Below are 113,803 nucleotides of genomic sequence, written 5' to 3'. Positions count from 1 at the left end.
CGCCAGCAAGCGGAGGGCGTCCTGGCCAACCTGGCGGCCACCGACGGGCTGACCGGCCTGCCCAACCGCCGCCAGCTCGACCGCACCCTGGCCATCGAATGGGCACGGGCCCAGCGCTCGGGCGAGCCGCTGTCGCTGCTGTTGCTGGATGTCGATCATTTCCGTCGCTTCAACGAACGTCACGGCCACCTGGGCGGTGACCAGGCCCTGCGTCAGGTGGCCGACAGCATTGCCGCCCATGTACGTCGTACCAGCGACCTGGCAGCGCGCTATGGCGGTGAGGAGTTTGCTGTGCTGCTGCCCGACACTGATCACGCCAGCGCACAGGCGATGGCCGAAGCCATTCGCCAGACCGTCATGCAACTGCCCACCTTCGAGCACGAGCAACAAGCCATTACCGTCAGTATCGGCGTGACCACCGGCCGGGTCGGCAAGGGCGACACCCTCGAATCGCTGATCGAAGCGGCTGACAAGGCGTTGTACAGCGCAAAAAACCGTGGCCGCAACCGGGTCGAGTTTCTTGAGTACGCACAAACGCAGACCGCCAGCCCTGCATAAGCGGCTGGCGGTTTTCATTGCAATCTTGAAGCGCGCTTGAAAGAGCGGCTCAGGCGTCTGTCAGGCGCTGCTTACAAGTTACAAGCCTCAGGACTGAGCGCGGACCTGGTCGCGCAGTGCCTTGACCTGATCATGATTGCGCTGGGTGCCGTCCAGTTGTTTCTGGATCAGGCTGACCACATTGTGCGGCAGGGCTTTTTCCTGCGCCTTGGCCAGTGCTTCATGGTAGGCCTTCAGGGCGTGGTCTTCACCGCGCTCGACTTCGTTCAGGATGGCCTCATCGCTTTTACCGGTGACCAGGGACTTCAGGTCGACCCAGGCGCGGTGCAGGGTGCCGCTGACGCTGGAAGAAGTTTCCGGATCGCCGCCCAAGGCGCGCACTTCGGCTTGCAGCTCGCGTACGGCGGTGGCGCAATCGGCGGCGTGGGCCAGGAAGAAGCGCTTCAGTTCAGGGTTTTTCAGGTCTTCGGCGCTGGTCTCAAAGCCTTTCTGACCATCCTTGCTGGTCTCGATCAGGTCGTTGAGCAGGTCGATCGATTCTTTGTTGATGTCAGTCATTTTCCATTTCCTTCCTAGGCAGTTGATACCAATGTTTGCAACTGAGGTATCAATTGCAGCGCCCGTGCCAGCTTTCAAAAAATAAAATTAATACTAAAAATCAATAAGTTATAAAGAATTTAAAAAATCCTGGCGTTGCGTTCTGCATGAAGTGTCGTTTTGCCTGCATGCAGAATGCAAGTCGGTGGAAGGGTCAGGCCAACGGACGTATCCGTCGCTTGAGCACGCCTGCCAGTCGCGCCCCGTACAGACCTGTGGCCAGGCCCGAGAGGATCAGAATCACGGCCATCACTTTTGTCGTCGACAACTGCTCGCCGAACATCAGCATCGACCCCAGCATGCCGAAGATGGGCACCAGCAGCGACAACGGCGCCACGGTAGAGACCGGGTACTGGCGCAGCAGCGAGTTCCATACCCAGTAGGCGAACAGGGTGTTGGGGTACACCTGGAACAGGATCGACAGCACCGTCGTCCGGTCGATGTGATTGACCAGCATCACGTACCCCTGGGTGCCATTGACCAGGTAGTCGAGCAGGAACAGCGGCAGGGGCGCGAAGGCGCAGGACCAGACCAGAAAGGCCAGCACCTGGGTGGTTCCGGCCTTCTTGATGATGATATTGGTGATGCTCCAGGCAAAGGCGCCCAGCAGTACCAGCAGCAGGCCAAGGAGGGTTACCGAACCGTCAGCCACGAAAATGATGCTCAGCAAACCGCCCAGGGCGATGACGATACCGGCCAGTTGATAGCGGCTGACGCGCTCCTTGAACACCCAGCCGCCCAGCAGCAAGGTAAAGAAGGCGCTGAACTGCAGCACCAGCGAAGCAATGCCCGCCGACAACCCCAGTTGAATGGCCAGGTTCACCGTCCCCCACATGCCGGTGCCGAATATCAGGCCGTAGCCGATGAGGTAGCGCCACGGCACATCGGGCCTTGGAATGAACAGGATGGCCGGCACGGCACAGAGTGTGAAGCGCAGCCCGGCCAGGATGAACGGATCGACCGTGGCCAGGCCCAGCTTGATGATGGAGAAATTCAGCCCCCACAGGGCAGTGATCAGGATGGCAAGCAGCAAGTGGTGCACTTTCATAAGGGCTTTTTCCGCACGTCAGGTCATGAAACGTTGGTCAGTGACTCATTGTTTTTATCGGCTTCGGCCAGCGTCATGCCACCAGAACACCAGGGCAGCGGCACTGATGGCCGCGCCCAGCAGGCACACCGCAAGCCAGCCCCACCACGCGTAGACCTGGGTGGCGGTGACTGCACCCAGCGCGCTGCCGGCTGAATAAAAGCACATGTACGCACCCACCAGGCGACTCTGCGCCTCAGGGCGGACGGCGAAGATCAGGCTCTGATTGGTCACGTGCACGGCCTGCACGGCGAAGTCGAGCAGGATAACCCCTGCCACCAGCGCCAGCCACGAGGTTTCGGCCCAGGCCGTGGGTAGCCACGACAGCAACAGCAGCGCCAGAGAAAGACCGGTCACCCGCTGTCCCAGCCCTTGATCAGCCCAGCGTCCGGCACGACTGGCCGCCAGCGCGCCGGCAAGGCCCGCCAGGCCGAACAGACCGACCTGGGTGTGTGAGAACGACAGTGGCGGCGCACTCAGCGGCAGGACCATCGCGGTCCATAGCACACTGAAGGCAGCAAAGATCAGCAAGGCGAACACCCCACGCGTGCGCAGCACCGGCTCGGAGATGAACAACCTGCAGGTCGATGCCACCAGCCCCCACCAGGAGTGCCTGACGGACGCGGCGGCGGTAACTGGCAGCTTTTTGTACAGCACCGCAGCCATGACCAGCATCAGCCCTGCCGACACCCCATACACCGCCCGCCAGCCAGCCAGGTCGGCAATCACCCCGCTGGTAAAGCGCGCCAGCAGGATGCCCAGCACCACGCCGCTGGTGACCGTGCCCACCGCCTGGCCACGTTGCGCAGGCTCAGCCAGGGTCGCTGCACACGCGACCACCACCTGAACCACCACGGCCAACAGGCCGACCAGCAGCATCGCCCCCAGCAGTATCGTCCAGTGCTGCGCCAACGCCACGACCGTCAGTGCCGCCGCCGACAGCAGCAACTGGCCGAGGATCAGCGTCCTGCGATCGAGCCGGTCACCCAACGGCACAATCAATAACAGGCCGGCGGCATAGCCGATCTGGGTGACAGTGACGACAACGCCGATCAGGCCGGGGCTGACGGCCAGGCTGCGAGCCATTGACGCGAGCAGCGGCTGGGCGAAATACACATTGGCCACAGCCAGTGCGCAGGTGACCGAGAACAGCCAGGTCAGTGCGCGTGAAAGTGCAGGTCCGGACTGTTCAGGTGTGACACGGGTGGGGGGCTGGAACTCATGGCGGGCCGTCATGCATTCGTCTCTGAATGAAAATGTGGTTTTATTTTAAAACCGGTTATTTGATTTCTATCGTTTCCGGTTTTAATCTGCAACCTGTTTTTTCAAGCCAAGGTGATGTGCATGGCCCGGCAAGCAACGCTGCAGACCAGCGAATGCCCTGTAGCAAGGACCCTGGAAGCGATTGGCGAGCGCTGGACACTGTTGATCATCCGCGACGCGTTCGACGACATTCGCCGCTTCGGTGATTTTCAGAAAAGCCTGGGCCTGGCCAAAAACATCCTGGCCGCACGCCTGAAAGTGCTGGTTGAATTGGGAATCTTCGAGATCTGTCCGGCCTCGGACGGCAGTGCCTACAAGGAATACGTGCTGACCGAGCGTGGCCGGGCCGTTTTCCCGATCGTGGTGGGCCTGCGCCAGTGGGGCGAACAGCACCTGTTCAAGGCCGGTGAAACCCACTCGGTGCTGCTGGACAAGGACAGTGACCAGCCGGTGGCCCGCCTTGAAGTCAGGTCTGTCGACGGCAAGCGGCTGGCGCCGCAGGATTGCCATCGACGTCGTGTCACTCGATAAGCCCTACCGTTTTTCGTTTTGCCAGGAACCTGAAGCATGAACCCGGAAACACTCAAACTGCTGGTCACCCGTGAAATGCCTTTCGGCAAATACAAGGGCCGGCTGCTGGCCGACCTGCCGGGGCATTACCTGAACTGGTTTGCCCGCGAAGGCTTTCCCAAGGGCGAGCTGGGCGCGCTGCTGGCGCTGATGCAGGAGATCGACCACAACGGCCTGAGCGAACTGCTCGACCCCCTGCGCACCCGCCCCCGTCAATTCGGCCCGTAGCGCGTAGAAGAAAACAGACGTGCGATCGGCATGAAAATCACCTCCGCAGGAGCGGCCAACGGTCGCGAAAAGGGCCGCCTGATTCACAGCGGCATTCGCGACCGTTGGTCGCTCAGACAGCGCGCCGCCTTGGCGGCGGGCTATATCCCGGGAGGAGCCAACAAGGTTCAGTCGAACAACGCCACCGCCTCTGCCGTGGCTTCCTGAATCCGGCCCCAGTCGCCATTCTTCACCCAGGCATTGTCGATCATCCAGCTGCCGCCCACGCACATGACGTTGGGCTGGGCGATGTAGTTCTTCAGGTTCTGGGCATTGACCCCGCCGGTCGGGCAGAAGCGCACTTCATTGAAAGGACCGCCCAGGGCCTTGAGCGCGGCCACGCCGCCGCTGACTTCGGCCGGGAACAGCTTGAAGCGCCGGTAACCCAGGCCATAGCCGATCATGATGTCCGAGGCACTGCTGATACCCGGCAACAGGGGCACCGTGCTTGGCACCGACGCTTGCAACAGCTCCAGCGTGCTGCCAGGGGTGACGATGAACTGCGCGCCGGCCGCCTCGGCCTCGGCCAGCGAATGACGGTCCAGAATGGTCCCGGCACCGACGATCAGTTCAGGGCGTTGCTCGCGCAGCACGCGAATGGCGTCCAGGCCGAAGGCCGAACGCAGGGTCACTTCCAGCACCGTCAGGCCACCGGCGGCCAGCGCATCGGCCAGCGGCAGGACATCCTGCGCACGGGCGATGGTGATCACCGGCAGGATTTTGGCCTTGGCGCACAGTGCATCGATCCGGGCCGTCTTGCTCGCCATGCTGTCAAGCGGCTGATTGTTTTCATAATGGGTCATGGCGATGGTTTCCTCAGGCCCTACGGGCACCAATAGATCTCTAGGGACAGGTTAAGAAAGGCACGTACCGGCATTTGCGCCAGGTCCGTGCCGTCGAGCGCCACGCGCAGGGTGTGGAGCTTGGATTTGCCGGACACCGACAGGATCGGTGCACGGGCCGAGGCCAGCAGGCGACGGGTCAGGGTCAGGCGCTGGTGCGGCACGCTTGGCGCCAGCATGGGCAGGCAGCGACGCTCGCCCTGCTCGTCCAGCGCTTCGGCCAGGTTCGGGCTGCCGGGGAACAGCGAGGCGGTATGGCCGTCATCGCCCATGCCCAGCACCAGGACATCGATCGGCGGCAGTTCGGCCAGCAGGCGGTCGGCCTGCTCGGCGGCGACCTCAAGGCTGGGTGCCACGCTATACAGGCCGATGAATCTGGCCTCGGCCGCCGCGCCTTGCAGCAGGTGACGCTGCACCAAAGCGGCGTTGCTGTCGGGGTGCTCGACCGGCACCCAGCGCTCATCGGCCAGGCTGATCACCACCCGCGCCCAGTCCAGCGGTTGCACGGCCAGGTGCTCGAAAAAGGCCACCGGACTGCGCCCGCCGGACACCACCAGGGTGGCCGTGCCGTTCTGGGCAATGGCGGTACGCAGGCGCTCGGCGACATTGAGCGCCAGGGCTTGCGCCAGTTGCTGGGGGGTGTCGAAGTCGTGGGCTGTCAGGCCCGCCGGCAGTTGCAATTCACATATCGCCATACCAGGATCTCCCGTCTCGCGTAATAAGGGCTATGGAACTCATCGGTCCCCAGGACCCGGCGGCGTAGGGCTTGGGCGCATCGCCCGCTTTCTTCCAGCCGGCGATCAGTTGATCGCACCACTGCCAGGCGTATTCGATTTCATCCTTGCGCACGAACAGGTTCTGGTTGCCGCGCATCACTTCCAGCAACAACCGCTCGTAGGCATCGGGCACCCGCGCGCTGCGGTAGGTGTCGGAAAAATTCAGGTTCAACGGGCCGCTGCGCAGCTGCATGCCCTTGTCCAGGCCCTGGTCCTTGGTCATCACCTGCAGGGAAATGCCCTCGTCGGGCTGCAGGCGGATGATCAGCCGGTTGCTGATCTGCAGGCGCTGCTCGGGGGCAAAGATGTAGTGCGGCGGCTCCTTGAAGTGGATCACGATCTGCGACAGCTTCTGCGGCATGCGCTTGCCGGTACGCAGGTAGAACGGCGTGCCCGACCAGCGCCAGTTGCGAATGTCGGCGCGCAGCGCGACGAAGGTCTCGGTGTCACTCTCGGTGTTGGAGTTTTCTTCCTCCAGGTAACCGGGCACCGATTTGCCTTCGCTGTAGCCGGCGGCGTACTGGCCACGCACCACTTGGGTCGCCAGGCGCTCGGGCGTGAACGGCGCCAGGGCCTTGAGCACCTTGACCTTTTCGTCACGAATGCTGTCGGCCGACAGGTCGCTGGGCGGGTCCATGGCGATCAGGCACAGCAACTGCAGCAGGTGATTCTGGATCATGTCGCGCAACTGGCCGGCCTGGTCGAAATAGCCCCAGCGCCCCTCGATGCCGACTTTCTCGGCCACGGTGATTTCCACGTGGGAGATGTGGTTCTGGTTCCACTGGGTTTCGAACAGGCTGTTGGCAAAGCGCAGGGCGATCAGGTTCTGCACCGTGTCCTTGCCCAGGTAGTGATCGATACGGTAGACACGGTTCTCCGGGAAGAACCGCGCCACGGCATCGTTGACCCGCTTGGACGAGGCCAGGTCATGACCGATGGGCTTCTCCAGCACGGCGCGGGTGCGGGCGCTCAGGCCCACGGCATCCAGGTTTTCGCAGATGGCCCCATAGACCGCCGCGGGCGTGGCGAAGTAAGCAATCAGGGTGTCGACATCGGCCACCTGCCCGGCCAGGTCGTGATAGCCCTCGACCTTGAGAAAGTCCAGGTGCAAGTAGCTCAGGCGCGCCAGAAAACGGGTGACATGCTCGCCTTCAAGTTCGGCGTCGGGAATGAAGCGGCGCATGGCCTCATGGATGGCGGCCAGGTGCGAGGCCGGCTCGCCAGCCTCGCGCGCCAGGGCGATGATGCGGGTGTCTTCATGCAACAGGCCGGCACGGTCGAGCTGATAAAGAGCCGGGAACAGTTTGCGCACAGCCAGGTCGCCAAGGGCACCAAACAAGGCGAATGTGCACGGTTCAACCGTAATCAGGGGCATAATGTTGGTTCTTTTATCAAGTTAGACTACAAATACCTTTTTTAAAGGCGTTTCTCAAGGCCATATGTAGTAATAACCACAACATTTTATCGAAAACCTCATACCAGTGGTGATTCACACAGCCTCTGAGTACGATAGGCCACCTTTGCTACAGGCTAAAGGGGGCATTTGGAGTCCCCTGTACAAAACGCTGCCCGCTAGCCCCCACAAGGATCAGGAATGGACCGCACACGAAATTTGCTGGAGCAGATCCAGAACCGACTCCTGGAATTGAACAAGGCCGAGCGCAAGGTCGCCGAAGTCATCCTGCTCAACCCGCAGATGGCCACCCGACTGAGCATTGCCGCCCTGGCCCAGGCGGCCAAGGTCAGCGAACCGACGGTCAATCGTTTCTGCCGTTCGTTCAGCGTCAGCGGTTATCCTGAACTCAAGCTGCAACTGGCCCAGAGCCTGGCCAGTGGTGCGGCCTATGTCAGCCGTGCGGTCGAGCCCGATGACAATCCGGAAGCCTACACCCAGAAAATTTTCGGCAGTGCCATAGCCTCGCTCGACAGCGCCTGCCAGCAACTGGATCCGGCGCAGATCAGCCGCGCCGTGGACATGCTGATCCAGGCCCGGCAGATCCACTTTTTCGGCCTGGGCGCCTCGGCGCCGGTGGCGCTGGATGCCCAGCACAAGTTCTTTCGCTTCAACCTAGCGGTCAGCGCCCATGCCGACGTGCTGATGCAGCGCATGCTGGCCTCGGTGGCGCACACGGGCGATCTGTTCGTGATCATCTCCTACACCGGCCGCACCCGTGATCTGGTCGAAGTCGCCCGCCTGGCACGCAGCAGCGGCGCCTCGGTGCTGGGCCTGACTGCCGCCGGCTCGCCGCTGGCCCAGGCGTGCAGCGTCAGCCTGCACATCCCGCTGCCCGAAGACACCGACATCTACATGCCCATGACCTCGCGCATCATCCAGCTCACCGTGCTGGACGTGCTTGCCACCGGCATGACCCTGCGCCGTGGCGTGGACTTCCAGCCGCATTTGCGCAAGATCAAGGAAAGCCTCAACGACAGCCGCTACCCGCTGGATGACCAAGGGTAGGACCGGTTTTGGCCGGGACCCCATGATCGGTATCCCTCCGGTGTAGGAGCGCGCTCTGCCCGCGACCGAGTGCGCTAGCGCTCGCAAAATTGTGGCGTTTCATAGATCCCGGATGGGTTAGCAGTCATACATTTGTGGCGTTTCCGAAATTTTGCGAGCGCTTCGCACTCGGTCGCGGGCAAGCGCGCTCCTACAGATCAGGGGGTTGCCAGATCAGGGGGTTGCGGCTCGCCAGGACGGCGCGCGTGAAGTTCAGTGCGCCAGTTGTGCCTGCAGGCTCAGGCTGGCCTGCTGGCCGGGGCGCAGGCCCTGGCCTTCGCCGGAGCCGCACACCGCTTCGACCCTGACGAAACCTGTGCTTTCAATACCACTGACGCCCAGCAGCGGGCGGCTGCCGGGGTGCCAGACAGCGGTGCCGGCGCTGCTGCCGGTGTCGATGTTCAACCGGCGCTGCCAGGCCAGGTCCTGAAGCTGCACCGCGCCTTCATGCTCGAACAATCGCTCGCAGCCGCCCAGCACACGCAGTTCGCCATGCTGTCGGCACGCCTGACGCCGCAATTGATCGTAGCCTTGCGCACCGTCCAGGCCTTGCAGGGCGACTTCAGCCACATCACTGATCTGCCAGTAGGCATGCAGCGCATGGCTGAAATGACAGGGCTCGCTGTCCTGATGGCGGGTGCTCAGGCGCAGGTTCATGCCCTGGCCCAGCTCCGCATGCAGATCCACCTGCCAGTCCCATAGCTGCAATTGCCAGTGCATCTGCACGCAGTCTTCATCGCTCTGGCTGTCGATGAGTGTCCAGTTCAGCAGGCGCGCCCAGCCATGCGCCGGCCAGCCGCCCTCCTCCGGGTGTCGTCCGTACCAGGGCCAGCACACCGGCACGCCGCCACGAATCGCCCCGACTTGCGGCCATTGCGCCGCACACCACAACCAGGGCTTTTGTCCACGCGGTTGAAAGTGCAGCAATTGCGCACCCTGGCGGCTGAACACCGCCTGGCAATGCGGGTGCTCGATCACCAGCACCTCACGCGCCTGAAAGCGTTCCCATTCAAAGGTCGCACGCGGACGCTGCGCCGTGAAAAACCGCTGCAATGGATGCTCGTGCATCGGCACTTCCTTGATCAACATGACGCATCAGGCCATCGAATGGTTCATAGCATGACCTGAACCGGAAATATTGGCAGCCAAAAAAAACGGGCAGCCTGGCTGCCCGCAAAGCACACACGACCCGATCAGAATTTGGTCTGGATCTTCAGGCCGGCCACCAGCGCATCGTCCACCTTGTCGACACCGCCCGGATGACGGATGTATTGCAGGTTGGGACGCACGGTCAGCCAGTTGGTGACATGGAAGCCGTAGTAGATTTCAGAGTTGTACTCGGTGTCCTGCACGGGCAGGAAGGCCGGGTTGTCGTAATCGTTGATGTTATTGAGCTGGTTGACCAGCCGGCGGCGGTCCTGGGCGTCGTCGTTGACATGGATACGCGCCACACCGATGCCGATGTCATCCTTGGGCCGCGAGTCGAACGGGCCTTTGTAGACCAGGCCGATCTGCTGGAAGTTATCGATGTAGTTGGTGTCCTTGTCGTGCACCGTGGCTGCGGCAAACACGGTCAGGCCACGCGAGGCATCGCCGTTGTGCGCGGTCAGTTGCTGGGTCGCCATGATCCAGCCACCGTGCTTGCTGCCATGCGACTTGAAGGCCCCGCCGCTGATCGGCTGTGGCTGGCCGTTGGCACCTTCGTAGACATCGTCGGCGTCCGGGCTGCTGTGGTAGTAACCCAGGCGGTACTCGCCGGGCAGCGAGTTGACCTTCGGACTCCAGACCACTTCGACCGGCACGATGGTGCCCTGGCTGCCACTGCCGCTGAGCTTGAAGCCGTTGCCGATTTCCAGGTTGGATGGGTTCTGCTCGAAGACCCCGATCTGGGCGAAGAACTCCGGCGTGATGTTGTACTTGGCGCTCAATGCCCACTGGCTGACCGGCCAGTTGTACCAGGTACTGACGTAGTTGGCCGGCTGCGCGCCGCACAGGGTCAGGTTCTGGAAGTCGCACGGTGCCGAAGCAAACTCTTCACCCGGCCCGAAGCGGCCGAACTTGACGTCCAGGGCGCCATCGAACAGCTTCTGCTTGATCCACATCTGGGTCAGGCGCCAGGTCTGGCCACGCCCCCAGACTTCCTGCGACGAGCTGAGGGTGCCGGCACGCGGGTCGCCGATGCGGTCATTGGAAATGTTACGGCCACTACGCTCGGTGATCGCCAGCTTGAACTCGGCGCCCTGCCAGCCAAAGGCCTTTTGCAGGTCGACCTTCAGGCCAAAGGCAAACTGATCGGCATAGCGTGCGGTGACATCATCGTTATAGCCGCCGTTGATATTGCTGGCCGTTTCGCTGACGTACTCCAGCGACAGGTCATAGCCCTTGTCGAGCAACTCCGTACGCAGCCCGCCCCAGTCGCCGGTCATCCATGGCGAGTCGGCGCTGAAGGCACCGGCCGCCTGGGCGCTGCCGGCCAGGGCCAGCGTGCCCAGCACCGACAGTTTGCAGGCCCAATAGAGTCGCGAGCGCGCGGCTGTGTTGATGTTCTTCATCCCTTCGATCCTCGATTTATTGTTATTGGCTTTTTTAGGTTTACAACGTTCGACAGACTTGCTCGACGTCACTGCCGGGCAGAGCAGGCACTGCCCGGCAGCGCAACAATCACTTGCGGTTCAACTGGGTCACGTTGCCGGCGCGCTCGGCAGCGGCCGGCGCGCCCAACGCGCCCAGGCGCTCGCCGGTGGCGGCGTCGAACAGCAACACCCGCGACGGATCGAACTGCAGGTTCAGGCTCTCGCCAGGCAAGGGAGCCTGATCCGGGGCCAGGCGGCAGCAGACCTTGGTCTGGTTGAGCGTGATGAACACCAGGGTGTCAGGCCCGGTGGGCTCGACCACTTGCACTTCGGCACGAATGCCCGGCTGCCCGTTGGTCTCGCTGCCGGCCAGGGCGATCTGCTCGGGCCGCACACCCAGAATCACTTCGCGGTCTTCAAGCCCCGGTTCATTGAACGCCAGGGGCAGCTCGCAACGCGCCTGGCCACTGTCGAGCAGCGCGATCAGGCGCCCGTCGCGACGTTGCAGGCGCAGGGGGATGAAGTTCATCGGCGGCGAGCCGATGAAGCTGGCCACGAACTGGTTGGCCGGGTCGTTGTAGATTTCACGCGGGGTGCCGAACTGCTGGACGATGCCGTCCTTCATCACCGCCACCTTGTCGCCCAGGGTCATGGCCTCGATCTGGTCGTGGGTGACATACACCGTGGTGGTCTTGAGGCGCTGATGCATCAGCTTCATTTCGGTGCGCATCTCGACCCGCAGCTTGGCATCGAGGTTGGACAACGGTTCGTCGAACAGGTAGATCTTCGGCCGCCGCGCCAGGGCCCGGCCCATGGCCACGCGCTGTTGCTGGCCACCGGACAACTGGCCGGGCTTGCGTTCAAGCAGGTGCTCGATCTGCAACAGGCGCGCCACGCGGCTGACTTCTTCGTCGATCTCGGCCTTGGGCAGCTTGCGGATCTTCAAGCCGAACTCGATGTTCTCGCGCACGCTCATGGTCGGGTACAGCGCATAGGACTGGAACACCATGGCGATGTCACGATCCTTGGGGCTGGTGTTGCTGACGTCCTGGCCGTCGATCAGGATCGCCCCGCCACTGATGCCTTCCAGCCCGGCGATGCAGTTCATCAGGGTCGACTTGCCACACCCGGACGGACCGACCAGGATCAGGAACTCGCCGTCCCTGATTTTCAGTTCGATGTTTTTCAGGGTGTCCGGCAGGCTGGCACCGTAGGTCTTGTTTACATTTCGAAGTTCGAGAGTCGCCATGGTTGATCCCTTGATTCAGCCCTTGACCGCGCCGGCTGTGAGCCCACGCAGGAAATACTTGCCGGCCAGGATGTAGACCAGCAGTGTCGGCAGCCCGGCGATCATCGCCGCTGCCATGTCTACGTTGTATTCCTTGGCCCCGGTGCTGGTGTTGACCAGATTGTTCAGGGCCACGGTGATGGGCTGCGAATCGCCACTGGAGAACACCACGCCGAACAGGAAATCGTTCCAGATCTGGGTGAACTGCCAGATCAGGCAGACCATGATGATCGGCGTCGACATCGGCAGCACGATGCGCCAGAAGATGGTGAAGAACCCCGCGCCATCGAGTCGCGCCGCGCTGACCAGCGCCTGGGGCACGGTCACGTAGAAGTTGCGAAAGAACAGCGTGGTAAAGGCCAGGCCATACACCACATGGATGAACACCAGGCCCGTGGTGGTGTTGGCCAGGCCCATCTTGCCCAACGTGAAGGACGCCGGCAGCAGCACGGTCTGGAACGGCAGGAAGCAGCCGAACAGCAGCAGGCCGAAGAACAGCTGCGAGCCGCGAAAGCGCCACATCGACAGCACATAACCATTGAGCGCGCCGATGGCGGTGGAAATGATCACCGCCGGAATGGTGATGCGCATCGAGTTCCAGAAGTAGCCATCGACGATGTCCCAGGCCTTGATCCAGCCGATCACCGTAACCACCGTCGGCCAGCTCAGCAGGTTGCCGCTGCCAATGTCTTCAGGGGTCTTGAGGCTGGTCAGCAGCATGACCACCAGCGGCACCAGGTAAACCAGGCAGGCCAGCAGCAGCACGGCATGGATCAACACGCGGCTGGCACTCAAGCCTGAATTGAATCCGACAGGGTTAGCCATTGCGTTTGGTCCTCAGTTCGGAATACAGGTACGGCACCAGGATCGCCAGGATGGCGCCCAGCATCAGCATGGCGCTGGCCGAGCCCATGCCCATCTGCCCGCGGCTGAAGGTAAAGGCGTACATGAACAGCGCCGGCAGGTCCGAGGCGTAGCCGGGGCCCCCGGCGGTCATCGCCGACACCAGGTCGAAGCTCTTGATGGCGATGTGCGCCAGGATCATCACCGCACTGAAAAACACCGGCCGCAGGCTGGGCAGCACCACCCGCCAGTAGATCAGCGGCAGGCTGGCGCCATCCATTTGCGCGGCGCGGATGATCGACTGGTCGACGCTGCGCAGGCCGGCCAGAAACAGCGCCATCACAAACCCGGATGACTGCCACACCGCCGCGATCACCAGGCAGTAGACCACCCGGTCAGGATCGACCAGCCAGTCCATGCGAAAGCCTTCCCAGCCCCAGTCGCGCAGCATCTTGTCCAGGCCCAGGCCAGGGTTGAGCAGCCACTTCCAGGCGGTGCCGGTGACGATCATCGACAGGGCCATGGGGTACAGGTAAATGGTGCGGATCGCCCCTTCTCGGCGAATGCGCTGGTCGAGCAGCACCGCCAGGATCACGCCGATGACCAGGCTGATGACGATGAACAAGCCGCCGAACACCAGCAGGTTCTTGCTTGCCACCCACCAACGGTCGTTGTCCATGAGCCGGGCGTACTGGCTCAGCCCCGCCCACTGGTAGTTGGGCAGGAAGGTGGAGCGGGTGAACGACAGCACCAGCGTCCAGAGGATGTAGCCGTAGAAGCCCACCAGTACGATGAGCATGCTCGGCGCCAGCACCAGCCTGGGCAGCCAGCGCTGCAGGGCATCGAAGGGCGAGGCCTTGGTGAAAACTGCGACAGAACTCATTGTAAGCATCCAGTCGGGTCGAATTCGGGCCGCAGGGCGCCGTGAAACCGTTATCGGGTTTCATCGGCATGCACGGCGGAAAGTGCCGCCCGTGCGGGCGGCCAGGTCAGGGTCTTACTTGGCGGACTTGATCGCCGAGTTCAGCCGTTGCGCCGCCTTGGCCGGGTCGGCCTGCGGATCGTTGATGTAGTTGGTCACCACATCGAAGATGGCGCCCTGCACGGCCAGCGAGGTGGCCATGTTGTGCGCCATGCTCGGTTGCAGGCCGCCATTGCCGGCATCTTTCAGGAAGTCCTTGGCCGAGGCCTGGGCGCAGGCGTCGAAACCGTATTTATCCATGTTGGCCTGCATGTCCTTGCGCACCGGGATGGACCCCTTGTTGATGCTGAAGACCTTCTGGAAGTCCTCACCCAGCGCGACCTTGGCCAGGTCCTGCTGGGCGGCGATGTCACCCTTGCGATCGGCATTGAGCTTGAACACGGCCAGCGAGTCGACGTTGTAGGTAAAGGCGTTGGCCGTGCCCGGGAAAGGCACGCACTGGTAATCCTTGCCGGCCACCTTTTTGGCTGCGGTCCATTCACTCTTGGCCCAGTCACCCATGATCTGCATGCCGGCCTTGCCGTTGATGACATCGGCCGCGGCGATGTTCCAGTCGCGCCCGGCGCGGTTGGCGTCCATGTAGGTGGCGACTTTCTTGAGTGCCTCGAAAGACTTGACCATTTCGGGACCGGTCAGGGTTTTTTCGTCCAGCTCGACGAACGCTTGCTGGTAGCCCTTGGGGCCCATGACCGAGAGCACCACGTTCTCGAACACGGTGCTGTCCTGCCATGGCTGGCCGCCATGGGCCAGGGCGATGAAGCCGGCGGCCTTGAGTTTGTCGGCGGCGGCATAGAACTCTTCGAGAGTGGTCGGCGCCTGGGCGACCCCGGCCTTTTTCAGGACCTCGGGGTTGACCCACAGCCAGTTGACCCGGTGGACATTGACCGGCACGGCCACATAGTCACCGTCGAACTTGACGATGTCGGAGACTTTCTTGTCGAGTAGTTCATCCCACTTTTCCTGCTTGGCGACGTCCTTCAGGACATCGGTGCCGAGCAGGCCGGTGGAGCCCCAATCCTGAATGTCCGGGCCCTTGATCTGCGCCACACCCGGCGGGTTGCCGGACACCGCACGGCTCTTGAGCACGGTCATGGCTGTCGCACCGCCCCCGCCGGCCACGGCGCCGTCCTTCCAGGCAAAGCCATCTTTCTCGACCTGCGCCTTGAGCACATCGACTGCCGCCTTTTCGCCACCGGACGTCCACCAGTGCACGACTTCGACCGAGCCTTTGGACTCATCGGCAACCGCGGCAAGAGGGAGTAACGAAGCGAGGGAGATAATCACAGCGAGCGGTGACAGAGCATTCATCGATAAAACCTTCTTGTTGTTATGGGGTGCATTGCAGGTCTGATGCCTGCGCTTGAAAGCAGCATAACCAAGCCCGATGGCTGCTCGGTAACGAAGGGATGCTGATTGGTCACAGACTGGTGACATTCAGTGGCAATGCAATGGCATCTTCACCCGACAAACCTGGCCCCCGGTAGGAGCGCGCTTGCCGGAATGCCGGACCACCGCGACCGAGTGCGTAGCGCTCGCAAAATCTCGGAAACGCCACAAATTCATGGCTGTGAACACATTCAAAATTTGCGAAACACCACAAATTTACGACTGCTAACGCAGCCGGTCGCGGGCAAGCGCGCTCCTACGCAGGGCTGATTCCCATGCTGATCATGCGTTGTGTTTTGAGCGCCTACGCGGTTGTGCGTGGCAGATGCAGGGTCACGCGCAGGCCGCCGTCGCGCAGGTTCTGCATCGTCACTTCGCCGCCGTGGCTGTGGGCGATATTGCGGGCGATGCCCAGGCCCAGGCCGTAGCCCTGGCGCTCGCTGCCGGCCAGGCGCACATTGGGTTCGAACACCTCCTCCATGCGTTGCTGCGGCACGCCCGGCCCTTCATCGTCCACATGCAGGACGAACGCCAGACGACTGTCTTCGATGCGCAGGTGCGCGCGATGGCCGTACTTGAGGGCATTGTCGATCAGGTTGCCGATGCAGCGCCGCAATGCCAGGGCCTTGCCCGGATACGGCGCCTCGGCCACGCCGTACTGGGTCACCCGCCCGTCGCCGCCAGGCAGCACGTAGGGCTCGACCAGACAGTCGAGCAGGTAATTGAGGTCTACCGGCTCGATGTTTTCGTGAATGTCGGTGTCCTTGACGCATTGCAGCGCCCCCTTGACCAGCAGTTCCAGCTCGTCCAGGTCACGCTCGAAACGCCGTTGCAGGGTCGGGTCTTCGAGCAGTTCGACGCGCAGCCGCAAGCGGGTGATGGGCGTGCGCAAGTCGTGGGAAATGGCGCTGAACAGTTGCCCGCGCTCGGTCAGGTAGCGGCTGATGCGAATGCGCATGCTGTTGAAGGCGCGGCTGACTTCCTGCACTTCGCTGCTGCCGCTTTCAAGCAGCGGCTCACTGTCGCCGTCCAGCGACAGGTTACGCGCGGCACGGGCCAGGCGCTTGAGCGGCCGGCTCTGCCAGTGCACCAGCAGACCGATGAACAGCAACAGGAACGCGCTGGTCAGGGCAATCGCCCACACCTGTTGCACCGGCAATTGCGGCTCTTCGAGCGTAGTGTAGGGTTCGGGCAGCAGCGAGGCGATGTACAGCCATTCGCCCGGCGCCAGTTCGATCTGGGTCACCAGCACCGGCGGGTCGACCGGCTCCAGGGTCAGGGCGTAGTGCGCCCAGGAACGCGGCAGCTCATCGAGCTTCAGGCCGCTGTTGAAGATGCGCAGGTCATCGGGGCGCACGAACCACACGGCGATCTGCGGCTCGTCACCCAGGTACTTGCGCAACACCTCGCCCACCGCCTCCACCACCGCCTGCTTGCGCGGCGTGAGGTCGAGCAGTTGCATCTGCAACGGATGGTCGTTGAGCGAAACCACAAAGCGGGTGCCACCCATGCTGCGCAACTGGTCCAGCACCAGGGGCCGGTAGGTGACCGGCAGCGAGCGAAAGTAACTGACACTGGCCGACATCGAATAGGCCAGGCTGCGGGCGCTGTTGACCAGCCCCTCCATCTGCGTGGCCCGCAGTTGCGCCACCCAGATGACGCTGGACAGGGCCTGGCCCAACAGGATGGCCAGCAGCGTCAGCAGTAGCATCCTGCCCAGCAATGAACGGGGTAGCGGCACACGCCGCTTGCCCTGGCGCTTAATACGCCGACTCCCCACGGGTGTTGACGCTGGCCGCCAGCAGGTAGCCACTGCCGCGCACGGTGCGGATCAGCCTTGGCGATTTGCCGGTGTCGCGCAGGCGCTGGCGCAGGCGACTGACCGCCATGTCGACGATGCGCTCCAGCGGCATCAGCTCGCGGCCACGGGTGGCATTGCCAATGGTGTCGCGGTCGAGAATCTGCTGCGGATGATCGAGAAACAGCTTGAGCAGGGCAAAGTCGGCGCCCGACAGGATCACTTCTTCGCCATCGAGGTGAAACAAGCGGTGGCTGACCATGTCCAGCCGCCATTCGTCGAACTGCCACACCTCGCCACTGCCCGAACGCTCCTGGCCGAACTGCGCACGGCGCAACAGGGCCTTGATCCTGGCCAGCAGTTCACGGGGGCTGAAGGGTTTTCCAAGGTAGTCGTCCGAGCCCAGCTCCAGGCCGATGACCCGGTCGGTTTCGTCGGAGCTGGCAGTGAGCATGATGATCGGCACATGCGGCTGGCGCGGATGCTGACGCACCCAGCGGCACAGGCTGAAGCCATCTTCGTCGGGCAGCATCACATCGAGAATCAACAGGTCGACCGGTGTTTCATTGAACGCCTGGCGAAACTGCGCACCGCTGCACGTGGCGCGCACCTGAAAACCGGCGCGGCTCAGGTAGGCGTCGAGCAACTCGCAGATGTCCTGATCGTCATCGACCAGCAGGATGGTCTTTTGGGCAGCGCTCAAGCGTGGCGTCCTTGTGCAGTGGATCTTTATTGTTATGGGACGGATGAGGCGCAACCGGCTTCAGCCCGTAAAGCGCCCTTCGCGGTTAAAATCGCTCTCATCAAACACAAAATAAATGACTGACTTTATTGGTTTTTAAATTCCCCCGTAGGAGCGCGCTCTGCCCGCGACCGAGTGCGTAGCGCTCGCAAAATCTGCGAAACGCCACAAATTTACGACTGCTAACGCAGCCGGTCGCGGTGGTCCGGCATTCCGGCAGAGCGCGCTCCTACGCGCCAAACGCCTGTTGCAGCGCCACGCCTGCGCCATTGAGGCCCGGGTATTCGGCCGTTACCAGCCACACCGGCAGGTCGTCGAAGTAATCGCTCATCACGCCCTTTTCCTTGAGGGCGCGTTTGAAACCGCTGTTCATGAAGAAGTCGACAAAGCGCGGCACCACGCCACCGGCAATGTACACCCCGCCCAACGCGCCCAGGGTCAACACATTGTTGCCGGCCACACGGCCCAGAAACACGCAGAACTGTTCCAGCACCGCGCAGGCCATCGGATCGCCGTCCTGTGCCGCCTGGGTGATCGCCGCCGGCGACTTGAGCACCGGCTCAAGACCGTCGAGTTCGCAACTGACCCGGTACAGCAACAGCAGCCCGGCACCGCTGAGCACGGTTTCGGCGCTGACATGCTCATGCTCGGCCATCAGCCGTGTCCACAGCAGCGCCTCGCGAGCGGTGCCGATCGGCAGGTTGACATGCCCGCCCTCGCCCGGCAGCGCCGTCCAGTGATTGGCACCGCTGCTGATCAGGGTGCCGACTCCAAGGCCGGTGCCGGGACCGATGACCGCACGCGGTCGCTCGGGCTGGCCCAGGCCATGGCACACCGTCAGGTATTCATCGTCCTGCAGGCGGGTCATGCCCAGCGCCATGGCGCTGAAATCGTTGATCAGCAGCAGGTGTTCAATCTTGAGGTCAGTGCAAAAACGCGAGCGGCTGAACGTCCAGTGACTGTTGGTGAACTGGAATTCATCGCCGTCGACGGGGCCGGCCACCGCGAGGCAGGCATGGCTGACATCGCCGCGTTGCAGGTCGAGGTTCTGCAAATAGACCTCAATCGCCTGCTGGGGGCCGGTGTAGTCGACGGTCGGGAAGACCTCGATCGAATGCAGCTGGTTATCTTCCCAGATCGCGAAGCGCGCGTTGGTGCCGCCAATATCACCGACCAAAGCCAATTTCACTTGAGCCCCTCCAGACTTGCAGTAAAGGCGCTGGCCCCCTGCTCGGCGGAGCTGAAAGCCTGGCGCATGAAACCGAACAATTCACGACCACAGCCTGCGCTGCTGTCGATCTGCACGGTTGCCAATTCCCTGGCGGCCAATTCTGCCGGTTCCAGCCGCACTTGTAACGTGCCTTTGACGCCATCCACGCGGATCATATCGCCATCGCGCACGCGGGCCAGAGGGCCACCATCGAACGCTTCCGGGCATACATGGATGGCGGCCGGTACCTTGCCCGAGGCCCCGGACATGCGCCCGTCGGTCACCAGCGCGACCTTGAAGCCACGGTCCTGCAACACGCCCAGGAAAGGCGTCATTTTGTGCAGCTCGGGCATGCCATTGCAACGCGGGCCCTGAAAACGCATCACGGCAACGAAATCGCATTCCAGCTCGCCGGCCTTGAACGCATCGGCCAGCGCCTGCTGGTCTTCGAACACCCGCGCCGGAGCCTCGACCACCTGGTGCTCAGGGGAGACCGCCGAAACCTTCATCACGCCACGGCCCAGGTTGCCTTCCATCACCCGCAGCCCGCCCTCGGGCGAGAACGGCCGCGCCACCGGACGCAGGATGTTTTCATCCAGGCTTTGCAACGGACCTTCGCGCCAGACCAGTTGGCCGTTGTCCAGGAACGGCTCGCGGGTGTAGAGGCTCAGGCCGCGCCCGGCCACGGTATTGACGTCGTCGTGCAACAGCCCGGCGCCGAGCAGTTCGCGGATCAGGAACGACATGCCGCCTGCGGCCTGGAAGTGGTTGATGTCGGCCTTGCCGTTGGGGTAGACATGGCTCAGGGTCGGCACCACGTCCGACAGCTCGGCCATGTCCTGCCAGGTCAGCAGGATGCCGGCGGCGCGAGCGATGGCCGGCATGTGCAGGGTGTGGTTGGTCGAGCCACCGGTGGCATGCAGGGCCACAATGGAGTTGATGATCGAACGCTCGTCGACGATTTCGCCCAGCGGCATGTACTGGCCGCTCTGGCGGGTCATGCGCGTCACCTGGCGGGCGGCTTCGTCGGTCAGCGCGTCACGCAACGGCGTGTAGGGGTTGACGAACGAAGCACCGGGCAAGTGCAGGCCCATGACTTCCATTACCAGTTGGTTGGTGTTGGCGGTGCCGTAGAAGGTGCAGGTGCCCGGGCCGTGGTAGGACTTCATTTCCGAGTCCAGCAGCTCCTCGCGGCTGGCCTTGCCCTCGGCGTAGCGCTGGCGCACATCGGCCTTTTCCTTGTTCGACAACCCCGAGACCATCGGTCCGCCAGGCACGAACACGGTGGGCAAATGACCAAAGCGCAGCGCGCCCATCATCAGCCCCGGCACGATCTTGTCGCAGATGCCGAGCATCAGCGCGCCGTCGAACATGTTGTGCGACAGCGCCACCGCCGTCGACATGGCGATCACTTCACGGCTGGCAATGGCCAGCTCCATGCCCGGTTCGCCCTGGGTGACGCCATCGCACATGGCCGGCACGCCACCGGCGAACTGCCCCACCGAGCCGATCTCACGCAGGGCCTGCTTGATGCGCTCGGGAAACTGCTCGTAGGGCTGGTGCGCCGAGAGCATGTCGTTATATGACGAAACAATTGCGACGTTGGCGGCATTCATCAGCCGCAGCGTCTGCTTGTCTTCGGGGCCGCAGGCGGCCACGCCGTGGGCGAAGTTGGCGCACTGCAGCTTGCCGCGCATCGGGCCGTCGCTGGCGGCGTCGCGGATCAGTTGCAGGTAGCGTTCACGGGTCGGGCGACTGCGTTCGATCAGCCGCTCGGTGACCTCTAGGATGCGGGGATGCATGTGGTGAACTCCAGGCTAAGGTCTATGGTCACCCGTAAAGGCACTGAACGATCAGGGTCATCAACCTGTATTGAAACCATGTGACCTTGATCAAAACGTCAGGACTTTCAGGATTGTATTTGTAGGTTTAAGAAAATATTGCCACTAAAAAGGCTTGTTTTCTATTTTTATGAGAATAATCTTGTAATTCCAACAACAAATTTTTTACCGAGGACGGCTGTATGACTCTTCGCATCGCAATCAACGGTTTCGGCCGCATCGGCCGCAATGTCCTGCGCGCACTCTATACCCAAGGGTATAGGCAAGACCTGCAGGTCGTCGCCATCAACGACCTGGGCGACAGTGAGATGAACGCGCACCTGCTGCGCTTCGACACGGTGCACGGGCCGTTCGACGGCAGCGTCGAGTGCGACAGCGAGAGCCTGACCGTCAACGGTGACCGCATTGCCGTCAGCGCCATCCGCAACCCGGCCGACCTGCCGTGGAAGGCCCAGCAGGTCGATGTGGTGTTCGAATGCACCGGGCTGTTCACCAGCCGCGAAAAGGCCGCAGCCCACCTGGTGGCCGGCGCTGGCAAGGTGATCATCTCCGCCCCGGCCAGCGGTGCCGATGCCACGGTGGTGTATGGCGTCAACCATGACATCCTGCGCGCTTCGCACCAGATCATTTCCAACGCGTCGTGCACCACCAACTGCCTGGCGCCGGTGGCCCAGGTGCTGCATCGCGAACTGGGCATCGAAAGCGGGCTGATGACCACCATCCACGCCTACACCAACGACCAGAACCTGATCGACGTCTACCACACCGACCCGTACCGCGCCCGCTCGGCCACCCAGTCGATGATCCCGAGCAAGACCGGAGCCGCCGAAGCGGTCGGCCTGGTGCTGCCGGAACTGGCCGGCAAGCTGACCGGCATGGCCGTGCGCGTGCCGGTGATCAACGTGTCGCTGGTCGACCTCACCGTGCAGCTCAAGCGTGAAGCCACGGCTGACGAGGTCAATGCCTTGATGAAGCAGGCCAGCCAGCATTCCAGGGTACTGGGCTACAACCAACTGCCGCTGGTTTCCCATGACTTCAACCACAACCCGCTGTCGTCGATCTTCGACGCCAACCACACCAAGGTCAGCGGCAAGCTGCTCAAGGTGCTGGCCTGGTACGACAACGAATGGGCGTTCTCCAACCGCATGCTGGACAACTGCCTGGCACTGCACCGCGCGGCCTGACGTCGCTCGGTAACGGCAAGCAATCCGCCTCAGGCAGCAATAAAGAGTGGTGTGAACCTCGCGGTCAGGTTCACATTACCTGGCTCTTTCTTGCAGCTTGTTGCTTGTAGCTGGCCGCTCGCCTGTTAAGCTGGCCGTGCTTTCGATCCCCTCAAGCATGGCCATGACCTACAGACCACCCGGCTCACGACTCTCTCGCCTGCTCTATGGCCTGCTCGCCTACACGAGCCTGGGCATTGGCATTGCTGCGATCTTCATTCCCGGCCTGCCGACCACCGAGTTCATTCTGCTGGCGGCCTGGGCGGCCACGCGCAGCTCGCCGCGGCTCAATGCCTGGCTGGAAAACCACCGGGTGTTCGGGCCGATGCTCTACAACTGGCGCAATGGCCGGCGGGTGGCGCGCAAGGCCAAGATCAGCGCGACGGTGAGCATGCTGGTGTGCGCCATTGTCATGCTCAGCCTGTTCCACCATATCTGGTGGCTGTACCTGGCGCTGGCCGGCATGGCCCTGGGCAATCTGTGGCTGTGGTCACGCCCCGAGCCCGAAAGCGCGCCAACCTTGACCGACGACAAGGGCTGAACCGGCGCAACGTGGCAGGGTCTATCCGCACACACCCTCATTCGCTGGAGTGCTTCCCATGTTCGAGCCCGGCCATCTGCACATCACGCATAGCGCACTGCAAAAAACCGATCACAGCTTCGATATTCACATTCGCTACCAACGCACCGAAGACCCGGCGCATGGCACCGGCATGAACTTCGACATGCAGGGCGAAATCGACGGCAAGGCTTTCAGCGACAGCTTCCAGCTGCCCCGCGACCTGGCCTTCAACTTTGCCCACGATGCCAGCCGTATCGCCATCAAGCACGGCCTGCCCAATACCGCAGGACTGCCCCTTGCCCAGCACAAGGACTACGACCGCATGTTCGAGGACATCCGCGAGCAACTGGACGCCAGGTCCGGCGAACCGATAAAGCCCGAACACCTGGTGTAGGACCGGCTTCAGCCGGGAACGCCCCCACCGCGACTGAAACGCCTGGCCGCCTTGCGAAGAACGGCCCGGCGCGCAGCTTCAGCGGCCATGAGGCATACTGGCGCCCTCTTTCCAGGCCTGTCTCTTCACCATGCGCATCCATGTCTGCTTCATCGACCGCGTCGGTATCACCCAGGAAGTGCTGGCGATACTCGGCAGCCGCAACCTGAACCTCGATGCCGTGGAGATGGTGCCGCCGAACGTGTATATCGATGCGCCGACCCTGAGTCCCAGAATGCTCGAAGAGCTCAAGGATGCGCTGTTCCGGGTGCGCGGCGTGGTGGCGATCACCGTGGTCGACATTCTCCCCGGCCAGCGCCGGCACCTGCAACTCGATGCCTTGCTGGCGGCCATGACCGACCCGGTGCTGGCGCTGGACAGTGCAGGCCTGGTGCTGCTGGCCAACCCGGCGCTGGTGGCCTTGATCGGCCGGGAGCCGGCCGGGGAACCGGTGGGCGAACTGCTGGCCGACCCGGACTTGCAGACCACCTTGCTGGACAACGGCTTTCGCCTGCCGCTGCGCGAGATCACCCTTGACGGCCAGCCGCTGTTGCTCGAAGCCACCCCGATCACCGAGGCCGGTGCGCTGCTGACCCTCTATCCGCCGAGCCGGATCGGCGAGCGCCTGTCGGCACTGCACCACGACCACGCCGAAGGCTTCGATGCCTTGCTGGGCGAATCGCCCGCCATCAATACCCTCAAGGTCCGCGCCCAGCGCATTGCCACCCTGGACGCCCCGCTGCTGATTCGTGGCGAGACCGGCACCGGCAAGGAACTGGTCGCCCGCGCCTGTCACACCAGCAGTGCCCGGCATGGCGAGCCGTTCCTGGCCCTCAACTGTGCCGCCCTGCCCGAAAGCCTGGCCGAGAGCGAACTGTTCGGCTATGCACCCGGGGCCTTTACCGGCGCCCAGCGCGGCGGCAAGCCAGGGCTGATGGAAATGGCCGACAAGGGCACGGTGTTTCTCGACGAAATCGGCGAAATGTCGCCGTACCTGCAAGCCAAGCTGCTGCGCTTTCTCAACGATGGCAGCTTTCGCCGGGTGGGGGGCGAGCGCGAAGTGAAGGTCAATGTGCGCATCATCAGCGCCACCCACCGCGACCTGGAAAAGATGGTCGCCGAAGGCAGCTTTCGCGAAGACCTGTTCTACCGCCTCAATGTGCTCAACCTGTCGGTGCCGCCCCTGCGCGAGCGCGGCCAGGACATCATGCTGCTGGCACGGTTTTTCATGCAGCAGGCCTGCACGCAGATCCAGCGCCCGCTGTGCCATCTGGCACCCGGCACCCATGCCAGCCTGTTGAGCTACCGCTGGCCGGGCAATGTACGCCAGTTGCAGAACGTGATCTTCCGCGCCGCCGCCGTCAGCGAAGGCACCCAGGTGGGGGTTGCCGACCTGGACATTGCCGGCACCGCCCTGGCGCGCCAGCCCGGTGACGGGGTCGACAGCCTGGAGCAGGCGGTCGAGGACTTCGAGCGCGACCTGCTGACGCGGCTGTATGCCAAGCACCCTTCGACCCGCCTGCTGGCCGCTCGCCTGCAGACCTCGCACACAGCCATTGCCCATCGCTTGCGCAAGTACGGCATCGGCGCAAAGCCCTGATTGCTGCGCACCCCACTTAACGTATCGATTTCGTTCCATCGTAACGATTTCACTACAAGCCACTGTACAAGGCGCCCTGCAAGGCTTTGCCACCCAGGTGACGAATGCCCCCCTGGATTACCGTAGCGAATTCGTTACACACGTCACTTTCACAAAAGCCGGAAAACCTCACAACCACCTGATAAATAAAGGGAAACAGGGACTTGGCCACAAACTTGCTAAGGACTTTGCATACGGCGCGCCCTGGCGGCCCATCCCGATCCCCTGAGGAGTCTTTATGAGCGAGTTGCGATTCACCGTGGAACACGAATGGCTGAAAGCCGAAGCCGATGGCAGCTACACCGTCGGCATCACGCCTTACGCCCAGAACTCGCTCGGTGATGTGGTGTTTGTCCAGCTTCCCGAATTACAGGCCTACACTCAACACGCCGAAGTATCGGTCGTGGAATCGGTAAAAGCCGCCAGCAGCCTGTACATGCCCCTTGAAGGCGAAGTGGTCGAGGTCAACAACGCCCTGGCCGACACGCCTGAGCTGGTCAATGAGGATGCGCTGGGCGCCGGCTGGTTTTTCCGCTTCGTACCCGCCGACGCCGGTGCCATCGCCACCTTGCTCGATCAGGACGCTTATGACCGCCTGATCCAAGCCAATGACCAAGCCTGAGGAGCGCGCCATGACCGATCGTATCGAGCTTGATACCGCCAATGAATTCATCGCCCGGCACATCGGCCCGCGTGCGGCGGACGAACACGCCATGCTGCAGACCCTGGGCTTCGATTCGCTCGACACCCTGACCGCCAGCGTCATCCCTGAAAGCATCAAGGGCACCAGCGTGCTCGGCCTGTCGGCCGGACAAAGCGAAGCCGACGCCCTGGCTTCGATCAAGGCCATCGCCAGCCAGAACCAGCTGTTCAAGAGCTACATCGGCCAGGGCTACTACAATACCCACACCCCGGCGCCGATCCTGCGCAACCTGCTGGAAAACCCGGCCTGGTACACCGCCTACACGCCGTATCAACCAGAAATCTCCCAGGGCCGCCTCGAGGCGCTGCTGAATTTCCAGACCCTGATCAGCGACCTGACCGGCCTGCCGATTGCCAACGCCTCGTTGCTCGACGAGGCCACTGCCGCCGCCGAAGCCATGACCTTCTGCAAGCGTCTGAGCAAGAACAAGGGCAGCCAGCAGTTCTTCGCCTCGGCCCATTGCCACCCGCAGACCCTGGATGTGCTGCGCACCCGCGCAGAGCCGCTGGGTATCGAGGTGGTGGTGGCCGATGAAGCCGAGCTGGGCGATGTCAGCGACTACTTCGGCGCCCTGCTGCAATACCCGGCCAGCAACGGCGACGTGTTCGACTATGCCGAACTGATCGAGCGCTTCCATGGCGCCCATGCACTGGTGGCCGTGGCCGCCGACCTGCTGGCCCTGACCCTGCTCACCCCGCCGGGCGAATTCGGTGCCGACGTGGCCATCGGCACCGCGCAGCGCTTTGGCGTGCCGTTGGGCTTTGGCGGCCCGCATGCCGCCTATTTCTCGACCCGCGATGCGTTCAAGCGCGACATGCCGGGCCGCCTGGTCGGCGTGTCGGTCGACCGCCATGGCAAGCAGGCCCTGCGCCTGGCCATGCAGACCCGCGAACAGCACATCCGCCGCGAGAAGGCCACCAGCAACATCTGCACCGCCCAGGTGCTGCTGGCCAACATCGCCAGCATGTACGCCGTATACCACGGCCCTGAAGGCCTGACCCGGATCGCCCGGCGCACCCATCGCCTGACCGCTATTTTCGCCGAAGGCCTGCGCCTGCTGGGCCTGAAGGCCGAGCAGGCATTCTTCTTCGACAGCCTGACCCTGGCCACCGGCAGCCGCACCGCCGAACTGCACGCCAGGGCCCGCGCCCACCAGATCAACCTGCGGGTCATCGACGACGAGCGCCTCGGCGTATCGTTCGACGAGACCACCTCGCCCGAGGCCATCAAGGCCCTGTGGGCGGTGCTGATCAGTGACGGCCAGGACCTGCCGGACTTCGAGGCCCTGGCCACCAGCACGCCTTCGCGCCTGCCGCACGGCCTGCTGCGCCAGTCGGCGATCCTGGAACACCCGGTGTTCAACCGCTATCACTCCGAAACCGAGCTGATGCGCTACCTGCGCAAGCTGGCCGACAAGGACCTGGCGCTGGACCGCAGCATGATCCCGCTGGGCTCGTGCACCATGAAGCTCAATGCCGCCAGCGAAATGATCCCGGTGACCTGGGCCGAGTTCGGCAACCTGCACCCGTTCGCCCCTGCCGGGCAAAGCGCAGGCTACCAGTTGCTGACCGAAGAACTGGAAGCAATGCTGTGCGCCGCCACCGGCTATGACGCCGTGTCGCTGCAGCCCAACGCCGGCTCCCAGGGCGAGTACGCGGGCCTGCTGGCCATTCGCGCCTACCACCAGAGCCGTGGCGACGCGCACCGCGACGTGTGCCTGATCCCGTCCTCGGCGCACGGCACCAACCCGGCCACCGCGCAGATGGCCGGCATGCGCGTGGTGGTCACTGCCTGCGATGCCCGTGGCAACGTCGACATCGACGACCTGCGCGCCAAGGCCCTGCAGCACAGCGAGCAACTGGCCGCGTTGATGATCACCTACCCGTCGACCCACGGCGTGTTCGAGGAAGGCATTCGCGAAATCTGCGCCATCGTCCATGACAACGGCGGCCAGGTGTATATCGACGGCGCCAACATGAACGCCATGGTCGGCCTGTGCGCACCGGGCAAGTTCGGCGGCGACGTCTCGCACCTGAACCTGCACAAGACCTTCTGCATTCCCCACGGCGGTGGCGGTCCGGGCGTCGGCCCGATCGGCGTCAAGTCGCACCTGGCGCCCTTCCTGCCCGGCCATCGCAACATGGACCGCCAGGAAGGCGCGGTGTGCGCGGCGCCATTCGGCAGCGCCAGCATCCTGCCAATCACCTGGATGTATATCCGCATGATGGGCGGCGAAGGTCTCAAGCGCGCCTCGCAGATCGCGATCCTCAATGCCAACTACATTGCCCGGCGCCTCGAAGAGCATTACCCGGTGCTCTACAGCGGCAGCAACGGCCTGGTGGCCCACGAGTGCATCCTGGACCTGCGCCCGCTCAAGGACAGCAGCGGCATCACCGTCGATGACGTGGCCAAGCGCCTGATCGATTTCGGCTTCCACGCCCCCACCATGTCCTTCCCGGTGGCCGGCACACTGATGATCGAGCCGACCGAGAGTGAAGCCAAGGAAGAGCTGGACCGCTTCTGCGAGGCCATGATTACCATCCGTGAAGAAATCCGCGCAGTGGAAAACGGCACGCTGGACAAGGACGACAACCCGCTCAAGAACGCCCCGCACACCGCTGCCGAACTGGCCGGCCACTGGGAACACCCGTACAGCCGCGAACAGGCGGTCTACCCCGTGGCCTCGCTGGTCGAGGGCAAGTACTGGCCGCCGGTGGGTCGTGTCGACAACGTGTATGGCGACCGCAACCTGGTATGCGCCTGCCCGTCCATCGAGAGCTATCAGCAGGCTTGATCGCTGCCTGATCCCCCTCTTGCCAGGTCCGCCCCGATGCCGGGGCCGGGCCTCTCGTACGTCTCGTACGCCTTATGTCCAAGGAATCGACCATGTCTGACGAATCTTTGCAGGTTACACCGCTGCACGCCCTGCACCGCGAACTGGGGGCCAGGATGGTGCCGTTCGCCGGTTACGACATGCCCGTGCAATACCCGCTCGGGGTCATGAAGGAACACCTGCACACCCGTGCCCAGGCCGGACTGTTCGATGTCTCGCACATGGGCCAGATCCTGCTCAGCGGCCCCGATGCAGCCCGCGCCCTGGAAACCCTGGTGCCGGTGGACATCATCGACCTGCCGGTGGGCATGCAGCGCTATGCGCTGTTCACCAACGCCGAGGGCGGCATCCTCGATGACCTGATGGTGGCCAGGCTCGGCGACGAGCAGTGGTTGCTGGTGGTCAACGCCGCCTGCAAGGACCAGGACCTGGCGCACCTGTGTCAGCACCTGGCCGGACAGTGCAAGATCGAATCGCTGTTCGAGGAGCGCGCCCTGCTCGCCCTGCAAGGTCCCCAGGCCGCTGCAGTGCTGACCCGGCTGGCGCCGAGCGTGGCCGGCATGACCTTCATGCAGTTCGCCCGTGTATCGATCCAGGGCAGCGACTGCTTCGTCAGCCGCTCCGGCTACACCGGTGAAGACGGCTTCGAAATTTCCGTGCCGGCCGCCGAGGCCGATGCCCTGGCGCGGCGCCTGCTGGCAGAGCCGGAAGTGGAGGCCATCGGCCTGGGTGCCCGTGACTCGTTGCGCCTGGAAGCAGGCCTGTGCCTGTATGGCCATGACATGAATGGTGACACTTCGCCTGTGGAGGCGAGCCTGCTCTGGGCCATTTCCAGGGCCCGTCGCGTCGACGGCGCGCGAGCCGGTGGCTTCCCTGGCGCCGAACGCATTTTCGCCCGGCAGCAGGAGGGCACTCAACGTAAGCGGGTCGGCCTGTTGCCACAGGAAAGAACGCCTGTGCGTGAAGGGGCAGTGATCGTCGATGAGCACGATCGCCCTGTCGGCGAAGTCACCAGCGGTGGCTTCGGCCCAAGCCTGGGCGGCCCCCTGGCGATGGGTTATGTAGAGAGCCGTTTCAGTGCGCTGGACAGCGAGGTCTTTGCGCTGGTCAGGGGCAAGAAAGTCCCCCTGCGAGTCAGCAAAATGCCTTTCGTGGCACCGCGTTACTTCCGGGGCTGACGACCGACGTCAATATTCCGCCTGATGGCAAAAAAACAGCGTGATCGGTCTTTTTTCATCAGGCGGCAATGCGCTCTCGATCGCCTGACACACTGCACTGACAAAGTGCACGGGCAGGCTGGCACCGGGATAAACCTGTGCGCCATGAACAATCATTGGGCATTGCTCAAGCCCTTTGAAATAGGGGCTCTGCAGGGCTTGTTTTTGTAACGAGAGTTGGCGTAGAGTTCTCGAACTGTGTTTGCAAAGGTCGCTGAATCGGGACCTGGGCAGTAGCTCTAAGTATCGCTACATCCCGCTCTACGTTTCTTACTTCCTGCAACCAGCCCCAGTACTTTTTCGACTTCCATTAACCCGTCGAAAGAGTCTGTCATTAAATTCAAGCGTCAAGGAAATAAGAACATGTCTCAACGTCAGAGCGGTACCGTCAAGTGGTTCAACGACGAAAAAGGTTTTGGTTTTATCACTCCTGAAAGCGGTCCGGATCTGTTCGTGCACTTCCGCGCGATTCAGGGCAACGGCTTCAAGAGCCTGAAAGAAGGCCAGAAAGTGACTTTCGTCGCTGTTCAAGGCCAGAAAGGCCTGCAGGCTGACGAAGTACAAGCCGAAGCCTGATCACTGCGTGATCGCCGAAAGCCCCTGATATTCAGTTATCAGGGGCTTTTTTGTGGGCGTCATGTCGCGCCACCGGCCTGATTCAACGAGGCTCCGCCATGCCCACACGCCTGCTCCAGCCGCAAGGTGCCTTTGCCCCCGCCCCGCTGTTGCGACGCCTGGCCGCTGCGGGCTATGACCTGCTGCTGTGCCTGGCGATCCTGATCGTCACGGCTTTTATCTATAAATTGATCTGGATGGCCTTCGTCGGTCAGGCGCGCCTGCGCCAGTTGAGCGACTCAGGCGCCATGGATGGTGACCCGGTACTGTCGACGTTGCTGTTGCTGGCGGCCTTTGCCTTTTATGGCGGGTTCTGGACCCGTAGCGGCCAGACGCTGGGCATGCAAGCCTGGGGCGTACGGGTGCAGAACACCGATGGCAGCGCCATCAGCCTGACCCAGGCGCTGCTGCGCTTCATGGTCGCCATCGCTTCGGCGCTGTGCTTTGGCGCGGGATTTTTCTGGAGCCTGTACGACCGACAGGGCCGCACCTGGCACGACCGGTATTCCAACAGCGTGCTGGTGCGCTTGCCTGCTCGCGGCTGAAGCAAAGCGCCGCCGATCACACACAACGCATGATGGAGATACCCGTAGGAGCGACCAACGGTCGCGAAAAGACCCGCAGTGCGGCATTCTCGACCGTTGGTCGCTCCAACAGATTTCTTACCCGGCCCGGCGCAGCAGCAGCACCCCGGCCACGGCACAGACACCGGCCGGCACCAGCACGGCGAACAGTGGCGAGAAGCCGAACACCAGGCTCGAAGGCCCCAGCAGGTCCTGGGCGATGCGGAAGATGAAGCCCACCAGCACGCCGGTGAATACGCGCTGGCCCAGGGTCACCGAACGCAGCGGGCCGAAGATGAACGAAATGGCCATCAGCACCAGCGCCACGGTCACCAGCGGCTGCAGCACCTTGGTCCAGAACGCCAGCCAGTAGCGGCCGTTGTTCAGGCCCTGGTCACCCAGGTAATGGGCATAGCTCCACAGGCCGGTGATCGACAACGATTCCGGCGGCATGATCACCGTGCTCAGCAACTGCGGGCTCAGGGAGACGTCCCAGCGCTCGGTCGGTGTCTTGACGATATCGGTCTGGCCATTGCGGAAATGCGTGGTCGTGATATCGCTCAGTTCCCAGTAATCCTGCTGGTAGTTGGCCTGCCGGGCAAAGCTGGAAGTCAGCATGTGGCGCTGCTCGTCGAAGCGGTAGCGGGTCACGCCGTACATCAGCCCGTTGGGCTGCACGCTGTTGATATGGATGAACTCATCACCCTGGCGGTGCCACAGGCCATGCTTGGCGCTTTGTGACTCGCCGGTGCCCTGGGCCAGCGAGCGGTCGGCCTGGCCCTTGTTCTCGGCGGCCGGCGCCACGTACTCGCCCACCAGCACACCGACCAGCATCAGCACCAGCATCGGCTTCATCACCGCCCAGACAATGCGGCCGATGGACACGCCGGCGGCGCGCATGATGGTCAGCTCGCTGCTGCTGGCCAGGCTGCCCAGGCCGATCAGGCAGCCGATCAGTGCGGCCATCGGCAGCATTTCGTAGACCCGGCGCGGCGCGGTAAGCAGCACGAAGGCGCCGGCGTCCATCAACGTGTAGCTGTCGCTGATGTCGCCCATCTCGTCGATCAGCGCAAACAGCGACGCCAGCCCGAGGATGATGCCCAGCACGGCCAGGATCGCCACGAAGACGCTCTTGCCGATGTAGCGATCAAGCATTCCCATGAGCCACCTCCCCTGCGCTGCGGCGAGCCGCCCGCTTCAGGCGTAGCGGCTCCCAGTACAGCAGCAACAGGCCGATCGCCAGGAACAGCCCATGAACCCACCACATACCCAGGGCCATGGGCAGCTTGCCCTTCTCCAGGGCGCCGCGCACGGCAATCAGAATCGTCAGGTAGGCCATGTACAGAAGAATCGCCGGCAAGAGTTTCAGATAACGGCCCTGGCGCGGGTTGACCCGCGACAGGGGCACGGCCATCAGGGTCACGATGAACACCAGGATCGGCAGCGACATGCGCCAGTGCAGTTCGGCCTGGTAACGCGGGGTGTCGTTGCCGAACAGCTCGGCGGTGGGGATCGCATCGCGCTCGGTGACTTCGGCGCTGATTTCAGGCTTGGGCAGCAGGGCACCGTAGGTGTCGTACTGGATGGCCCGGTAATTGGCCTCGCCCGGGTTGCCGTCGTAGCGATAGCCGTTTTCCAGCACCAGGAAGCGGCTGCCGTCGGGACGCACTTCCTGGCGGCCCTTCTCGGCGACCAGCACGGTGATGCCGCTCTCCTTGCTCTTGTCGCCGGACAGGCGCCGCTCGGAAATGAAGATACCGCCCAGTTGGGTACGGTCTTCGGACAATTGCTGGGTGTAGGTCACGCGGGTGCCGTCACGCAGCGCCTGGAAACGTCCGGGCACCAGGGTGTCGAACTCGGTCAGCGAATCCTGCTTGTTGATCAGCACCGAGAACTGCGCAGCCCCCTGCGGTGCCAGGCTGAAACTCAGCCAGGCCACCAGCAGGGCGATCAGCGCCGCCGGCGCCAGGGTAATGGCCAGCAGGCGCTGCTGGCTCATGCCGGTGGCCGCCAGCACGGTCATCTCGCTTTCCAGGTACAGCCGGCCGTACGCCAGCAGGATGCCGAGAAACAGCCCCAGCGGCAGGATCAGTTGCAGAAAGCCCGGCAGGCGAAAGCCCATGATCAGGAACAGTACGCCAGGGTCGAGCGCACCCGAGGCCGCCTGGGCCAGGTACTTGATGAAGCGCCCGCTCATGATGATGACCAGCAGCACGGCGCTGACCGCACTCAATGTGACCAGCACTTCCCGGGACAGATAACGAAAGACAATCAAACCAGACACTCCAGGTTTGCCAGGCGCACTTGGCCGGACAAGGGAAAAGACGAGCCACGGTACAGGCGAAAAAGATGCGGCATTATCCTGTGATTGACTGCTTCTGTCACTGCGCGGCCCGGATAGTTCTCACATCCATGTCCTACAGCGCTCGATCGGGGTTGTCAGCCGTTGCCGCACAGGGTCAAACTGCGGGTCGACTTCAATCCAGGCCTGTGCAAATAGTCGCTTGCATACGCCTGGAACCCGCCCGGCCCTGCCGCGCGCTGATCCTTCATTCATGCAATTGCAAAGCTCACAGTCATTCGGGGACCCTACATGGAATTGGTTGTTAAAAGCGTCAGCCCAGAAACCTTGAAAACCGCCACCCTGATCCTGGCCGTCGGCGAAGGCCGCACGCTGGGTGCAGCGGCCAAAAGCGTCGATACCCTGAGCGGCGGTGCCCTGACAGCGGTGCTCAAGCGCGGCGACCTGGCCGGCAAGGTCGGCCAGAGCCTGCTGCTGCACAGCCTGCCCAACCTCAAGGCCGAACGCGTGCTGCTGGTGGGCGTGGGCAAGGACGAAGAGCTGTCTGATCGCCAGTTCAAGAAAGTCATCGCGGGCATCCTGTCCAGCCTCAAGGGCCTGGGTGGCAACGATGCGGCCATCGCGCTGGACGAAGTTCGGGTCAAGCAGCGTGAAACCTACGGCAAGACCCGCCTGCTGGCCGAGACCCTGCTCGACGGCGAATACGTCTTCGACCAGTTCAAGACCACCAAGGCTCCGGTTTCGGTCCTGAAGAAAATCACCCTGCTGACCGCCAAGGCCAGCACCGCCGAAGTCGAAAGCGCCGTCACCCACGCCCGTGGCATCGCCACTGGCATGGCCCTGACCCGCGACCTGGGCAACCTGCCGCCGAACATCTGCCATCCCACCTACCTGGGCGAACAGGCCAAGGCGCTGGGCAAGGCGCACAAGAACCTCAAGGTCGAGGTGCACGACGAGAAGAAACTCAAGGAACTGGGCATGGGCTCGTTCCTGGCCGTGGCCCAGGGCAGCGCCCAGCCACCGCGCCTGATCGTCATGCAGTATCAGGGCGGCAAAAAGAGCGAGAAGCCCTACGTGCTGGTCGGCAAGGGCATCACCTTCGACACCGGCGGCATCAGCATCAAGCCGGCCGCCGGCATGGACGAAATGAAATTCGACATGTGCGGCGCGGCCAGTGTGTTCGGCACCCTGCGTGCGGTGCTGGAGTTGCAATTGCCGATCAACCTGGTGTGCATCATCGCCGCCGCCGAGAACATGCCCAGCGGCACCGCGACCCGCCCGGGCGATATCGTCACCACCATGAACGGCCTGACGGTCGAGATCCTCAACACCGACGCCGAAGGCCGCCTGGTCCTGTGCGATGCCCTGACCTATGCCGAGCGCTTCAAGCCACAGGCGGTGATCGACATCGCCACCCTGACCGGCGCCTGCGTCGTGGCCCTGGGCGCCCATACCTCGGGCCTGCTGGGCAACAACGATGCGCTGGTCAACCAGCTGCTCGACGCCGGCAAGCAAGCCGACGACCGCGCCTGGCAGCTGCCGCTGTTCGACGAATACCAGGAGCAACTGGACAGCCCGTTCGCCGACCTCGGCAACATCGGCGGCCCGAAGGCCGGCACCATCACGGCGGCGTGCTTCCTGTCGCGCTTCACCAAGGCCTATGACTGGGCGCACCTGGACATCGCCGGCACCGCCTGGCTCAGCGGCGGCAAGGACAAGGGTGCCACGGGCCGTCCGGTGCCGTTGCTGACCCAGTACCTGCTCGACCGCGCCGGAGCCTGACCGCGCACTGCGCCTTGCCTGGCCGGCAAGGCGCAGCCGGTAACCGCCTATGACCCAGATCGACTTCTATATCCTGCCCAGCCCCACCCTCGAAGCGCGGCTGGACTTTGCCTGCAAGCTCACCGAGAAAGCCTGGCGCCTCGGCCACCGGGTCTACCTGCATTGCAGCGACGCCACCCAGCGTGCCGACCTCGACGCCCGGCTGTGGCGCTTCAAGGGTGAAAGCTTCGTGCCGCACGGCGATGCCGAAACCGACGCACACGCCCCTGTGGTGTTGGGCCTGGGCGATGATCCGGGCGCGCATCAGGATTTGCTGATCAACCTCGACCTACGCATCGCCCCTTTTTTCAAGCGTTTTGCCCGCGTGGCCGAAGTGGTGACCGAAGAACCGACGATCCGCCTGTCGGCCCGCGAGAGCTTCCGGGAATACCGCAAACAAGGCTATGCTCCGCAAGATCACCGACTACAGCGTCTTTGAGCACACGATGGACACTTCAAAAAAAGCAGAATCGGCACACCTGTTGAACGACCTTGAATCGATCCGCAGGCTGCTGGAAGATGAAAACCTGCAACCGCCGCTGTTGACCGAAACGGTGCTCAGCGACACGCAGATCCCTATGCTGTCCGACAGGGTCGAACGCTCGCCACAACCGGCTCCGGCGCCTGCACCGGTTGCCCAGCTCGCACCACCGCCCGTGGCTGCTGCACCGGCACCGGCAAAACCTGCAGCGCCCAGTGTCGATGCCCTCCTGCACCTGGACACCGAACTGCGCTCGGCCGCGCAACTGATCATGCAGGACGTGATCAACGACTTTGCGCCGCATATCGAGACCGAGATCAAGCGAAGGCTTGAGGCGCGGCTAGAGCGGTTGTTGAGTCAGTATCCGAAGTGAGCAGACGCGCGGTGAAGGTGCGAATGAGGCGTGCGGATGGCGACTACCGGGGGACAAGATTCGAGCGAATCTTTTTAATCAAAGCTCGTGTTCTTTCATGTTCCTGTAAAAGCATGGCGTGTCGAGACACCAAGTAATTAAGCCTGCCAGGTATCGAATCAAGCTCTGCCAACCGCTCAGGAGTTGATGAGTACCCCCGTCTCTTTCGAGTCAGCGCTTTAACATAGTCCAAAGGTTGTGCGCCTTTTTTGTCCGCGACACTGTCCAGGAATGACTGAATATTTCCTTCACTCACTGAACGCTGCTCAATCATTTTTTCTTCTTGAATTCGTCCAGCTTGCTCAAACGTATTTTTATAAGATTTGTCACGTTTGAGCCTGGCGGGTAACACATCGGGCCTGCGTCCTTGCAAATCCTGCTTTATTTTCAAAAGCGCTTCAGGATCCGTAGCGTCGACCTTAGCTGTCTTTGAGACTCCCAGCACTCGATTATTCATCGTAGAGGACGTTAGGCTCACATTGAGCAGTTCGTCTTTAGAAAGATGTTTGAATATCAACTCATGCATTTCACCTGGCAGTTTCTCAAAGGGTGAAAGCCTCATGCCAAGAACACGTGACAGGGGGGCATGACCGCTTGGATCATTTCTGTTAACCGGATCCCCCGAGCAATACGCATACGCATTCAGCCCACCCCGCCCAAACGGGCTCAGACTGTCCGGCTGGTTAAAACGCATCAACACCGGATTGAACGCACGATAACCATTGCCCAGCCAGTAATGCCCGGTCACCGGATCAGGACGCTCTCCGTTAAAACCCAGAAACGTATTTGCCGGCGGCCGATGCCCATAAGGGCTGTAGCCGAACGACTGTGAACCGTGCCCATCCAGCGCCTGCAACACACTGCCTTGCACGTCAGTGCCAAGTAAAACCACCTGCCCCCCCCGAACCATCAACATGCTGCTCGGCCAGTAACCGGTCCTGAACACGGACTACGCGCCGGTGCAGCGCGCCTTGTATCTCGACGCTCAAGCGGTTTCTTTGATAGAACGGCCATACCGGCGCCTGTGCCTCTATTGCGGTACTGGCCAGACGGTCCAGCGCGTCATAGCGATACTGACAGTAAGCAGTCATGGTAGAAGCAAGAATGCTCATGGTGCAGCCTCGGTAAACATGCTCATGCACCGCATGATCCCCCCTCGCCTGTCGGCCGCCAACTAACAGATCTGCGAGGTCCGCCGAACCTGTCGCGTGGCACTTATGGCTTGTCGCGGGTCGGCAGGGCTATACTTGCCGGTTTCCGAATCAATGTCACAGGGTTCCCGCCGCGCATGGACAAGACTTACCAGCCGCACGCCATCGAAACTTCCTGGTACCAGACCTGGGAGTCCGAGAACTACTTCGCTCCGCAAGGCGCAGGTGACTCGTACACCATCATGATTCCGCCGCCAAACGTGACCGGCAGCCTGCACATGGGCCACGGCTTCAACAACGCGATCATGGACGCCCTGATCCGTTTCCGGCGCATGCAAGGTCGCAATACCCTGTGGCAACCGGGCACCGACCACGCCGGCATCGCCACCCAGATGCTGGTCGAGCGTCGCATCGAGGCCCAGGGCCTGAGCCGCCATGACCTGGGCCGCGAGCAGTTCCTGGACAAGGTCTGGGAATGGAAGGCCGAGTCCGGTGGCAATATCAGTCGCCAGATTCGCCGCCTGGGCTCCTCGGTGGACTGGAGCCGCGAGCGCTTCACGATGGACGACGGCATGTCGGCCGCCGTGCAGGAAGCCTTCGTGCGCCTGCACGAAGACGGCCTGATCTATCGCGGCAAGCGCCTGGTCAACTGGGACACCAAGCTGCACACGGCCATTTCTGACCTGGAAGTCGAGAACCACGACGAGAAAGGCCACCTGTGGAACCTGCGCTACCCGCTGGCTGACGGCGCCACCACCGCCGAAGGCAATGGCTACCTGGTCGTGGCCACCACCCGCCCGGAAACCATGCTCGGTGATGCGGCCGTGGCCGTGAACCCTGAAGATGAACGCTACAAGGCCCTGATCGGCAAATTCGTCGAGCTGCCGCTGGTGGGTCGCCGCATTCCGATCATCGCCGATGACTACTGCGACCCCGAGTTCGGCACCGGCTGCGTGAAGATCACCCCGGCCCACGACTTCAACGACTATGAAGTCGGCAAGCGCCACAACCTGCCACTGCTCAATATCTTCGACAAGAACGCTGCCGTGCTGCCGGCCGCCCAGGTGTTCAACCTCGACGGCACGCTCAATACAGACGTCGACGGTCAATGGCCGGCCGAGTACGCCGGCCTGGACCGTTTCGAGGCACGCAAGCGCATCGTCGCCGCGTTCGACGCCGCCGGCCTGCTGGTCAGCGTGGACGACCACGCCCTGAAAGTGCCGAAGGGCGACCGCTCCGGCACCATCATCGAGCCGTGGCTGACCGACCAGTGGTACGTGTCGACCAAGCCGCTGGCCGAGCCTGCCATTGCCGCGGTCGAAGACGGCCGTATCGCCTTCGTGCCCAAGCAATACGAAAACATGTACTTCTCGTGGATGCGCGACATCCAGGACTGGTGCATCAGCCGTCAGCTGTGGTGGGGCCACCGCATCCCGGCCTGGTACGACGCCTCGGGCAAGGTCTATGTCGGTCGCGACGAAGCCGAAGTGCGCGCCAAGCACAACCTGGGCAGCGACGTGGCGTTGCAACAGGACAATGACGTACTGGACACCTGGTTCAGCTCGGGCCTGTGGACCTTCTCCACCCTGGGCTGGCCGGAAAAGACCGAAGCGCTCAAGACCTTCCACTCCACCGACGTGCTGGTCACCGGCTTCGACATCATTTTCTTCTGGGTCGCCCGGATGATCATGCTCACCATGCACCTGGTGAAAAATGAAGACGGCACCCCGCAAGTGCCGTTCAAGACCGTGTACGTGCACGGCCTGGTCCGCGACGGCCAGGGCCAGAAAATGTCCAAGTCCAAGGGCAATGTCCTGGACCCGCTGGACATCGTCGACGGCATCGACCTGGAAACCCTGGTGCAGAAACGCACCACCGGCCTGCTGCAACCGCAACTGGCCAAGAAGATCGAGAAACAGACCCGCCAGGAGTTCGCCGAAGGCATCGCCAGCTACGGCACCGACGCCCTGCGCTTTACGTTCTGCTCGCTGGCCTCCACCGGCCGCGACATCAAGTTCGACATGGGCCGCGTCGAAGGCTATCGCAATTTCTGCAACAAAATCTGGAACGCCGCCCGCTACGTGCTGGACAAGGGCGAGGACTGCGGCCAGAACGGCGAAGCCTATGAGCTGTCGCTGCCGGATCGCTGGATCATCTCGCAGCTGCAACGCACCGAAGCCGAAGTGACCCGCCAACTGGACCAGTTCCGCTTCGACCTGGCCGCCCAGGCCCTGTACGAGTTCATCTGGAACCAGTACTGCGACTGGTACCTGGAGCTGTCCAAGCCGGTGCTGTGGGACGAGAACGCTCCGGTCGAGCGCCAGCGCGGCACCCGTCGCACCCTGGTGCGCGTGCTGGAAGTCGCCCTGCGCCTGGCTCACCCGTTCATGCCGTTCATCACCGAGGAAATCTGGCAGCGCCTGGCGCCGCTGGCCGGTGCCGAAGGCAAGACCATCATGCTGCAACCGTGGCCGGTGGCCAACGAAGCCCGTATCGATGAAGCCGCCGAAGGCGATATCGAATGGCTCAAGGGCCTGATGCTGGCGGTGCGCAACATTCGTGGCGAAATGAACATCGGCCCAGGCAAGCCGCTGCAACTGTTCCTCAACAACGCCAGTGCCGAAGACGTACGCCGCCTGGGCGACAACGAGCACCTGCTCAAGAAGCTGGCCAAACTCGAATCGATCACCGTCCTGGCGCCGGGTGCCGAGGCACCGCTGTCGGCCACCGGCCTGGTGGGCGAGATGCAAGTGCTGGTGCCGATGGCCGGCCTGATCGACAAGGGCGCGGAACTGGCACGCCTGGACAAGGAAATCCAGCGCCTGCAAGGCGAAGTGCAGCGCGTGGGCGGCAAGCTGTCCAACGCCGCCTTCGTCGACAAGGCGCCGCCTGAGGTGATCGCCAAGGAACGCGCCAAGCTGACTGAAGCCGAACAGGCGCTGGGCAAGCTGGCCGAGCAACACGCCCGCATCAGCAGCCTCTGAAGCGGCGTTACGATCAGCCAGCCCGTTCGCGGGCTGGCTTTTTTATGCACGTACCAATTGCCATCGGATACGGCCATGACCGACACGCCCAAGCCTGCACGCAAGAAACCCCAACGCCCGGCCAAGCCGGCCGCGCCTAAAGAAAAAGCCACCCTGCACCCGCGCAACCGCCACCAGGGTCGTTATGACTTCCCGGCGCTGATCAAAAGCAGCCCGGACCTGGCCGAGTTCGTCATCCTCAACCCCTATGGCAAGCAGAGCATCGACTTTGCCAACCCACAGGCGGTACGGGTGTTCAACCGGGCGCTGCTCAAGGCGCACTACCGCATCAAACACTGGGACATCCCGGCCGACTACCTGTGTCCACCGATTCCGGGACGCGCCGACTACCTGCACTTTCTCGCCGATCTGCTGGCCGAGCATAACCAGCAGGTGATTCCGCGCGGTGCGGCGGTCAAGGTGCTGGACGTCGGCACTGGCGCCAACTGCATCTACCCGCTGCTGGGGCATGCCGACTACGGCTGGCACTTCTTGGGTTCGGAGATCGACGCCAAGGCCCTGGCGGCCGCCGCCACCATCGTCAAGGCCAACGGCCTGGGCAAGGCCATCAGCCTGCGCCAGCAAGGCAACCGCCAGCACATCCTGCACGGCCTGCTCGACAGCACCGAGCGCTTTGACCTGAGCCTGTGCAACCCACCCTTCCATGCCTCGCTGGATGAAGCCACGCGCGGCAGCCAGCGCAAATGGCGGGCCCTGGGCAAGGCTGACCCCAAGCGCAAGCTGCCGGTGCTCAATTTCGGTGGCCAGGCGCAGGAACTGTGGTGCGAGGGTGGCGAGATCGGCTTTGTCACCCGCCTGATCGACGAAAGCGCGCAACTGCCTGAGCAAGTGCTGTGGTTCAGCACCTTGGTGTCCAAGGCAGCGAACCTGCCCGAGATCCAGCAACGCCTGAAAAAGAGCGGCGCCTTCGAGGTGCGAGTGGTGGAGATGGGCCAGGGGCAGAAGCAGAGCCGCTTTGTCGCCTGGACCTTTCATGATGCCGCCGAGCAGGCTGCGTGGCGCGCCGGGCGCTGGATCCAGGCCTGAGGGCCGGACAGCAGGCATAAAAAAACCGTGTCGGGTGAACCCGTACACGGCTTTTTCAAGCAAGCGTGAGCTTACTTGTTGATCGAGTCGGTCAGCACTTTGGCTGGAACGAACTTGACCACTTTCTTGGCAGCGATTTCGATGGCAGCGCCAGTCGAAGGGTTGCGGCCGGTACGCGCTGGACGCTCGGTGACTTTCAGCTTGCCAATACCTGGCAGAGTGATTTCAGCACCGTTTTCCAGTTGATCAGCAACGATCTGGCCCAACTGCTCCAGGGCGCTACGCGCGGTGGATTTCGGCGCGTCGATAGCTTCTGCGATATCGGCGATCAACTGGTCTTTGGTAAGAGCCATGTAGTGTTCCTTCCCTATAAAATTCATATGGATTGCAGAGTGCAACGTCGGCCATTGGCAGCCACGATCAATCGCGAAGTTGTAGATACTGAAACCATGATTTGGTTCGCCAGCACGCGCACAAACTGCATGCCTGACGCGCTGGAGTGCGCAGGACCGCGCAAAACTAGCACAGAGCCGGGCAAATATCCGCCTCTGCCTATCCTTTTGGTCAGGTTTTGCGGACTTTGGCGCAAAAAAAGCGATTGAAAATCGCTGGTTGGACGAAAAACAGCCGCATCGGCCATTCGCGCCGACCCTGCGGTACACTGGCGGCCTTGCCACGAGCCGCACCGATCTTCACTTTCACGAGCCGAGAAATCCATGCCGATCCGTCATTGCATCGTCCACCTGATCGACAAGAAACCCGACGGCACGCCTGCAGTGCTGCATGCGCGCGACAGCGAACTGGCCGAATCCGCTGCCATCGAAAACCTGCTGGCCGACCTCAACGAAAGCTACAACGCCAAACAGGGCAAAGCCTGGGGGCTGTTTCATCCCGAGTCCGGGGCTTACCCGTTCAGTGGCTGGCTCAAGGAGTACCTGGAGACCAGCAAGGACTTCACCGCCTTTACCCGCACCGCGGTCGAGCACCTGCAAAAGCTGATGGAAGAATCCAACCTGTCAGTCGGCGGCCACGTGCTGTTCGCCCACTACCAACAAGGCATGACCGAGTACCTGGCCATTGCCTTGCTGCACCACAGCGAAGGCGTGGCGGTGACCGATTCGCTCGATGTCACCCCGTCGCGGCATCTGGACCTGGGCCAGTTGCACCTGGCGGCGCGCATCAATATCTCCGAGTGGCAGAACAACAAGCAGTCTAAACAGTACATCTCGTTCATCAAGGGCAAGAACGGCAAGAAGGTCTCGGAGTACTTCCGTGACTTCATCGGCTGCCAGGAAGGCGTCGACGGCCCCGGCGAAACCCGCACGCTGCTCAAGGCCTTCAGCGACTTCGTCGAAAGCGAAGACCTGCCCGAAGAAGCCACCCGCGAAAAGACCAAGGCGCTGGTGAGCTATGCCACCAGCCAGAGCAAGCTGGGCGAGCCCATCGCCCTGGACGAGCTGTCCGAGCTGATCGACGAAGAACGCCCCAAGGCGTTCTACGACCATATCCGCAACAAGGACTACGGCCTGTCGCCGGAGATCCCGGCCGACAAACGCACCCTGAGCCAGTTCCGCCGCTTCACCGGCCGTGCCGAGGGCCTGTCGATCAGTTTCGAGGCCCATCTGTTGGGTGACAAGGTCGAGTACGACGAGGAAGCCGGCACCCTGATCATCAAGGGCCTGCCCACCCAGCTCACCGACCAGTTGAAACGACGCTGAACCGATGCTGCAACGGACCCTCAAGAAGGTCGCGCTGATTCTGCTGGTGGTGGTCATCTACCAGAACCGGGGGCAGATCGAGCACTTCATCAACCCGCCCACGGCCCAGCAGGCGCAGCGCTACAGCCAGGCGCGGGTGGTGATGTACTCGACCAGTTGGTGCGGCTACTGCAAGCAGGCACGGCGCCTGCTCGACAGCAAAGGGATTGCCTTCAAAGAATACGACATCGAAACCAGCGCCGAAGGCCGCCAGGCCTATGAAGCACTGGGCGGGCGTGGCATCCCGCTGCTCGATGTCAACGGCACCCTGCTGCGCGACTTTTCCGACCAGCAAATCGAAGCGGCATTGCAGTGACCTGGCGCGCAGCCAACACTGGCCCGATGCAGGAGCGCGCCCTTCAAACGCAAAATAAATTATCGATTTTATTGAGCTTAAAATTCACTCCTTGTGGGAGGCGGCCGGCGATTGAGCGCGAAGCGCTCGCAGAAATCTGTGAAACGCTGCAGATTTATGACTGCTGCGCAGCCGGTCGCGGTGGTCCGGCATTCCGGTAAACGCGCGCCACACAAGACCCATGTTTGCTGCGCGACAATGCGCCTAGCGCTTCTCGATCCTGAACCCCAGCCGCGGGAAGTGCACATGCACGGTGCCTGCGCGATCATCTTCGCGGCGCAGGATCAGTTCTTCAGTGCCGGCATGCACCAGTTGCCCTTCCACCCCGTCCACACCGTAATCAACAGCAGAAATCATGACCTGATCACCCGCCTTGAAACCGTTGGGATCGTTGAACCCTTCAGCCGGCAATTCAACAGGGGTGGTATTGAAAGCAGTCTGAATGGCGTCTTCTGCGCTCATGGGGCTGGCGGCACCGTGGCCAAACCCTTCGACGCGCTTGAGCCATGCCACCACGGCCGGGTATTTATCCACCGCCGGTGCCGTCACCGGGGTCTGGCGCAGGAACCACATGGGGTGAGCCACGGCGAAGTCGGCAATCGATGGTTCGCCAAACAGGTAGTCGCCATGACGCTGCAGTTGTTGCTCAAGGCGCGCCATGAAGGTCGGCCACTGGTGCAACGACTGCTGCAAGGGCAGTCGCGAGGCTGCGCCACCGGCAAACAGCGCAGCGCGGTCGGCCTTGAAGGCTTCTACCGCTTCAGGCGACAGCTTGGCGAACCGCAGGGCGATCGACTCGGGCTGGAACACCTGGCTGACCGCGTGCTGGAACAGGGTCGCGTCGGCCCAGGCGGCCAGGGCGGTGACGGCAAATTCCTGGCCTTCGGGGTAGAACGCCGGCGAGGCTTTTTCCTGTTCCAGGCGCCGGGCGATCAGCGCGGTGTCGCAGTAGATGTCTGCGCCCACCTGCAGCACCGGGGTCTTGCGGTAACCGCCGGTCAGCGCGGTCAGGTCGGGCTTGGGCATGACCGCCGGGATGAATACCGAACGCCACGACAGGCCCTTGTAGCCCAGCATCAGGCGGGCTTTTTCAGCGAAGGGAGAAGCCGGGTAATGGTGCAGGATCAGCTCGGACATGGATCGATTCCTTGCGTGGAAAAGTCCTGAGCTTAGCGCGTGCACAACAGCCGTGCCTATCGCGATCTCAGTACGCCTCTGCTGCGGTCCCGGAAATGGCCAAAAGCCCCGCAGAGTCGGCCAAGGCTTCCTTGGCACGCTTGCGCAGCTTCTTGATCAGCCGCTCGTGGCGCAACGCCTCGCCTTTGCTCGGCCAGGCTTCCACGTACACCAGTGCCACCGCCGGGCTGGAGTGGAAATAGCGCGCGCCCTTGCCGCTCTGGTGCATGAGAAACCGGCGATAAGGGTCGTTGCTGATGCCGCAGTACAACGAGCCGTTGGCCGCGCGCACCAGATAGACGTACCAGGGTTTTTCCGGCACGTCCTCGGGCGTGACCTCAGCCACGCCGTTTCTCGCCAAACGCCTTGAGGCCCTTGTGCGCCTGGGCACGAATGGCGTTCTGCACCAGGGGCGACCAGCCCAGCAACAGGCCCTTGAAGCCCAGTGCCTGGCGTGACCAGCGCCACAGGTCGAAATGGTCGTGGTGTTCGCAGATCTTGCCGTCGCGCAGCACAAAGCGCGCCTGAATGGCGTTGACCACGGTGCGTCCGGTCTGGCTGAACAGATAAGTCGCCACCCAGTGCGCACTGCCGGTGCGGTCGTCGGCACGGACCTGATCAAAGGTTACCGAGAAGTTCTGGGCACGGGCGGTGAGCATGCGCCACATGTCGCCGGCCTGGGCGCCGCGCAGGGTGCCGAACACCGGGTCGCTGAACAACACATCCTCGCTGTAGCACTCGGCCATGGCCTCGGCATCGAGGCGCTGGAAAGCCTCGTAGAAACGGCTGATCACGGCACTGTTGAGCTGGCTTTGTTCTTCGTAGTCCATGCGGGCAGACGTCCTGGCGGAAAGGTGGCTGCACGATAAGCGGCAAACGGCCTGCTTGCCAACTGCCTCATGCAGCCCTTGCGGCTCAGGACTGTTGCTCAGGGCGTATCGCGGGTGACCTGCACCTGCCGCGCCCGTCCCGCTCCAAGGCCGGCGATGACCGCACCCAGGCCCAGCAGGCCGAAAATCCAGCCGATCGGTCCCCAGGTACCGGTGAGGTCATGCACCACACCCACGGCAAACGGCCCGATAGAGGCGACCGTGTAGCCGATGCCCTGAGCCATGCCCGACAGGTTCGAGGCCACATGCGAGTCAGCCGAGCGCAGCACGATCAGCGCCAGGGCCAGGCTGAAAGTCCCGCCCTGGCCAATACCCAGAATGATCGCCCAGCCCCACAAGCCTTCGACCGGGGCATACAGGCAACCGAACAGGCCGGTCAGGGTCATGCCCATGACCACCACGATCGCCAGGCGCTGGTCCTTGCCACGGGTGGCCAGCCAGGGCGCGCTCAAGGCGCTGATGAGCTGGCAGATGATCGAACCGGACAGCAGCAGGCCGGCCTCGGTCGGCTCCAGGCCGCGACCGATCAGGATCGAGGGCAGCCAGCCAAACACGATGTACGACAGCGACGATTGCAGGCCCATGTACAGGGTCACTTGCCAGGCCAGCGGATCACGCAGCAGGCCGCGCACACGTACTTGTGTGCGCTGCGTATCGTGGGACGGACGCGCCTGTGGCCACCAGAACAGTGCTGCCAGCAAGGCCGGAATCGCCCAGAACGCCAGGCTGGCATCCCAGCGGTCGCCGAACAGCTGACTCAGCGGCACGCTGGCCCCGGCTGCCAGGGCCGCGCCCAGGCACAATGCCATGGTGTAGACACCGGTCATCGCGCCGGCCTGGGCCGCAAAGTCGCGCTTGACGATACCGGGCAACAACACGCCGATCACGCCGATACTGGCTCCGGCCAGCAGGCTGCCGGCAAACAGCCCGACAGTGCCCAGGGTGCTGCGCAGGCCGATGCCCAGCGCCAGGACGAACAGAATGCCCAGCACCACCCGCTCACTGCCAAAGCGTCGGGCCAGCCAGGGTGCCAACGGTGCAAACAGCCCCAGGCACAGCACTGGCAGGGTGGTCAACAGGCCGGCTTGTGCCGCCGACAGCCCCAGCGCCCTCGAGACGTCATTGAGCAGCGGCGCCACGCTCGACAGCGCCGGACGCAGGTTGATGGCCACCAGCACCAGGCCCAGCAGCAACAGCCAGGTACGCAGGCGCGCCGGTGCAGGGCCATCCGGGGCGTGGATCAGGGTGTCATTGGAAGGTGAAGGGTCGCGCGGTGCCTTGGCAGTCATTGGGTCCTCAGGTATCAGGTATCGCCCTCGTCGCAGGGAGGGCCGAATATCCTGTTGGAGACGCCCGGGGATTACAAGGTTCAGCCTGCTGCAAGCGAGTGGCGTGGACCTCACGTATTCGTGCCAGTCAGTCAAGACGGGGGGTCGCCCATGACGGCTTGAAACGCAATCGAATGTGGGAGGGGGCTCTGCCCGCGATTGGCTTCGCCAGCCAGGCCGGGGTGTTCCTGCTGGCCGGGCTAGCCTGTGATAGAGGTTCCGACCCTCTTCGGGCCGGGCCACTTTGTCTTGGCAAAGTGGCGCAAACCGTTTGCTCCTGGTTTCGGCCCCTTCGGGGTTCCCTCCTTCCGGCATTACTCCGGGGGCCGCCGCTTATGGGCCGTCCCTGCCTGATCGATCGTTTCCGAAAGCGGCAAAGTACCCCTGCCGAAAATGAAAATGCCAGTCAGCTTGACTGACTGGCATTAGACACAAGGCCTGATTATTTCTTTAAAGCAGCAACCCGATCAATGAATGATCTGGCTGAGGAACAGCCGGGTGCGGTCGCTTTGCGGGTTGTCGAAGAAGTCGTTTGGCGCGGCTTGCTCGACGATTTCGCCCTTGTCCATGAAGATCACGCGGTTGGCCACGGTACGGGCAAAGCCCATTTCGTGGGTCACGCACAGCATGGTCATGCCCTCTTCAGCCAGGCTGACCATGGTGTCGAGCACTTCCTTGACCATTTCCGGGTCCAGGGCCGAGGTCGGCTCGTCGAACAGCATGATCTTGGGCTTCATGCACAGCGCACGGGCAATCGCCACCCGCTGCTGCTGGCCACCAGACAGCTGGCCAGGGTACTTGTTGGCCTGCTCCGGAATGCGCACACGCTCCAGGTAGTGCATGGCGATTTCTTCGGCCTGCTTCTTCGGCATCTTGCGCACCCACATGGGCGCCAGGGTGCAGTTCTGAAGAATGGTCAGGTGCGGGAACAGGTTGAAGTGCTGGAACACCATGCCCACTTCACGGCGGATGGTCTCGATCTGCCGCAGGTCGGAGGTCAGCTCGGTGCCATCGACAATGATGCGCCCCTGCTGGTGCTCTTCCAGGCGGTTGATGCAACGGATGGTGGTCGATTTGCCCGAGCCCGAAGGCCCGCACAGCACGATACGCTCACCCTGACGCACGTTGAGGTTGATGTCCTTGAGCACATGGAACTGGCCGTACCACTTGTGTACGCCTTCCAGACGGATCATGCCTTCGGCGCCCAGCGGCTTTTTGACTGCTTCACTCATCACGAAACTCCTAACGCTTGTGGCCAGTGTCCAGCTTGCGCTCCAGATGCATGGAGTAGCGGGACATACCGAAACAGAAAATCCAGAACACCAGGGCTGCGAAGACATAGCCTTCGGTGGCCATGCCCAGCCAGGTCGGGTCGGCCGCAGCCTGCTTGACACTGTTGAGCAGGTCGAACAGGCCGATGATGATCACCAGGCTGGTGTCCTTGAACAAGGCAATGAAGGTGTTGACGATGCCGGGAATGACCAGCTTCAGGGCTTGCGGCAGGATCACCAGGCCCATCGAGCGCCAATAGCCCAGGCCCATGGCCGCAGCGGCTTCGTACTGGCCCTTGGGAATGGCCTGCATGCCGCCACGCACCACTTCGGCGATGTAGGCCGACTGGAACAGGATCACGCCGATCAACGCCCGCAGCAGCTTGTCGAAGTTCATGCCTTCGGGCAGGAACAGCGGCAGCATGACCGAGGACATGAACAGCACGGTGATCAGCGGCACGCCGCGCCAGAACTCGATGAAGGTCACGCAGACCACCTTCACCGCCGGCATGTTCGAACGCCGTCCCAGTGCCAGCAGGATCCCCAGCGGTAAGGCGCCGGCGATACCGACGGTGGCGATGACCAGCGTCAGCATCAGGCCGCCCCATTGGCTGGTGGCCACGGTGGTCAGGCCGAACGCGCCACCATGCAGCAGGTAGAACGCGATGATCGGGTACAGCACCAGGAAGCTCAGGCCGTAGGCGACCTTGCGCTCGAAGGCCTTGATGAACAGCGGTGCAATGCCGACGATGGCCAGGATCACGGTCAGGTCGACACGCCAGCGTTGGTCGCCGGGGAAGTAGCCGTACATGAACTGGCCGAAGCGCTGCTCGATGAACACCCAGCACGCGCCGGCCTTGGTGCAGTCGGCGCGGGTGGTGCCGATCCAGTTCGCATCCAGAATGGCCCAGTTGATGATCGGTGGCAGAATCAGCCAGACCAGATACAACGAAAACAGGGTCAGTACGGTGTTGAACCAGCCGGAGAACAGGTTGCTGCGCATCCAGCCGACCACACCCACGGTGGATTTCGGCGGCGCCAGATTGGGTTTGAACGTATGTGTACTCATGCGCGTTTCCTCACCGCTCGATCAGCGCAATGCGCTTGTTGTACCAGTTCATCAACAGGGAAATGCTGATGCTGATTGCCAGGTACACGCTCATGGTGATGGCAATGACTTCAATAGCCTGGCCAGTCTGGTTGAGCACGGTGCCGGCGAACAGCGAAACCATTTCCGGATAACCGATACCGGCGGCCAGGGAAGAGTTCTTCACCAGGTTCAGGTATTGGCTGGTCAGTGGCGGAATGATCACCCGCAAGGCCTGCGGAATGATGACCTTGCGCAGGGTCGGTCCCTGGCGCAGGCCCAGCGAGCGGGCCGCCTCGGTCTGGCCGTGGCTGACCGACTTGATGCCGGAACGCACGATCTCGGCGATGAACGCCGCGGTGTACACCGTCAGGGCCAGGGTCAGCGCCAGCAGTTCAGGGATCAGTACCCAGCCGCCAACGAAGTTGAAACCGCGCAGCTCGGGCATTTCCCAGTGCACGGGGGCACCGGCGACCAGGATGCTCAACGCCGGGATCACCAGCATCAGGGCCAGGCCTGCCCAGAACTTGTGGAACGGCTCGCCGGTGGCCTCGAAGCGCTTGTTGGCCCAGCGAACCATGAGCAAGGTGGCAATCACCGCGACCACCAGGCTGACCAGGAACGCGGTCACGCCTTCGGCAGCCATCGCCCGGGGCATGTTCACACCGCGGCTGCTGACATAGAACATGTCGAGGTAGCCATGGGCGTTGCGTGGACCAGGGAGCGTCAGGAAGACGGCAAAGTACCAGAACAGGATCTGCAGCAACGGCGGGATATTGCGAAATACCTCGACGTAGACGGTCGCCAGCTTGTTGATCATCCAGTTGGACGACAAGCGGGCAATACCGATGCTGAAGCCCAGCAGGGTCGCCAGGATGATGCCGATGAACGACACCAGCAAGGTATTGAGCAAGCCGATCAGAAAGACACGGGCATAGCTGTCGGCTTCGGTGTAGTCGATCAGGTGCTGGGCGATACCGAAGCCTGCACTGCGCTCGAGAAAGTCGAAACCGGAGGTGATGCCGCGATGTTCAAGGTTGGTCTGGGTGTTGTCGTACAGGAACCAGCCCAGAGAGATCACCGCCACGATGGTGATGATCTGGAATAGCCAGGCGCGCACTTTGGGGTCGCTCAGGGTGAGCTTTTGTTTGGGTGCGTCGATATGTTTTTGCATGAAATGCCCCGGAAAAGATGGAACCGTGCAAAACGCCGGGCGGCCCGTTCAGGCCGCCCGGCGCAGGGTCAGATCAGCGAATCGGAGGAGCGTACTGAATGCCGCCGTTGTTCCACAGTGCGTTCAGGCCACGCTTGATTTTCAAAGGCGTGGTTTCGCCCAGGTTACGGTCGAAGACTTCGCCGTAGTTACCCACTTGCTTGACGATCTTCACGACCCAGTCCTTCGGCAGCTTCAGGTCCTTGCCGTATTCGCCATCGGCGCCGAGCATACGGGCCACGTCAGGGTTCTTGGTCGACTTGGCTTCGGCTTCGACGTTCTTGGAGGTCACGCCCGCTTCTTCGGCGTTGAGCATGGCGAACAGGGTCCACTTGACGATGGCCAGCCATTCTTCGTCGCCTTTACGCACGACCGGGCCCAGTGGCTCCTTGGAGATCACTTCCGGCAGAACGACGTAGGAGTCCGGGTTGGCCAGCTTGCTGCGCTGTGCGTAGAGCTGCGACTGGTCGGAGGTCAGTACGTCGCAACGGCCGCTTTCCAGCGACTTGGCGCTTTCGTCGGAGGTGTCGAAGGTGATCGGGGTGTACTTGAGGCCATTGGCGCGGAAGTAGTCGGAAACGTTCAGCTCGGTGGTGGTACCGGCCTGGATGCACACGGTGGCGCCGTCCAGTTCCTTGGCGCTCTTGACGCCCAGCTTGTTGTTTACCAGGAAGCCGATGCCGTCATAGTAGGTCACGCCGGCAAAGGTCAGGCCCATGCCCGAGTCACGCGAGCTGGTCCAGGTGGTGTTGCGCGACAGCACGTCGATTTCGCCCGATTGCAGTGCGGTGAAGCGCTCCTTGGCGTTCAACTGGCTGAACTTGATCTTGGTGGCGTCACCGAAGACAGCGGCGGCTACGGCGCGGCAGACGTCAGCGTCGATACCGGTGATGGTGCCCTTGGCATCTGGAACGGAGAAGCCTGGCAGACCGTCGCTGACGCCGCACTGGACAAAGCCCTTCTTCTGGACTGCATCAAGCGTTGCGCCGGCATTGGCGGCACTGGTGATGCCCAGTGCAGCGAAAGCGGTCACTACGGCCAGGGTGGATTTCAACATCTTCATTCATAACCTCCAGTTTGCTCTTTGTTGTGTGGGAGCTTTAGTCACGCCGCACCCTTGTGGGGCATCAACGACCCGTGCTGGCATTTTTTTGGGTCATGCGACGTTGGGTCTGTTCATTAAACGGGCCCAGGATCCTCCTGTTGCCCGCTTGTAACGGTTACCCCCTCGCCTCGCGAACCAAAGCCCCATGATTTTTCCGTATCTTGAGTGACGGAATGAATCGTGCCGTGAATCCTGTAGCTGGGATTCGCGTGCTGCGCCGACCGGTGATAGCCAAATAGTGTTACCGGACGACGTGAGCGCTCTGACTCCGCTTGTTCCATAGCAAAGCGCGTACCAGACTGCTGGCTGATTCGATAAACCTACAGGTCAAGCGCAAAAGTTGTACCCTTGCGACATCTTCGTTCAGATTTGAATGGGCCGCGCCAGGCCCGGCACTTATTGAATGCACGGTTGATACCGTAGCGCACCAGACTGGAGCAACCATGACCCACCCATTGATACTTGAGCCCACCAAAGACGCCGATGCCTGTGTGATCTGGCTGCATGGCCTGGGCGCCGACCGCACTGATTTCGAGCCGGTTGCCGAAGCCTTGCAGACCACGCTGACCACCACCCGCTTCGTGTTACCGCAGGCGCCCATGCGCGCTGTCACCATCAATGGCGGCTATCAGATGCCAAGCTGGTACGACATCATCGCCATGAGCCCGGCGCGGGCCATCAGCCATGAAGAACTCGAGGCATCGGCACAGACCGTACTCGACCTGATCGAAGCCCAGCGCGACAGCGGCATCGATCCGGCGCGGATCTTCCTGGCCGGGTTCTCGCAAGGTGGCGCCGTGGTGCTGCACACCGCCTACCGCCGCTGGCAGGGGCCGCTGGGCGGGGTCCTGGCGCTGTCGACCTACGCGCCGACCTTCACCGACCAGATGACCCTGTCGGCCAGCCAGCAGCGCATTCCGGCCTATTGCCTGCATGGCTATCACGACGAAGTGGTGCTCAATGCCATGGGCCGTACCGTCTATGAGTACCTCAAGTCGCTGGGCGTCGACGTGCAGTGGCAGGAATACCCCATGGGCCACCAAGTGTTACCCCAGGAGATTTCCGACATCAGGACCTGGCTCGGCGACAAGCTGCGGTAACACCCGTGCTTGCGCATTTATCCCCAGGTCTTGTAGCCCTGTATGGATGACACTACGCCGAGCATGAAACTTGCTTTACACTGCTCGGCGTACATTCCTTGACCAATTGACGAGATGACCGTGCTCAAAGCACTCAAGAAGATGTTCGGTAAAGACGAGGCCGAGCCGCTCGCGCCCCTTCCGACTGCATCGACCCCCGCTCCAGTGATGACCGACGACACCCTCCCCGTCCAGCCCGTGGCTGCGACACCGCCTTCTGTTTCACCCCTGCCGACGACCAGCGAACCCTCTGCACTGGCAGAGACGCCCCAGGCCAAGCCGCCTCGGGCCGAACGCCCGCGCCGCGAACGCCCGCCCAGACCGGTCGACACCTGGAAGCCCGAAGACTTCAGCGTCGAGCCCCAGGAAGGCAAGACCCGTTTTCATGATTTCAACCTTGCACCGTCGGTGATGCATGCCATCCACGACCTGGGCTTTCCTTATTGCACGCCGATCCAGGCCGGCGTGCTGGGTTACACCCTCAGGGGCCGCGACGCCATTGGCCGGGCGCAGACCGGCACCGGCAAGACCGCGGCCTTTCTGATTTCGACCATCACCCAGTTGCTGCAGACCCCGCCGCCCGCCGAGCGCTACATGGGCGAGCCGCGTGCACTGATCATCGCCCCGACCCGCGAACTGGTGGTGCAGATCGCCAAGGACGCCGCCGACCTGACCCGCTACACCGGCCTGAACGTGATGAGCTTCGTCGGTGGCATGGACTTCGACAAGCAGCTCAAGCACCTCGAAGCGCGCTACTGCGACATTCTGGTGGCCACGCCGGGCCGCCTGCTGGACTTCAACCAGCGCGGCGAAGTGCACCTGGACATGGTCGAGGTGATGGTGCTGGACGAAGCCGACCGCATGCTCGACATGGGTTTCATTCCGCAGGTGCGCCAGATCATCCGCCAGACCCCGCACAAGGGCGAGCGCCAGACCCTGCTGTTCTCGGCCACTTTCACCGAAGACGTGATGAACCTGGCCAAGCAGTGGACCACGGACCCGGCCATTGTCGAGATCGAGGCCGAGGGCCTGGCCAACGCCAATGTCGAACAGCACATCTATGCCGTGGCTTCGGCCGACAAGTACCGGTTGCTGTACAACCTGGTCAACGACAACGGCTGGGAGCGGGTCATGGTCTTTGCCAACCGCAAGGACGAGGTGCGGCGCATCGAGGAACGCCTGGTACGCGACGGCGTAAATGCCGCTCAGCTGTCAGGCGACGTGCCGCAGCACAAGCGTATCAAGACCCTGGAAGGCTTTCGCGAAGGCAAGATCCGCGTGCTGGTGGCCACCGACGTGGCCGGGCGCGGGATCCACATCGACGGCATCAGCCATGTGATCAACTTCACCCTGCCGGAAATGCCCGACGACTATGTGCACCGTATCGGCCGTACCGGTCGGGCCGGTGCCGACGGCGTGTCGATCAGCTTTGCCGGCGAAGACGATTCCTACCAGTTGCCGGCCATCGAAGAGAAGCTGGGGCGCAAGATCAGCTGCGAAATGCCACCGACCGTGCTGTTGCGCCCGGTGGAACGCAAGCGCACCTGAGAGACCTGCCTTCGCGACCGCTGGTCGCTCCTGCAAGGGTGCGGCACACCCGTGGGAGCGACCAACGGTCGCGAAAGGGCCGGCACATTCGGCCTTTTCAGCCCCCGCCGATCATGCCTCTGCCCAGGATCAATCCCAACGCCGGGCCGCTTGCTGGTCGCTGGTGCGGCCTTCGACCCAGCGGGGGCCTTCGGGGGTGTCCTCGCGCTTCCAGAACGGTGCGCGGGTCTTGAGGTAATCCATGATGAACTCGCAGGCCTCGAACGCGGCCTGCCGGTGCGCGCTGGTCACCCCCACGAACACGATCGGCTCGCCCGGCGCCAAGTGACCCACCCGGTGCAGGACCTCGACACCCAGCAACGGCCAGCGCTCGCCGGCCTGGTCGATGATCGTGCCCAGCGCCTTTTCAGTCATGCCCGGATAATGCTCCAGAAACATGCCTGACACCGGCTGGCCGTCATTGAAGTCGCGCACATAGCCGACAAAACTCACGACCGCCCCGACACCGCGGTTGGCCGCATGCAGGGCGTTGACCTCGGCGCCGGCATCGAAGGCGGCGACCTGGACCCGAACGTTCATGCTCATCCTCCGGTCACCGGTGGAAAGAAGGCCACCTCATCACCGCTCTCGACCGGCTCGGCCAGCGTGCACAGTGCCTGGTTGCGCGCGCACATCAAGCCCTGCTCGGCCAGCACTTGCCAGGCCTCGCCCCGCCCCAGCAGCAGTTGACGCACGTCGTCCAGGTGGCTGAACGTACCCTCCAGCGACTCGCTGTCCAGGCCCAGCACTTCACGGTAACGGGCAAAATACTGCACGGTCAGGCGCATGGGGCGCCCTCCTCGGCATCGGCCTGGTAGTGGCCGCTCTTGCCGCCGAGTTTTTCCAGCAGGCGCACCGACTCGATGACCATGCCGCGGTCAACGGCCTTGCACATGTCGTAGATTGTCAGCGCCGCGACACTGGCAGCGGTCAACGCTTCCATTTCCACGCCGGTCTGCCCGGACAGTTTGCAGCGCGAGGTGATCAGCACCGCGTCATCGCCCTCGGCCGTCAGTTCGACCTTGACGCCGGTCAGCATCAGCGGATGGCACAGCGGAATCAGGTCACTGGTCTTCTTGGCGGCCTGGATGCCGGCAATGCGCGCCACAGCAAACACATCGCCTTTGGGGTGGCCGCCGGCGACGATCATTTGCAGGGTGGTGGGCAACATGCGCACCCGCGCCTGGGCCACCGCTTCGCGGAAGGTCACGGCCTTGTCGGTCACATCGACCATATTGGCGCGGCCCTGGGAATCGAGATGAGTCAGCACAATCGTTACTCCTTTGCAGGAGCACGATTGTAAACGCAAATGGCGATGCTGACCCTGTCCTGCGCAGCTACAGATGGCCCTCGGCGTATTCGGCCAGGATAGAGCGTGGCACGCCCTGCAGGGTGATGTGCACGCCGTTGGGGAAGTCCTTGAAGCGCTCCGTCAGGTAGGTCAGCCCGGAACTGGTGGCCGACAGGTAGGGGGTGTCGATCTGCGCCAGGTTACCCAGGCAGACCACCTTGGAGCCGGCGCCGGCGCGGGTGATGATGGTCTTGATCTGGTGCGGCGTCAGGTTCTGGCATTCATCGATCAGGATCAGGCTTTGCTGGAAGCTGCGACCGCGAATGTAGTTGAGCGACTTGAACTGCAACGGCACCTTGCTGAGGATGTAGTCGACGCTGCCATGGGTGTTTTCGTCATCCATGTGCAAGGCTTCGAGGTTGTCGGTGATCGCCCCCAGCCAGGGCTCCATCTTCTCCGCTTCGGTACCGGGCAGAAAGCCGATCTCCTGGTCCAGGCCCTGCACGCTGCGGGTTGCGATGATGCGCCGGTAGCGCTTGCTGACCATGGTCTGCTCGATGGCGGCGGCCAGCGCCAGGATGGTCTTGCCGGAACCGGCCGCGCCGGTCAGGTTGACCAGGTGAATGTCCGGGTCGAGCAAGGCGAACAGGGCCAGGGCCTGATGGATGTCGCGTGGCTTGAGGCCCCAGGCTTCCTGGTGCAGCAAGGGCTCCTGGTGCATGTCGAGAATGATCAGCTCGTCGTTCTTGACGCCCTTGACCCAGCCGACGAAGCCCTGCTCATCGATGATGAATTCGTTCAGGTGCACCGCGGGAATGTTTTCATTCAACTGCACACGGTGCCAGGTGCGGCCGTGGTCCTGACGGGTGTCGACCTTGTTGACCCGGTCCCAGAACGAGCCGGTCATCTCGTGATAGCCACGCGACAGCAGCGAGACGTCGTCGACCAGCTGGTCGGTGCTGTAGTCCTCGGCGGCAATGCCGCAGGCGCGCGCCTTGAGGCGCATGTTGATGTCTTTGGTCACCAGCACGACGGCACGGTCTTTCTGGCGGGCGTGCAGGTCGATCAACTGGTTGATGATGATGTTGTCGTTGAGGTGTTCGGGCAGCAGGCTGGTCGGTTCCTGGCGCTTGCTCATCAGGATCGACAGATAGCCCTTGAACACGCCGGTGCCGCGGTCGATGGGCACGCCCTGCTCGACGTCTTCAGGGCAGGCCTCGCCCAGGGTCTTGTCGATCAGGCGAATGGCCTGGCGGCATTCGGCGGCGACCGAGTGCTTGCCATCCTTGAGTTTGTCCAGCTCCTCCAGGACCGTCATCGGAATGGCAACGTGGTGTTCTTCGAAATTCAGCAGTGCATTGGGATCATGGATCAATACATTGGTATCGAGCACGTAAAGGATAGGCTGGTTGGTGGAGGGGCTGCGTCCGTGGTCATCCATACTCGCTCACCTTTGTAGAAGCCTGGACACGGCATCATTGAGATCCGTGCCACTGGGGGACCGCCGGGGGCTTCCCTTGAGGCAGGGGAGCCGGGGCTCAAGGTGGGTCTTGTGCGACGCCACCTGTGTTGCAGGTTTCGGCGGTCTGACTCAGGTAATACCGCAAAACAGATGACAGAAAAAAGCACTTTGACAGTTTTTTGAAGTTTATTTCACAGTATGACGAATAGCGCTTGGCGGTCGGTGCAAGCACGTTTACATTCATTAATTGCCTGCCTCGGGCTCCTCCTGATTTTCCGGCGCCTGCAACTGCGCAGGGTCCACGCGCTGTACTGGCTGCGCGCCCTCGGGCGCCTTTATCGACTCGGTTTCCTGCACATTTTCCTGCACAGGCGCAGACGGTTGTGGCGCCGGTTCCTGCACGCCTTCTTGCTGCGTGGATGGCTGCCCGTCCTGCGGCTCAGGCTCCGGCGTCGGCTCGGGCTCGGGCTCGGGTTCAGGCTCGGGTTCCAGCTCGGGCTCCGGTTCACGCGACAGGTTGCGGCAGTCTTCCCAGGTCAGCTCGCTCTGGGCGCTGTTGGCCAGTAACAGCGGCAGCGCCGACTGCGCCTGCGCGCCGGAATCGTGAAACACTACCGTGCCCCGGCGCCACAGCAGCATCAGGGTCTGCACACGGTCGCTGATCTGTGCCGAGGTCATGCGCGGCAACTGGTCATGGGCGTCGATGGTCCACAACGACACGCGAAGGTTGTGTGAGCGGAAAAACTCACCGCTGTCGGCACGTCGATGCCCGTAGGGCGGGCGAAACAGCGGCACCAGATTGTCCGGCAGCAGCCGCTCGACCAGTGCGGCGCTGCGCTGCACCGAGCCTTGCCAGTCGCGCCATTGGCTGTGCGAGCGATATTCCCAGCCCTGGATGCCGACACACTGCTGGCGGTACAGGTTCTGGATCGCCCCGGTGGAGCTGCCGTCCAGGCGCGCCTGCAAGGCCTTGCCCAGCACGAAGAAGGTCGCGGTCATGTTCTGCTGGCGCATGAAATCGGCCAGCCAGTCGGTGTCTCCATTGGCCGCACTCGGACCGCCTTCGAAGTTGAGCATGAAGGTGCGGTCGGGCAGTTCGTCGCCGCTCATTTCATCGGAGTTGTAGCGGGCGATCTCACTGCTGGTCTGCGGGAACAACGCGGCCTTGTACAGCAGCTCGTCCAGGTACAGCTTGTGGAAAATGGCGCTGGGCGCGGCCCAGGCGGCATAGAACGAATCATCGCCGATCCTGAATTCCTCGGCGCGCTGGCGCAGTTGCTCCATGTCCCTGGCATAGACACAGAAGTTGGCATCCTCGGTGCAGCTCTTGCGCGCATGACGAAAGTTGACCAGCAGGCGCTCCCACAGACGGTTGCGCACCAGGTTGAGCGAGGCCACGTTGATGTAGCGCAGCCCCAGGCGCCGCTTGAGGCTGTCTTCATCGAGCTGTTCGCTGGCCCACAGGGCATGGGCAAATGCCAGGATCTCGGCACGCGAGGCGACATCGAACAGTGCCGGATTTTCCAGGCGCTCAGGCCACAGGCTGCGATCGACCGTCGCCACCGGCGGCACGGCCGCCTGCACCTTGAACCCCAACAGACACATGCACACTGCCAGAACGATACGCAAACCCGATGCTCCTTCTCTACCGATCCCTGTCCGGGGCGAGCCGGCACTATAGCCGATCACCCTGCTGCCTTATGCCTTGCCCTGCAACTGACTGCCTTGTTTGCTGGAGTGATCTGCGATCACCCCCTAGAATCGCGCCACGACTTCAGGAGACACGCGCATGCTGATGGTGATTTCCCCCGCCAAGACCCTCGACTTCGAGACCCCGCCCACGACCACCCGCCACACCCTGCCGCAGTATCTGGACCACTCACAAGCGCTGATCACCCAGCTTCGCGCACTGGCACCCCAGCAGATCGCCGAACTGATGCACCTGTCTGACAAGCTGGCCGGCCTGAATGCTGCACGCTTTGGCAGCTGGACGCCGGACTTTACCCCGGACAACGCCAAGCAGGCCTTGCTGGCCTTCAAGGGCGATGTGTACACCGGCCTGGCGGCCGAAACCCTCGACCAGGCCGGGCTTGACTACGCCCAGCAGCACCTGCGCATGCTGTCGGGCCTGTACGGCCTGTTGCGCCCGCTGGACCTGATGCAGCCGTATCGCCTGGAGATGGGCACAAAACTGGCCAACGCGCGTGGCAAGGACCTGTACGCCTTCTGGGGTACACGCCTCAGCGAATGGTTGAACCAGGCACTGGCCGACCAGGGCGACGACCTGCTGCTCAACCTGGCCTCGACCGAATACTTCTCAGCGGTCAAGCGCAGCGCCTTGCAAGCACGGATCATCAACACCGAGTTCAAGGACTACAAGAACGGCCAGTACAAGATCATCAGCTTCTACGCGAAAAAAGCGCGCGGCATGATGAGCCGCTTCGTCATCGACGAACGGATCAACGCCCCTGAAGCCCTCAAACAGTTCGATGCCCAGGGCTACTATTACAGCGCCGACCACTCGGCACCGGACAAACTGGTTTTTTTGCGCGACACCCCACCTGAGTGATACCCCAGGGGCTGTTGCCGTTTCAGTACAAGCCGTGCTGAAACGGCAACAACCCCCCCAGGATGCAGCGAAGCGGCTGCGGCATCGCACCCCGTCAAGCAAGCGCCCGAAACAGTCAGATAAATGGCGTCGAAATATCGGCAGTTAGGACATACACTTCCTTGCAGTTACCGACCGATGAAAAAAATAAATGCTTTTTTAACCGATAGCACCTTGCCGCTTATGGGTAATTGCCATTAAGGCTATAAACAGGTTGAGTGCCCGGATATAAAGGCAGCCATGAAAATCGCTATCATTGTGCAACTACCGGACACAGGGGCAATCAATTAGCATCTTGAATACAACAGGATGAATGGACCGGAACTATTGTGTTGCACATGCGTTCCTACATCCCGTAACAAATGACGACCCCTGTGTAAGGCATGACGTACAGGGTAAGAATAAAGCAGGTTGGTAAAAGGCGTTACCACAACGAAGTTTGGTCTCCGGGATGACCAATGCTGTAGGTAGTTAATGAACCTTCTCATCAAAGCCACAAGGGAAAGCACTGACCCGGCTGTTTCAGCCAGACCGTGACAGGACAAGGCCATGCGCCTTGCCGTGCGTGATCACGCCTGCCGCTGAGCGCGGTTCAGCAGTGATACAGATCGCCCGGAACAAGCGCCGCCTTCAAGGGCAGGCAACTTGCCATCTGTATCAGACTTAAACTGAGTTAGCCCTCCCTGTATTTGGCAACTCATTACATTAAACAGACGTTCGTTAGTTAGGCCGCCGTGCATAAAAACCGGCACTGACTGACGCAGAAAACTGCGAGCCCTATTTATATTCCGCCCCCTGTGGCGTCAGTCGTAATGTTCGAGGAGAGTACGATGCGGATCAGTATTTTTGGTTTGGGTTATGTCGGTGCCGTGTGTGCCGGTTGCCTGTCTGCACGGGGTCATGATGTGGTCGGCGTGGATATTTCCGCCGACAAGATTGCCTTGATCAACAGCGGTCGATCACCCATCGTCGAACCGGGCCTGGAGGGCCTTTTGCAACAGGGCATCGCCACCGGAAAATTGCGCGGCACCACCGACTTTGCCGAGGCCATCCGTGCCACCGACCTGTCGATGATCTGCGTCGGCACCCCCAGCAAGAAAAACGGCGACCTGGAACTGGACTATATCGAATCGGTGTGCCGCGAAATCGGCTTTGTCCTGCGTGACAAGACCTCACGCCACACGGTCGTGGTGCGCAGCACGGTGCTGCCCGGCACGGTGGCCAATGTGGTCATTCCGGTGCTCGAAGACTGCTCGGGCAAGAAGGCCGGCGTCGACTTCGGCGTGGCGGTCAACCCGGAGTTCCTGCGTGAAAGCACGGCCATCAGTGATTATGACCACCCACCGATGACCGTCATCGGCGAATACGACACGCTCTCCGGCGACCTGCTGCAGTCGCTGTATGCCGAACTCGACGCCCCGATCATCCGCAAGGACATCGCCGTGGCCGAGATGATCAAGTACACCTGCAACGTCTGGCACGCCACCAAGGTGACCTTCGCCAACGAGATCGGCAACATTGCCAAGGCGGTGGGCGTCGACGGCCGCGAGGTGATGAATGTGGTCTGCCAGGACAAGACCCTCAATCTCTCGCAGTACTACATGCGCCCCGGCTTCGCCTTTGGCGGCTCCTGCCTGCCCAAGGACGTGCGCGCCCTGACCTACCGCGCCAGCAGCCTGGATGTCGAGGCGCCGCTGCTCAACTCGCTGATGCGCAGCAACGGCGAACAGGTGCAGAACGCCTTCAACATCGTCGCCAGTCACGATACCCGCAAGGTCGCCCTGCTGGGCCTGAGCTTCAAGGCCGGCACCGATGACCTGCGCGAAAGCCCGCTGGTGGAGCTGGCCGAAATGCTGATCGGCAAGGGCTTCGAGCTGAGCATCTACGACAGCAATGTCGAATACGCCCGCATGCACGGCGCCAACAAGGAATACATCGAGTCGAAGATCCCGCACGTGTCCTCGTTGCTCAATGCCGACTTCGACCAGGTCATCGACCACTCGGACGTGATCATCCTGGGCAATCGTGACGAGCGCTTCCGCGCCCTGGCCGACAAGGCCCCGGAAGGCAAGCACGTCGTCGACCTGGTGGGTTTCATGACCCGGGCCACCGCGCAAAGCGGTCGCAGCGAAGGCATCTGCTGGTAAGCAGCGGCAAGCGGCAAGCTGCAAGTTCAAGCCATGGTGCTTCTACTTGCAGCTTGCAACTGATTCAAGGATGTGGATTATGCAAAGGCTCAAGCACGGCCTGCTGCAGGCCGCCGGTTGGCTGTTTTACCTGACCTTGCTGTTGGCACTGGTCACCGTGTTGCCCGCCAGTATTTTCGATTCGCAATCGAAGCACTTCATTTTCCTGATCGGTATCGTCGGCCTCTGGCGCTACTCGATGGGCGCCACGCACTTTGTGCGCGGCATGCTGTTTCTCTATGTGGTGTACCCGCACCTGCGACGCAAGGTGCGCAAGCTGGGTCGCGCAGCCGATCCGTCGCATGTGTTCCTGATGGTCACCAGCTTTCGTATCGACGCGCTGACCACCGCCCAGGTCTACAGCTCGGTGATCCGCGAGGCGATCGACTGTGGCCTGCCGACCACAGTGGTCTGCTCGCTGGTGGAAATGAGCGACGAACTGCTGGTCAAGAGCCTGTGGGCACGCATGAACCCGCCCGGGCGGGTCAGCCTGGATTTCGTGCGCATTCCCGGCACCGGCAAGCGCGACGGCCTGGCCTATGGCTTTCGCGCCATCTCCCGACACATGCCCGACGCGCGCGCCGTGGTGGCGGTGATCGATGGCGACACCGTGCTCAGTGAAGGGGTGGTCAACAAGACCGTGCCGTGGTTCCAGCTGTTCGACAGCGTTGGTGGCCTGACCACCAACGAGTTCTGCGAAGTGCGCGGCGGCTACATCATGAGCGAATGGCACAAGCTGCGCTTCGCCCAGCGGCACATCAACATGTGCTCGATGGCCCTGTCGCGCCGGGTGCTGACCATGACCGGACGGATGTCGGTGTTTCGCGCCTCGGTGGTCACCAACCCGGAGTTCATCGCCGACGTCGAAAGCGACTCACTGCACCACTGGCGCCTGGGCACCTTCCGTTTTCTGACCGGTGACGACAAGTCCAGCTGGTTCAGCCTCATGCGCCTGGGCTACGACACCTTCTATGTGCCGGATGCGGCGATCAATACCGTCGAGCACCCGCCGGAAAAGAGCTTTTTCAAGGCCAGCCGCAAACTGATGTACCGCTGGTACGGCAACAACCTGCGGCAGAACTCCCGTGCCCTGGGCCTGGGGGTCAATCGCCTCGGGCTGTTCACCAGCGTGGTGCTGTTCGACCAGCGCGTGTCGATGTGGACCTCGCTGCTGGGCCTGACCGTGGCGATCCTCGCCAGCCTCAAGTACGGCGGCACCTTCCTGCTGGTGTACCTGCTGTGGATCGGCATCACGCGCCTGATCCTCACCCTGCTGCTGGCCTGTTCGGGGCACCGGATCGGCCCGGCCTACCCGCTGATTCTCTATTACAACCAGATCGTCGGCGCGCTGATGAAGATCTACGTGTTCTTCCGCCTCGACCGCCAGTCCTGGACGCGCCAGGACACCCGGCTCAGCCGCGACATGGCCAGCTTTCAAGGCTGGTTCAACACCTGGTCATCGCGAACGATGACCTTTTCGGCCGGCAGCATTTTTGTCGCCGTGCTGCTGACCATGGTCTGACCGGACCTCTGAAGCCATCGATCAATCAGGAAGCCTCACCATGAATACAGCCGTGAATGCCAACGTCGTGCATGAATCCGAAGCTCAGCGCCAACACGCCCGGGTCAAGCTGCCGGCCAGGCTGCGCCTGCTCAACGGTGCCCCCAATGCGCCCCTGGTGCGCGTCGAAGACTTGTCGGCCGGTGGCCTGAGCTACATTGCCCCGGCTTGCGAGAAACTGAAGGTCGGCGAAGTGATCAAGGCGCGCCTGCAGTTTCTGATCGATAACCTGGGGCTGGCCATGGACGTCGAGCTGCAGATCCGCTCGATCAATCCTGCCACCCACCGCGTGGGCTGCCAGTTCCAGAACCTCGAACCCCGGGACATCGCTACCCTGCGTCACCTGATCACCTCGCACCTGGCCGGCGACATTGTCAGTGTCGGTGAAGTGCTGGCCACCCTGCAGCGCGACAACTTCACCCAGGCACGCAAGCACAAGGCCGGCGACAGCGGCATGGGTGTGTTCGGCCGGCTGCGGGCGGTGACCTTCAGCCTGGGGATTTTCATCGTCGGCCTGGGCGCCGCCGGTTTCGTGCTCAAGACCGTGTACGACCTGTACTTCGTCAGCCATGCCACCGCCGGCCTGGTCAGCGTACCGGGCATGGAAGTGACCATGCCCCGCGAAGGCACGCTGCAAAGCCTGGTGGCGTCTGAACAGGCGGTACAAAAAGGCGCGCCCCTGGCCTCGTTCAACACCAACATGCTGGAAATGCTCAAGGGCGGCCTGACCGGCGAAGACCTGGACCCGGCCAGGATCGAACAGCTGTACGGCCGGCAGATGAGCGGCACCCTGACCAGCCCGTGCGATTGCATCGTGGCCCGCCAGCTGGTTGCCGACGGCCAGTATGCCGCCAAGGGCCAGGTGATCTTCCAGTTGGTGCCGCGCGACACCCAGGCCAGTGTCGAGGCGCGCTTCACCTATCGCCAGTTCAAGGACGTCAAGCCCGGCATGCCGGTCAGCTTCCAGGTGGCCGGTGAGGAGCGCATGCGCACCGGCCGCGTAGTCAGCAGCAGCAACCTGACCAACACCGAACTTTCGAGCGACATTCGCGTGCAGATCAAGCCTGACGAGGCCCTCAGCAGCGCGCTGGCAGGCCGTCCGGTGGAAGTGATCAGCGATCGCGGCCCGTCCATGAACTGGCTGATCGACAAAGCCATGGCCGCAGGTCTGTAATCATGAACCGTGCGCCTCGACGTCCGTCGACTCCTACCTGGCTACCCCCTTCGACGCTGGGCCTGGCCGTCGCCTTGAGCCTGGGCCTGAGCGGCTGCGTCGGCCTGCCCGATCTGCGCCTGGCCAACGAGGCCCTGCAAAACGGCAACACCACCCTGGCCGAGCACAATTACCGGCAACTGGCCGACCTGGGCTATGACGAGGCCAAGGTCGGGCTGGCCGATATCCAGGTCGCCAGCCGTGAGCCGGCGGCGCTTGTGCAGGCCGAAGCCACCTACCGCGAGGCGGCGGCCAGGCTGCCCCGCGCCCAGTCGCGCCTGGGCCGCCTGCTGGTGGCCAAGCCGGCGGCCACCCAGGCCGAACACCAGGAAGCCGAACGCCTGCTCAAGCAGGCCTTTGCCCACGGTGAATCCGGCGCGCTGATGGCCCTGGCCACGCTCTACCTGCAATCGCCGCAGAGCTTTCCCGATGTCGATGTGCAGCAGCAGATCAGCCAGTGGCGCGAGCAAGGCTACGCCGAGGCGGGCCTGGCGCAGATTGCCCTGTACCGCACCCAGGGCACCTACGCCCAGCATCTGGACGAAATCGAAGGCATCTGCAAGCCGGCGCTGGCCAGCGCCGACACGTGTTATGTCGAGCTGGCCACTGTGTACCAGACCCGTGGCCAGGCCGAGCCGCAAAAAGCGCTGCTCGAACAGTTGCGCCGCGCCCACGCCGCCGGCCGCGTCGACGCCCAGCGGGTCGACAGCGTGGCGCGAGTGCTGGGCGATGCCGAGATCGGCACGCCTGACCCGCAAGGCGCCCAGCAACTGCTCGAAGGCATCGCGCCCGGCTACCCGGCCTCATGGGTGACACTGGCCAAACTGCTCTACGACTTTCCCGAACTGGGTGACGTCGACACGCTGATGGAGTACCTGGACAACGGCCGCGCTGCCGACCAGCCACGGGCCGAACTGCTGCTGGGACGGCTCTACTACGAAGGCAAGTGGTTGCCGGCCGATGCCGTCAAGGCCGAGCAGCACCTCATCAAGGCCACTGCCACCGAGATCTCGGCGCACTACTACCTGGGGCAACTGTACCGGCGCGGTTATCTGGGCCGGGTCGCCCCGCAAAAAGCCGTGGACGAACTGCTGATCGCCGCCCGTGGCGGCCAGACCAGCGCCGACTACGCCCTGGCGCAGTTGTTCTCGCAGGGCCGTGGCATCCGCCCCGATCCGGTCAACGCCTGGGTCTTCAGCCAACTGGCCCTGGCCCGTGGCACGGCGCCCGACAGCGAACTGATCCAGCACATCAACCAGCAACTGCCACCGGAACGCCTCGCCACAGCCCAAGCCTTGCTCGAACGCGAACAGAACGTCCGGGGTGCGACCGCCAGCCAGAGCGCGCTGGTCCTGCAAACCCTGCAAAAAGACAACGCTGAGGAAGCCCTATGAAGCTCAACCCCCTGATGGCTGCCGGCATGGGTCTTGGCTTTACCCTGCTCTGGGCGTGCCCGACCCTGGCCGCCCTGACCGAAGAGCAGAACGTCGGCCTGGAAGCCAAGATCACCGCACAAAGCGAAGATGACCGCGACCTGGGCACCCGCTCAGGCGGTGACGTCAACGGCATCGGCCTGGATCTGCGCCCGTGGGTGTATGGCGAGCGCGGTGCCTGGAGCGGCTATGCGATGGGCCAGTTGGTGACTGCCACCGACACCATCCAGACCGACCCGCTGGAGCAGACCGCCACCAACAGCCGCGGCCAGTCAGGCACGCAAGTGGCCCGTGGCAACGCCAGCGAGCGCGAGGTCGATAAGAGCTACGCCGCCCTGCGCGAGTTCTGGGTCGGCTACAGCGGCTTGACCCCCTACCCCGGCGAGATCCTCAAGGTCGGGCGCCAGCGCCTGCGCAACGACGACGGCCAGTGGCGCGACGTGAACATCGAGGCCATCAACTGGACTTTCGACACCACCTTGCTGCGCGCCGACATGGGCGCTGCCCAGCGCTTCAGTGAGTACCGCACCGACCTGACCGAACTGGCCCCGGAAGACGAAGACCGCCAGCACCTGTTCGGCTCGGCCAGCTACCAGTGGACACCGGGGCACTGGGCCGGTATTCGCGCGCACCACAGCCACGACGACGGCAAGCTCAAGCGCAGCGGTGAAGTGCTCGACGACCTGGACAAGACCGCCAATGGCGACCTGACCTGGCTGGGCCTGCAGGCCGACAGCGACGCCTTCAACCACCGCAACACCCACACCCTCAACTACTGGGGCAGCCTGACCTGGCTGACCGGCGACCGCGACGAGATCGGCGCCACCTATGACGCCAACACCGACCAGTACCTGGCCGGTGACAAACGTAGCCGCAACGTCGATGGCTGGGCCACCGACCTGGGCCTGCGCCTGCGCCTGGACCCGCAATGGCAGGTCGGCGCGGCCTACTCGCGGGCCAGCAAGCACTATGAGCAGACCGGCCTGGAAAGCAACCGCTCGAACTGGACCGGCACGCGCTCGCGGGTGCATCGCTTCGGCGAAGCCTTCCAGGGCGAAATGGCCAACGTCGAGACCGGCTCGCTGTTCGCTTCCTGGCAGATGAATGACGAGTACGACGCCTCGCTGATCTACCACAAGTTCCGCCGCGTCGACGGCCATGCACGGATCGGCGGCGCCGGGATCAACCCGACCCAGGAACAGTTCGATGCCAGCGGCCTCCCGACCAACACCTTCAGTTCGCTGCCCCTGGAAGACGGGCGCAAGGACCTCGGCCAGGAGATGGACCTGGTGGTCACCAAGTACTTCAAGCAGGGCCTGTTGCCGGCGGCCATCAGCCAGTCGGTCGATGAGCCTTCGGCACTGATCCGCCTGCGCGCCGGGGTGTTCAAACCGGGCGATGCCTATCACAGCGATGTGGACAGCTACATGCACCGGGCCATCGTCGATGTCATCTGGCGCTTCTGATGCCAGTGGTCTCCAAGGAGTGCGATGAGATGAACAGTCACCCAAGCAATGCCCGTCACCGGCCCTGGTCGCAGGCCCTGCTCGAAAGCGCCGTGCTGGGCAGCGCGCTGCTGATGGCTGGCGTGGCGCTGGCGAGCACCCCTGCCGTGTCGGAGCCTGCCAGGACGGTGGCCAAGGAACTGCAACAGGCCAAGACCTACACCATCAGCAGCCCGCCGGTGGAACCCTTGGCCCTGCGCAAGCCGGTGCTGCCCGACCTGTCCGGCTACACCACCGAGGCGGCCCTGCAACAGATCCAGCGCAGCACGCCGGGCAAGGTGCGGGTCACGCGGATGATGGAAGAAGCCAACGGCATGAAAGAGTTTGTCGGCGGCGACAACAAGATGGCCGAGTGGGTGGCGCGCCAGCGCGGCATTCCGCAGATCATCGTGGTGCAGGACGGTTACGCCAACCTGCAGGACGTGGCGCGCCAGGTGCCGAAGCACCTGCTCAGCGAAGTGTCGCCCGGCGTGTTCGTCGCCCGCGTGCCGATCCTGGTCAAGGACACCGGCACCCTGGAGATCGACCAACGCACCCGCGAGCTGCGCCTGTCGCAGGAGCGCGGCGCGTTCATCGTCAACGAAGGCAAGCTGCTGGTCACCCGCTCACAGATCAATGGCTGGAACGAAACCCGCAATGCGCTGGCAACCTGGCGCCGTCCCCGGGAATTCCGGCCGTTCCTGCTGGCCTGGGGCGGCTCGCACACCTGGATCGCCAGCACCCGCATGACCAGCCTCGGCTACGACCAGAGCAAGTCCTACGGGGTGAGCATTTCGCAGTACACCCCCAATGCCGCCAGGGTGCTCAAGCGCCCCGAGCCCACCGGCTGGATCGTCGATTCGGAGTTTGTCGACCTGTGGTACGGCTTCTACTGCTATGAAACCCAGGGGTTCGTCATCAAGGGCAATACCTACCGCGACAACATCGTCTACGGCATCGACCCGCACGACCGCTCGCACGGCCTGATCATTGCCGAGAACACCGTGCACGGCACGAAAAAGAAGCACGGGATCATCGTCTCGCGCGAGGTGAACGACAGTTTCATCTTTCGCAACAAGAGCTACGACAACCAGCTCTCCGGCGTCATGCTCGACCGCAACAGCGTCAACAACATCGTGGCCGACAACGATATTTACCAGAATCACACCGACGGCATCACCCTGTACGAAAGCGGCGACAACCTGCTGTGGGGCAATCGTGTCGTTGCCAACCGCCGCCACGGCATCCGCGTGCGCAACAGCACCAATATCAAGCTCTACAACAATTTCGCCATGGGCAACGGCCTGGTGGGTGTCTATGGCCACATCAAGGACCTGAGCGACACCGACCGTGACATCCAGCTGGACCCGTTCGACACCCAGGTGTCGTTGCTGGTGGTCGGCGGCGAGCTGGCCGGCAATGGCTCAGGCCCCCTGTCGATCGACTCGCCGCTGAGCATCGAGCTTTACGACGTGGCCATGCTGGCGCCGACCAAGGCCAACGGCATCACCCTCAACGGCATCCTGGGCGAGAACCAGGCGCAGATTCTCGACCTGCTGGTGCGCCAGAAAAAAGCCGTGTTGATCGACCCCGTTGAAAACCAGACCGAGCTGCGCGAATGAGCCGAGGAATTGTCATGCACACCCCATTGATCAAATGGCTCGGCCTGTCGGGCCTGACTGCAGCGCTGCTGGCGGCCGCCGGCAGCGCCCGGGCCGATGCCCAGGTGCCGGTCTTTACCGCAGAACCCTGCTGCCAGCTGTGCCCGGCCGCCCATGACGCCAGAAACTACACCACCCGCTACCAGCAGAACTTCACCACACTGATCCAGGCCGAAGGCGACTGGCTGTTTCGCACCCGTGAAGACCTGCGCACTGATTTCGACACCAGCGCGCTGGGCTACAAGCGCCTGCAACAGTTGCAACGTGCGTTCAAGCGCCGGGGCGTCGAGCTGGTGGTGGTCTACCAGCCCACGCGCGGGCTGGTAGACCGCAACAAGCTGCTGCCGGCCGACCGCGAGAAGTTCGCCTACGACACCGCATTGAAAAACTACCAGGCCATGCTCGGGCGCTTTAGCAAGATGGGCTACTGGGTGCCGGACCTGTCGCCGCTGGCCAATGAAAACGAAGCCCACGATTTCTACTTTCGCGGCGACCAGCACTGGACTCCCTATGGCGCCCAGCGCACCGCCAGGCGAGTGGCCGAGACCGTGAAGCAGATCCCGGCCTACGCCGACATTCCCAAGCGTGAGTTCGAGAGCAGCAAATCCGGGCGCATGGGCAAGACCGGCACCCTGCATAACATGGCCGGCCAGTTGTGCGGCACCAGCTACGCGATCCAGTACATGGACCAGTTCGCCACCGAACCCAAGGGCGAGGCCGGCGACAGCGATCTGTTCGGCGATGGCGGCAACCCCGAGATCACCCTGGTGGGCACCAGCCACAGTGGCAAGAACTACAACTTCGGCGGTTTCCTGCAGGAGTATCTGAGCGCCGACGTGCTCAACGTGGCCTTCCCCGGCGGCGGCCTGGAAGGTTCGATGATCCAGTACCTGGGCAGCGAGGAATTTCGCAACAACCCGCCCAAGGTACTCATCTGGGAGTTTTCGCCGCTGTACCGCCTGGACCAGGAAAGCGTCTGGCGGCAGATGCTCGCGCTGCTCGACAACGGCTGCGAAGACAGGCCGGCGCTGCTCAGCCGCCAGATGAGCCTCAAGCCTGGCAACAACGAAGTGCTGGTCAACGGCACCCATGGCATCAAGACCATTCGCAACGGCGACAACCAGATCGACATCCGCTTCGAAGACCCTTCGGTCAAGGTGTTGCAGGCGCGCCTCTGGTACATGAACGGCCGCCACGAAGACCTGAAGCTTGAAAAACCCGAGACCACCGACACCGACGGCCGCTTCGCCTTCCAGTTGCGCGAAGACGAAGACTGGGCCGACCAGCAATTGCTGGCGGTGGAAATCCAGGGACCGAACCCTGGTACGCCGGCCCAGAAGATCAAGGCCCAGGTGTGCAAACGCAACGGCTTCGCCAGCCCTGCGCAACAGACGGCGCAAGCCGGACAATGAGGACTTTTATGCAGACGCGCAAAACCCTGGGCCCTGCCCTGCTGTCGCTGGCCTTGCTGGCGTCGGCCTCGCTGCCCGCCCACGCCTGGAACGGGGGCGCAGCGCCGGCGTTGATCCCGCCGGCCGGCTATTCAGCACCGATCGAGCAGATGAAGACCGGTGAACATACGTTCAACTGCGCCCCGATCCCCACGCCCTATACCGGCGAGCTGGTGTTTCGCAGCAAGTACGAAGGCTCGGACAAGGCCCGCTCGACCCTCAACGAAGTGGCCGAGAAGGCCTTTCGTTCGGCCACCCAGGACATCACCGACCTGGAACGCGGTATCAGCAAGGTGGTGATGCAATACATGCGCGACGGCCGGCCGGAACAGCTGGACTGCTCGCTGAACATGCTCACCGCCTGGGCACGGGCCGGGGCGCTGGAGTCACAGCAGTACAACCACACCGGCAAGTCGATGCGCAAATGGGCACTGGGCAGCCTGTCGGCCGCTTACCTGCGCCTGAAGTTTTCCGACTCGCGCCCCTTGGCCAACCACACCCAGCAAGCGGCCGAGATCGAAGCCTGGTTCAGCACACTGGCCGATCAGGTGGTGCGCGACTGGAGCAACCTGCCGCTGGAGAAGATCAACAACCACTCCTACTGGGCCGCCTGGTCGGTCATGGCCACCGCCGTGGCCACCAACCGCCGCGACCTGTTCGACTGGTCGGTGCAGGAGTTCAAGGTGGCCGCCCACCAGGTGGACGCCGAGGGCTTCTTGCCCAACGAACTCAAGCGCCGTGAGCGTGCCCTGGCGTATCACAACTACGCCCTGCCACCGCTGGCCATGATCGCCAGCTTCGCCCAGGCCAACGGTGTCGACCTGCGCCCGGAAAACAACGGCGCGCTCAAGCGCCTGGGCGACCGGGTACTGGCCGGGGTCGAGGACCCGGACGCCTTCGCCGAGCGCGGCGGCCAGAAGCAGGACATGACCGACCTGAAAAAGGACCCGAAATTCGCCTGGCTGGAACCGTACTGCTCGCTCTACACCTGTGATGCCCGGGTGCTGGAAAAGAAGCACGAGAAACAACCGTTCAAGACCTTTCGCCTGGGCGGCGACCTGACCCGGGTCTACGACCCCCGTCACGACCGCGACGACAGGTAGGAGCGCGCTTGCCCGCGACCGGCTGCGTTAGCAGTCGTAAATTTTCAGCGTTTCCAAAATCTTGAATGCGTTCACAGTCAAAATTTTCAGCGTTTCCGAGATTTTGCGAGCGCTGCGCACTCGGTCGCGGGCAAGCGCGCTCCTACGCAGCGAGTGAGTTTCAACCCCCCATTTGCGTGGGGGGGTTTGGGGGGGCTTTGGCCCTTGGATGTCTGTTGCACCCTCGGAGACAAAGACATGGTCTTTTCATCCAATGTGTTCCTGTTTCTGTTCCTGCCGGTCTTTCTCGGCTTGTACTACCTGAGCGGGCAACGCTATCGCAACCTGTTGCTGCTGCTGGCCAGCTACCTCTTCTACGCCTGGTGGCGGGTCGATTTCCTCGCGCTGTTCATTGCGGTCACCGTGTGGAACTACTGGATCGGCCTGAAGGTGGGCGCCGCTGGCGTTCGCACCCGACCGGCCCAGCGCTGGCTGTTGCTGGGCGTGGCGGTCGACCTGGGCATCCTGGGCTATTTCAAGTACGCCAACTTCGGCGTCGACAGCCTCAACGCGATCATGACCTCGATGGGCCTGGAGCCCTTCATCCTGACGCACGTGCTGCTGCCGATCGGCATCTCGTTCTACATTTTCGAGTCCATCAGCTACATCATCGATGTCTATCGCGGTGATACGCCGGCCACCCGCAACCTGATCGATTTCGCGGCGTTCGTGGCGATCTTCCCGCACCTGATCGCCGGTCCCGTGCTGCGCTTTCGCGACCTGGTCGACCAGTTCAACAACCGCACCCACACGCTGGACAAGTTCTCCGAAGGCTGCACGCGCTTCATGCAGGGCTTCATCAAGAAAGTGTTCATCGCCGACACCCTGGCGGTGGTCGCCGACCACTGTTTTGCCCTGCAAAACCCCACCACGGGCGACGCCTGGCTGGGCGCGCTGGCCTACACCGCGCAGCTGTATTTCGACTTCTCCGGCTACAGCGACATGGCCATCGGCCTGGGGTTGATGATGGGCTTTCGCTTCATGGAAAACTTCCAGCAGCCCTACATCAGCCAGTCGATCACCGAGTTCTGGCGGCGCTGGCACATCAGCCTGTCGACCTGGCTGCGCGACTACCTGTACATCACCCTGGGCGGCAACCGCGGTGGCCAGTTCGCCACCTACCGCAACCTGTTCCTGACCATGCTGCTGGGCGGGCTGTGGCATGGCGCCAATATCACCTACGTGATCTGGGGCGCCTGGCACGGCCTCTGGCTGGCCATCGAAAAAGCCGTGGGCATCAATACAAAACCCTGGGTATTCAACCCCGTTCGCTGGGCGCTGACCTTTCTGCTGGTGGTGATCGGCTGGGTCATCTTCCGCGCCGAAAACCTGCACGCGGCGATGCGCATGTATGGCGCCATGTTCAGCTTCGGCGACTGGCAGCTGTCGGAACTGACCCGCGCCAACCTCACCGGCCTGCAAGTGGCCACCCTGGCGCTGGCCTACGCGACCCTGGCGTTCTTCGGCCTGCGCGACTTCTACACCCGGCGCCCGGCACGGCCGGCCACAACCTGTGCCGACGGCCCGGCCAGCGATCAGCCCGGCACGCTCAAGGCCGTACCGGGTGATGCCCCCGGCAGCCTGCATCAGCCCGGCTACACCGTGGGCCGCGAAGCGCAGGTGCAACCGGCGTACTGGCAGGCCGACTGGCCACGCTATGCCATGCGCGGGCTGATCCTGCTGCTGTTCGTGGCCTCGATCCTGAAACTGTCGGCGCAGAGTTTCTCGCCATTCCTGTACTTCCAGTTCTGAGGCGCCCGAGATGACCCGTTCATTACGCATCCTCTACATCGCCGTGTTCATGGGCCTGTTGCTGGTGCTGGGCCTCTGGTCGCTGCGCAGCTTCATGCACTTTTCACCCCCGCCCGGCACGACGGTGCTCGACGGCAAATGGACCAAGGCGGCCGAGACCCATTACGACGATGAGTTCCCGATCAAGCGCCTGGGCACCAACCTGTGGGCGGCGCTGGACTACCAGCTGTTCAACGAAGGCCGCCCCGGCGTGGTGGTCGGTGAAGACCAGTGGCTGTTCAGCGATGAAGAGTTCGACGCCATTGCCGGCGGCGAGCACAACCTGCAGGAGAACCTGGCCCTGGTGCGCGGCGTACAAGAAGCGCTGCGCACGCAAGGTTCGCGCCTGGTGCTGGCGATTGTCCCGGCCAAGACCCGCCTGTACCCCGAGCATATCGGCGAGCACACCCCGGCGCGTCTGCACCGCGACCTGTACCTGCGTTTTCATCAGCAAGTGGCGCAGGCCGGGATCGTCGCGCCGGACCTGCTCACCCCGCTGCAACAGGCCAAACAACGCGGCCAGGTGTTCCTGCGCACAGACACCCACTGGACGCCGCTGGGCGCTGAGGTGGTCGCTCAGCAACTCAGTCAGAGCATTGCCCGCCAGGCGCCGCTGAACGTCGAGCCGCAGGCATTTGTCACCGCAGACCTTGGCACCTCGGACTACAAGGGCGACCTGACCAACTTCCTGCCCCTGGACCCGCTGTTCAGCCACCTGCTGCCCCGGCCCGACACCCTGCAAAAACGCAGCACCGAAGCGGCAGGCCCGGGCACAGAAAGCGACGACGCTCTGTTTGCCGACGCCGAGATTGCCGTGGGCCTGGTCGGCACCAGCTACAGCGCCAACCCCAACTGGAACTTTGCCGGTGCCCTCAAGCAGGCGCTGCACAGTGATGTTGTCAATTACGCCGAGGACGGCCACGGGCCGCTCTTGCCGATGCTCAAGTACCTGCAGAGCGAAGGCTTCAAGCACAACCCGCCGTCGGTGGTGATCTGGGAATTTCCCGAGCGCTACCTGCCGGTGCACAACGACCTGGGCGAATTCGACGCCCAGTGGATCGCCGGGTTGAAGAAACCCCGCAACACCCAAGAGAACCTGGCCGCGACGGCCGGATCATCCGAATCGCCCGTGCGGGCGCACCCCTGAAAGAGGACTGCCTTATGACCCTACTGAACACTGCCACCCGTTCGACTGCCAATCGCCTGCTCAAAAGCGCCGCCCTGGCGCTGGGCCTGGGCATGGCTTCGCTGCAGGTCATGGCCGCCGGCGATGCCGCGCTGTACCCGACCGCGCCAAAGGGCTCGACCTTCATCCGGGTCTACAACGCCAGCAACAGCGAAATCAGCGCGACCGTCGGCAACACCAACCTCAAGGACGTCGCGCCCCTGGGCAGCACCGCGTTCAGCTTCATGCCCCAGGGCGACTACACCGCCCGGCTGGGCAGCCAGAGCCTGCCGGTCAAGCTGGCCAGCGATCACTACTACACCCTGGTCAACCATGCCAATGGCAAGCCGCAACTGGTCGAGGAATCACCGTTCAAGAACAAGCAGAAATCCCTGGTCCGCGTGCAGAACCTCAGCGACCAGGCGCTGAGCCTGAAAACCGCCGACGGCAGTGCCGAGGTGGTCAAGACCGTGGCGGCCAAGGGCACCGGCGAGCGTGAGGTCAACCCGGTGAAGGTCGGCCTGGCGTTGTACAGCGGTGACAAGAAAGTCAGCGACCTCAAGCCCATTGCCCTGGAGCGCGGCGAGGCTGCGGTGCTGTATGTCACCGGCACCGGCAGCAACCTGTCGCCGGTGTGGGTCAAGCCCCAGGCGAACAACTGAGCAAGACCGATCGGCGGCCTCACGGCCGTGCGATGAGGAGCAACACCCATGACGACACGACGCAGTACCGGCCCACGACGCACAACGCGTCAGCCACGCCCTGCAGCCCTTATTGAAAACGATTGGAGACACAACATGATCCCGGTAATCCTGTCAGGCGGTAGCGGTTCTCGACTCTGGCCTCTGTCGCGCAAGCAGTTTCCCAAGCAGTTCCTGGCCCTGACCGGCGAGCACACGCTGTTCCAGCAGACCCTGCAACGCTTGGCGTTCGACGGCATGCAGGCACCCATCGTGGTGTGCAACAAGGATCATCGCTTTATCGTCAACGAGCAGTTGAGCGCGCTGAAGCTGGACACCCAGGCCATCATCATGGAGCCATTCGGGCGCAACACGGCCCCGGCCGTGGCGCTGGCGGCGATGACGCAGGTCAATCAGGGCAATGACCCGCTGTTGCTGGTGCTGCCGGCCGATCATGTGATCGACGACCAGAAGGCCCTGCAACGCGCCCTGGCCCTGGCCACTGTGGCCGCCGAGCGTGGCGAAATGGTGCTGTTCGGCGTACCGGCGACCCGCCCGGAAACCGGCTACGGCTACATCAACTCAGGCCCCGACTCGCTGCTGCCCGAGGGTGTGCAGCGGGTGCAGAGTTTTGTCGAAAAACCCGATGAAAAACGCGCGGTCGAGTTCGTCGAGGACGGCGGTTACTTCTGGAACAGCGGCATGTGCCTGTTCCGCGCCAGCCGTTACCTCGAAGAGCTGAAAAAACACGATCCGGACATCTACGACACCTGCCTGCTGACCCTGGAACGCAGCCTGCAGGAAGACGGCACCGTTGACATTGACCAGGCCACGTTCGCCTGCTGCCCGGACGACTCGATCGACTACGCGGTCATGGAAAAGACCCAACGCGCCTGCGTGGTGCCACTCAGCGCCGGCTGGAGCGACGTGGGCTGCTGGGCCTCGCTGTGGGCGGTGCATGACAAGGACACCGACGGTAATGTGACTAAGGGCGATGTAGTGCTGCAAGACAGCCGCAACTGCATGATCCACGGCAACGGCAAGCTGGTGTCGGTGATCGGCCTGGACAACATCGTGGTGGTCGAGACCAAGGATGCCATGCTGATCGCGCACAAGGACAAGGTCCAAGGCGTCAAGCAGATGGTCAACACCCTCACCACCCAGGGCCGCAGCGAGACCCAGAACCATCTGGAGGTCTACCGCCCGTGGGGCTCCTACGACTCGGTGGACATGGGTGGGCGCTTCCAGGTCAAGCGCATCTCGGTCAAGCCCGGCGCCAGCCTGTCGCTGCAGATGCACCACCACCGCGCCGAGCACTGGATCGTGGTGTCCGGCACCGCGCAGGTGACCTGCGACGAGAACGTGTTTCTGCTCACCGAGAACCAGTCGACCTACATCCCCATCGCCTCGGTGCACCGCCTGAAAAACCCCGGCAAGATCCCGCTGGAAATCATCGAAGTGCAGTCGGGCAGTTACCTGGGCGAAGACGATATCGAGCGCTTCGAGGATGTCTATGGACGTTCCGGGCCCATTGAGGCCGGCGTGAAGACCCAGACGCTGGCGCGTTGATCGGCTCGCGGCAGTAATATCCTTTCCCGCACGCCCCAGGCCTCGAACGCTTGGGGCCTGTGCCATCTGACCATTGGTCTGCACCTGTCATAAATGACAGTAGATACCCACTTCCTGGCGTGACTAAAGTCGACGATTGCCAGCAACGATGTCAGTGAGGAGTCGAGATGAGCATTCTGCTTGCCCAGGTGGACGCGTCGCTACCGGCACCCTGTGTCGTTGAAAGCCACGAACAGGTCATCGACCTGGACGCCCCCTTTTGTGTCGAACTGCCGGCTTTAAACAGCCGATACTACGATGCCGTGGTCCTGGCCCTGGTCTGCACCGAAGGCACCCAATTGCGGGCCTGGGCCATCAAGGAAGCCAGGTTCAAGCATGGCAAGCCGACACAGGCGCACTTCGACAATCAGCACCTGATGTGCCCCTTTGATCGACAGATGCATGCCTGTGCCAGGGCTTACCTGCATCGACACGACAAGGATCGCTGGGTCATGGCGCCTGACTCGGACCTGTACAGTTTCTGAAAACTTCGGGCACGGGCAGGTCTGGTTCGCTTTGGGGTAGGATGACGCGCATCTTTACGCGGAGCATTCACCCTATGCTGATCGGCATCCTGCTTGTCCTTACCTGGCTGATCCTGCTGCTGCGCTACCCGGCCAAGGCCCTGCCAGTCTCGCTGGTGGCTGCCGTGGCGCTGGGCCTGGTCGCCACCTTTGTGATCTGGCAGGACAGCCAAGAAACCCGCCAGCTCGAACGCCTGGACCTGCGCCTGACCCATGCCCCACAGACCTGCCCGGCCGACCGGCCCTTGCAGGTCAGCCTGACCAACACCAATGCGGTGCCGCTGCTGGAATTGCGTTGGCGCGTGGCGGCGTATGTACCCGGCGACACGGTGAACCTGGTTGACAACACCTACACTTCGGCCCGCTATCGCGGCCCCGGTGAACTGCAGGCCGGTGCCACCTGGCAGGAATGCCTGCCGCTGCCGGCCCTGCGCAGCGGCTACCGTCCCGAGACCCTGGAGTTTCGCGCCGAACACCTGCAAGGCCGCTTTTCCAACTGAACCCGTACCGTTTGATAACCGCCGGCAGCGGTGAATTCAATAGCCAATAAAGTCAGTAAGTTATTTTGTGTTTGATGAGCGCGGCTTCAACCGCGAAGAAGCCCGCACCGCAACTGAAAAAGATCGCCGCCTGGTGCAAGCTTGCGCCCCAGGATCGCGTTGCCCTTAACCGTGCAGCCGTGCAATCAAAGCTGTTTCTTCCCCAAGGAGCCTTCATGCCCGTCACCCTGATCACCGGCTGTTCCAGTGGCATCGGCCGCGCCCTGGCCGACGCCTTGCGCGCCGCCGGCCACGAGGTCTGGGCCACGGCCCGCAAGGCCGAGGATGTCGCCGCGCTCAGTGACGCCGGCTTCACGGCCGTACAACTGGACGTCAACGACAGCGTCGCCCTTGAGCAACTGGGCCAGCGCCTGGCGCCGATCGGGCTGGATATGCTGATCAACAACGCCGGCTACGGCGCCATGGGGCCCTTGCTCGATGGCGGCGTGCCGGCCCTGCAACGCCAGTTCGAAACCAACGTCTTTGCCGTGATCGGCGTCACCCGTGCCCTGTTCCCGGCCCTGCGCCGCAACAAGGGACTGGTGGTCAATATCGGCAGCGTGTCCGGCGTGCTGGTCACCCCGTTCGCCGGCGCCTACTGCGCCTCCAAGGCTGCCGTGCATGCGCTGAGCGAAGCGCTGCGCCTGGAGCTCGCGCCCTTCGGCATCCGGGTGATGGAAGTCCAGCCGGGCGCCATCGCCTCACGCTTTGCCAGCCACGCCACGCAGGAGGCCGAACAGTTGCTCGATCAAACCTCACCCTGGTGGCCGATCCGCGACGGCATCCGCGCCCGTGCCCGCGCCTCGCAGGACAACCCGACCTCGGCCGAGGAGTTTGCCCGGGGGGTGGTCGCCGCCCTGCAACGCCCACGCCCACCGCGCCTGCTGCGCCTGGGCAACGGCTCGCGGTTGATGCCACTGGTGGCGTGGCTGGTGCCCAAGGGGGTGCTGGAAATGGCACTCAAGAAGCGGTTCGGGATTGATAGAACGCTCTGACCGGCCTTCGTAGAGAGCACCTCTGAAGGCAAGGTGCTTTCTGCGCTGGAAGAACGATAGACCCACTTGGACGGTGACGGACCCACTTACAAGTGGTGCATGAACGCACTCAGTGCAGCCCTGTGTCGACAGAAGGCCACTCCAAGAAGTGGCCCGTCAGCGATACCGAGGGGGCTCGAACACAATCAGACAGCCTCAACAAATCATCCCCACACCGACGTCAAACAGACGTTTTATCTGGATCCCCTCCGTATGAATAAACCGTATTGGAAAACGGTGAAAGCTCGCCTGTGCCCGTCACTGCCCGTACGCGATAGGTCGCGTAACCGGAATGGGATTCTTCGAAGCGTGTTCCTTCAATTTCGGCAATTCGAGTGGCGAAGCGAAACACTCTGTATTTGACAGCCTTGGGTGTGGCATTCCAGCCTAACACCGCGTATGGCGTATGTGAGTTCTCAATGCTCAACTGGGGCGCGGGTATATCGGGGACACCAGGAACGCCACCGTCAAACACCCATTTCTTGTTGTCGGCCGAGTAGACAAATACACCATTGAACCGGTAACTGATCGTCACCGCCTGACCGTCCTCCATGGAAGACCCTTCGATGATGGAGTTGCGAATGGCCGATGACGTGACCTGAATAATACTTTTATCCTTGATATCGACCGGCAAAGTCAGGCTCAGGACAAATTGTGCATCCAGCACCTCATAACCCATTACCTTTTCGTAAAGTTTCGGCTCGGGAATCACCTGATCATAAATAGTGGACCGGTGCTTTTGCGCCAGTACACGCCAGCGCCCGCTGGTGTAGTGCAGGGCAAGCCGGTCGCCTTTGATCAGGACAAGATCATCGGCAGGATAATCACTGGGGGTCATGATCAACTGCGTGCCCCACGCGGCATCATGCTTGATAACCAGCGTAGAGCCTTCAGGGTTTCCAACCGGTAAATGCAGCCTTGCGGTCCAGTGTCCGTCATAGACCCTGACCGTCGTTACACGATTCCCGCCGCGGATGGTCACATCTTCGCCGTTGTCGATGCTGTAATCCAGCGGTTCAGCAGTGGCCTTGTTTCTTAGGCCACAGGCATGAATGCAGTTATCAATCAACCGCTGCCGTAATGACCAGTCCGTATTGATGATGAAGAATTTCATAACATATGAATTGGCATCTTCAGCATAAAACCACTGACGAATCGAGTCGGAAATATCATCCGGCACAGGAACCGGAAACGTTTGCACGTATTTGGCGCATTGTATGGAGCGCAACTCGCCCGCTGGTTTATTTTCGTCGGCGACCTGGTCCATGAATGCTTTAAGCCTGTCAGACGAAACTACATTCTCGCCAATCCAGCGTTGATTGACACCGGGCCAGAACTCCGAATCGCGTCGATCATCTTTATAGGCAATGACGACCGAACGCTGTTCTGCCATTGCGCGAATCTGACCGACCGTCAAGGCACGCCACCAGACAGGAACGTTGACCGCGCCGAGAAAACATTTGAGCAACTCACACAGTTCACGGTGAGCCGCGTCGGTAAAGCGCTCGAACACATGAAAGTCGAGAATCACGATTTCTTTCTGGGGGTCGCCCGACGGCGGGGAATGCCATCTGAAATTCGTCAACGCCACGAGGATATCGTTTCTGACCGTTCTGCCGGAATCAAGGTCGTGAATAAGAGCGAACCGGCGAGGATCACCTTCTGGATGGTGATCGTAGAAACGCACGCGCAAATCAAGCACCCGGATACCGATCATCAGTTGCTTATGAGGCGACACATCCTGGCAGGTGACCGGTGAACTGCTGTAACTCGCCTCCTTGTCCATGCCCGAGTTGTGAGTGCCGGGTAGAAGCAGCCGGTCAATGGGTAACCTGTCTGTCACACCATAAGCCGTCATCCACGCACTTCGATGCACATTATTGAACGGTGTGCATATACCTCCGGACGACTCGCCTCCTGGACACCCGCCCAACGTGCCGAGACCGGTGTCCCCGGCGGGTAAAGTACCAGGCATTTCGTCTTCATCTTCTTCGTTGCTCATGATCCTGTCCTCTCGATGTCGGCCTTAACAGCTGCTCAGGAGGACGCTACACAAAGAACTCGATGTCCATAACTCACAGAGTTGATAGGTGAACGCTGCGGCGGAGGGTATGCGTTCGGCTCAATCACCTTGCCGCAAACGCTGGCCGCTTGAGCACCACCGTACACGTCATTCCCGCCGCCAGCAGTACCCCGTCCGGCAGCGGATCGAGCCGGATACGCACCGGCACGCGCTGGGCCAGGCGTACCCAGTTGAAGGTCGGGTTGACGTCGGCCAGCAGTTCGCGGCTTTCAGGGTTGTCGCGGTCGTAGATGCCACGGGCGATGCTGTCGACCTGGCCGGTGAGGCGTTGGCCGCTCATCAATTGCAGCTCGGCGGCATCACCGATGCGCAGGTGCGGCAATTTGGTTTCTTCGAAAAAGCCATAGACCCAGAACGAGTTCATATCGACCACGGCCAGCTTTGCCTCGCCAATGTGCGCGTAGTCGCCGCGGTGCACGTTGAGGTTAGTGACGTAGCCGTCCACCGAGGCCAGCACGCGGGTGCGCGCAAGGTCCAGTTCGGCACTTTCCAGGCGCACCTGGGCCAGTTGATAGTCCGCCTGGGCGGCCAGCGCCAGGTGCCCGGCGTCGTCGCGGTTCTCGGCCGAGATCACCCGTGTGTCCATGTCGGCGCGGCGCCTGGCGTTGCTGGCGCGCATCTGCCAGGCGGCCTGGCGCGCCGCAAGATCAGCCCTGGCCTGCTTGACCGCCAACCGGTAGTGCTCCGGGTCGATCTGCAACAGCAGGTCGCCTTTGCTGACCTGCTGATTGTCACGCACGGCAACGTTGATGACCGTACCGGCCACTTGCGGTGCAACGTTGATGATGTCGGCGCGCACCCGCCCATCGCGGGTCCAGGGGGTGTCCATGTAATGCACCCACAGGCTGTGCCCCAGACAGATCGCCAGCGCCAGAATCAACAAGGTCGCGCCCACACTGAACAGCTTTTTCATCCACGCACTCTCAACGGTAAAGGGGCAGCGCCAGGGCGCTGAACAGGCAGACAAACAGACTCAGGCGCAACAACGCCGGATGCCAGAACAGGCGGTACAGGTCCAGGCCCGACAACAGCCGGTCCAGCGCCCAGGCCAGCAGCAGGGCCAACACCAGCATCAGACTCATGGTCGGCAGGTACAGGCCGTGAATGGCTATTTCACGCGGCATGCGTGGCGTCTCCTCGTGCCTTCGTGCCACAGGCCGCCAGTGGCGACTGCGGGTCCAGCAGGCAGGTCCGGATGAAGTGCAGGTAGCTCTCGACCCGGCGCAACGGCGAGGTATCGAAGTGCGAGGCAAAGGGCTCTTCGGTCTGGCGCACCCGGCCGATGGCCCGTTCGACGGCGGCCTGGCTGCGCCTGAGATTGCGCGTATCGGGCTGGATGAACAGACGGATCAACGAGCGGCCCATGACCCGGATCGACACCCGCCAGGCGCGGTGTTCGGCATAGCTGGGGTGCACCGGCAGCAGGGCCTGCTCACGGCGTAGCTCGATGATGGCGTGGCCGATTTCCAGCACCACGAACATCCAGCGCAGCACCTGACGCTGCACCTCGGGCTGGCCGGCGGCCAGCGTGTCGGCCTGGTGCATCACGTCGCGGGTCTGGCTTTCGAAACTCGATCCCAGCCGTGCCAATGGCGCGCTGATGGCAAACACCACCTGGCGACGCAGGTCAGCCTCCAGGTGCCGCCACATCCAGCGGCTGTTGGGCGGCAGGATGATGGCTCCGGCAGCGGCGCACAGCAGCATGCCGATGACCATCGACAGGTATTCGTTGATGAACAGGCTCGGGTCGTAGCGGGTGAGGTTGTCCGGCAGCGCGCCCATGCAGAAAAACAGCATCAGCCCCAGCCCATAGCCGGCCCGGCGCGCCCTTGAGGACAGGAAGGTGCCGACCACCAACACCGGCGCCAGCACCAGGCACAGCAAGGGAAAGCCGTCGATACGCGGGTAGATCACAAAGGTTTCGACAAAACCGAACAGGGCCGCGAGCAGTGTGCCGCCGGCCATCTGCAACGACATGCGCCACGGGTTGGCATTCATCGACGACAGGGCCACGGTGATTGCCGACACCAGAATCATCGTGGCGCCACTGGGCCAGGCGGTCAGCACCCACCAGGCGCTCATCAACCCCACCACCAGCGTGGCGCGTACCCCGGCGCCGAGCACGGCCATACCATGGGTGCGGTTGACGAAAAGCTCTTCCCATTGTTCGCGTACATGGTTGTGATCAGCGAGCGACGCATGGGTCAGCGCGTAGTTGTGCAGCTCGCAGGCCAGCCGGTACAGCAGCTCGAACGCGGTATGAAAATCCAGGCGCTCAGCGTCACTGGGGCCGCCCTCTTCCAGCGTTCGGCGCCACTGGCGCACCAGGGGCGGCCACTGGTTTTTCCAGTGTTCAAGACGCAGCGCCAGACGCGCGGCATCTTCCAGGTTCAAGGCGTGGTCGGCGCAGTGCTCCAGCACGGACACCAGGCTGGCCAACCCTGGTTCAAGCTGTTGCAACACCCGTTGCGGGGGCTGGCTGCGCAGCCTTTCAAGCAACTGATGCAGCGCATTGAAACGCGTGGTGATGGCCATGAATTCGCTGTTGAGGCGATTGAGCCGGCCATTGCGCCGGCGCATGGACGGGTCTTCGAACAGGGTGACGCTGCGCAGCCCTTCAAGGCCAATGGCCTCGGCGACGAACTGCAGGTTGCAGGCTTCAAAGACCGACTGTGGATGGCCGGTGCGCAAGCCGTCGACCACAAACCGCGCATAGCGGCCGAAGCGCTGGAACAGCGTGTTGCGCATCGCGGCACTGGCGCTCTGCGGCAGGATCGCGGCGCTGACGCCAGTGGCGCAGGCGATGCCAAGGGCGATTTCCAGCACCCGCCATACCGCCGCCATGAAGGCGCCCTCAGGGTGCGCCAGCGCCGGCAGGCCGATCAGGGCGGCGGTGTAGCCGGCAAGCACGAAGGCATAGGCGCGAAAGTTGCGAAACCGCGCCGCGCCCGCTGCACACAGGCCCACCCACAGCGCCAGGCAGCCGAGAAACGGCACCGAGTCCTGGCCGAACAAGGCCATTAGCAGCACCATCATCGTCGAGCCGGCCAGGGTGCCGAGCAAACGATAGAAGCTCTTGGCGAACACCTGCCCGCTTTGCGGCTGCATGACCAGCACCACGGTGATCACTGCGATCCGCGGCTGCGGCAGCTCCAGGCGCAAGGCCAGCCAATAGGTGGTGAAGGCCGCCAGCAGGACCTTGGCGATGTACACCCAGGTCACGCCATCGCTGCGCAGCCAGGCCTGGTACTCACGCCGCCAGGGCAAGGTGATCAGGCGTTGCAGGGCAAGGTTCATGTGTGCTCTCCGTAGAAATAACCCGCTGTCGCAAAACACACACCGGACTGGTGTAGGAGCGCTCCTACCGGGGTTGCAGGGTCGGTTCGGGCGGGGTGTCGGCGCCCGCCTGCAAGCCGCCGCCCAGCGCCACCACCAGCCCGGCATAGGCTTGCAACCGCGCCGCTTCGACCTGTTGCTGGATGTCCTGCTGGCGCCACAGTTGGGTCTGTGCCTGGAGCACGTCCAGGTAGTCGACCAGCCCGCGCTGCCAGGCCAGGCGCGCCAGTTCGCAATTGTTGTGGGCGGCGGCGACCGACTCACGGGCCAGGGCCTGCTGGGTGTCCAGCGATTGGCGACGCAGCAGTTGATCGGCAACGTCTTGCAGCGCGCTGACCAGCGTCTGCTGGTAATGCGCCACGGCCAGGTCATAGCCGGCACTGGCCTGGCCGAGTTCGGCACGCAGGCGACCGCCGTCCAATAGCGGCAGGCTCAAGGCGGGGCCGGCGTTCCAGGCCAGCTTGCGCCCAGCCAGAAACCCCAGCAGGCTGCCGCCGGTGGCCATGTAGCCGAGGCTGGCGGTCAGGTCGACATTGGGGTAGAAGCCGGCCTGTGCCACTTCGACTCCTCGGGCCTGGGCCGCCACCTGCCAGCGGCTGGCGACCACATCCGGGCGCTGACCCAGCCATTGCGCCGGCAGGGCGGCCGGCAAAGAGAGCGGCTGCTGCAAGGCCAGGGCCGGACGCTGGAGCTGTTCGCCCTCTTGCGGGGCCAGACCGGCCAGGGCGGCCAGTTGATGCTGGTGCACAGTCACCGCCTCGTGCAGCGCATCGATCTGCCGATGGGTTTCCGGCAAGGGTGCCAGGGCCTGGCTGACCTCCAGTTGGGTGCCGATGCCCGCCACCAGGCGCCGCCGGGCCAGTTCAAGGATCTGCGTCTGTTGTTCAAGGGTCGATTCGAGAATGTCCAGCCGGGCATGCTGCAGGGCCAACTGGATATAGGCGCGCACCACGTTGGCCTGCAAGGCCAGTTGCGCCTGGCGCTGTTCGGCGGCGCGCTGGTGCGCCAGGTCCATGGCCTGCTCACTGGCGCTGCGTTCGCGCCCCCACAGGTCCAGGTCCAGGCTCAGGGCCAGCCCGGCACTGTTGTCCCAGGTGCGGCTCTCGGCCAGGTCGCCGGGGCCATAAAAACCGTCGTCAGGCCACTGGCGGCGTGCGGCCCGGCCACTGGCGTCAACCTGCAACGCCTCGCGCGACTCGACCCGGCCGGCCATGGCCTGCGCTTCACGCACACGGGCGGCAGCGGCGGTCAGGCTCGGGCTGCCCTGCACGGCCCGTTCGACCCAGGCATCGAGTTGCGGATCGCCATAGGCACGCCACCACTGCACACGTGGCCAGCCGGCGTCGCGCTGCGCCAGTTCGATGGCCAGATCGGCAGTGGGCATGTGATCGGTATGAGGCATGATGCCTTGGGTGGAAATACAGCCGTCAAGCGATAGGCAAATCGCCAGAAAACCAAAGGCCTTGATGATGCGACGCGGCACTGCTGCAATTTCCCGAGAGGAATGAAACGCCTGTAAGTGCTGCGATTCTAGGCGGCGCCCAAGGTGGCGATAAGCGGGGCCGAATGTGAATCTTTGTTACAGATTCAGAGATAATCGCTGTCGTCGGGATGGACAGGGAGCAGTAACTTCATGTCACAATTTGCCAACCGTGACCGTCGTCCCCTCCAGAGATCACCATGGACACCCTGCAAAACATGCGCGCCTTCAGTTGTGTGGCGCAAGCAGGCAGTTTTACTGCGGCTGCCATACAACTGGACACCACCACTGCCAATATCTCGCGAGCCGTCTCCAATCTGGAGGCGCACCTGCAGACCCGCCTGCTCAACCGCACCACACGGCGCATTGCCCTGACCGAGGCCGGCAAGCGCTACCTGCAACGCTGCGAGCAGATCCTGGCGTATGTCGAAGAAGCCGAAGCCGAGGCCAGCGACGCCCATGCGCGCCCGGCCGGGCAGCTCAAGGTGCATTCGATGCCGGGAGTCGGCCAGCATTACGTGATCGATGCCATCGCCCGCTACCGCAGCGAGCACCAGGATGTGTCGTTCGACCTGACGCTGACCAACCGGGTGCCGGACCTGCTCGAAGACGGCTACGACGTGTCCATCGTGCTGGCCAGCGAACTGCCCGACTCGGGCTTTGTGTCGCAGCGCCTGGGCATCACCTACAGCATCGTCTGTGCCTCGCCGTCCTACATCAAGGCCCGCGGCATGGCACACAAGCCGGCCGAATTGCTGACGCACGCCTGCCTGCGCCTGGTCAGCCCGGTGTTCCCGCTGGACAAATGGCAGTTCAACGGCCCCGAGGGCCAGGAAACCGTGACCCTCAACCATTCGCCGTTCCTGGTCAACTCCGCCGAAGCGATGAAGACCGCCATTGCCAGCGGCATGGGTGTCGGCATCCTGCCGATCTATTCGGCCATCGACGGCCTGCGCGACGGCACGCTGGTGCGGGTGCTGCCGCGCTATCGCTTCCAGGAACTGAACCTGTATGCGGTGTACCCGTCGCGCCAGTACCTGGATGCCAAGATCAAGACCTGGGTCGAATACCTGCGCAGCACCCTGCCGGACATCCTCGCCGCCGATGAAGCCGACCTGCAGGCGCACACCCTTGCATAGCCTGGCCTGGACAGTTGTACGACAAGAAAACGGCTGACCGATCAGGAGCGAAATGTTAGCGTGCTACTCATTCATCCGGTCAAGAGTGACAGCACAATGAAAAAAACCGTACTCGCCTTCAGCCGTGTCAATCCGCAAATGGCTGAGCGCCTGGCGCAGGACTTCAACGTGATCGTTCCCGATCCGAAGCATGGCGACATCAACGCGCAGTTCAACGAAGCGCTGCCCGAGTCCCACGGACTGATCGGCTCGGGCCGCAAGCTGGGCCGCGAGCAACTGGCCGGCGCGAAGCACCTCGAAGTGGTTTCAAGCATTTCGGTAGGCTACGACAACTACGATGTCGACTACCTCACCGAGCGCGGCATCCTGCTGACCAACACCCCGGACGTGCTGACCGAAAGCACCGCTGACCTGGGCTTTTCGCTGATCATGAGCAGTGCCCGCCGCGTCGCCGAGCTGGACGCCTACACCAAGGCCGGCAACTGGAAGCGCAGCATCGAGCCGCCGCATTTTGGCACCGACGTCTACGGCAAGACCCTGGGCATCGTCGGCATGGGCAATATCGGCGCCGCCGTGGCCCGTCGCGGCCGTATGGGTTTCAACATGCCGATCCTGTACAGCGGCAATAGCCGCAAGACCGCGCTGGAACAGGAACTGGGCGCACAATTTCGCAGCCTGGAGCAACTGCTGGCCGAGGCTGACTTTGTCTGCCTGGTGGTGCCGTTGAGCGATAAGACCCATCACCTGATCGGCGCGCGCGAACTGGCGCTGATGAAGCCTGGCGCCATCCTGGTCAATATTTCCCGTGGCCCGGTGGTCGACGAGCCGGCCCTGATCCAGGCCTTGCAGAACGGCACGATTCGCGGCGCCGGCCTGGATGTGTACGAGAAAGAGCCGCTGTCCGACTCGCCGCTGTTCCAGCTCAGCAACGCCGTGACCCTGCCGCACATCGGCTCGGCCACCCATGAAACCCGCCAGGCAATGGCGGACCTGGCCTGCACCAACCTGCGCAGCGCCCTGCTGGGCGAGCGCCCGCAGAACCTGGTCAACACCCAGGCCTGGAAAGGCTGATTCACCGGTTGGCCTGCCCCGTGCCGGCGCGCGCTTGCCTGGTGTAGGAGCGCGCTTGCCCGCGACCGAGTGCGTAGCGCTCGCAAAATCTGTGAAACGCCACAGATTGATGACTGTGAATACCTTCAGAGTTCTGCGAAACGCCACAATTTTACGACTGCTAACGCAGCCGGTCGCGGGCAAGCGCGCTCCTACACAGGGGCCGTCGTCATTACGCCAGTTTTCCTTGTCCGGTTTGTGGCAGTGCACGCGGTTTTCTGAACACCAGCACATTGCCCAGCATCACCAGCACCAGCCCGAACAGTGCCGGCAGTGTCCATTGGTAGCCTTCGACAAACACCGAGATATTCAGCGCCACCACCGGAAACAGCACGGTGCAATAGGCCGCGCGTTCCGGGCCCATGCGCCCGACCAGCGTCAGGTAGGCGGTGAAGGCAATCACTGAACCGGGGATGACCAGGTACAGCAGCGAGCCGACATAACGGGTGTTCCATTCAAACTGCAGCGGCACGTCACTGACCAGGCAATACAGGCTCAACAGCAGTGCACCGTAGAGCATGCCCCAGGCATTGGTGGTCAGCGGCCGCAGGCCGGCTTTCTGCTGCAGGCTCGACAGCAGGTTGCCGGCCGAGAAACACAGCGTGCCGATCAATGCCAGGCCAAGGCCCAGCAGGGTTTCGCGACTGGCGGTGTGGCCGGCCAGTTCCGGCCAGAACAGGCACGCCAGCCCGGCCATGCCCAGGGCGGCGCCGAGCAGGACATTGCGGGCGATACGCTGGCCGAAGAACACCCGGGCATTGAGCGCATTCCACAGCGTGGAGGTGGAAAACACCACGGCGATCAGGCCGCTGGGAATCCACTGGCTGGCCGTGTAGAAGCACAGGAAATTCAGGCAGAACAGGCACAGGCCCTGCGCCATGCAGATAAGCTGGCCACGCCGGTTCATCGGTTGCAACTGGCGGGTGAGCAACAGCGCCACAAACAGCACCAGCGCCGCCAGGCCGAAACGGTAGGCGATCGACAGCGCGATGGCGACTTCGCCCAGTTGCAGTTTCAGGGCAATCCAGGTGGTGCCCCAGATCACGACAGTAAGCAGATAAAGCGAGAGGTTCATGATGCGGCTCCTGATGAGCCTTGAGTCTGCTGCGCCGCCTGCCGGGCCGCTTGCACAATCTTGCGCATTTGCACCGCGCAGCGCTGGCAAACGGCCTTTGGCGGCGTAGGATGGAGCCGTCAGAGGAACCACCATGTCCGCGCTCGAATCCATCCAGGTCTTCCAATGCCTGAACAGCTCACCCCACGCCCGCCTGGAGCAGAGCGCCCTGCTGGGTGATGGTCTGATCGCCGCGCAGTGGAACAACCATCACGACATTCGTGAATACCACTCGCCCACGCACCACACCCTGTCGTGCTACATCGCCGACGGCACCGGTACGTTCCGCCGCGACCAGCCCGACCAGAAAGGCGCACCCGGCAAGCTGTGCGTGCTGCCGGCCGGGCACGAATCGGCGTGGGTCATCAACGGGGAAATCCGCCTGGCACACCTGTACGTCAGTCCTGAGCAGTTCGCCCAGGGCTGCGTCACCCTGCTCGACCGCGAGCCCCGCGAGCTGCAATTGCGGGAAAACACTTTTCTGGACGATGCCCGCCAGACCGAGCGTTTTCGCCACCTGATCAACCTCAACTGGCATGACCCGGGCGAGCGTCTGCTGACCAGCAGCCTGGCGCATGAAATGCTCAGCCATGCCCTGCTCAGCCAGGTCGGGCTGCGCGACGGCCTGCGCCTCAAGGGTGGCCTGGCGCCGCATGCAAGGCGGCGGCTGGTGGAGTTCATCGAGGCCAACCTGAGTGAAGCCCTGAGCTTGGGTCAACTGGCCGGGCTGTGCGCCTTGTCGGAATACCATTTTGCCCGGATGTTCCGTGAAAGTTTCGGCCTGCCGCCACACCGCTATGTGCTGGCGCGTCGGCTGGAGCGCGCTCGCCAGTTGCTGCGCGAGACGCTGCAGCCGTTGGGCGACATTGCCCTGGAGTGCGGATTTGCCAGTGCCAGTCATTTCACCAATCGTTTTCGCCAGCACATGGGCGCCGCACCGGGGGACTATCGCGGCGTGTTCACAGCCACGCCGCCAGCGGGCTGAGCAGCAGCGCGGCACCGGCCAGGCCCAGCACCCAGCGTGGCCGGTAAGGCAGCAGGAACACCAGCAGCACCCCGCTAGCCATCAACACCGCACTCCACTTCACCAGGCCCAGGGTCCAGCCCTCGGCACTGACCGCCGCCCAGACCGATACGCACAGCAGCAGCCAGCCAACGACCTTGAGCACACGCCGGCGGCGCAGGCTCGGCTTGCCGGCCAGCAGGTCGTTGTAGTGGCGCTCCATCGACAGGCACAGCGCGGTAAAACCGCCATAGCACAACAAGGCCGGCAGCAGCATCAGTTGACCTCCTGCACAGTCACCTGGGTGGCATTGGCCTGGGCCTCTTTGCGGGTCGGCTTGACCACGAGCGGGCGCTGGCGGAATGTCCAGGCGGCCCAGCCCAACAGCAATCCGGTGCCGAGTGCGGTCAGGTCGAAGCTGGCCAGCACCCAGTCGCCGGCGCGCAGTGATGCCATCAGGTACTCCCGACTGGTGAGCAGGTCCAGCACCGGCAGGCCGGCGAACAACAGCGCGCCACTGCCCAACTGTTCACGCCAGGCTGTCTGCCCCTTGCGCAGCAGCGCATGCAGCACCGACAGCCCCCAGACCATGAAGAACGCCCGCACCTCCCAGTGCTCGCGTCCGGCCAGGCCCGCCGGCAGCAGGCGGTTGGCCCAGAACACGGCGGCCACAGCCATCATCAGTCCGGCCATGCTGGCGATGTTCAGCACCTGCACCAGGCGCAACTCGAACGGCAGTACACCGGCCTTGGCATGCTTGAGCGCACGCTTGCCCAGCCACATCACCAGCCCGGTACCGATCATAGCCGTGCCGGCGATGCCGAAAATGAAGTACAGCCAGCGCAGCAGCGGGCCGGCAAACTGACCCATGTGCAGGTCGTAGAAAGCCTCGGTCACCACCGCAGGCACCGCCTTGTCCGGCGTGCTGTCCGATTGCAGCGCACCACTGCTGGCGCTGAAGGTCAGGATGTCGCCGCTGGGCCTGACCACACGGTCATGGGTGTCGCGGTAGATCAGCACCGAGGCACTGGCATCGCCGGGGTTGTTGATGATGAGCCGCCCGATCCGGTTTTCACCCCAGCGCTCGTCGGCCTGCGGCACCAGTGAGTCGAAGGCGACCATGGGTGCCGGTATGTTCTGTGGTTTCGGGTTTACAAGGGACGGATAGAGTTCGTCGTAATAAGCCCGTGTGTCGCTGCCGTAGGTGCTCAGCAGGCTCGCCGGCATGACCATCGACATGAAGAACAGCAGGCTGCTGTAGGTAATCATCAGATGGAACGGCAAGACCAGGATGCCCAGCGCGTTATGCCCGTCCAGCCATGAACGCTGGCCCTTGCCCGGCCGGAAGGTGAAGAACTCCTTGAAAACCTTCTTGTGCACAATGATGCCGGTGATCAGCGCGATGAACATGACCATGGCCGCGATCGTGGCCAGCCAGCGCCCCCAGGGGTGCGGCATTTCCAGCTGGTAGTGGAAACGGTAGAAGAAATCGCCGCCCCGGGTCTTGCGCGCCTCGACCTCGGCCCCGGTGCGGGCATCCAGGGTCTTGCGCTCGAACCTGCCGCGCTCGCCCGGCTTGCCCGGCATCATCGAGATGACCCCAAGGCCCGGCTCGCGGGCATCGGGCAGGTTGATGACCCAGCGTGAAGCGGTGGGCGCGTTGCGTTGCAGGTAGTCCTGGGCCAGGCGCACGCTGTTTTGCGCATCCAGCGTATGGGCGGTGACTTCCGGGGTCATCCAGTGGGTAATCTCGGCCCTGAAGTACGACAGCGTGCCGGTCAGGAAAATGGCAAACAACAACCAGCCGAAGATCAGCCCCAGCCAGGTGTGCAGCCAGGCCATCGCCTGGCGAAAGCCCTCTTTCATGACAGCCACCGGTCACAGCCGTAAGCGGCGCCCAGCAAGGCGCAGGGCAGCAATACACCACTCCAGGCCCGCCAGGCCGTGCGACAGGCAAAACACCAGATAAACGCCCCCAGGTAGGCCAGGAACGACAGCATCATGCCGGTCATCACCGCCTCGGCACGCGGCAACGGCACCCACCGGGTGATGCACACGCTGAACAGCGAAGCCAGCAGGTAGCCACCGAAGGTGGCGGCCATGAAACGCGAGGCCACGGCCAGGCGATAGGCCAGCGAAACACCCGCTGGCCTGACCTTGGGCTTGCGACCCGTAGAGGATGTAGAAGAAGGGGTAACCGTGCCGTCCATCGGGAGACTCGCGATTGACAATCAGAAAAGGAAGAAAGTGACGCCAATAGTAATGATAAATATTCTCACGCGCAAAAGACTCTGCCAGAATTGGCGCCCTCTTCTACCCACGTCGTGGATCGCACCCCGCCATGCCCACCGCCCAGCCTGCCGTGTACCCGACCGTCGAAGGCCTGTATCAGGCGCATCATTCCTGGCTGACCACCTGGCTGCGCCGGCGCCTGGGCTGCCCCGACAACGCCGCTGACCTGGCGCAGGACACCTTCGTCAAGGTGCTGATGGCGCGTGATACGCCGCAGTTGATCGAGCCACGGGCGTTCCTGACCACCATCGCCAAGCGGGTGCTGAGCAACCATTACCGCCGTCAGGACCTGGAGCGCGCCTGGTATCAGGCCCTGGCCGAGCTGCCTGAAAGCGTGGCGCCGTCCGAAGAGGAGCGGGCGATCATCTTCGAGACCCTGGTCGAGCTGGACCGCTTGCTCGACGGCTTGCCCCTGCCGGTCAAGCGGGCTTTTGTGCTGTCGCAGGTCGATGGCCTCAGCCACGGCGAAATTGCCGCGCAACTGGGGATCTCCATCGCCACGGTCAAGCGCCACCTGAACAAGGCCGCCCTGCGTTGCTATTTCGCCCTGTGAACCGGTCATGAACGAGTCGCTGAACAAATCCGATATCGCCCCTGCCGTGGCGCGTCAGGCCGTGGCCTGGCTGATCGAGATGCAGGAAGGCACCCTCAGCGCCTCGCGCCAGCACGCCTGGCAGCAATGGTTGAACGGCCATGCCGAGCACCAGCGGGCGTGGGCGCATATCCAGCGGGTCAATCAACGCCTGAGCGGTCTGTCTTCGCCGTTGGCCCATGCGGCGCTCGGCGCCCCCAAGTCGGCCGGGCGTCGACATGCTGTCAAATTGCTGGTGCTGCTGGGGGTGGGCGGTACGCTGGGCTGGAATCTGCGCGACAAGCAGGCCATGCAATCGTTGCTGGCCGACTACAGCAGCGGCGTGGGCGAGCGACGCCAGGTGGCTCTGGACGACGGCAGCCGGCTGCAACTCAATACCGCCAGCGCCGTGGATGTGCGCTTCGACGGCCAACAGCGTTTGATTCGCCTGCTGCAGGGCGAAATCCTCATGACCGCCGCCGCTGACCCGCGTCCGCTCGAGCTGCTGACCGGCGAAGGCCGGATTCAGGCGGGCAGCACGGCCAGCCGTTTCAACCTGCGCCAGCTGCAAGGCCGCACGCACCTGGCGCTGCTGGAAGGCACTGTGCAGTTGCAACCGGCGGCACACACCGGCGCTGCGCTGGTGCTGCAAGCGCGCCAGCAGGTGAGCTTCGACCGCCATGCCTGGGACCGCGTGCAAGCGCTGGATGCCGGCAGCGGTGCCTGGGCCGACGGCCTGCTGGTGGCCTCGCGCATGCGTTTGGCGGACTTTCTTCAAGAACTGGGCCGTTATCGCCATGGCCGTCTGAAATGCGATGACCGGGTCGCCGACCTGCTGATTTCCGGCAGCTACCCGCTGGCCGACAGCGAGCGCATTCTGGACATGCTCGAAGTGGCCTTGCCGGTAAAGGTACAGCGCCTGACCCGGTATTGGGTGACGGTGCAGGCCAGGGCGTAGGGCCTACGCAAGAGATGTTGTGTGTGCACCGGCCCTTTCGCTCATCAAGCACAAAGCAAGTTATCGGTTTTACTGGATTTAAAATTCACACCCGTAGGAGCCCGCTGTCCTTGCAATCCGTAGTGGACCTGATGGGTTGCTCAAGGCCTCGGCGCCATGATGTTTCGGTAGAACTGCCATTCCTTTTCCAGCGCATCGGCCTGGTTGGCCGGCTGGCGAAAGCCGTGGCGCTCATCGGGGTAGAAATGCCCTTCGGCGGCAATGCCCTGCGCCTGCACGGCGTCGAGCATGTCGCGGGTCTGGGCCGGCACCACCACCGCGTCCAGTTCACCCTGGAAGAAAATCACCGGCACCTTGATGCGCCCGGCATGCAGCAACGGCGTGCGGGCGTGGTAACGCTCGACCTCGGTGTGCGGGTCGCCGATCAGCCAGTCCAGGTAATCGCCTTCGAACTTGTGTGTGGCCCGGCTCAAGGCCAGCGGGTCGCTGACACCGTAATGGCTGGCGCCACCGCGAAACACCTCATGGAACGCCAGGGCACACAGCACCGTGTAGCCGCCGGCACTGCCGCCGCGGATAAACGCCCGTTGCGGGTCGATCAGGCCCTGCCCGGCCAGATGGCCCACCACGGCGCAGGCATCCTCGACATCCGCCACGCCCCATTGCGCGTGCAGGCTTTGTCGATAAGCGCGGCCATAGCCACTGCTGCCGCGGTAGTTAAGGTCGACCACGGCAAAGCCGCGCTGGGTCCAGAACTGGATCCGTGGTTCGAACACCGGATAACAGGCCGAGGTCGGACCGCCATGCACGAACACCAGCAACGGCGCCGGGCCCTTGGCATTCAGCGCCGGATAGAAGAACGCATGGGCCTGGACACCGCCGCTGGGATAGCTCAACGCCTGCGGACGGCTGATCACCGCTGCGGGTAGCGGCGAGACACCACCGGCCAGCACCTGCACCGCCTGATCGGCACGCGAAATGGCCAGCACCGCCGACGGTCGCGTGCCTGAAGCCGCGATGCAATAGATAAATGCCTCGTCGAGCGCCAGGTTGCGGAAACGGCTGAACTCGCCACTGAGGTCTGCGCTCGTGCCATCAGCAAACTGCCGGCGCAGTTGCCCTGCACCGTTATCCAGGCAGCAGGCCAGGTAACCGCCGTCCAGCGGCAGCCAGGTGCAACTGCCCAATTGCCAGGGCGCGGACGCATGGTCGGCCTCGACCGCCGGCAAGGGCACAAACCCCGAGCCAGACTCGCCCCACGGCTGCCAGAACCCATTCAGGTCGCTCAGGCAATGCAGTACACCCCGGGCATCGAAGCGCGGCTGTTGCAGGGATTGGTCATCGTGATGACCGACGATGCAGCGTGGCGCTGACCATTGGCCGTCATCGCCACGCTCGGCGACCATCAGCCGGGTGCAGGTCCACGGCTGATGCGGGCGCTGCCACTCGACCCAGGCCAGGCGCCTGCCATCGACACTGACAACTGGCGCGGCATAGAAATCAGCGCCCTCGGCCAGCACCTGACGCTCACCGGCAGGCAGGCCCAGGGCGACGATTCGATGCACCGCGCCCTCCTCTTCCACCGCCAGCACCTGGCCGTGGACGAAGGACAGCCCGCCATAACGCCGTTCGCCTTGGGTCAGGGCCTGCGGGGCGCTGTCATCGAGGGGTTGGCGATACAGCTGCTGGTCGCGGTCATTGACGAATATCGCGCTGTCAGCGGCCAGGCAGAAGGCGCCGCCGCCGTATTCATAGACCCGGCTGCGTACGCTGAAACCCGGCGGTGTAAGGCAATGCGTCTGCCCGGCGTGCCGGCGCCAGAGGCGACAGGTGCCGTCTTCAGGGTGCAGTTGAATCCAGAACACGCCGTGGGCGTTGACCTCCAGTTCAGCGAAGTCGATACCGGCTGCGACCGCCTGTGCGGCGCTGAGCGGTTCAGGATGAGCGGGCGATGAGGCGAGAATTTCGTTCATTGCGAAAGGCCAGTTGCTCGATGGTCAGGGAGGTGGTCTCGGCGTCGTCCCGGGCCTGGGTGATAAGCCCGTGATGCGCCGACTTGCTGCACACCGGGTCAGCATTGCTGGCGTCGCCGGTGAGCATGAAGGCCTGGCAGCGACAGCCGCCGAAGTCCTTTTCTTTCTCGTCACAGGAGCGGCACGGCTCGGGCATCCATTCGTAGCCACGGAAGCGGTTGAAGCCGAACGACTCATACCAGATGTGCTGCAGGCTGTGCTCGCGCACGTTGGGAAAGGCGATCGGCATCTGTCGTGCGCCATGGCACGGCAACGCGGTGCCGTCCGGGGTCACGGTCAGAAACAGATTGCCCCAGCCGTTCATGCACGCCTTGGGACGCTCTTCATAGTAGTCGGGCGTGACAAAGATCAGCTTGCACGGATGGTTTTCGGCTTGCAGGCGGGCGCGGTACTCATTGGTGACCGCTTCGGCACGCAGCAGTTGTGCCTTGGTCGGCAGCAGGCCGACACGATTCAGTTGTGCCCAGCCATAGAACTGACAGGTCGCCAGTTCGACGAAGTCGGCTTCCAGGGCCAGGCACAGCTCGATGATGCGGTCGGTGCGGTCGATGTTGTGCCGGTGGGTGACGAAGTTCAGCACCATCGGGTAGCCGTGCTTCTTCACCGCACGGGCCATGTCCAGCTTCTGCGCGAAGGCTTTTCTGGAACCTGCGAGCATGTTGTTCACCTGCTCGTCACTGGCCTGGAAACTGATCTGGATATGGTCGAGCCCGGCCTGCTTGAAGTCGATGATCTTCTGCTCGGTCAGGCCGATGCCCGAGGTGATCAGGTTGGTGTAATAGCCCAGCCGGCGCGCCTCGGCGATCAGTTCGGCCAGGTCCTGGCGCACCAGCGGCTCGCCGCCGGAAAAGCCGATCTGCGCGGCGCCCATTTCGCGGGCCTCGGCCATGACCTTGAACCACTGCGTGGTGCTCAATTCCTCACCTTGCCGGGCAAAATCCAGCGGGTTGGAGCAGTACGGGCATTGCAGCGGGCAGCGGTAGGTCAGCTCGGCCAGCAGCCACAGCGGCAGGCCCACCGGGGGCGTGGGCGGTACATCCGGCCTGAGGTCAGTCAAGGGTGATCCAGTGCTTGTGCTCGGCCACCTGCATGAACTCCACCACGTCGTTACCCAGTTCGGGCACGTCGGGGAAGCGCGCCTGCAAAGCCTGGATGATGTCGGCGACCGTGCGCTGGCCATCGACCTGTTCGCCGATCAGGCCGGCGCTTTCGTTGAGCTTGATCATGCCTTCAGGGTACAGCAGCACGTGGCCTTTTTGCGCCGGCTCGTACTGGAACCGATAGCCGCGCTGCCAGTGCGGCGTGAGGCTGCGATCAAACGGTGCGTCACTCATGGGGCGATCCCTTTATGCCAGACACGTTGATGGGTGACGCTGTGATAGGGCGGGCGCTTGAGCTCGTAGGCCATGCTCATGGCGTCGAGCATGCTCCAGAGAATATCGAGCTTGAACTGCAGGATTTCCAGCATGCGCTGCTGCCCTTCCCAGGTCGTGTAGTGCTCAAGCGTAATGGCCAGCCCGTGCTCGACATCGCGGCGGGCCTGGCCCAGGCGGTTGCGAAAGTAGTCATAGCCGGCCGGGTCGATCCACGGGTAATGCGCCGGCCAGCTGTCCAGGCGCGACTGGTGGATCTGCGGCGCGAACAGCTCGGTCAGCGAACTGCTGGCCGCTTCCTGCCAACGGGCGCGGCGGGCGAAGTTGACGTAGGCGTCGACCGCAAAGCGCACGCCGGGCAGCACCAGTTCTTGCGAGCGCAACTGGTCCGGGTCCAGCCCCACCGCCTGGCCCAGGCGCAGCCAGGCTTCGATACCGCCGTCTTCGCCGGGTGCGCCGTCGTGGTCGAGCAAGCGCTGGATCCACTCGCGGCGTATTTCGCGGTCCGGACAATTGGCGAGGATCGCCGCATCCTTGAGCGGAATATTCACCTGGTAGTAAAAGCGATTGGCAACCCAGCCCTGGATCTGCTCGCGGCTGGCACGGCCTTCGTACATCGCCACATGGTAAGGGTGATGAATGTGGTAGTAGGCGCCCTTGGCACGCAGGGCCTGTTCGAATTCAGCGGGGGTCAGGGCCGTGGCCTGGGTCATGGTCATGTCCTAAAGCTCCAGGCTCATGCCGTCGAATGCGACCTCGACCTGGCGCCGTGCCAGTTCGGCGCGCTGTGGCGAGTCTTCGTCGAGGATCGGGTTGGTGTTGTTGATGTGGATCAGCACCTTGCGCTGCTGCGGGAAGCCTTCAAGCACCTCCAGCATGCCGCCCGGACCGCTCTGGGCCAAGTGGCCCATTTCACGACCGGTGCGGGTGCCGACGCCGCGTTGTTGCATCTCGTCGTCGTGCCACAGCGTGCCATCGACCAGCAGGCAGTCGGCGCTGTGCATCTTCTCGCGCAGCGCCGCATCCACCTGGCCCAGGCCCGGCGCATAGAACAGCGTGCCGCCGGTGCGGACGTCCTCGACCAGCAGGCCGATGTTGTCACCGGGATGCGGGTCGAAACGGTGCGGTGAATACGGCGGTGCGGCGCTGCGCAGGGCAAACGGCTTGAAGCGCAGGTTCGGGCAGGCCGGGATGGTGAACGGGGCCTGCAAGTCGATGCGGTGCCATTGCAGGCCGCCGTTCCAGTGCTTGAGCATTTCGAACAGCGGGAAACCGGTGCTCAGGTCCTGATGAACCATCTCGGTGCACCACACCTGATGCGGGCAGCCCTCGCGCAGGCTCAAAAGCCCCGTCGTGTGGTCAATCTGGCTGTCCATCAAGACGATGGCGCTGATGCCGGTGTCGCGCAGCGCCCGGCCCGGTTGCATCGGAGCAAAACCCTGCAGTTGCGTGCGGATATCCGGCGAGGCGTTGCAAAGCACCCAGTTGACCCCGTCATCGGACAGGGCAATCGACGACTGGGTGCGCGCCGTGGCCCGCAGGCTGCCATCGCGAAAGCCGGCGCAATTGGCGCAGTTGCAGTTCCACTGGGGAAAGCCGCCACCGGCGGCCGATCCTAGAATCTGGATGAACATGGAGGTTCCGGGCCATCAGGAAAACGAAAAAGCCCCGGCGAACCGAGGCTTGTTGAAGCACAGACTCAACGGTTGGCGAAGTACATGGTGACTTCGAAACCGATGCGCAGATCAGTGTAGGCAGGCTTGGTCCACATAACAGACTCCTTGGTTGGGGTGGGTGTCGTAAGGTTTAGTCCGCTGATTGGCGCAGACGTTCATGCTCGGTAATGTTTTGATATGACCTGACTGGCGATGACCCATGCACCGCCATCACCCCTGCGCAACTGCCCGGCGGCATGGACCAGGGCATCGCTGTCCAGCGCGTCCAGCGCCAGAGCCAACTCATCAAGATAGCCGGCCCCGCGCCCCGCCAGGTGCGCCTGCCATTGCCACTCGCAAGTCTGCTCGTCATACATGCCCAGTTGATCGAGCAGCGCCTGGCGTTGGGCCGGCAGATCAGCGGCCATGATCAAGGCGGGCAGGTCGTGGATGAACGCCTGGATATGGCCCAGCAGTTCAGCGACCGGGGTGGCGGGTGACTGCACGCCGAACAGCAGGCCGGTGTGCCCGTCCAGTTGCCGCAGGCTGCTGAACACCGCATAACCCAGTTGCAGCTCGACCCGCAGGCGCTGGTAAAAAGGCGCTTGCAACAGGTGGGCAAGCAGACGCCAGGCCGCTTCGTCGCGCAGGGTAGACGAAGGCGTCGGGCAAAACAGCAGTAGCGCGTGTTCTGATGACTCGCACGGTTCAACGTGCCAATGCTGACCGGGCCGTGGCGCGGGCAAGGCATGAGGCGCAGCGGCCGGCTGGCCGGGCATGTGCCGGAGCAGTTCATCGAGCGCCTTGTGGTCATTCAGGTCCAGTGCCAGAGAGGTCCAGCGTGAGGCTGACCACAGCGCTTGCACGTCATCGCCGGCCGGCGATGGGCGCGCGTAGGGGTAAAGCTCGGGCAAGCGTTTGAGCAACTGGCGGATGGGCATCAATGCCGGTGCCGGCCGGGCGACGCTATCGGCGGTGCGCAGGTTATCCAGCGCTTGCCGGGCCACGGCGAGCAGCGGCGCCTGCAAGCCGCCAAGCCGCAGTTGCCAGCTGTCGGCCTCGGCGCTGAACTGCAAGCGCACCCCGGCCTGGCGGGCCTGTTCGCGCAAGCCTTCAAGACCGGCGTCGAGCCTGCGCCACAGCGCCGGGTGCGCGCCGGACAAGCGCCAGTGCAGGTAGAGGCTGACAGCGCGGTTGTCGGTGATCGGAATCTGCAGAAACGGATTGGCGAGCGGCAGAGGCCAGTCGATGGCGGGCACCGTTACCAGCGGCACGGGCCATAACAGCACATCAGGGCTCAGTTTTCCGAGCAGTACGCGCAAGGCTTGTTGGCCGGGCTCGCTCAAGTCAGCCGGCTGGCGTTCGCTCAAGTGCCGGGCCAGGGTCAGGACACTGCCGGTCTGCCACTGGCGCTGATGCAGCAGGCGATATTGTTCGACCCACTGCGGCCAGTGCCCGGCAAAAAATCTCAGCCAATCGAAAAAGCGCGCGGCGGTATCAGCGCTCGCCGGGTGGCATTCGATCTCCAGCAGTAACTGGCCCTGGAAGTGATAGCGTGCCGTGGCCTTGAAGCCTTCGATGCCGTGCAACCAATGGCAGAGAAACGCCACCGCTTCATCGCTGCCAACGGGCAGGTCTTCGCAGGCAAACAGCAGGTGCAGGCGTTGCGGGTCCGGCGGCGAACACGGCACTGAGGTGTGGCCGAGCAATGGCGGCGCTGGCCGTTGCAGGCCGCGCGTACCGGTGGCGAACAGCGCACCGTAGCGCTCGCCCAGCCGGCGCAGCGTTGCCAATGACTGCGGGCCGCTCAGGCACAGGGTCATCTGCGCGCCTTGATAGAACTGCCGATGAAAAGCCCACAGGTCGCGCTGGAAGGCCGGGTTCGGCACCGGCAGGCTGTAGCGGTTACCGGCATGAAAGCCGCGCAGCGGGTGAGCCGGGTTGAGCGGTTGCAGCAGGTGATGCTGATGACGTGACTCGGCGTCGCGTGCCCAGGCGATGAACTCGGCATGCAGCACTTCGCGTTCGCGCCACTGCTCGGCCACGGCCAGCCGCGGGTGGGCGAGCATGTCGCACAAGCGCTCAAGGCCCGGCTCGAACACGGCAGGCGCCAGCTCAAAGAAATAGTCGGTGGCGCGCTCGCGGGTGCTGGCGTTGAGCTGCCCGCCGTGGCGCTGCACAAAGGCCATCAAACCGTCCTCGCGACTGAATCGCTCGGTGCCGAGAAACAGCAGATGCTCGAGAAAATGCGCCAGCCCAGGCCAGGCCGGTGGTGCATCATGACTGCCCGCCACCACCCGCAGCGCCGCTGCACTGCGGGTCAAACACGGTGTATGGCAGAGCACCAGGTTCAGGCCATTGGACAAGGTCAGGCGTTCGATACGGGGCATGCGTCCTCGGGGTTTGATGTGCACAGGGCAACGGCCTTCACGGTAATGACTGGGTGCCCTGGCAGCAACCACCGGCGGACAGTAAACATTTTTCATATTCACTGAGCCGTTTTGCCTCGCTCGCGTGACAGACAGGAAAAGCACCTCTCCCCTTACGTCAAAGGACGCCCGAATGTCTGCTCGCCCTCTTCACCTGTCGCCGTTGGTCCGCACCCTGCGCCATGTCATCTTTGCCGGCGGCCTGTCGCTGGCCGGCCTGCCACTGGCGCAGGCCGATGCCCAGCCGGCCAAGGCGTACCAGATTGCCCCCAGCGAGCTGGAAGCGGCGCTGAACCAGTTCGGGCGCGAGTCGGGCGTGCTGATTTCCTATGGCTCGCAACTGACCCAGGGCTTGCGCAGCCGCGGCCTGCAAGGCCAGTACACCCCCGAGCAAGGCCTGGCGGCGCTGCTGGAAGGCACCGGCCTGCAGGCCCGCGCCGATGGCCAGGAAGGCTTCACCCTGCAGCCGGTCGCCAGCACGGCGGTCAGCGCACCGATCGAGCTGGGCGCTTCGAGCATCGTCGGTGACTGGCTGGGCGAGGCCAAGCAGGACAACGTTTTTGAACACCCCGGCGCCCGTGATGTGATCCGCCGTGAAGAATTCGAGCGCTCAGGCGCCAGCAGTGCGCGCGACGTGCTCAATCGTATTCCAGGCGTCAACGCCCCGGAAAATAACGGCACCGGCAGCCATGACATGGCGCTGAATTTCGGCATCCGTGGTCTCAACCCGCGCCTGGCGTCGCGCTCCACGGTGCTGATGGATGGCATCCCGGTGCCCTTCGCCCCCTACGGCCAGCCGCAGTTGTCGCTGGCGCCGCTCAGCCTGGGCAACATGGACGCGGTGGATGTGGTGCGCGGCGGTGGCGCGGTGCGCTACGGCCCGCAGAACGTCGGCGGCGTGGTCAACTTCGTGACCCGCGCCATCCCCGATGAGCCGACCGTCAAGGGCAGCGTGCAGACCCAGGTCAGCCCGTCGTCCAGCCAGGACGGCTTCAAGAGCACCGGCAACCTGCTGGCCGGCGGCACCGCCGACAACGGTCTGGGCGGCGCTATCCTGTACTCCGGCGTGCGCGGTGGTGACTGGCGCGAGCACAGCGACACGCAGATCGACGATTTGATTCTCAAGGGCAAATACCAGATCGACGAGGCCAACAGCCTCAATGCCATGGCCCAGTATTACGAGGGCGAAGCCGACATGCCCGGCGGCCTGAGCGTGGCCGCCTACAAGGAAGACCCGTACCAGTCCACGCGCCCGAAAGACAAGTTCTGGGGCCGGCGTACGCTGGTGAACTTCGGTTACCGCTACGAACAGGACGCCCGGGTGTTCACCGCCAACACCTTCTTCACCAAGACCCTGCGCAGCGGTTACCTGGACCAGGCGTCGTTCGTGTCGCTGTCGCCACGCGAATACTGGGTACGCGGCCTGGAAACCCGCTTCTCGCAGGGGTTTGCGCTAGGTGAAAGCTGGCACGAAGTCGGCGTGGGCTACCGCTACATCAATGAAGCAGGTCATGAACTGCGCTTTCGCGAGCCAGTCACCGGCGACTTGCCGACCACGGCCAGCCGCAACGACCGCGACACCCGTGGCGCCACCGAGGCCCATGCGTTCTATATCGACGACCGCATCGACATCGGCCAGTGGACCATCACCCCGGGCGTTCGCTACGAGATGATCGACACCGCGCAGAACAACAACCTGACCGACGTCAAGTACCAGGGCGACTACACCACCGCCCTGCCGGCGCTCAACGTGCTGTATCACCTGACCGACAGCTGGAACCTGTACGCCAACACCGAAGGCTCGTTCGGCAGCGTGCAGTACAGCCAGATGCCCAACCGGGTCAGCGGCGGCGAAGTCAAACCCGAGAAGGCCCGCACCTGGGAACTGGGCACGCGCTACGACAATGGCGGCCTGCGCGCCGAAATCGGCGTGTTCCTGATCAACTTCGACAATCAGTACGAAAGCAATCAGACCAATGACAGCGTGATTGCCCGCGGCGAAACCCGGCACCAGGGCGTCGAGACCAGCATCAACTACGCCCTGGACGGCCTGAGCCCGGTCTTGACCGGCTTCGATGTGTACGCCAGCTATGCCTTTGTCGATGCGACCATTCGCGAAGACGGTCCAAACAAGGGCAACCGCGTGCCCTTCTCGTCCCGCCACAAGGGCACGCTGGGCGTGAGCTACACCGAAGGACCCTGGAAGCTCAACCTCGACAGCGCCTTCCAGAGCGCTCAGTTCGCCGACAATGCCAACACCCGCACTGAGAGCGCCGACGGCAGCACCGGCAAGATTCCGGGCTACATGGTCGTCGGCACACGTGCCGCCTACGATTTCGGCCCGCAGCTGTCGGACCTGAATGTGGCGGTCGGGGTGAAGAACATGTTTAACCGCGAATACTTCACCCGCTCGTTCGATGACAACAACAAAGGTAAATATGTGGGCGAGCCACGCACCATTTACGTGCAGACCTCTGTGGCATTTTGATGCATGCCATTCGCCACCGTAGGAGCGGCTTTAGCCGCGAAACAGGCTTTTTCACCGATTTTCGCGGCTGGAGCGGCTCCTACGAATGAGGATGTTAAATTTTTACTGCGAAATATTTCTTCCATGAGGGGGCTTGAAATATCAATCGTTTAGCGCCAACACTGTAATCGAGAGGGGAAATAAACGCCTGGGCTGCTCAGGAGCCCTGCGTCTTCCCTCGAACGAGCCAAGCCTTAGTAAGGATTAATTATGCAAATCCAGGTCAACAGCGATAACCACATCGAAAGCAGCATCCGACTGGAGAATTGGGTTCGTAGTACCCTTGAAAGCACGCTCGAACGTTATGACGATTACCTGACCCGCGTTGAAGTCTATCTGCGCGACGAAAACGGCGACAAAACCGGCCCGAACGATATTCGTTGCCAGCTTGAAGCCCGCCCCAAAGGCCACCAGCCGATCTCGGTGACCCACAAGGCTGACACGCTTGAACTGGCCATCGACGGCGCAGCAGTCAAGATGGACCACGCCCTGGAGCACCTGGTCGGCAAGCTGCGCGACAAGCAACGCAATGTCGCGCTGACCCCGGCCGATGACATCCAGGTCGAGAGCGCCGATGCGCTGCTGGAAGAAGAATTTCTGGAAAAAGAGCAGGAGCAGGAAGTCGCACGCCTGGTTTGATCTGCATCCCCGAGTACTGACAAAAGCGGGCCTTGATGGCCCGCTTTTTTGTGTCCGGGTGTTTGTAAAGTCAGCTATGGCCTGAAGCGTGCATGAACCCTGACGTCGCCCCTGACGCCACAACCGTCGCGGATGTACCACCGCAACACGAGCCGGACGACTACGCTGTATCGAACCCGATCCATCCGTGACCGCTTATCTGCCATCGAGAACCAAAGGGAGCAGTACCCGGTCAACTTATGCAGAACCTACGTTATGCAGAACTCATGAGCAGGTATCAACCATGGACAACCCGGACAATCCTTTTCAGATGATCACTGACACCTTTCACCCCGACTACCGGGTGAACCTCAGTATTCAAGGACTGGACGGCAGCATCATGCTGACGTTGTCCAACGATGCCGGCGTGGTCGCCAAACGGCTGATCAGCCCCGAGCAGCGCAATGAGCCCAAGCGCCTGCGCCGCCTGATCGAGAGCGTGCAGTTCGGCATTGCCATCGAGCAAGGGCACAGTGCCGTGAGCATCCTGGCGGCCATGACCGATAGTGACCGGATCAAACAGTTGACCGTCCCCGCCACGCCGCACCAGTGGCTGCGCAGCCGCCCCAACCTGGCGGCCGGTCTCTGACTGAACACGCCGCACAGACAAAAATGCCCCGCACAATGACGGGGCATTTTGTTATCTGGCGCAGTGACTCACCCCGCCCTCATTTTTCCGAGACGTTATCGCCGACGTACTCGCCGGTCGAGTCGATCGCCTTGCTGGACGGAAACTTGTACGAGGCATAGCGCACCGCCACGACTGACAGCGCCAGCAGGAAGATCCCGCCGCACATGTACAGCAGGCCCACTTCCGGTGCCTTGTGGTGCGAGACATCACCGATCAGGTAGCGGGTCAGCGCGGTGATGGCGATGTACAGCAAAAAGCGGATCGGGAGGTGGTTGGTCTTGAAATAGATCCCCACCATCGCCCCCAGCTCCAGGTAGATGAACAGCAGCAGGATGTCATCAATACTGGCATGCCCCTTGTCGAGCATCTCCATGAAGGCCATGACCGAGGCCCAGGCGGTGACCCCGCCAATGGCGAACAGCCCCATATAGTGAAACCCCTCGACCAGCAGGTTCCCGATGGAATTGGCGCCATCGTGCATGCGCTTGCGGCTGTTGTTTGCCCACTTCATGTTCTGTTTCCTCAAGACCCTGATTCGTGCGGGGTTTGTAAAGCAGGATCAAGGCCAGATCCAGTGCCGCAGGCGCGGCCAGTTGTCGCAAGGGCACCCTCGCCACTGAAAAGAACCTCATGAGCCACTATGCATGGAGGGGCAGAATGGCGTATGCTCGGCACTGTATAAAAACACAGTTATCGTAATTTCATCTGGAAGGCTTGTGAGGTGGTGAATGGCCGTCGAAGTGGTATACCGCAGCAGCCGAGATCTGGAGCGTTTGTTCATGGATAAAGCCGAAGCTGACCGTCATGACAAGATGCTGGAACTCGCCGAGTTGCTTGGATCAGTCCTGAAAAACGCCATACCTTCGTTAAGCGAAGAGCAGCTTGAAGAGGCCGGGATCTACATGGCCAAGAACCGCGATGTCTTCGCCCGTGCATTCAAGAGCCAGCCCGATGCCTTGAACGAGCTGATCAATGCTGCCAAAGCCGAGTGACAATTTCGCGACGCTTGACGCTGAGGCTGCAGGCGCGACTAGCGGTCGCGAAAGGGCCGGTTCATGCAAAATCGTCAGGGCCTGAAAGATTGCATTCGCGACCGCTGGTCGCGCCTATGGGGGTGATTCCAGGCCGATCATACGGTGTGTCTGATAAGTGCGGACCCTGCCGCTCCACTGCTCACAGCCAGGGTCTCCAGCACGGCCTCCAGGCGGGTAAACAGCCCGCTGGTGTCCACCGCACGCAGGTTTTCGCCCTGGCCGACCACCAGTGCCGGCACACCATTGATGCCCAGCGTGGTCATGATCGAGCGGCCCTTCGCCAGGCGTGCCGCGTTGAGCGTCAACAGCGTATCGGCCTGCGTGCACAACAGGTCGGCCGCCTGCATCAGCCCCAGCTCATTGAGCACCTGAACCAGTACCTTCTCCTGGGTGATATCCAGCCCGTCGACATAACGCGCCTGCTGGATGGCGTTCAAGGCCGCATATTCAAACGCCGGAGCCGTAACCGCCACGGCGGTCAATGCCCGTGTTGCAGGCCCCGAGTCGAACCGCGTGGCGTGATCGGCCAGCACCTGGCTCCGATACGCCTCGGTAAAACGCTGCCCGGTCAGCCGGGCAATGCGCTGATCGTTCGACCAGGCATAGTCGGCAAAGCCTGCATTCATCTCGCGTGACTGCCGGTCGGCAAACAGGCCTGTCGGGCAGAATTCGACCGTCAAGCCCGGCAGGCCGACAAGTTGCTCAAGCACCGGAGAGGCGCCGTAGCACCAGCCGCACAGCGGATCGAACAGGTAGTTGATGTGCAGCGGTTCAGGCAGTCGAGCAGGCGGATTTTGCACAGGCTTCACCCTTTCAATGGTCTTGAGCGACACTAGGTAAGGCGTCGCATTGTTCAGACGGGTGAGCGTAGAGAAAACAGGCGCGCTGAAAAACGCCGGATTCTGTCCAGGTCTGTTGCCAAAACTGGACGAATCCGCCGTGGTGGGTGGCGTGACCCGCGCAGCTGTCGAACCTGCACATCCGACAGCTGCACCTCGCCCGTCTTTACTCGGGTTGTTCCAAGGCCTGCACCAGTGCCTTGAAGAAGCGCGCCGCCTCGCCGCCGGGCACCGCCCGGTGATCGAAGGTCAGGGACAACGGCAGGATGGGATGAATCACCACTTCGCCGTTGACCGCCACCGGCTCGTCACGAATGCCACCGGCACCGAGAATCGCCACTTGCGGCGGCACCACCACCGGATTGGCATAACGCCCGAACAACGTGCCGAAGTTAGACAGGGTAATGGTCGCGCCCATCATCTCTTGCGGTGGAATGGAGCGGGCCTTTACATCGTTGCGCAACCGGTTCAGGCCGTCCTTGAGGTCCTGCGCACTGCGATTGCCCACGTCGCGTAGCACCGGCACGAACAAGCCGTCGGGCGTGTCCACGGCAATGCCCAGGTCCAGCTTTTCGTGCTGACGAATCGACAGCGACTTGCCTTCGAACCAACTGTTGAGCACCGGCTCGACCTTGCACGCCTCGGCCATGGCCTTGCCGATGCGGATCAGCGGGTCGCGGGCCTGGCCCCAGGCGTGCAGGTCGGCATCGGCAAACAGGGTGACCGGCACCACTTCGGCATGCGAGCGAGCCATGTTGATGGCCATGCTGCGCCGCACCCCGCGCAGCTTCTGGCCGCCAAAACGATCACGCTCGGCCTGGGCGGCACCCTCCACGTCGCTGCGCGTGATCAGCCCGTCGCTGCCCGAGCCGCTCAGGCCATTGAGTTCAACCCCCAGTTGGCGCGCCAGTTGCCGCACCGCAGGCGTGGCACGGGCGGCCAGGTGTTCGCGGGTCGAGGGCGCCGCGCCCACAAAGAACTGGTCTGCATGGCTGCCACCGCCTTCGAGCTTGCCGACCACCGTGCCGTTGTCGCCCTCGCCTTCGAAGGCAATCAACGGTTCGCCCACATGCAGGACTTCACCGTCGCTGCCGAACAGCTTGGCCACCACCCCGTCATACGGCGCGGGAATATCGACCAGGGCCTTGGCCGTTTCGACCGACACCAGCAACTGGTCGGCCTTGACGCTGTCGCCGGCCTTGACGTGCCATTGCACCACTTCAGCTTCTTGCAGGCCTTCGCCCAGGTCGGGCAGTTTGAAAAATTTCATCGCAACCTCCTCGGGTTCAGGCGTAGTCCAGCGCGGTGTCGCAGGCGTGCAGAATGTCTTCGACGCCAGGCATGTACAGCTGCTCCAGCCGGTACAGCGGCGGCGGGATGTCCGGGGCGGTCACGCGCTGGATCGGCGCCTGCAGGTCGAGCAAGGCGCGCTCGTACAGGCTGGCGGCGATTTCGGCACCCACTCCGCACGAGCGCGGCGCTTCGTGGACGATCACGCAACGCCCGGTCTTGCGCACCGAGGCCTCGAGGGTGTCGAGGTCGAGTGGCTTGATGCAGGCGACGTCGATGACTTCTGCCGAAATGCCCCGCTCGGCCAGCGCCTGGGCCGCCTGCAGGGTTTCGTGCACGCTGGCGCCCCAACTGATCAGGGTGATATCGCTGCCTTCACGCAAGGTGAAGCAGGTGTCCAGCGGCAGGCGCTTGCCATCGTCGAGCAGCGGTTGCGGGTTCATGCGGTAGAGCCGGGTCGGCTCGAGGAAAATCACCGGGTCCGGGTCGTCGATGGACGCCAGCAGCAGGCCATAGGCCCGGGCCGGCGATGAGGGAATGACCACGCGCAGGCCCGGGATATGGGCAAACAACGCTTCGGTGCTTTCACTGTGATGCTCGGGTGCGCGAATGCCGGCGCCCATCGGCGCACGCAGTACCATCGGGCAGGTCAGGCGGCCACGGGTGCGGTTACGCAAGCGGCTGGCGTGTGACACCAGATGCTCCATGGCCGCATAGATAAAGCCCAGGAACTGGATTTCCATGACCGGTTTCAGGCCCTGGGCAGCCATGCCGACCGCCAGGCCGCCAAGCATGGTTTCGGCCAGCGGCGAGTCGATCACGCGCTTGAAGCCGAAACTGTCGCGCAACCCCTGGGTGGCCCGGAACACCCCGCCGTTGACCCCGACATCCTCGCCCAGCACCACCACGTTTTCGTCTTCGGTCATGGCCCGGTGCAAGGCCATATTGACCGCTTCGAGCAAGGTGATCTTGTCATTGTTCATGCGACTGCCCCCCTTCACGCCGTGCGACCCGTTCCATGAACCACTCGCGCTGCTCGGCCAGGGCGGCCGGCCATTGGGCATAGACATGGTCCATGGCCGATTCGGGTGGCTGGGGGGCGCGGCTTTCGTAAGCACTGACGGCGTCCTGCACCTGGACCTGGCACTCGGCGATCAGCGCCTGTTCGCGCCCCTCGTCCCAGATGCCCTGGCTGGCCATGAAGCTTTGCAGGCGTTTGATCGGCTCTTCCTGCCAGGCCTGGCGCACTTCTTCGGCCGAGCGATAGCGGGTCGCATCGTCGGCGGTGGTGTGGTCGCCCAGCCGGTAGCTCAGGCATTCGAGCAACACCGGCCCCTTGCCCTTGCGGGCCCGGTCCAGGGCAATGCGCATGCGGTCGTAGACCGCGAGGATGTCGTTGCCATCGACCTGCTCGCCATGAAATCCGGCGCCGATGGCCTTCTGCGCCAGGGTCGGGGCACCGCACTGGATGCGCCGCGGCACGGAAATGGCCCACTGGTTGTTGTTGATCACGAACACCACTGGCAACTGCCAGGCGCCGGCGACGTTGAGCGCTTCAAGAAAGTCGCCCTTGCTGGTCGCGCCGTCGCCACAGGTGGTGACCGCCACCCGGTGCTCACCGCGCACCTTGAAGGCACTGGCCACGCCACAGGCATGCAAGGCCTGGGTCGCAATGGGCACGCACAGCGGGAAATCCTGCGCTGCCGCGGGCTCGGCGTAGGCACTGCCGCGCTCGTCGCCGCCCCAATAAAGCAGGATCTCGTCCATGCGCACGCCGCGCATCAGTTGCACGGCGGTGTCGCGGTAGTAAGGCACCAGCACGTCTTCGGCCTGCATCAGGCTGCCGATGGCCACGCCAATCGCTTCCTGGCCCAGGGTCGGGGCAAAGGTGCCGATGCGGCCGGTGCGTTGCAGGGCGACGGTTTTCTGGTCGAACAGCCGGGTCAGCACCATGTGCCGATACAGCCGGGTCAGCAGGTTGAAATCATCGGCCCAGCCGGGCAGCGGTCCGATAAGGCGGCCATCGGGGGCCAGGTAGCGGGTGTACGCAAGCTCATTGTTGTTATTGGGCATTACCGACTCCAGACACGCAGGGGGCGTGATCTCATGGTTCGCAGCTTGTGGCTGCATGGAACCGCCGGGCGGCACCGGATAATGGTGCGCTGGCCGACATTCAAGGGACTCTTTGCCAGGGCTCGAACGCGTGGCATGGATAAGCACCAGGTGCGCCCGAGATTGGCCATGGACCTTCTGTCAATCGTAGCCGGGTTCAAAAAATATGCCCGGCCTGGCTGACGTGTATGTGGCTTGAACAGAGCTGTACACATGCCGATACGGCCAGCGCTGGACGAAACCCGGCCAGAGGGCTACAACATGAGCGTGTCGACTTGACAGTGGTTTGAACAGGGAAAGAGCGGGGGGAAATCATGACTCCACGTCAACAATGCCTGGCCTGTGCGCAACGCACGCCAATGGCTGTATTCGAAGCCGCGCTATGGATCGGTGCCGAGCACGATTCCAGCTTCAGCCCACCGCACATCCATGAAGACATGGACCGGCTGCACCGCCAGATCAACGCCCGGTTGCCCGTGCTGCCGGTCACCGAACTGGCCCAGCCATTGCTGCGTGAACTGAGCAGCCTGGGCTTTCAGCAGGATGAGTGGAACCCGCCCAGGCCCGAATCAGCCCTGTTGCACAAGATCGTCCAGCGCCGTCGCGGCCAGCCGCTGGGCCTGGCGCTGGTGGCCATGGAACTTGCCAGGCGCCTGGACATTCCCATGGAGGGGGTGAATTTTCCGGGCCATTTCCTCTTGCGCGTGCCCGGCGCCGATCATGTACTGGACCCCTGCAGCGGCCGGCGCCTGTACCCCAGGGACTGCCGTGAACTGCTGGTGCGCCAGTACGGCCCCGACATGACCTTGCGCGTCGAACACATGCAGCGCGCCAGCCCCTTGAGCCTGCTGCAGCGCATGTCGCGCAACCTGCGTCATCTGCACCAGATCAACGACGACTTTCTCTCGGCGCTCAAGGACGCCAACCGCATCGTCGAACTCGGCGAAGCCACCAGCAGCGACCACATGGCCCGCGCCAGCCTGTACCAGACCCTCGACTGTCCCCAGGCCGAACGCTTCGACCTCGAACACGCCCTGCTGCTGAGCGACGACCCGTTGCAGCGCCTGCGGCTGAGTGCCCGGCTGAGCCAGTTACCCGGCAGCCGTGCGCTGCACTGAGGCACCCGCTAGGCGGTGCCGTTTCTCTGGGCCATCCTGGCCTTCTGCATTTCATAACTGTCGCCAGACTGGGCGAAGACCTGCAGGTTCTGGATGACATGGATAGCGCGCACGTAATCAGGCATTAATGTCTGCGCATACGCGTCGCCCCATAACCCCTTCTCTTTCATGACCACGATCTGGTTGGCGAGAAACTCCAGTGCATTGATCGGCTCATCGGCATTGATGACCTTGCCGCTCGGGTCGAACTCGGCGCCGGTGCGGCTCATGAGATCGGCGGTGAGATTGTCGATGAAGCCGGACTTGTACAACAGCATCCCTGCCCGGCTGAGATCCCGGGGCGTGATGTGCTCGGGATTGAAACCCTTGAACAGGGGCTTCATGTTCAGCTTTTCCATGGCCTGCGCATTGAGCGCAATGGCGTTTTCGCCTACTTCACTGAGCACTTGCAGAGCTTGTCCGCTGGAGGGCATGACGGGGCTTTTCTTGACTGAGGATGATTTGATAAGCACGGGCGGAAGATCGCCCCAGAGGGGTTTTGACATGGTGATGACTCCTGATGAATACGCGGATGGCAATCAGGACTATCGGAGATTCTTCGAACTAATTAATGGCGAAACCAAAAACCATACGAAACCTACAAAGCAAAAAGAAAACACCTACACACCCCACCCTGAACAACAATTAATTGTCCGCCTTAGGGTGCCTCTAAAAACGTAGGCGATGACAACGCAGGTAGTTTTTAGAGGTGCCCCTTACTCCCACTTCGCATAGAGACCAGACAGCCCACCACGCCGCTTAAAAAGCCAAATAGCGCACACTTATCATCCGCAAAGAATATTCCTACACACTTTTCAGCGTAGCCCCTACAACAAAAAACTTTCAGGCATGCTTAAAGGTTTCTTACTACGCCGAACCTTGGTGTCGCCTTTTGAAACCCAGGCCTTACGCTGCGCGTAAAAGGCCATCCCGAACAAAAAGGAATAGATCATGAAAACCTTGCTTTGCACCGCACTCATTCTGGCTTCTGCTTGCAGTTATGCGGGAGAGTCCACGTTTGAAAAATCCTCTGCGCCCAGAACCATCAGGCTCGTCAACCATGACAATGCAGCCTCCTACTTCCATGTAAAATTCTCGGACTTGCCAGTGGTGCCGCTGTCGCCCCCCATGAAAGTTGAAAACATCAGCTGGAAAACCACTCACTACCCTTACAACATTACTGAAAAGATCAAAATCTGCTACTTCCCGTATGGGGATGGCGTCGGCAAGCCCAGCACCTGCGAAGAAGAGGTAGCGCTCAATGCTCCGGGCGTGTCGGATAAATTTCGTTCATTACGCTTTGGTCATCAGTCTGCCGTGCAGGTTATCCATAGCGTGAGCGGTGATCGACAAACGATCAGTCCTGCCGGCAATGACCGCATAACCATCCGTTTCAGTTATTGATAACCCAGGGCACTCCCGAGCCATCGGAGTGCCCTGGATATCGCGGCATTCTGCTTGTTCGATCAGTCTTCCTGAAGATCCAATTAAAGGATGAAGAAACTCTATGCTTATCATCTCTGGCTCTACCTTGCCTGTCGTTTCTTCTTTGCCGCCAGACGCGAGTGCGAAAACATCCCTGCTGCCTCACACCACAACACCCGTGGTCACCGAAAACTTCTCTGCTACGGCTCAGCAACTGAGCGAAGCCGCCGTTCGTGCGGCTGAACGTGACAAGACGGCAACACTTGATGAACGGAACTCGCGAATCACTGCGACATTACGGCCACTCACAGGCGCGGCCTATCAATCCCGCAAGACCCTGCATGATGCCGAGCAACCTGACACACAGGACAGTGGCCTGCTGGCCCGTGCCAGGCAGGCCACCGACTTCAGTAACGGACTGGCCGTCAATCCGTTCAAGAACATGGCACCGGATCAATTGAAGCTGATTGCCCATGACGACAGCAGCACCTTTACCGTCAACGAGCGCAGGGCGGCCTGGCAGGCCCTTGAGCCCAACGACACGCTGCCTCGAGAAAATCTCACGACCCGCAAGCATCAGCAGGGCCATGACGTGCTGGTCTCACGCCTGTTCTACGGGCATGAAGGACCCGAGCGCGACAAGAC

At 62.8% G+C, this 113,803-nt stretch carries 106 protein-coding genes and 2 pseudogenes (2 of these 108 running past the window's edge); 50 read left to right on the top strand and 58 right to left on the bottom strand.

Annotated elements, in window-relative coordinates:
• Positions 1-558, top strand: the end of a protein-coding gene (locus tag DGA31_RS10965) for a GGDEF domain-containing protein (protein WP_109512528.1). It extends 972 nt beyond the left edge of the window; the window shows 558 of its 1,530 coding nt (coding positions 973-1,530); the start codon falls outside the window, past its left edge; the stop codon is at positions 556-558.
• Between the two features lie 87 nt (positions 559-645).
• Here the strand turns inward: DGA31_RS10965 and DGA31_RS10960 are convergent, their stop codons facing one another.
• The 3 genes from DGA31_RS10960 to DGA31_RS10950 all read right to left on the bottom strand — a co-directional run bounded on the left by DGA31_RS10960 (position 646) and on the right by DGA31_RS10950 (position 3,478).
• The gene (locus DGA31_RS10960; protein WP_109512527.1) at positions 646-1,116 is read right to left on the bottom strand and encodes a ferritin-like domain-containing protein; all 471 of its coding nucleotides are present in this window, start codon (positions 1,114-1,116) and stop codon (positions 646-648) included.
• A 193-nt stretch (positions 1,117-1,309) separates the two neighbouring features.
• Entirely contained in the window at positions 1,310-2,203 is an 894-nt protein-coding gene (locus DGA31_RS10955; protein ID WP_109512526.1) for an EamA family transporter, read from the bottom strand.
• 54 nt (positions 2,204-2,257) lie between these two features.
• A complete protein-coding gene (locus DGA31_RS10950) occupies positions 2,258-3,478 on the bottom strand; it encodes an MFS transporter (RefSeq protein ID WP_109512525.1) in 1,221 nt (406 codons plus the stop codon).
• A gap of 108 nt (positions 3,479-3,586) precedes the next feature.
• On the opposite strand from DGA31_RS10950, the gene DGA31_RS10945 reads away from it, so the two are divergent.
• Positions 3,587-4,036: a winged helix-turn-helix transcriptional regulator gene (locus tag DGA31_RS10945; RefSeq protein WP_109512524.1), complete on the top strand. Its 450-nt coding sequence runs from the start codon at positions 3,587-3,589 to the stop codon at positions 4,034-4,036.
• A 36-nt stretch (positions 4,037-4,072) separates the two neighbouring features.
• The gene (locus DGA31_RS10940; RefSeq protein ID WP_056841559.1) at positions 4,073-4,303 is read left to right on the top strand and encodes a DUF3820 family protein; all 231 of its coding nucleotides are present in this window, start codon (positions 4,073-4,075) and stop codon (positions 4,301-4,303) included.
• Positions 4,304-4,470: 167 nt separating this feature from the next.
• Here DGA31_RS10940 and DGA31_RS10935 read toward each other — a convergent pair whose 3' ends face one another.
• The 3 genes from DGA31_RS10935 to zwf are packed head-to-tail and all read right to left on the bottom strand — an operon-like array spanning position 4,471 to position 7,335.
• Complete coding sequence (locus DGA31_RS10935) at positions 4,471-5,145, bottom strand: bifunctional 4-hydroxy-2-oxoglutarate aldolase/2-dehydro-3-deoxy-phosphogluconate aldolase (protein ID WP_109512523.1); 675 nt, start codon at positions 5,143-5,145, stop codon at positions 4,471-4,473.
• A 20-nt stretch (positions 5,146-5,165) separates the two neighbouring features.
• Positions 5,166-5,879 (bottom strand): 6-phosphogluconolactonase, encoded by a 714-nt coding sequence (pgl, locus tag DGA31_RS10930; protein ID WP_109512522.1) that lies wholly within the window; start codon positions 5,877-5,879, stop codon positions 5,166-5,168.
• On the bottom strand, positions 5,866-7,335 hold the full coding sequence (zwf, locus tag DGA31_RS10925; RefSeq protein ID WP_056841562.1) for a glucose-6-phosphate dehydrogenase: 1,470 nt from the start codon (positions 7,333-7,335) through the stop codon (positions 5,866-5,868). The genes pgl and zwf overlap by 14 nt, the downstream gene beginning before the upstream one ends.
• 219 nt (positions 7,336-7,554) lie before the next feature.
• On the opposite strand from zwf, the gene DGA31_RS10920 reads away from it, so the two are divergent.
• Complete coding sequence (locus DGA31_RS10920; RefSeq protein WP_056841563.1) at positions 7,555-8,421, top strand: MurR/RpiR family transcriptional regulator; 867 nt, start codon at positions 7,555-7,557, stop codon at positions 8,419-8,421.
• A gap of 252 nt (positions 8,422-8,673) precedes the next feature.
• Here the strand turns inward: DGA31_RS10920 and DGA31_RS10915 are convergent, their stop codons facing one another.
• The 10 genes from DGA31_RS10915 to edd all read right to left on the bottom strand — a co-directional run bounded on the left by DGA31_RS10915 (position 8,674) and on the right by edd (position 21,084).
• Positions 8,674-9,528 carry a D-hexose-6-phosphate mutarotase gene (locus tag DGA31_RS10915; protein WP_056841796.1) on the bottom strand — a complete coding sequence of 285 codons (855 nt, stop codon included), beginning with the start codon at positions 9,526-9,528 and terminating at the stop codon, positions 8,674-8,676.
• A 125-nt stretch (positions 9,529-9,653) separates the two neighbouring features.
• Positions 9,654-11,012 (bottom strand): carbohydrate porin, encoded by a 1,359-nt coding sequence (locus DGA31_RS10910; protein ID WP_056841564.1) that lies wholly within the window; start codon positions 11,010-11,012, stop codon positions 9,654-9,656.
• Positions 11,013-11,121: 109 nt separating this feature from the next.
• Positions 11,122-12,282, bottom strand: a complete 1,161-nt coding sequence (locus DGA31_RS10905) for an ABC transporter ATP-binding protein (RefSeq protein WP_109512521.1) — start codon at positions 12,280-12,282, stop codon at positions 11,122-11,124.
• A 15-nt stretch (positions 12,283-12,297) separates the two neighbouring features.
• The gene (locus DGA31_RS10900; RefSeq protein ID WP_056841566.1) at positions 12,298-13,146 is read right to left on the bottom strand and encodes a carbohydrate ABC transporter permease; all 849 of its coding nucleotides are present in this window, start codon (positions 13,144-13,146) and stop codon (positions 12,298-12,300) included.
• Entirely contained in the window at positions 13,139-14,047 is a 909-nt protein-coding gene (locus tag DGA31_RS10895) for a carbohydrate ABC transporter permease (RefSeq protein ID WP_056841567.1), read from the bottom strand. Before DGA31_RS10895 ends, DGA31_RS10900 begins: the two co-directional genes overlap by 8 nt.
• 114 nt (positions 14,048-14,161) lie before the next feature.
• Positions 14,162-15,454 (bottom strand): ABC transporter substrate-binding protein, encoded by a 1,293-nt coding sequence (locus DGA31_RS10890; RefSeq protein WP_109512520.1) that lies wholly within the window; start codon positions 15,452-15,454, stop codon positions 14,162-14,164.
• A gap of 382 nt (positions 15,455-15,836) precedes the next feature.
• On the bottom strand, positions 15,837-17,243 hold the full coding sequence (locus DGA31_RS10885; protein ID WP_161959176.1) for an ATP-binding protein: 1,407 nt from the start codon (positions 17,241-17,243) through the stop codon (positions 15,837-15,839).
• A gap of 49 nt (positions 17,244-17,292) precedes the next feature.
• Complete coding sequence (locus tag DGA31_RS10880) at positions 17,293-18,033, bottom strand: response regulator (protein WP_109512519.1); 741 nt, start codon at positions 18,031-18,033, stop codon at positions 17,293-17,295.
• A 268-nt stretch (positions 18,034-18,301) separates the two neighbouring features.
• Complete coding sequence (locus DGA31_RS10875; protein WP_109512518.1) at positions 18,302-19,261, bottom strand: glucokinase; 960 nt, start codon at positions 19,259-19,261, stop codon at positions 18,302-18,304.
• Entirely contained in the window at positions 19,258-21,084 is a 1,827-nt protein-coding gene (gene edd / locus DGA31_RS10870) for a phosphogluconate dehydratase (RefSeq protein WP_056841572.1), read from the bottom strand. Before edd ends, DGA31_RS10875 begins: the two co-directional genes overlap by 4 nt.
• A 221-nt stretch (positions 21,085-21,305) precedes the next feature.
• Here edd and gap point away from each other — a divergent pair, with 221 nt between their 5' ends.
• The 7 genes and pseudogenes from gap (at position 21,306) to gcvT (ending at position 29,694) form a co-directional block, all read left to right on the top strand.
• Positions 21,306-22,307 (top strand): type I glyceraldehyde-3-phosphate dehydrogenase, encoded by a 1,002-nt coding sequence (gap, locus tag DGA31_RS10865; RefSeq protein WP_056841573.1) that lies wholly within the window; start codon positions 21,306-21,308, stop codon positions 22,305-22,307.
• Positions 22,308-22,429: 122 nt separating this feature from the next.
• Positions 22,430-22,887 (top strand): annotated as a pseudogene (locus DGA31_RS10860) (YbaN family protein).
• A gap of 58 nt (positions 22,888-22,945) precedes the next feature.
• Complete coding sequence (locus DGA31_RS10855) at positions 22,946-23,302, top strand: DUF5064 family protein (RefSeq protein ID WP_056841575.1); 357 nt, start codon at positions 22,946-22,948, stop codon at positions 23,300-23,302.
• Positions 23,303-23,432: 130 nt separating this feature from the next.
• Entirely contained in the window at positions 23,433-24,941 is a 1,509-nt protein-coding gene (locus tag DGA31_RS10850; protein ID WP_109512516.1) for a sigma-54-dependent transcriptional regulator, read from the top strand.
• A gap of 277 nt (positions 24,942-25,218) precedes the next feature.
• Complete coding sequence (gcvH, locus tag DGA31_RS10845; RefSeq protein WP_056841577.1) at positions 25,219-25,602, top strand: glycine cleavage system protein GcvH; 384 nt, start codon at positions 25,219-25,221, stop codon at positions 25,600-25,602.
• 10 nt (positions 25,603-25,612) lie between these two features.
• Positions 25,613-28,477, top strand: a complete 2,865-nt coding sequence (gcvP, locus tag DGA31_RS10840; protein WP_109512621.1) for an aminomethyl-transferring glycine dehydrogenase — start codon at positions 25,613-25,615, stop codon at positions 28,475-28,477.
• A gap of 92 nt (positions 28,478-28,569) precedes the next feature.
• Entirely contained in the window at positions 28,570-29,694 is a 1,125-nt protein-coding gene (gene gcvT / locus DGA31_RS10835) for a glycine cleavage system aminomethyltransferase GcvT (RefSeq protein WP_109512515.1), read from the top strand.
• Between the two features lie 9 nt (positions 29,695-29,703).
• Here the strand turns inward: gcvT and DGA31_RS29790 are convergent, their stop codons facing one another.
• The gene (locus DGA31_RS29790) at positions 29,704-29,850 is read right to left on the bottom strand and encodes a hypothetical protein (RefSeq protein WP_153811672.1); all 147 of its coding nucleotides are present in this window, start codon (positions 29,848-29,850) and stop codon (positions 29,704-29,706) included.
• Between the two features lie 246 nt (positions 29,851-30,096).
• Here DGA31_RS29790 and DGA31_RS10830 point away from each other — a divergent pair, with 246 nt between their 5' ends.
• Positions 30,097-30,309 (top strand): cold-shock protein, encoded by a 213-nt coding sequence (locus tag DGA31_RS10830; protein WP_056841579.1) that lies wholly within the window; start codon positions 30,097-30,099, stop codon positions 30,307-30,309.
• A gap of 98 nt (positions 30,310-30,407) precedes the next feature.
• Positions 30,408-30,893 (top strand): RDD family protein, encoded by a 486-nt coding sequence (locus DGA31_RS10825; protein ID WP_109512514.1) that lies wholly within the window; start codon positions 30,408-30,410, stop codon positions 30,891-30,893.
• A gap of 117 nt (positions 30,894-31,010) precedes the next feature.
• Here DGA31_RS10825 and lptG read toward each other — a convergent pair whose 3' ends face one another.
• Both lptG and lptF read right to left on the bottom strand, forming a co-directional pair.
• A complete protein-coding gene (lptG, locus tag DGA31_RS10820; RefSeq protein WP_109512513.1) occupies positions 31,011-32,072 on the bottom strand; it encodes an LPS export ABC transporter permease LptG in 1,062 nt (353 codons plus the stop codon).
• Positions 32,059-33,186, bottom strand: coding sequence for an LPS export ABC transporter permease LptF (lptF, locus tag DGA31_RS10815; protein WP_056841582.1), 1,128 nt, complete (start codon positions 33,184-33,186; stop codon positions 32,059-32,061). Before lptF ends, lptG begins: the two co-directional genes overlap by 14 nt.
• Positions 33,187-33,504: 318 nt before the next feature.
• Here lptF and DGA31_RS10810 point away from each other — a divergent pair, with 318 nt between their 5' ends.
• Genes DGA31_RS10810 through DGA31_RS10800 form a run of 3 tightly spaced genes read left to right on the top strand, consistent with a single transcriptional unit; the run spans position 33,505 to position 35,888 of the window.
• Complete coding sequence (locus DGA31_RS10810; protein ID WP_109512512.1) at positions 33,505-34,995, top strand: leucyl aminopeptidase; 1,491 nt, start codon at positions 33,505-33,507, stop codon at positions 34,993-34,995.
• A gap of 49 nt (positions 34,996-35,044) precedes the next feature.
• Positions 35,045-35,473: a DNA polymerase III subunit chi gene (locus tag DGA31_RS10805; RefSeq protein WP_109512511.1), complete on the top strand. Its 429-nt coding sequence runs from the start codon at positions 35,045-35,047 to the stop codon at positions 35,471-35,473.
• 7 nt (positions 35,474-35,480) lie between these two features.
• A complete protein-coding gene (locus tag DGA31_RS10800) occupies positions 35,481-35,888 on the top strand; it encodes a DNA polymerase III subunit chi (protein ID WP_109512620.1) in 408 nt (135 codons plus the stop codon).
• Between the two features lie 43 nt (positions 35,889-35,931).
• Here the strand turns inward: DGA31_RS10800 and DGA31_RS10795 are convergent, their stop codons facing one another.
• Both DGA31_RS10795 and DGA31_RS30225 read right to left on the bottom strand, forming a co-directional pair.
• Positions 35,932-36,843 carry an RHS repeat-associated core domain-containing protein gene (locus DGA31_RS10795; protein WP_241509564.1) on the bottom strand — a complete coding sequence of 304 codons (912 nt, stop codon included), beginning with the start codon at positions 36,841-36,843 and terminating at the stop codon, positions 35,932-35,934.
• Positions 36,800-37,039, bottom strand: coding sequence for a hypothetical protein (locus tag DGA31_RS30225; protein ID WP_241509563.1), 240 nt, complete (start codon positions 37,037-37,039; stop codon positions 36,800-36,802). Before DGA31_RS30225 ends, DGA31_RS10795 begins: the two co-directional genes overlap by 44 nt.
• A gap of 176 nt (positions 37,040-37,215) precedes the next feature.
• Between DGA31_RS30225 and DGA31_RS10790 the strand changes: the two genes are divergently transcribed.
• A complete protein-coding gene (locus DGA31_RS10790; protein ID WP_056841586.1) occupies positions 37,216-40,062 on the top strand; it encodes a valine--tRNA ligase in 2,847 nt (948 codons plus the stop codon).
• 75 nt (positions 40,063-40,137) lie between these two features.
• Positions 40,138-41,148, top strand: coding sequence for a 23S rRNA (adenine(1618)-N(6))-methyltransferase RlmF (rlmF, locus tag DGA31_RS10785; protein ID WP_109512510.1), 1,011 nt, complete (start codon positions 40,138-40,140; stop codon positions 41,146-41,148).
• A gap of 71 nt (positions 41,149-41,219) precedes the next feature.
• Here the strand turns inward: rlmF and DGA31_RS10780 are convergent, their stop codons facing one another.
• Together DGA31_RS10780 and DGA31_RS29785 are read right to left on the bottom strand one after the other, a co-directional pair.
• Positions 41,220-41,501, bottom strand: a complete 282-nt coding sequence (locus DGA31_RS10780) for an HU family DNA-binding protein (protein WP_056841588.1) — start codon at positions 41,499-41,501, stop codon at positions 41,220-41,222.
• A 211-nt stretch (positions 41,502-41,712) separates the two neighbouring features.
• Positions 41,713-41,850 (bottom strand): hypothetical protein, encoded by a 138-nt coding sequence (locus DGA31_RS29785; protein ID WP_153811671.1) that lies wholly within the window; start codon positions 41,848-41,850, stop codon positions 41,713-41,715.
• A gap of 14 nt (positions 41,851-41,864) precedes the next feature.
• Between DGA31_RS29785 and yejK the strand changes: the two genes are divergently transcribed.
• On the top strand, positions 41,865-42,866 hold the full coding sequence (gene yejK / locus DGA31_RS10775) for a nucleoid-associated protein YejK (RefSeq protein ID WP_056841589.1): 1,002 nt from the start codon (positions 41,865-41,867) through the stop codon (positions 42,864-42,866).
• A gap of 4 nt (positions 42,867-42,870) precedes the next feature.
• Positions 42,871-43,221: a glutaredoxin family protein gene (locus DGA31_RS10770; RefSeq protein ID WP_056841590.1), complete on the top strand. Its 351-nt coding sequence runs from the start codon at positions 42,871-42,873 to the stop codon at positions 43,219-43,221.
• A 243-nt stretch (positions 43,222-43,464) separates the two neighbouring features.
• On the opposite strand, the gene DGA31_RS10765 is transcribed toward DGA31_RS10770, so the two are convergent.
• The 8 genes from DGA31_RS10765 to DGA31_RS10730 form a co-directional block, all read right to left on the bottom strand.
• Positions 43,465-44,397, bottom strand: coding sequence for a glutathione S-transferase family protein (locus DGA31_RS10765; protein ID WP_109512509.1), 933 nt, complete (start codon positions 44,395-44,397; stop codon positions 43,465-43,467).
• Between the two features lie 67 nt (positions 44,398-44,464).
• Complete coding sequence (locus DGA31_RS10760; protein WP_240043441.1) at positions 44,465-44,782, bottom strand: GIY-YIG nuclease family protein; 318 nt, start codon at positions 44,780-44,782, stop codon at positions 44,465-44,467.
• A complete protein-coding gene (locus DGA31_RS10755; protein WP_056841593.1) occupies positions 44,775-45,266 on the bottom strand; it encodes a nuclear transport factor 2 family protein in 492 nt (163 codons plus the stop codon). Before DGA31_RS10755 ends, DGA31_RS10760 begins: the two co-directional genes overlap by 8 nt.
• 98 nt (positions 45,267-45,364) lie before the next feature.
• Positions 45,365-46,615, bottom strand: a complete 1,251-nt coding sequence (locus tag DGA31_RS10750) for a CynX/NimT family MFS transporter (protein WP_109512507.1) — start codon at positions 46,613-46,615, stop codon at positions 45,365-45,367.
• Positions 46,616-47,121: 506 nt separating this feature from the next.
• Positions 47,122-47,886, bottom strand: a complete 765-nt coding sequence (locus tag DGA31_RS10745; RefSeq protein ID WP_056841594.1) for an amino acid ABC transporter ATP-binding protein — start codon at positions 47,884-47,886, stop codon at positions 47,122-47,124.
• A 10-nt stretch (positions 47,887-47,896) separates the two neighbouring features.
• The gene (locus DGA31_RS10740) at positions 47,897-48,994 is read right to left on the bottom strand and encodes an amino acid ABC transporter permease (protein WP_056841595.1); all 1,098 of its coding nucleotides are present in this window, start codon (positions 48,992-48,994) and stop codon (positions 47,897-47,899) included.
• 10 nt (positions 48,995-49,004) lie between these two features.
• On the bottom strand, positions 49,005-50,186 hold the full coding sequence (locus DGA31_RS10735) for an amino acid ABC transporter permease (protein WP_109512506.1): 1,182 nt from the start codon (positions 50,184-50,186) through the stop codon (positions 49,005-49,007).
• A 73-nt stretch (positions 50,187-50,259) separates the two neighbouring features.
• Positions 50,260-51,288: an amino acid ABC transporter substrate-binding protein gene (locus DGA31_RS10730; protein ID WP_109512505.1), complete on the bottom strand. Its 1,029-nt coding sequence runs from the start codon at positions 51,286-51,288 to the stop codon at positions 50,260-50,262.
• A 485-nt stretch (positions 51,289-51,773) separates the two neighbouring features.
• Between DGA31_RS10730 and DGA31_RS10725 the strand changes: the two genes are divergently transcribed.
• Together DGA31_RS10725 and rhlB are read left to right on the top strand one after the other, a co-directional pair.
• Positions 51,774-52,430: an alpha/beta hydrolase gene (locus DGA31_RS10725; protein ID WP_056841598.1), complete on the top strand. Its 657-nt coding sequence runs from the start codon at positions 51,774-51,776 to the stop codon at positions 52,428-52,430.
• A gap of 114 nt (positions 52,431-52,544) precedes the next feature.
• A complete protein-coding gene (rhlB, locus tag DGA31_RS10720; protein WP_109512504.1) occupies positions 52,545-54,017 on the top strand; it encodes an ATP-dependent RNA helicase RhlB in 1,473 nt (490 codons plus the stop codon).
• 129 nt (positions 54,018-54,146) lie between these two features.
• On the opposite strand, the gene moaE is transcribed toward rhlB, so the two are convergent.
• The 5 genes and pseudogenes from moaE to DGA31_RS10690 form a co-directional block, all read right to left on the bottom strand.
• Positions 54,147-54,596, bottom strand: a complete 450-nt coding sequence (gene moaE, locus DGA31_RS10715; protein WP_056841600.1) for a molybdopterin synthase catalytic subunit MoaE — start codon at positions 54,594-54,596, stop codon at positions 54,147-54,149.
• Positions 54,597-54,598: 2 nt separating this feature from the next.
• A complete protein-coding gene (locus DGA31_RS10710; RefSeq protein ID WP_056841601.1) occupies positions 54,599-54,844 on the bottom strand; it encodes a MoaD/ThiS family protein in 246 nt (81 codons plus the stop codon).
• Positions 54,835-55,326, bottom strand: a complete 492-nt coding sequence (gene moaC / locus DGA31_RS10705; protein ID WP_056841602.1) for a cyclic pyranopterin monophosphate synthase MoaC — start codon at positions 55,324-55,326, stop codon at positions 54,835-54,837. Before moaC ends, DGA31_RS10710 begins: the two co-directional genes overlap by 10 nt.
• A gap of 67 nt (positions 55,327-55,393) precedes the next feature.
• Entirely contained in the window at positions 55,394-56,788 is a 1,395-nt protein-coding gene (locus DGA31_RS10700) for a PhoH family protein (RefSeq protein WP_056841603.1), read from the bottom strand.
• Positions 56,789-57,265: 477 nt separating this feature from the next.
• Positions 57,266-58,438: pseudogene (locus DGA31_RS10690) on the bottom strand (polysaccharide deacetylase family protein); the annotation flags it as partial.
• A 160-nt stretch (positions 58,439-58,598) separates the two neighbouring features.
• Here DGA31_RS10690 and yaaA point away from each other — a divergent pair.
• From yaaA to DGA31_RS10610, 16 genes are all read left to right on the top strand, one after another.
• Positions 58,599-59,378 carry a peroxide stress protein YaaA gene (gene yaaA, locus DGA31_RS10685; RefSeq protein WP_056841604.1) on the top strand — a complete coding sequence of 260 codons (780 nt, stop codon included), beginning with the start codon at positions 58,599-58,601 and terminating at the stop codon, positions 59,376-59,378.
• Positions 59,379-60,247: 869 nt separating this feature from the next.
• The gene (locus tag DGA31_RS10680; protein ID WP_056841605.1) at positions 60,248-61,564 is read left to right on the top strand and encodes a nucleotide sugar dehydrogenase; all 1,317 of its coding nucleotides are present in this window, start codon (positions 60,248-60,250) and stop codon (positions 61,562-61,564) included.
• A gap of 79 nt (positions 61,565-61,643) precedes the next feature.
• Positions 61,644-63,125 (top strand): mannuronan synthase, encoded by a 1,482-nt coding sequence (alg8, locus tag DGA31_RS10675; RefSeq protein WP_109512503.1) that lies wholly within the window; start codon positions 61,644-61,646, stop codon positions 63,123-63,125.
• Positions 63,126-63,165: 40 nt separating this feature from the next.
• Complete coding sequence (locus DGA31_RS10670) at positions 63,166-64,338, top strand: alginate biosynthesis protein Alg44 (RefSeq protein ID WP_109512502.1); 1,173 nt, start codon at positions 63,166-63,168, stop codon at positions 64,336-64,338.
• A gap of 2 nt (positions 64,339-64,340) precedes the next feature.
• A complete protein-coding gene (algK, locus tag DGA31_RS10665) occupies positions 64,341-65,771 on the top strand; it encodes an alginate biosynthesis TPR repeat lipoprotein AlgK (protein WP_109512501.1) in 1,431 nt (476 codons plus the stop codon).
• On the top strand, positions 65,768-67,276 hold the full coding sequence (locus DGA31_RS10660) for an alginate export family protein (RefSeq protein ID WP_109512500.1): 1,509 nt from the start codon (positions 65,768-65,770) through the stop codon (positions 67,274-67,276). The genes algK and DGA31_RS10660 overlap by 4 nt, the downstream gene beginning before the upstream one ends.
• A 29-nt stretch (positions 67,277-67,305) precedes the next feature.
• Positions 67,306-68,916 carry a mannuronan 5-epimerase AlgG gene (gene algG / locus DGA31_RS10655; RefSeq protein ID WP_109512499.1) on the top strand — a complete coding sequence of 537 codons (1,611 nt, stop codon included), beginning with the start codon at positions 67,306-67,308 and terminating at the stop codon, positions 68,914-68,916.
• A gap of 14 nt (positions 68,917-68,930) precedes the next feature.
• On the top strand, positions 68,931-70,367 hold the full coding sequence (locus tag DGA31_RS10650; protein WP_109512498.1) for an alginate O-acetyltransferase: 1,437 nt from the start codon (positions 68,931-68,933) through the stop codon (positions 70,365-70,367).
• Between the two features lie 8 nt (positions 70,368-70,375).
• On the top strand, positions 70,376-71,509 hold the full coding sequence (locus tag DGA31_RS10645) for a mannuronate-specific alginate lyase (RefSeq protein ID WP_109512497.1): 1,134 nt from the start codon (positions 70,376-70,378) through the stop codon (positions 71,507-71,509).
• A 237-nt stretch (positions 71,510-71,746) separates the two neighbouring features.
• Complete coding sequence (locus tag DGA31_RS10640) at positions 71,747-73,300, top strand: MBOAT family O-acyltransferase (RefSeq protein ID WP_109512496.1); 1,554 nt, start codon at positions 71,747-71,749, stop codon at positions 73,298-73,300.
• Between the two features lie 10 nt (positions 73,301-73,310).
• Positions 73,311-74,486 (top strand): alginate O-acetyltransferase, encoded by a 1,176-nt coding sequence (locus tag DGA31_RS10635; protein WP_109512495.1) that lies wholly within the window; start codon positions 73,311-73,313, stop codon positions 74,484-74,486.
• A gap of 14 nt (positions 74,487-74,500) precedes the next feature.
• The gene (locus DGA31_RS10630; protein ID WP_109512494.1) at positions 74,501-75,166 is read left to right on the top strand and encodes an alginate O-acetyltransferase AlgF; all 666 of its coding nucleotides are present in this window, start codon (positions 74,501-74,503) and stop codon (positions 75,164-75,166) included.
• Positions 75,167-75,301: 135 nt separating this feature from the next.
• Positions 75,302-76,753, top strand: coding sequence for a mannose-1-phosphate guanylyltransferase/mannose-6-phosphate isomerase (locus DGA31_RS10625; protein ID WP_109512493.1), 1,452 nt, complete (start codon positions 75,302-75,304; stop codon positions 76,751-76,753).
• A 167-nt stretch (positions 76,754-76,920) separates the two neighbouring features.
• A complete protein-coding gene (locus tag DGA31_RS10620) occupies positions 76,921-77,277 on the top strand; it encodes a hypothetical protein (protein ID WP_109512492.1) in 357 nt (118 codons plus the stop codon).
• Between the two features lie 74 nt (positions 77,278-77,351).
• Positions 77,352-77,816, top strand: coding sequence for a multidrug transporter (locus DGA31_RS10615; protein WP_109512491.1), 465 nt, complete (start codon positions 77,352-77,354; stop codon positions 77,814-77,816).
• Positions 77,817-78,031: 215 nt separating this feature from the next.
• The gene (locus DGA31_RS10610) at positions 78,032-78,850 is read left to right on the top strand and encodes an SDR family oxidoreductase (protein WP_109512490.1); all 819 of its coding nucleotides are present in this window, start codon (positions 78,032-78,034) and stop codon (positions 78,848-78,850) included.
• Between the two features lie 220 nt (positions 78,851-79,070).
• On the opposite strand, the gene DGA31_RS10605 is transcribed toward DGA31_RS10610, so the two are convergent.
• The 5 genes from DGA31_RS10605 to DGA31_RS10585 all read right to left on the bottom strand — a co-directional run bounded on the left by DGA31_RS10605 (position 79,071) and on the right by DGA31_RS10585 (position 85,791).
• Positions 79,071-80,891 carry a phosphatidylinositol-specific phospholipase C domain-containing protein gene (locus DGA31_RS10605; RefSeq protein ID WP_152035015.1) on the bottom strand — a complete coding sequence of 607 codons (1,821 nt, stop codon included), beginning with the start codon at positions 80,889-80,891 and terminating at the stop codon, positions 79,071-79,073.
• 124 nt (positions 80,892-81,015) lie between these two features.
• The gene (locus DGA31_RS10600) at positions 81,016-81,885 is read right to left on the bottom strand and encodes an efflux RND transporter periplasmic adaptor subunit (protein WP_109512488.1); all 870 of its coding nucleotides are present in this window, start codon (positions 81,883-81,885) and stop codon (positions 81,016-81,018) included.
• A gap of 10 nt (positions 81,886-81,895) precedes the next feature.
• Complete coding sequence (locus DGA31_RS10595) at positions 81,896-82,096, bottom strand: DUF1656 domain-containing protein (RefSeq protein ID WP_109512487.1); 201 nt, start codon at positions 82,094-82,096, stop codon at positions 81,896-81,898.
• Complete coding sequence (locus DGA31_RS10590; RefSeq protein ID WP_109512486.1) at positions 82,086-84,269, bottom strand: FUSC family protein; 2,184 nt, start codon at positions 84,267-84,269, stop codon at positions 82,086-82,088. Before DGA31_RS10590 ends, DGA31_RS10595 begins: the two co-directional genes overlap by 11 nt.
• Before the next feature lie 64 nt (positions 84,270-84,333).
• Positions 84,334-85,791 (bottom strand): efflux transporter outer membrane subunit, encoded by a 1,458-nt coding sequence (locus tag DGA31_RS10585; RefSeq protein ID WP_109512485.1) that lies wholly within the window; start codon positions 85,789-85,791, stop codon positions 84,334-84,336.
• 197 nt (positions 85,792-85,988) lie between these two features.
• On the opposite strand from DGA31_RS10585, the gene DGA31_RS10580 reads away from it, so the two are divergent.
• Complete coding sequence (locus DGA31_RS10580; RefSeq protein ID WP_056841625.1) at positions 85,989-86,927, top strand: LysR family transcriptional regulator; 939 nt, start codon at positions 85,989-85,991, stop codon at positions 86,925-86,927.
• 96 nt (positions 86,928-87,023) lie between these two features.
• On the top strand, positions 87,024-87,998 hold the full coding sequence (locus DGA31_RS10575; protein ID WP_109512484.1) for a 2-hydroxyacid dehydrogenase: 975 nt from the start codon (positions 87,024-87,026) through the stop codon (positions 87,996-87,998).
• Positions 87,999-88,209: 211 nt separating this feature from the next.
• On the opposite strand, the gene DGA31_RS10570 is transcribed toward DGA31_RS10575, so the two are convergent.
• Positions 88,210-89,112: a DMT family transporter gene (locus DGA31_RS10570; RefSeq protein ID WP_056841627.1), complete on the bottom strand. Its 903-nt coding sequence runs from the start codon at positions 89,110-89,112 to the stop codon at positions 88,210-88,212.
• A gap of 133 nt (positions 89,113-89,245) precedes the next feature.
• Between DGA31_RS10570 and DGA31_RS10565 the strand changes: the two genes are divergently transcribed.
• Positions 89,246-90,136: a helix-turn-helix domain-containing protein gene (locus DGA31_RS10565; protein ID WP_109512483.1), complete on the top strand. Its 891-nt coding sequence runs from the start codon at positions 89,246-89,248 to the stop codon at positions 90,134-90,136.
• On the opposite strand, the gene DGA31_RS10560 is transcribed toward DGA31_RS10565, so the two are convergent.
• Genes DGA31_RS10560 through DGA31_RS10550 form a run of 3 tightly spaced genes read right to left on the bottom strand, consistent with a single transcriptional unit; the run spans position 90,111 to position 92,364 of the window.
• The gene (locus DGA31_RS10560; RefSeq protein ID WP_109512482.1) at positions 90,111-90,431 is read right to left on the bottom strand and encodes a DUF3325 domain-containing protein; all 321 of its coding nucleotides are present in this window, start codon (positions 90,429-90,431) and stop codon (positions 90,111-90,113) included. The genes DGA31_RS10565 and DGA31_RS10560 overlap by 26 nt on opposite strands.
• Entirely contained in the window at positions 90,431-92,020 is a 1,590-nt protein-coding gene (locus DGA31_RS10555; protein ID WP_109512481.1) for a PepSY-associated TM helix domain-containing protein, read from the bottom strand. Before DGA31_RS10555 ends, DGA31_RS10560 begins: the two co-directional genes overlap by 1 nt.
• Positions 92,017-92,364: a DUF3649 domain-containing protein gene (locus DGA31_RS10550; RefSeq protein WP_109512480.1), complete on the bottom strand. Its 348-nt coding sequence runs from the start codon at positions 92,362-92,364 to the stop codon at positions 92,017-92,019. The genes DGA31_RS10555 and DGA31_RS10550 overlap by 4 nt, the downstream gene beginning before the upstream one ends.
• A gap of 131 nt (positions 92,365-92,495) precedes the next feature.
• Between DGA31_RS10550 and DGA31_RS10545 the strand changes: the two genes are divergently transcribed.
• Both DGA31_RS10545 and DGA31_RS10540 read left to right on the top strand, forming a co-directional pair.
• Positions 92,496-92,999: a sigma-70 family RNA polymerase sigma factor gene (locus DGA31_RS10545; protein ID WP_056841632.1), complete on the top strand. Its 504-nt coding sequence runs from the start codon at positions 92,496-92,498 to the stop codon at positions 92,997-92,999.
• Between the two features lie 7 nt (positions 93,000-93,006).
• Entirely contained in the window at positions 93,007-93,975 is a 969-nt protein-coding gene (locus DGA31_RS10540) for a FecR domain-containing protein (RefSeq protein WP_109512479.1), read from the top strand.
• A 140-nt stretch (positions 93,976-94,115) separates the two neighbouring features.
• On the opposite strand, the gene DGA31_RS10535 is transcribed toward DGA31_RS10540, so the two are convergent.
• From DGA31_RS10535 to pqqF, 7 genes are all read right to left on the bottom strand, one after another.
• Positions 94,116-95,948: a S9 family peptidase gene (locus DGA31_RS10535; protein WP_109512478.1), complete on the bottom strand. Its 1,833-nt coding sequence runs from the start codon at positions 95,946-95,948 to the stop codon at positions 94,116-94,118.
• Entirely contained in the window at positions 95,911-97,065 is a 1,155-nt protein-coding gene (gene pqqE, locus DGA31_RS10530) for a pyrroloquinoline quinone biosynthesis protein PqqE (RefSeq protein WP_109512477.1), read from the bottom strand. Before pqqE ends, DGA31_RS10535 begins: the two co-directional genes overlap by 38 nt.
• A complete protein-coding gene (gene pqqD / locus DGA31_RS10525; RefSeq protein ID WP_109512476.1) occupies positions 97,058-97,342 on the bottom strand; it encodes a pyrroloquinoline quinone biosynthesis peptide chaperone PqqD in 285 nt (94 codons plus the stop codon). The genes pqqE and pqqD overlap by 8 nt, the downstream gene beginning before the upstream one ends.
• Positions 97,339-98,094: a pyrroloquinoline-quinone synthase PqqC gene (pqqC, locus tag DGA31_RS10520; protein WP_109512619.1), complete on the bottom strand. Its 756-nt coding sequence runs from the start codon at positions 98,092-98,094 to the stop codon at positions 97,339-97,341. Before pqqC ends, pqqD begins: the two co-directional genes overlap by 4 nt.
• 9 nt (positions 98,095-98,103) lie before the next feature.
• Positions 98,104-99,015: a pyrroloquinoline quinone biosynthesis protein PqqB gene (gene pqqB, locus DGA31_RS10515; RefSeq protein ID WP_109512475.1), complete on the bottom strand. Its 912-nt coding sequence runs from the start codon at positions 99,013-99,015 to the stop codon at positions 98,104-98,106.
• A gap of 65 nt (positions 99,016-99,080) precedes the next feature.
• Positions 99,081-99,152 (bottom strand): pyrroloquinoline quinone precursor peptide PqqA, encoded by a 72-nt coding sequence (pqqA, locus tag DGA31_RS10510; RefSeq protein WP_003243383.1) that lies wholly within the window; start codon positions 99,150-99,152, stop codon positions 99,081-99,083.
• Positions 99,153-99,212: 60 nt separating this feature from the next.
• The gene (gene pqqF / locus DGA31_RS10505; protein ID WP_109512474.1) at positions 99,213-101,426 is read right to left on the bottom strand and encodes a pyrroloquinoline quinone biosynthesis protein PqqF; all 2,214 of its coding nucleotides are present in this window, start codon (positions 101,424-101,426) and stop codon (positions 99,213-99,215) included.
• A gap of 172 nt (positions 101,427-101,598) precedes the next feature.
• Here pqqF and fecA point away from each other — a divergent pair, with 172 nt between their 5' ends.
• From fecA to DGA31_RS10490, 3 genes are all read left to right on the top strand, one after another.
• Complete coding sequence (fecA, locus tag DGA31_RS10500) at positions 101,599-103,953, top strand: TonB-dependent Fe(3+) dicitrate receptor FecA (RefSeq protein WP_109512473.1); 2,355 nt, start codon at positions 101,599-101,601, stop codon at positions 103,951-103,953.
• A gap of 249 nt (positions 103,954-104,202) precedes the next feature.
• Positions 104,203-104,631 carry an HPF/RaiA family ribosome-associated protein gene (locus tag DGA31_RS10495; protein ID WP_056841640.1) on the top strand — a complete coding sequence of 143 codons (429 nt, stop codon included), beginning with the start codon at positions 104,203-104,205 and terminating at the stop codon, positions 104,629-104,631.
• A 283-nt stretch (positions 104,632-104,914) separates the two neighbouring features.
• Positions 104,915-105,259, top strand: a complete 345-nt coding sequence (locus DGA31_RS10490; protein ID WP_109512472.1) for a DUF3509 domain-containing protein — start codon at positions 104,915-104,917, stop codon at positions 105,257-105,259.
• A 79-nt stretch (positions 105,260-105,338) separates the two neighbouring features.
• On the opposite strand, the gene DGA31_RS10485 is transcribed toward DGA31_RS10490, so the two are convergent.
• Complete coding sequence (locus DGA31_RS10485; RefSeq protein WP_056841642.1) at positions 105,339-105,812, bottom strand: phosphate-starvation-inducible protein PsiE; 474 nt, start codon at positions 105,810-105,812, stop codon at positions 105,339-105,341.
• 217 nt (positions 105,813-106,029) lie between these two features.
• Here DGA31_RS10485 and DGA31_RS10480 point away from each other — a divergent pair, with 217 nt between their 5' ends.
• Positions 106,030-106,293, top strand: a complete 264-nt coding sequence (locus DGA31_RS10480; protein WP_109512471.1) for a YebG family protein — start codon at positions 106,030-106,032, stop codon at positions 106,291-106,293.
• 137 nt (positions 106,294-106,430) lie between these two features.
• On the opposite strand, the gene DGA31_RS10475 is transcribed toward DGA31_RS10480, so the two are convergent.
• The 4 genes from DGA31_RS10475 to pdhA all read right to left on the bottom strand — a co-directional run bounded on the left by DGA31_RS10475 (position 106,431) and on the right by pdhA (position 110,537).
• On the bottom strand, positions 106,431-107,135 hold the full coding sequence (locus tag DGA31_RS10475) for a DsbA family protein (protein WP_206606835.1): 705 nt from the start codon (positions 107,133-107,135) through the stop codon (positions 106,431-106,433).
• A 205-nt stretch (positions 107,136-107,340) separates the two neighbouring features.
• Positions 107,341-108,444: a dihydrolipoamide acetyltransferase family protein gene (locus DGA31_RS10470; protein ID WP_109512470.1), complete on the bottom strand. Its 1,104-nt coding sequence runs from the start codon at positions 108,442-108,444 to the stop codon at positions 107,341-107,343.
• Positions 108,445-108,460: 16 nt separating this feature from the next.
• Positions 108,461-109,447 (bottom strand): alpha-ketoacid dehydrogenase subunit beta, encoded by a 987-nt coding sequence (locus DGA31_RS10465; protein ID WP_109512469.1) that lies wholly within the window; start codon positions 109,445-109,447, stop codon positions 108,461-108,463.
• Positions 109,437-110,537 (bottom strand): pyruvate dehydrogenase (acetyl-transferring) E1 component subunit alpha, encoded by a 1,101-nt coding sequence (gene pdhA / locus DGA31_RS10460; RefSeq protein ID WP_109512468.1) that lies wholly within the window; start codon positions 110,535-110,537, stop codon positions 109,437-109,439. Before pdhA ends, DGA31_RS10465 begins: the two co-directional genes overlap by 11 nt.
• Positions 110,538-110,890: 353 nt before the next feature.
• Here pdhA and DGA31_RS10455 point away from each other — a divergent pair, with 353 nt between their 5' ends.
• Positions 110,891-111,694, top strand: a complete 804-nt coding sequence (locus DGA31_RS10455; protein WP_056841647.1) for a SirB1 family protein — start codon at positions 110,891-110,893, stop codon at positions 111,692-111,694.
• Between the two features lie 8 nt (positions 111,695-111,702).
• On the opposite strand, the gene DGA31_RS10450 is transcribed toward DGA31_RS10455, so the two are convergent.
• Positions 111,703-112,239, bottom strand: a complete 537-nt coding sequence (locus DGA31_RS10450) for a hypothetical protein (protein ID WP_056841648.1) — start codon at positions 112,237-112,239, stop codon at positions 111,703-111,705.
• 445 nt (positions 112,240-112,684) lie between these two features.
• Here DGA31_RS10450 and DGA31_RS10445 point away from each other — a divergent pair, with 445 nt between their 5' ends.
• Both DGA31_RS10445 and DGA31_RS10440 read left to right on the top strand, forming a co-directional pair.
• Positions 112,685-113,137: a hypothetical protein gene (locus DGA31_RS10445; RefSeq protein WP_109512467.1), complete on the top strand. Its 453-nt coding sequence runs from the start codon at positions 112,685-112,687 to the stop codon at positions 113,135-113,137.
• 199 nt (positions 113,138-113,336) lie between these two features.
• On the top strand, positions 113,337-113,803 hold the beginning of the coding sequence (locus tag DGA31_RS10440; RefSeq protein ID WP_109512466.1) for a hypothetical protein. 778 nt of this gene lie beyond the right edge of the window; the window shows 467 of its 1,245 coding nt (coding positions 1-467); the start codon lies at positions 113,337-113,339; the stop codon falls past the right edge of the window.

Source organism: Pseudomonas ovata (assembly GCF_003131185.1).
Lineage (GTDB): Bacteria > Pseudomonadota > Gammaproteobacteria > Pseudomonadales > Pseudomonadaceae > Aquipseudomonas > Aquipseudomonas ovata.
This window is presented reverse-complemented; position numbering and strand designations above follow the sequence as displayed.

What these genes read in the sequence shown, in the direction of transcription:
- pqqC (WP_109512619.1), bottom strand. Translation starts at nt 98,094, where the DNA reads ATGACCCAGGCCACGGCCCTGACCCCCGCTGAATTCGAACAGGCCCTG.
- DGA31_RS10795 (WP_241509564.1), bottom strand. Translation starts at nt 36,843, where the DNA reads ATGTTGATGGTTCGGGGGGGGCAGGTGGTTTTACTTGGCACTGACGTG.
- DGA31_RS10610 (WP_109512490.1), top strand. Translation starts at nt 78,032, where the DNA reads ATGCCCGTCACCCTGATCACCGGCTGTTCCAGTGGCATCGGCCGCGCC.
- DGA31_RS10600 (WP_109512488.1), bottom strand. Translation starts at nt 81,885, where the DNA reads ATGAAAAAGCTGTTCAGTGTGGGCGCGACCTTGTTGATTCTGGCGCTG.
- pgl (WP_109512522.1), bottom strand. Translation starts at nt 5,879, where the DNA reads ATGGCGATATGTGAATTGCAACTGCCGGCGGGCCTGACAGCCCACGAC.
- DGA31_RS10935 (WP_109512523.1), bottom strand. Translation starts at nt 5,145, where the DNA reads ATGACCCATTATGAAAACAATCAGCCGCTTGACAGCATGGCGAGCAAG.
- yejK (WP_056841589.1), top strand. Translation starts at nt 41,865, where the DNA reads ATGCCGATCCGTCATTGCATCGTCCACCTGATCGACAAGAAACCCGAC.
- DGA31_RS10850 (WP_109512516.1), top strand. Translation starts at nt 23,433, where the DNA reads ATGCGCATCCATGTCTGCTTCATCGACCGCGTCGGTATCACCCAGGAA.
- DGA31_RS10810 (WP_109512512.1), top strand. Translation starts at nt 33,505, where the DNA reads ATGGAATTGGTTGTTAAAAGCGTCAGCCCAGAAACCTTGAAAACCGCC.
- DGA31_RS10710 (WP_056841601.1), bottom strand. Translation starts at nt 54,844, where the DNA reads ATGCGCCTGACCGTGCAGTATTTTGCCCGTTACCGTGAAGTGCTGGGC.
- DGA31_RS10740 (WP_056841595.1), bottom strand. Translation starts at nt 48,994, where the DNA reads ATGAGTACACATACGTTCAAACCCAATCTGGCGCCGCCGAAATCCACC.
- DGA31_RS10890 (WP_109512520.1), bottom strand. Translation starts at nt 15,454, where the DNA reads ATGAATGCTCTGTCACCGCTCGCTGTGATTATCTCCCTCGCTTCGTTA.
- pqqF (WP_109512474.1), bottom strand. Translation starts at nt 101,426, where the DNA reads ATGCCCCGTATCGAACGCCTGACCTTGTCCAATGGCCTGAACCTGGTG.
- edd (WP_056841572.1), bottom strand. Translation starts at nt 21,084, where the DNA reads ATGCATCCCCGCATCCTAGAGGTCACCGAGCGGCTGATCGAACGCAGT.
- DGA31_RS10895 (WP_056841567.1), bottom strand. Translation starts at nt 14,047, where the DNA reads ATGAGTTCTGTCGCAGTTTTCACCAAGGCCTCGCCCTTCGATGCCCTG.
- yaaA (WP_056841604.1), top strand. Translation starts at nt 58,599, where the DNA reads ATGCTGATGGTGATTTCCCCCGCCAAGACCCTCGACTTCGAGACCCCG.
- gap (WP_056841573.1), top strand. Translation starts at nt 21,306, where the DNA reads ATGACTCTTCGCATCGCAATCAACGGTTTCGGCCGCATCGGCCGCAAT.
- gcvT (WP_109512515.1), top strand. Translation starts at nt 28,570, where the DNA reads ATGTCTGACGAATCTTTGCAGGTTACACCGCTGCACGCCCTGCACCGC.
- DGA31_RS10455 (WP_056841647.1), top strand. Translation starts at nt 110,891, where the DNA reads ATGACTCCACGTCAACAATGCCTGGCCTGTGCGCAACGCACGCCAATG.
- DGA31_RS10465 (WP_109512469.1), bottom strand. Translation starts at nt 109,447, where the DNA reads ATGAACAATGACAAGATCACCTTGCTCGAAGCGGTCAATATGGCCTTG.
- lptG (WP_109512513.1), bottom strand. Translation starts at nt 32,072, where the DNA reads ATGGGAATGCTTGATCGCTACATCGGCAAGAGCGTCTTCGTGGCGATC.
- zwf (WP_056841562.1), bottom strand. Translation starts at nt 7,335, where the DNA reads ATGCCCCTGATTACGGTTGAACCGTGCACATTCGCCTTGTTTGGTGCC.
- DGA31_RS10650 (WP_109512498.1), top strand. Translation starts at nt 68,931, where the DNA reads ATGCACACCCCATTGATCAAATGGCTCGGCCTGTCGGGCCTGACTGCA.
- DGA31_RS10765 (WP_109512509.1), bottom strand. Translation starts at nt 44,397, where the DNA reads ATGTCCGAGCTGATCCTGCACCATTACCCGGCTTCTCCCTTCGCTGAA.
- DGA31_RS10940 (WP_056841559.1), top strand. Translation starts at nt 4,073, where the DNA reads ATGAACCCGGAAACACTCAAACTGCTGGTCACCCGTGAAATGCCTTTC.
- pqqD (WP_109512476.1), bottom strand. Translation starts at nt 97,342, where the DNA reads ATGAGTGACGCACCGTTTGATCGCAGCCTCACGCCGCACTGGCAGCGC.
- DGA31_RS10950 (WP_109512525.1), bottom strand. Translation starts at nt 3,478, where the DNA reads ATGACGGCCCGCCATGAGTTCCAGCCCCCCACCCGTGTCACACCTGAA.
- DGA31_RS10565 (WP_109512483.1), top strand. Translation starts at nt 89,246, where the DNA reads ATGTCCGCGCTCGAATCCATCCAGGTCTTCCAATGCCTGAACAGCTCA.
- DGA31_RS10920 (WP_056841563.1), top strand. Translation starts at nt 7,555, where the DNA reads ATGGACCGCACACGAAATTTGCTGGAGCAGATCCAGAACCGACTCCTG.
- DGA31_RS10560 (WP_109512482.1), bottom strand. Translation starts at nt 90,431, where the DNA reads ATGCTGCTGCCGGCCTTGTTGTGCTATGGCGGTTTTACCGCGCTGTGC.
- pqqB (WP_109512475.1), bottom strand. Translation starts at nt 99,015, where the DNA reads ATGTTCATCCAGATTCTAGGATCGGCCGCCGGTGGCGGCTTTCCCCAG.
- DGA31_RS10830 (WP_056841579.1), top strand. Translation starts at nt 30,097, where the DNA reads ATGTCTCAACGTCAGAGCGGTACCGTCAAGTGGTTCAACGACGAAAAA.
- DGA31_RS10545 (WP_056841632.1), top strand. Translation starts at nt 92,496, where the DNA reads ATGCCCACCGCCCAGCCTGCCGTGTACCCGACCGTCGAAGGCCTGTAT.
- DGA31_RS10730 (WP_109512505.1), bottom strand. Translation starts at nt 51,288, where the DNA reads ATGAAGATGTTGAAATCCACCCTGGCCGTAGTGACCGCTTTCGCTGCA.
- DGA31_RS10660 (WP_109512500.1), top strand. Translation starts at nt 65,768, where the DNA reads ATGAAGCTCAACCCCCTGATGGCTGCCGGCATGGGTCTTGGCTTTACC.
- DGA31_RS10680 (WP_056841605.1), top strand. Translation starts at nt 60,248, where the DNA reads ATGCGGATCAGTATTTTTGGTTTGGGTTATGTCGGTGCCGTGTGTGCC.
- DGA31_RS10755 (WP_056841593.1), bottom strand. Translation starts at nt 45,266, where the DNA reads ATGGACTACGAAGAACAAAGCCAGCTCAACAGTGCCGTGATCAGCCGT.
- DGA31_RS10575 (WP_109512484.1), top strand. Translation starts at nt 87,024, where the DNA reads ATGAAAAAAACCGTACTCGCCTTCAGCCGTGTCAATCCGCAAATGGCT.
- DGA31_RS10790 (WP_056841586.1), top strand. Translation starts at nt 37,216, where the DNA reads ATGGACAAGACTTACCAGCCGCACGCCATCGAAACTTCCTGGTACCAG.
- gcvH (WP_056841577.1), top strand. Translation starts at nt 25,219, where the DNA reads ATGAGCGAGTTGCGATTCACCGTGGAACACGAATGGCTGAAAGCCGAA.
- rlmF (WP_109512510.1), top strand. Translation starts at nt 40,138, where the DNA reads ATGACCGACACGCCCAAGCCTGCACGCAAGAAACCCCAACGCCCGGCC.
- DGA31_RS10595 (WP_109512487.1), bottom strand. Translation starts at nt 82,096, where the DNA reads ATGCCGCGTGAAATAGCCATTCACGGCCTGTACCTGCCGACCATGAGT.
- DGA31_RS10780 (WP_056841588.1), bottom strand. Translation starts at nt 41,501, where the DNA reads ATGGCTCTTACCAAAGACCAGTTGATCGCCGATATCGCAGAAGCTATC.
- DGA31_RS10770 (WP_056841590.1), top strand. Translation starts at nt 42,871, where the DNA reads ATGCTGCAACGGACCCTCAAGAAGGTCGCGCTGATTCTGCTGGTGGTG.
- DGA31_RS10750 (WP_109512507.1), bottom strand. Translation starts at nt 46,615, where the DNA reads ATGACTGCCAAGGCACCGCGCGACCCTTCACCTTCCAATGACACCCTG.
- DGA31_RS10490 (WP_109512472.1), top strand. Translation starts at nt 104,915, where the DNA reads ATGGACAACCCGGACAATCCTTTTCAGATGATCACTGACACCTTTCAC.
- DGA31_RS10550 (WP_109512480.1), bottom strand. Translation starts at nt 92,364, where the DNA reads ATGGACGGCACGGTTACCCCTTCTTCTACATCCTCTACGGGTCGCAAG.
- DGA31_RS10615 (WP_109512491.1), top strand. Translation starts at nt 77,352, where the DNA reads ATGCTGATCGGCATCCTGCTTGTCCTTACCTGGCTGATCCTGCTGCTG.
- algG (WP_109512499.1), top strand. Translation starts at nt 67,306, where the DNA reads ATGAACAGTCACCCAAGCAATGCCCGTCACCGGCCCTGGTCGCAGGCC.
- gcvP (WP_109512621.1), top strand. Translation starts at nt 25,613, where the DNA reads ATGACCGATCGTATCGAGCTTGATACCGCCAATGAATTCATCGCCCGG.
- DGA31_RS10625 (WP_109512493.1), top strand. Translation starts at nt 75,302, where the DNA reads ATGATCCCGGTAATCCTGTCAGGCGGTAGCGGTTCTCGACTCTGGCCT.
- algK (WP_109512501.1), top strand. Translation starts at nt 64,341, where the DNA reads ATGAACCGTGCGCCTCGACGTCCGTCGACTCCTACCTGGCTACCCCCT.
- DGA31_RS10590 (WP_109512486.1), bottom strand. Translation starts at nt 84,269, where the DNA reads ATGAACCTTGCCCTGCAACGCCTGATCACCTTGCCCTGGCGGCGTGAG.
- DGA31_RS10725 (WP_056841598.1), top strand. Translation starts at nt 51,774, where the DNA reads ATGACCCACCCATTGATACTTGAGCCCACCAAAGACGCCGATGCCTGT.
- DGA31_RS10620 (WP_109512492.1), top strand. Translation starts at nt 76,921, where the DNA reads ATGAGCATTCTGCTTGCCCAGGTGGACGCGTCGCTACCGGCACCCTGT.
- DGA31_RS10955 (WP_109512526.1), bottom strand. Translation starts at nt 2,203, where the DNA reads ATGAAAGTGCACCACTTGCTGCTTGCCATCCTGATCACTGCCCTGTGG.
- DGA31_RS10450 (WP_056841648.1), bottom strand. Translation starts at nt 112,239, where the DNA reads ATGTCAAAACCCCTCTGGGGCGATCTTCCGCCCGTGCTTATCAAATCA.
- DGA31_RS10540 (WP_109512479.1), top strand. Translation starts at nt 93,007, where the DNA reads ATGAACGAGTCGCTGAACAAATCCGATATCGCCCCTGCCGTGGCGCGT.
- DGA31_RS29790 (WP_153811672.1), bottom strand. Translation starts at nt 29,850, where the DNA reads ATGATTGTTCATGGCGCACAGGTTTATCCCGGTGCCAGCCTGCCCGTG.
- DGA31_RS10885 (WP_161959176.1), bottom strand. Translation starts at nt 17,243, where the DNA reads ATGCTACTGCTGACGCTGCTGGCCATCCTGTTGGGCCAGGCCCTGTCC.
- DGA31_RS10800 (WP_109512620.1), top strand. Translation starts at nt 35,481, where the DNA reads ATGGACACTTCAAAAAAAGCAGAATCGGCACACCTGTTGAACGACCTT.
- DGA31_RS10960 (WP_109512527.1), bottom strand. Translation starts at nt 1,116, where the DNA reads ATGACTGACATCAACAAAGAATCGATCGACCTGCTCAACGACCTGATC.
- DGA31_RS10470 (WP_109512470.1), bottom strand. Translation starts at nt 108,444, where the DNA reads ATGAAATTTTTCAAACTGCCCGACCTGGGCGAAGGCCTGCAAGAAGCT.
- pdhA (WP_109512468.1), bottom strand. Translation starts at nt 110,537, where the DNA reads ATGCCCAATAACAACAATGAGCTTGCGTACACCCGCTACCTGGCCCCC.
- moaE (WP_056841600.1), bottom strand. Translation starts at nt 54,596, where the DNA reads ATGAACGTTCGGGTCCAGGTCGCCGCCTTCGATGCCGGCGCCGAGGTC.
- DGA31_RS10670 (WP_109512502.1), top strand. Translation starts at nt 63,166, where the DNA reads ATGAATACAGCCGTGAATGCCAACGTCGTGCATGAATCCGAAGCTCAG.
- DGA31_RS10745 (WP_056841594.1), bottom strand. Translation starts at nt 47,886, where the DNA reads ATGAGTGAAGCAGTCAAAAAGCCGCTGGGCGCCGAAGGCATGATCCGT.
- DGA31_RS10855 (WP_056841575.1), top strand. Translation starts at nt 22,946, where the DNA reads ATGTTCGAGCCCGGCCATCTGCACATCACGCATAGCGCACTGCAAAAA.
- DGA31_RS10945 (WP_109512524.1), top strand. Translation starts at nt 3,587, where the DNA reads ATGGCCCGGCAAGCAACGCTGCAGACCAGCGAATGCCCTGTAGCAAGG.
- alg8 (WP_109512503.1), top strand. Translation starts at nt 61,644, where the DNA reads ATGCAAAGGCTCAAGCACGGCCTGCTGCAGGCCGCCGGTTGGCTGTTT.
- DGA31_RS10535 (WP_109512478.1), bottom strand. Translation starts at nt 95,948, where the DNA reads ATGAACGAAATTCTCGCCTCATCGCCCGCTCATCCTGAACCGCTCAGC.
- DGA31_RS10640 (WP_109512496.1), top strand. Translation starts at nt 71,747, where the DNA reads ATGGTCTTTTCATCCAATGTGTTCCTGTTTCTGTTCCTGCCGGTCTTT.
- DGA31_RS10605 (WP_152035015.1), bottom strand. Translation starts at nt 80,891, where the DNA reads ATGAGCAACGAAGAAGATGAAGACGAAATGCCTGGTACTTTACCCGCC.
- DGA31_RS10630 (WP_109512494.1), top strand. Translation starts at nt 74,501, where the DNA reads ATGACCCTACTGAACACTGCCACCCGTTCGACTGCCAATCGCCTGCTC.
- DGA31_RS10580 (WP_056841625.1), top strand. Translation starts at nt 85,989, where the DNA reads ATGGACACCCTGCAAAACATGCGCGCCTTCAGTTGTGTGGCGCAAGCA.
- DGA31_RS10700 (WP_056841603.1), bottom strand. Translation starts at nt 56,788, where the DNA reads ATGGATGACCACGGACGCAGCCCCTCCACCAACCAGCCTATCCTTTAC.
- DGA31_RS10445 (WP_109512467.1), top strand. Translation starts at nt 112,685, where the DNA reads ATGAAAACCTTGCTTTGCACCGCACTCATTCTGGCTTCTGCTTGCAGT.
- DGA31_RS10825 (WP_109512514.1), top strand. Translation starts at nt 30,408, where the DNA reads ATGCCCACACGCCTGCTCCAGCCGCAAGGTGCCTTTGCCCCCGCCCCG.
- DGA31_RS10910 (WP_056841564.1), bottom strand. Translation starts at nt 11,012, where the DNA reads ATGAAGAACATCAACACAGCCGCGCGCTCGCGACTCTATTGGGCCTGC.
- DGA31_RS10905 (WP_109512521.1), bottom strand. Translation starts at nt 12,282, where the DNA reads ATGGCGACTCTCGAACTTCGAAATGTAAACAAGACCTACGGTGCCAGC.
- DGA31_RS30225 (WP_241509563.1), bottom strand. Translation starts at nt 37,039, where the DNA reads ATGAGCATTCTTGCTTCTACCATGACTGCTTACTGTCAGTATCGCTAT.
- DGA31_RS10570 (WP_056841627.1), bottom strand. Translation starts at nt 89,112, where the DNA reads ATGAACCTCTCGCTTTATCTGCTTACTGTCGTGATCTGGGGCACCACC.
- DGA31_RS10635 (WP_109512495.1), top strand. Translation starts at nt 73,311, where the DNA reads ATGACCCGTTCATTACGCATCCTCTACATCGCCGTGTTCATGGGCCTG.
- DGA31_RS10805 (WP_109512511.1), top strand. Translation starts at nt 35,045, where the DNA reads ATGACCCAGATCGACTTCTATATCCTGCCCAGCCCCACCCTCGAAGCG.
- DGA31_RS10480 (WP_109512471.1), top strand. Translation starts at nt 106,030, where the DNA reads ATGGCCGTCGAAGTGGTATACCGCAGCAGCCGAGATCTGGAGCGTTTG.
- DGA31_RS10485 (WP_056841642.1), bottom strand. Translation starts at nt 105,812, where the DNA reads ATGAAGTGGGCAAACAACAGCCGCAAGCGCATGCACGATGGCGCCAAT.
- DGA31_RS10495 (WP_056841640.1), top strand. Translation starts at nt 104,203, where the DNA reads ATGCAAATCCAGGTCAACAGCGATAACCACATCGAAAGCAGCATCCGA.
- DGA31_RS10900 (WP_056841566.1), bottom strand. Translation starts at nt 13,146, where the DNA reads ATGGCTAACCCTGTCGGATTCAATTCAGGCTTGAGTGCCAGCCGCGTG.
- DGA31_RS10735 (WP_109512506.1), bottom strand. Translation starts at nt 50,186, where the DNA reads ATGCAAAAACATATCGACGCACCCAAACAAAAGCTCACCCTGAGCGAC.
- DGA31_RS10645 (WP_109512497.1), top strand. Translation starts at nt 70,376, where the DNA reads ATGCAGACGCGCAAAACCCTGGGCCCTGCCCTGCTGTCGCTGGCCTTG.
- fecA (WP_109512473.1), top strand. Translation starts at nt 101,599, where the DNA reads ATGTCTGCTCGCCCTCTTCACCTGTCGCCGTTGGTCCGCACCCTGCGC.
- DGA31_RS10555 (WP_109512481.1), bottom strand. Translation starts at nt 92,020, where the DNA reads ATGAAAGAGGGCTTTCGCCAGGCGATGGCCTGGCTGCACACCTGGCTG.
- rhlB (WP_109512504.1), top strand. Translation starts at nt 52,545, where the DNA reads ATGACCGTGCTCAAAGCACTCAAGAAGATGTTCGGTAAAGACGAGGCC.
- DGA31_RS10915 (WP_056841796.1), bottom strand. Translation starts at nt 9,528, where the DNA reads ATGCACGAGCATCCATTGCAGCGGTTTTTCACGGCGCAGCGTCCGCGT.